This is a genomic window from Pontibaca salina (assembly GCF_016307205.1).
Lineage (GTDB): Bacteria > Pseudomonadota > Alphaproteobacteria > Rhodobacterales > Rhodobacteraceae > Pontibaca > Pontibaca salina.
In genome coordinates this window covers 1-109,782 of record NZ_JAEIJD010000009.1, presented here as the reverse complement: position 1 = coordinate 109,782, position 109,782 = coordinate 1, and the positions used below count along the sequence as shown (strand labels likewise).

Genomic DNA, 109,782 nt, shown 5'->3' with positions numbered 1-109,782 from the left:
TGGCGCGGTTGACGGGACTCGAACCCGCGACCCCCGGCGTGACAGGCCGGTACTCTAACCAACTGAGCTACAACCGCTCACTGTCCGTCCAGGCTGCCCCGGACGTTGGCTCCTATTATGTTGCTGCCTTCGCGTCGTCAAGCAGGCTTTCTGCATTTCGTCAGTTTTTGCACTGCCAAGACCAATTTTTCGTTTCCCTTCCGTCACATGGGCGCTCTGATCGATAGCCGAGTGCGGATTGGTCACCGCTGGGCGGAATATCGCTAAGATTGCCCGGCCAAACGCGTTCCCGGAAATAAATGCGGAACAGGTTTATTCGCTGGTCTCGACGATAACCAGTTCGCGCTCGGAGGCCCCACGGGCGTAGTTCAGCGCTTGCTGATATTCTTCCGAATGATAGCATTTTTCGGCGGTTTCAATATCGGGAAATCGTGCCACCACATTGCGTGGGCGCTCGCGCCCTTCTAGCTGCACAAATCGCGCGCCTCGCGCGATGAAAACCCCACCATGTGCCGCGATCGCCTCACTCGCCAAGGCAGCATATTTTCCATAAGCTTCTTCGTCGGTCACTGTGACATGCGATATCCAGAGTGCGCTCATCTCTCAACTCTCCAATATGGTCTGCGCCGCCGCGATGGCGGATTCGGCATTTGCAACATCACGCCCGCCGCCTTGCGCCATGTCCGCCCGGCCACCGCCGCCTTTACCGCCCAATTCGCCTACTGCCGCGCGCACCAGGTCAACCGCTGACAGGCGGTCGGTCAAATCCTGCGTCACGCCCGCTGCAACCGCAGCCTTGCCCCCGGCATCGGCAATCAGCAAGACAGCTCCGCTGCCCAGTCGGGCCTTGTGTTCATCGACCAAGGCAGGAAGATCCCGGCCGGTCACTCCGTTAACCACTTGTGCGATCAACTTGATCCCGTTGATTTCGCGGATCTCAGGCGCGGCTTTGCCGCCACCGGATAGCGCCAATTCACGGCGCAACTGCGCGATCTCGTTGGTCAGCGCGCGGCGCTCATTCATCAGGGCACGCACCCGTTCGGGCACGTCATCACCTTGAGTTTTCAATAATCTTGCCGCTTCTGCCAGCGCCTTACCTTGCGCCCCGAGATGCCGCAGCGCCTCGGTCCCGGTCAATGCCTCGATTCTGCGGACCCCGGCGCTTGAGGCGCTGTCGCCCAACAAAACGAACAGTCCGATATCTCCGGTCTGGCGCACATGGGTCCCGCCGCAGAGCTCGATGGAATAAGTGCGCCCGTCACTGCCCTTGCCGGACCCGTCTTGCCGGCCCATCGAAACGACGCGCACCTCGTCGCCGTATTTTTCGCCAAACAGAGCCTGCGCGCCCAAGTCTCTGGCATCATCCGGAGTCATGATCCGCGTCTCGACAGGGGCATTCTGGCGGATAAAAGCGTTAACATCCTCCTGAACCTGCGCCAGTTCCGCGTCGCTCAACGCGGCATTGTGGCTGAAATCGAACCGCAAACGGTCATTGGCATTCAGTGACCCCCGTTGCGATACGTGATCGCCCAGCCGCACCCGCAGCGCTTCATGCAGGAGATGGGTTGCCGAGTGGTTGGCCCTTATCGCGGTGCGTCGGGCGTGATCGACTTCCAATGTCGCCGCGGTGCCGCGCTGGATTTCGCCTTCGATTACCTCGGAGATGTGCACGAAAACCCCGGCAAATTGGCGGGTGTCCTTGACACGTGCCGCCCCGGTTTCAGTGCGAATTACGCCAGTGTCGCCCACCTGTCCGCCGGCTTCGGCATAGAACGGGGTCTGGTTGAAGGCGATTTGCACATTTTCGCCCCGCACCGCCGTATCTGTCTCGACCCCATCGCGTACCAAAGCAACCACCTGCGCTTCGGCGATTTCGGTGTCATGCCCCAGAAAATCCGTGGTTCCATGGGTTTCAGCCACATCGAACCATACGGTGGCATCCGCGGTTTCGCCGGAACCAACCCACGCCGCGCGCGCCTTGGCCTTTTGCTCGGCCATTGCCGCGTCGAAACCCGCGACGTCGACGCCGCGCCCCTGCTCGCGCAGAGCATCTTGGGTCAGGTCCAGCGGGAATCCGTAGGTGTCATAGAGTTTGAACGCTGCAGCACCGGGCAAATCCGCAGCTTGCGGCAGCGCTTTCAATTCGTCGTCAAGCAACTTCAGGCCGCGATCCAAGGTTTGCTTGAAACGGGTTTCCTCCAGTTTTAGCGTCTCTTCAATCAGAGGTTGCGCGCGTCCCAGTTCAGGATAAGCCGCGCCCATCTGCTGTACCAATGCTGGCACCAGCCGGTACATCACCGGATCGGTTGCGCCCAGAAGATGTGCGTGCCGCATGGCACGGCGCATGATCCGTCGCAAAACATAGCCGCGACCGTCATTCGACGGCATGACCCCATCCGCCAACAGGAAAGAGGTCGAGCGCAGATGATCGGCGATCACCCGGTGATGCATTCGGCCCGGCCCGTCGGGATCGGTGCTGGTGACATCCGCGCTGGTCTCGATCAGTGCGCGCATCAGATCGGTCGCGTAATTGTCATTGGTCCCTTGCAGCAATGCGGCGACGCGTTCGATGCCCATGCCGGTGTCAATAGACTGGTTGGGCAGGTCGCGGCGGGTTCCATCGGCGAACTGCTCATATTGCATGAAGACAAGGTTCCAGATTTCGACAAACCGGTCGCCGTCCTCGTCTGGGCTGCCCGGAGGGCCGCCCCAATACTGCTCTCCGTGGTCGAAAAAAATCTCGGAGCAGGGGCCACAGGGGCCCGTCGCGCCCATCGACCAAAAGTTGTCATCGGTGGCGATCCGCAGGATTCGATCATCGGGCAGACCGGCAACCTTTTTCCAGATCTCCGCCGCTTCGTCATCCGTATGATATACCGTGACCAGCAACCGATCCTTAGGAATGTCGAGCTCACGGGTTATCAAGTCCCACGCGAACGGAATTGCCTCGGCTTTGAAATAATCACCAAAGCTGAAATTACCCAGCATCTCGAAGAATGTGTGATGGCGCGCGGTGTAGCCGACATTGTCCAAATCGTTGTGCTTGCCACCTGCCCGCACGCATTTTTGCGCCGTCGCGGCCCGACTGTAATCGCGCTGTTCGACCCCGGTAAACAGGTTCTTGAACTGCACCATCCCGGAATTCGTGAACATCAGTGTAGGGTCGTTGCGCGGCACCAGCGGGCCGGATTCGACCATCTCGTGACCCTGCTTCTGAAAATAGTTCAGAAAGCTCGAGCGGATATCATTCAGCGTTGGCATTGGTTGAGGGCTTTCAAGTCTTGGTTTTGTGTCTTCCACATAGCTGTGGTGCCGCAGCCTGTCCACCGTCTCGCCTGGCTATTCCGACACCCGCCCGATGCAACCCCGCTAGGCGCCCCGAGAGTTTTTGGAGGCGGTCAGCTTCAAGTTGTCAGATGAAGCCGCACCGCCCTGTCACGCTTCAAGCCTGTCACGCCTCAAGAATATCATCCGAAGTGTCAGTGACGTCGGGCGCGAGGAAATCCAGACCATGCGCCGCGCGCACCTTCTCTTCGATCTCGATAGCAATCGCTGGATTGTCCCGCAGAAACTGTTTGGCATTCTCTCGCCCCTGCCCGATGCGTTCGTCGCCATAACTCATCCACGCACCGGCTTTTGCCACGACCCCGGCCTTGACCCCAAGATCCAGCAATTCCCCGGTTTTCGAAATACCTTCGCCAAACATGATGTCGAATTCCACCTGTTTGAAGGGCGGTGCGACCTTGTTCTTGACGACCTTGACGCGGGTCGCGTTCCCCACCACCTCGTCCCGGTCCTTGACCGAGCCGATACGGCGGATGTCCAACCGCACCGAAGAATAGAACTTCAGCGCATTGCCGCCAGATGTGGTTTCCGGGCTGCCGAACATAACGCCAATTTTCATCCGGATCTGGTTGATGAAGATCACCATGCAATTGGAACGACTGATCGAACCGGTCAGTTTGCGCATGGCCTGGCTCATTAGGCGGGCCTGAACACCAACGCTACTGTCACCCATGTCACCCTCAAGTTCGGACTTTGGAGTGAGCGCGGCGACAGAATCGACCACCACCATGTTTACGGCGCCCGAACGCACCAGCGTATCGGTGATCTCCAGTGCCTGCTCACCGGTATCCGGCTGGCTGATCAGCAACTCGTCAAGATCCACACCAAGCTTACGGGCATAGAGCGGATCGAGCGCGTGTTCCGCATCAACGAAGGCGCACACCCCTCCGAGCTTTTGCTGCTCGGCGATGCAATGCAAGGTCAGCGTGGTCTTGCCCGAGCTTTCCGGCCCGTAGATTTCGACAATGCGCCCCATGGGCAGCCCGCCGATCCCGAGCGCAATATCGAGGCCCAGCGACCCGGTCGAACTTGCCTCGACCTTTTGAATCGCGCCCTCATCGCCCAGCTTCATGACCGAGCCTTTTCCGAACTGCCGCTCGATCTGCGCCAGCGCGCTGTCCAAAGCTTTTTGCTTATCCGCGTTTTTCTTGGTGTTCATCGTCAAAAGATCCGCCATGTCCTGTCTACCCTTCTTAGTGACACACCCGCGCGCGGGTCACAATCGCTGCTTCGTTCACTTATCGTTCTTTATGGGGGTAAATGGAGAACATTTCAAATGATAATTTGTGAACCCTGACTCTTGACGAAAGGAGTTAAGAAGGGGTTTATGTTATCACCAGTGTTGGGGCACGCGGTAGAAGGCCATTGTATATGCTCGTTTTTTTTAAAGAAAAGCTGGTTTTTCTGGCTGTCCCCAAGACCGGAACCACGGCTTTTCAGACCGCGTTAGCGGACCGCGCCGATATCATCATACGCGATCCGCCCGAGCTGAAGCATGCGCCGCTTTATCGCTATAATCGGTTTTTCCGGCCGATGTTCGAAAGGGTATGCAACGCGGAAATGGAAACGCTTGCATTGATGCGCGAGCCAATCAGTTGGCTCGGAAGTTGGTATCGCTACCGACGCCGCCCATTCACGATCGGCAAGACCAATTCAACCCACGACATCAGTTTTGATGACTTCGTGCAAGCCTACCTCGCCCCCACGCAGCCCGGTTTCGCCAATATCGGCAGCCAGGCAAAGTTTCTGGAGCCGCAACACAACGGAACAGCCGTCACACATCTGTTCCGTTACGAACAGCCGGATCAGCTGAGAACTTTTCTAGAGGATCGGTTGGGTGTGAGCCTCAGGCTTGAGCGCGAGAACGTGTCACCACAATTAGACCTGACGCTATCGCCTGCCATCGAAGATAGGTATCGCCGCAAATATGACGCTGACTTCGCCCTTTACGATTCGATCTGATCTGGGAGCGCGTGCATGCAATGCATCTGTTGATGGACGGTTTCGCTCAATTGATCGAGCGAGAACGGCTTGGGCAGGAATACCGAATTTGGTACAGCAGGGTAGGTATCGCCGAACGCGCCTTCAGCATAGCCGGAAACGAATACCACCCGCACATTCGGCCGGGTTTCAAGCGCTTTGCGCACCCAGCTGGGTCCATCCATCACAGGCATAACCACATCGGTCACGAAGACGTCCACGACCAGGTTCGGCTCATCCAGCATACGCAAAGCTTCCTTGGCCGATTCGGCCTCAAATACGGTATACCCCCGCAAGCGCAACGCCCGTGACGCAAAGGCGCGCACCGGCGCTTCGTCCTCGACCAGAAGAACCACGCCCTCACCGGGTTTGGACAGGGTCGCCGGGGCGGGTACCGGCGGCGGCACGACCGGTTCTTCCGGGGCATCGTGAACCGGAAAATAGAGCGTGAACACGGTACCTTTGCCTTTTGAACTGTCCACAAAAATAAAGCCGCCAGTCTGCTTGACGATACCATAGGCCGTCGGCAGGCCAAGTCCGGTGCCTTCTCCCGTGCGCTTGGTCGTATAAAAGGGTTCGAAAATTTTTGGGAGCTTGTCGTAAGCGATACCCATGCCCTGATCGTGAACCTGAACAGTGACGTACTCCCCCGCCGGAACTGTGACCTGATCGCGCTGCAATGGCGTTTCAAGCTGTACATCCTGCGTTTCAATCCGGATATTGCCGCCCCCGGTCATGGCGTCGCGCGCGTTGACGACCAAATTCATCAAGACCTGCTCCAGCTGGCGCTTGTCGGCCCTGATTCTGCGCAAGACAGGCTCGTGATCTAGCGTCAGGGTCACATTCTCGCCCACCAGACGGTTCAAAAGATGCGTCAGGTCCGACAGCGTATCTCTCAGATCCAAAACCTCTGGTCTTAGTGTTTGCTTGCGAGAAAATGCCAATAGCTGGCTAACCAAAGCCGCCGCACGATTGGCGTTCTCATGGATCTGGACAAGATCCCCGTAGTCCTGATCGCGCTGGTCATGGCGCAGCAAGAGCAGATCACAATGACCAGAGATCGCTGTAAGCAAATTGTTGAAATCATGGGCCACCCCCCCGGCCAGCTGTCCAATCGCTTGCATTTTCTGGCTTTGCACGAATTGCGCTTCAAGGGTCTTCAATTCGGTGGCATCATTCAGAGCGGCGATAAGGCGCGGTTTACCACCCTCGGTGATCGGACTCAGCGTAACCTGAACGAATGCTTCGCGGTCTTTGCGGGTCAGCCGAAGGAACTCGGTATGATGCGTGGCCTGACCAGCAATGGCTTCCCGCAACCAGTCAGCGACCGGACGCCCAAGCCCCTGCATGATTTCTTCTAGCGTGGCGCCAGGTTCCAGATCCCGGCCGATCAGGCGTTGCGCCTGCTTGTTCGCCGCAAAGATCTCACCATCCGGTTCCACCTTGATCATGGCGACTGGCAGACAGTCCCAAAAACTATCGCAGTCTGAGATGTCGGGTCCGCCGAGGGGGATAAAGAACAATTCGCGCCCGCCATCAGCGCCCTCATGGTCTGCAACAATAACGTCAAGTGAACCACTGGCTGTGCTCAGCGTGTTGATTGCCCGCGCCTGCACCGGGAGAGACACAAATACGTCGCTCAGAGTCTTGACGGGCCTGCCGATAATTCGCCGGGCGCTTTGGTTTAGATGACGCACGACGCCCGTGGGACTGAGCGAGATCATGGCTATGGGCAAGGAATCTGGAGCGCGCGGTATGCCCGTGCTCTCGGGGGCAAGTTGCAGCTGCCAAAGATATCGCTGATCGCCAACAGATCGAACGGCCAGTTGCAAATGCCCCTGAGGCGTCGCCACATCTTTTCGCGCAGTGCCATCCCGCTCAGCGCGACATTGCAACCCATACAGCACCGCCGAAGCGTCAGCGAAAACCCCGCGCAGTGCGCCCCCAAGCGAGCCATTTGCGGTATCGCCGAACTGAGCATCGGCGGCTGCGTTGCTGACCCATATTCGCCCCTCTTCATCGGTCACGAAAGCGGGTGTCGTATCGTTTGCGATGAGATTCCTCAGCAGCCGCAACGCCTGGCGACGGCGGCGCCGAGAAAGCCCGGTTCCCGCGAGGATCAAAGCAACGACAAATCCCACTGTCAGACCTATCGCAGCCGCCCCGCGCGCGGCAGGTGCCGCTGGCAATAAAGTCAAAGCTGCCAGCACAACGAAAATCGCTGCTATGCCGACGCCCACGGCCAGGCGCAGCCAATAAAGCCTAACAGCCCGAAGACCGTCAGCGAAGCTGGCACGCAGTGTCAAAAAAGGCTCTATCACGTCAGGAATCATCGCATCAGACTTGCAATGCAGATGTTAAGCTCGATTTAACGCCGAATGCACGCAAAAGCTGTTCTAAGTATTAATCCAGTCGCTTAAGATGCGCGGTAAAAAAACCGTCGGTTCCGTCAAGCAGAGACCATGACCGTTTCGACTGAAGAACCCAGTTTCTAGTTTTTTCGGTGAAAACAGACACTTGCGCATCGTTCTCAACCTCCAATAGCGAACAGGTCATATAGGCCAAAACGCCATTCGGAGCGACAATGTCAGCCGCCTCGCACAATATCTGCGCTTGCGAATTGCGCAGCCGATCAAGCGTTTCCGGGGTAAGGCTCCACTTGCCATGCGGCGCTCGCCGCCATGTGCCGCTGCCCGAACAGGGCACATCGCAGAGCACCAGATCGAACGGCCCCGCCGGTTGCAGATCCCCGGACTTCAAGATTTTCACCTCGATCCCGGCCCGAGCCGCCCGTTTCGGAAGATCGCTCATGCGCGCCGGATCAGCATCATGTGCATAAAGTTCGATACCTGCCCGCGCGGCCATGGCGAGCGCCTTACCGCCGCCACCGGCGCAGAAATCCAGAACCCGCATCCCGTCGCGCAAAGGTAGCATCTGTACCGCCGCCTGACTGGCGGCGTCCTGTAATTCAACAACGCCATCGCGATAAGCCTGCGAGTTGCGGATACGCCGGGCGCCTTCTTTCACTTCAAGCGCGGTGTCGGCCGCCGCGTGCGGAACACAGGTGATACCCTCTTCGCGCAACAGCCCCTGCGCGGCGCTGCGAGTCATTTTCGCAGTATTGACACGCAAATGCACCGGCGCGCGTTGTTTCAGCACCTCGGCCACCGCTTCGGCATTGTCGCCGAGGGAGCCGCTGAAATCCCCCATCAGCCAATCCGGCAAATCCAGCGCTTCCGCCCCCGGTTTGGGGGGGTGCCCGCTGTCGCGTTCTGCGGGCGATAGTGGCGTCGGAGCATAGGTTGCTCCGCTGAACAGGGTATCAAGATCTTGCTCGGCCAAACGTGCCGCGCCCAGCATCAGACCACGCCCGGTCATCGCACCGCCGACCGCCGCGAAAGATCGCGTGTTGCGCAACGCATCGAACACATGATCGCGGACCGCCGCGCGGTCACCCGACCCCGCGTAACGACTGCGCCTTGCCCATCCGGTCAGCGCCTGTTCAGCGGGCTTTCCCGCCAGATATTCATCCAGAATCTCGATCGCGGCCTGCACACGCGCTGCGGGTGTCATAATCCTGAAACCACTTGAACGCCGGAGTGTAATTCTTTGTAAACTATCATCATTGCTGACCAAGCCAGATCAGGCTCGGCGGCGCCGCCCGCCAATACGCCCTGCCCGGCCACGCCCCTCATGTTCAGCCTTCATCGGCTGTTTGTTGAATTGGATCCACTGGCTTCCGTGAGCGTCATGGTTGGTTAAAAAATTAGCGGCCCGAATCGCTTCCATTTCGCTCCCCGGACGTTCTCGCATTGAGCCCATACCAAACAGCGTTACGAATGTCTCGTCATCCATATCTTCGGGCAGAAGTATCCCGGCCGCCGCAATCTCGGCCTTCTTCGCGGCAATCACGGATTGTTTTACCGGCAACGCGACCGGATTCATAATCGCACTGGTCATGCCGGCGGCTATCGCCATCGGCAGAAAGGCGTTGTTGATCCCGTGTCGGTTGGGCAGGCCGAAACTGATATTTGAGGCACCGCAGGTGGTGTTCACGCCCAGTTCCTCGCGCAGACGGCGCACCAATGCGATCACTTGTAACGCCGCCGTGCCCATGGCCCCGACCGGCATTACCAGCGGATCGACAACGATGTCATGGGGCGGAATCCCGAAATCCGCCGCACGCTCAACGATCTTTTTCGCCACAGCAAAGCGCACGTTTGGATCTTCAGAAATACCGCTATCGTCATTGCTTATTGCCACAACCGGAACGTTGTATTTCTTTACCAGCGGCAGGATTGTTTCGAGCCGCTCTTCCTCACCAGTAACGGAATTCAGCAAAGGTCGCCCCTGACAGGCCCGCAATCCGGCTTCAAGCGCGCCCGGCACCGAGGAATCGATGCACAGCGGTACATCGACCAGCCGTTGCACCAGCTCGACCAGCTTAACCATCAAAGGCGGTTCGGTCTCGTTCGGGTTCGGGTTTGAGTTATAGACGACACCCGCATTGACATCGAGCACACTGGCTCCGGCGGCGACCTGCGCCAATGCGTCCTGCTCCACGGTCGAGAATTCACCGGCCTCAAGCTCGGTCGCCAATTTCTTGCGCCCAGTGGGATTGATCCGTTCGCCAATCACGCAGAACGGCTGGTCAAAACCGATAACCACGGTTCTTGTTTGGCTTTCGACGATTGTACGAGTCATAACCATCCTTTCACGGAACCGCAGTGGGACGCGCCGAGCGGCCACCATGGGTACTTGCCCACCCGACACTCCCGGAAATTCCGCCAAGCGGAAAAAAGTGCAAACCGGCAATATTGCTGCTTGGATTGGCGGCTTTGTAAGCAGCGAGATCAGCCACCACTTCTGTTGGCTCGTAGGGAAGAACCAGTTTGGTGACGTCCTTCGCGCGCTTCTGCAAAACCTTGAGTGATGCACCGACACCGCAGGAAATTGCGTATCTGATCAATGTCTGCAATCGGGCAGGTCCGGCGATCCCGACGTGGACCGGCAACGTAATCCCGGCTTCCTGCAACGCTTCTGCCCAAGCGATCAGCGGCTCGGATTCGAAGATAAACTGTGTCACGATCGCCATCTCGGCATCGCTTTGTTTTGCGAATTCATGTTTCCACTCAAGAGCTTCAGAGACACCCTTAATGCCGCCGTCGGGGTCGATATCGCGGTTGCCCTCGGGGTGTCCTGCCACATGCAGCCGCGTAAACCCTGCCTTATCGAACAGCCCGGTTTGCAACAGCTGTATCGAGCTGTGAAAATCGCCAACCGGTTTCGCAACCCCGCCCGCCAGCACCAGCGCTTGCTCGACCCCGGCTTCACCCTGGTAGCGGGCGATCCAGTCGGCCAGGGTGGCATGGTCTGCGATGATCCGCGCCGGAAAATGCGGCATCACAGCGAACCCATCCGCCGCCAGACGGCTCGCGGTGTGAACCATGTCCTCGATTGGCGTGCCGTCGATATGGGCGATGTAAACCCGCGTGCCCTTCGGCAAAATCGCGCGGAAATCGTCAACCTTTTCCGCCGTACGCGGCATGACCTCGATTGAGAATCCCCGCATCAGCGCCTCGATCTCCGGATTAATCGGAAGCGTTTGCGGGTCACGCTGCTTGCGAAAATTGAACAAAGCCATCAGGTCTCCTGTCGGATTCGCGGACTTACGCCCAGCCATCATTGTCGATCAGCGCCTTGAGGCGGGCGCGATCATATTCCGCGTCAAGCCGCGCCACCTCTGCCGCGACAATTTCCTCGGGTGTGCCCTCCATCGCCTGCGGTGCGCCCTTGCGCCATTCCGCGAGATAGGCGTCGGTGTCGCGCGCCGCCCCTTTCATGGCGGCCCGGTCGATCGCCTGTTCGAAACGCTCGGGGAGAGGCCGCTTCGCGCCACCCCGTCCCTTGCCGACGATCACTTGCGCCGGGATGTCGCGCCAATAAACAATGGTAACATCGGGCATCTGCATCCTTCCTAAGCTCTCTCATAAGAGGTTGTAGCCCAACAATTTACCGGCACGCAGCCTGATTTCGACAGAACGGACCCCTCAAGCGACCCCGTAGGAACTTGGCCCGACCACATTTGGGCAAACAAGCCATCGCTCGCCCGGTTTCGCAACCCGGCGCCGGGAATCATAGTGGATCTCGTGTCAATGCCGCGCAATGTCTTGCGGTATTGCCTGTCAGCACCTATTCTAGAACTAACTTGAAATCGGAGGGCGTGTCGTATGACGCCCAGGCGTCCCAAAGGTGCGGGCGCATTCCCGAAAGCGGTCGAACGCCCCGCGCCAATACCGCCCGGTCCCGGCGAACTTTATGCTGCTTTGGATCTGGGCACGAACAGTTGCCGCATGCTGATTGCCCAGCCAAAGGGCAATGGCTTTCATGTGGTGGACAGCTTCTCCAAATCGGTCCAGCTTGGAGCCGGTCTGGAGCGCACCGGCTATTTGTCACGCGCTTCAATGGCGCGCACGGTTCATGCCATGCGAATCTGCCAGCAAAAGCTGCGGCGCAACAACGTTAAACGGATGCGCTTGGTTGCAACCGAAGCGTGTCGCCGCGCAGGCAACGGCGACGCCTTCATCCGGCAAGTCATGCGCGAGACCGGTTTGCGTCTCGATATTATTGGGCCCGAGGAAGAAGCCCGTTTGGCAGTTGTCTCCTGCGCGCCGCTGGTCAGCACGCGAACCGATCAGTTGCTCGTGGTCGATATTGGCGGCGGCTCGACCGAGTTGGTCTGGATTGACATCACATCGGTGCCCAACCGCGACCGGCCTCGGGCCATCATGCGCCTTCAGTCCGGTTTCAATCCGTCCTCAAGCCCGTTTCCGGCGGCGCGGGTGGTTGACTGGATCAGCGTCCCGCTGGGTGTCGCCACCTTGCGCGACCAGTTTATCGATGTCGAAGATGACGCGGCGCGCTATGCGCTCATGAGTTGGTATTTCGAAGAGAACCTCGCCTCTTTTGCGCCCTACAAGGACGAACAGGTGCGGGATGGCTTTCAGATTGTCGGCACCTCGGGTACCGTCACTACAGTGGCGGCCAGCCATCTCGGTCTGAGACGCTATGACCGCAACAAAGTGGACGGACTGCGGATGTCCGGCGATCAGATCGATAAGGTGATCCGGCGCTATCTTGAGCTTGGCCCGGCCGGACGGCGGCGCGACCCGCGCATCGGCGAGGACCGTCACGCGCTGATCATGTCCGGTGCTGCCATCCTGCAGGCGCTGCTGCGCTGCTGGCCCACCGACCGCTTGTCGGTTGCCGATCGCGGCTTGCGCGAGGGTCTGCTCTACGCCCAGATGAGTGCCGACGGCGTGCTTGAGGACGGTCCCTTTTGAAACCGCTAAAGCTGCGATATAATATCCGCCGCCGGAGGACATGTTGCACAGGATCCGGTAATCAGAACTCCGTCCTGTTTTTACGCTGTCGCGAAAACACCTCGGAGCAGTCTGCTACAGGCGCATGGGTGCAACGCCCCCTGTCAGCGCAAATTTAAGGAGAGAAGCGTGGCCAAGAATACGTCCGGGCGCGGACAGCGCGACCTTAGGGTCAAGGTGAAGTCCGCACGCGGACGCAAGGTCAGTTCGACCCGTTGGCTGGAACGGCAACTGAACGACCCCTATGTCAAGCGGGCCCGCGCCGAAGGGTACCGGGGCCGGGCCGCCTTTAAGATTCTCGATCTCGACGACCGCTTTCGTTTTCTCGTGCCGGGCGCGCGGGTGGTCGATCTCGGCTGCGCTCCGGGTGGTTGGCTGCAAGTGGCGGTGCCGCGTGTGAATGCGCTGGGCGAGAAGCCGAACAAGGCGGTGGGGCGGATCATTGGCATCGATCTGCAAGAGGTCGAACCGGTGCCGGGGGCTGAGGTGCACCAGCTCGATTTTCTTGATGAGGGCGCCGACGATCAGGTCCGCGCCTGGCTGGATGGCAAGGCCGATGTTGTGATGTCCGACATGGCGGCGGCCTCATCCGGTCACAAACAGACCGACCATCTGCGCATCATGGCCCTGTGCGAGGCGGCAGCCTATTTCGCCTTTGATGTGCTGGAAGAGAACGGCACTTTCGTGGCCAAGGTGCTTGCTGGCGGGGCCGAGAGCGAGCTGCAGAAGTTGCTGAAACAGAAATTTACCCGCGTGGTGAATGTCAAACCGCCTTCATCGCGGGCCGATAGCTCCGAGAAATTCGTTGTGGCCACCGGATATCGCGGCTGAGCTGACGATCCTACGGCGATAGCATCATTGATTATCCGGATCGGCACAGCCTCCTCGCGATACTTCGCGGAAACGGCAAGCAGCGAGAACCGTGCCGGACGTCTATCAATGCCGGTTCTTACATACCTCGCAGCACCCGAAAGCAGGCAGCTTTGGCTGTTTCGCATCTGTCAGCGGTTGCACAAAGATCGACAAGGATGCAACATCGCCGTTCCCGTATCCGTCCGGCGTGGTTATAAAACTCAGGAAGAGGGTCGTTGATGCCTGTGCTGCCGCCTGTCACTGAAACCGGCACCCGACACCGGAGCTTCCCGCAATGAGCCGATATACCGAAAAGCCCGCCCCCCACGCGGCGGTGCGCGCGGTGCGCGACGGTCTGTTGATCGGATCGTTGGCAATCTGCCTGCTATATTTTGGCGCCGGGTTCCTCATTCCTCTTGTACTCGCGTTTTTGCTCTATGTGCTCATCATTGCCGTGACCAACCGGGTCGCGGCCCTTCCGGTTGTGGGGCCGCGCTTGCCGGATTGGCTGACACTGACGCTCGGGGTCGTGTTGGTGATGTCGGGCGTATTCACGGTGATGTATGTGCTGGCCGACCAAGCCACGCGGTTTCTAGTGACCCTTCCCAGTTACGAAGACCGGCTTGACGATGTGTCGGCCCGTGTTGCCAATCTGATCGGCAGCGAATTTGCCGATGTGATCCGCAAACAGGTTGTCGGGCTGGATCTCTCCTTTATCGCCTATAGTGCCTTTGGTGGGGCGCGCTCCTTTCTCAGCACGTTTCTACTGATCAGCCTCTATGTCGCCTTCATGATCGCCGAACGCGGCGCCATCGCCCGCAAGATCGAACTGGCCACCACCGATCCGGATCTGGGTCGCGAATTGCGGCGGATCATGTCGGACATCTCGGTCAGTGTGCAGCGCTATGTCGGGGTCAAGACCTTCATCAGCCTGCTGACCAGCGGTTTTTGCTATATCGTTTATCGCGCGCTCAATCTGGAATTTGCCGAAACCTGGGCGGTGCTGACCTTCGCGCTGAACTTTATCCCTTCAATCGGATCAATCATCGCGGTGCTTTTGCCCGCGATTGCCGCTTTGCTGCAATTCGACACCATCGGGCCGTTTCTGGTGGTTCTACTGGGCACCGGTATCGTGCAATTCACGATCGGCAACTTTCTCGATCCGGCTCTGACCGGACGCAGCCTGAACCTCTCGACCCTGATGGTGATCCTTGCACTGACGTTCTGGGCTGGTGTCTGGGGCATCATTGGCGCTTTTCTCAGCGTGCCATTGACCGTCTGCCTGGTGATCGTGCTGTCCAATATCCGCGCGACGCGTCCAATTGCCATCCTGATGTCCAAAGATGGAACATTGATGAGCAGGAAAGACGGGGCAAGCACTTCCGACAGACACTACACCCGGCAGAGATGATCCGCTATACCTCTGTTTTTGCGCGCATTCGTCGGGGAAACGCGGTTTCAACCAAGCCCGTCGCCCTTTAGAGTGCGGTCCAATGTCAACCAGTCCGGGACGGTGCCGCCATGTGGGTGATCCTGAGCAGCCTTTTCGTCGCCCTACTCTATATCACGGCAGCCCTGTTTTCTTGGCGCGCCGCCGCCACCGCGCGGACCCCGCAGGGCTCCGTGGCATGGGTGGTATTCCTGCTGGCCTTGCCTTTTTTTGCGGTGCCTCTTTATCTGTATTTTGGCGACCATCGCTTTCACGGTTACCGGGTGGCGCGGCGCGAATCTAAGCAGGTCATTGCTGCGATCCGTGAGCATGCGGCTGAATATGCGCCGTTGCCTGACAGCAGCCCGGTCAATTTCGCACCGTTCGAGTATTGCGCCCATCTTAAAGTTCTGCGCGGCAGCGATGCGCGCCTGCTGGTTGATGGCTCGGAAACCTTTGACGCGATTTTTGCCGCCATCGACGCGGCGCAGTCCTATATTCTGGTGCAATTCTATATCGTGCGTAACGACGGTTTGGGCCGCGCATTGCAAGACCGGCTCAGGGCAGCAGCGCAGCGTGGCGTGCGGGTACGGGTTCTGATTGATTCGGTCGGCAGTATCCGCCTGCCCGAAAGCTGGTGCGAAACTCTACGCCGGGAAGGCGTCGAAGTGATCGATCGTGATGCCACACGCGGCCCGCGCTTTCGCTTCCAGATCAATTTCCGCAACCACCGCAAGACCGTTATCGTTGACGGAAAGACCGGCTTTACCGGCGGGCTGAATGTCGGCGACGAATATCTGGGCAAGAATAAAACCTTCGGCCGCTGGCGCGATACCTTTGTTGAACTTAACGGATTGGTCGTGCCGCAACTGCAATTGATCTTTGCCGAGGACTGGCATTGGGCCACCGGTGAAACTCTGGCCGATGACCTGAGTTGGACCACTCCCACCGCTGCGCGTGACGCCAATGGGCTGATAGTGGCCACCGGCCCCGGCGATCTGAGCGAAACCGGCAGCCTGTTGTACTTCTCGGCGATCACGGCGGCAAAAAAACGGCTGTGGATCGCGACGCCCTATTACGTCCCCGATCTGGATATCGTCACGGCGCTGCATCATGCCGCCCTGCGCGGTGTTGATGTGCGCATTCTGGTCCCCGATATCATCGACCATCGCATTCCTTGGCTGGCGGCATTCGCCTATTTCGACGAGTTGCGCGCTGCAGGGGTACGGGTTTACCGCTATACCGACGGCTTCATGCACCAAAAGGCATTTGTCGTAGACGACACAATTGCGTCGGTCGGCACGATGAATCTCGACAACCGGTCTTTCCGTCTGAACTTTGAAACCATGGCGGTGTTTTTCGATCAGAAGTTCGCGCACGATGTGGCTGCGATGCTGGAACGCGACTTCGCCGATAGTTACGAACTGACCCTGAAACTGGGCGAACAGCCTGCGCTAACCCGCTATGGGGCGCCGCTGGCCCGGCTGCTATCGCCGCTTTTGTGAGGATCGCCGATACATCGATCTTAGATACGCAGAACCCACCCTCGCAGCCTGCACTGCGAAGACCAGACAGGGCGACGGCTTTCGCCTGATGCTTTAGCAATGTAACACCGTGACACCCGGTGGCTACAGGATCAGGTGCCATGCTTCTTGAAATCCAGTCTCTGACCAAGCGTTATCCCGGCAGCGACAGTGCCCGCCCGGTTCTGCGTGACCTGTCGCTGAGCCTTGCCGCCGGGGAGACACTGGCCCTGACCGGAGAAAGCGGTAGCGGCAAAAGCACCTTGCTGCATCTGGTCGGTGCGCTCGACCGGTTTGACGCGGGCGAGATCTGGCTGGATGGCCATGCTCTATCGGCGCTGGGTGACGGCGCGCGCGCGGCATTGCGGCGGGATGTCGTGGCGCTGGTTTTCCAGCAGTTCAATCTGATCCCATCGCTGACCGTGGCACAGAACCTGTCATTTCACGCCCGTCTGGCGGGCCGTGAGGATCGCGAATGGCTCGACCAACTGACCGAACGGCTGGGGTTGGGCGATTTCGCGACGCGCTATCCCGAGCAGCTTTCGGGTGGCCAACAGCAGCGTGTCGCCATCGGGCGGGCTTTGGCAATGCGCCCGCGTCTTTTGCTGGCGGATGAGCCGACCGGCAATCTCGACGAAACCACGAGCGACGCGGTGATGGCCCTGATGTTGGATCTGGTGGCCGAAAGCGGCGCGGCGCTGTTTCTGGTTACCCATTCCGAACGTATCGCCGCGCTGGCCGGGCGGCGCGCGCATCTCTCGAACGGGTGTATCACATGACCCGCGTGGCGCTGGCGGCATTGCTGTCGCATTGGCGGCGCCAGCCCTTGCAGCTTTTGACACTGCTGATCGGTCTGGCGTTGGCCACGGGACTGTGGTCGGCGGTGCAGGCAATCAACGCCGAAGCGCGGGCCAGCTATGCGCAGGCTGCCGCGCAATTGGGGCGCAGCGATCACGCCCTCTTGTCGGCCCCCTCCGGCTGGATCGCGCGCAAGGATTACGTTGCGCTGCGCCGCGCCGGCTGGAAACTTTCACCGGTGCTGGAAGGCCGCGCGCGGTTGGGCGAGATCGCCGCCACCGTCGTGGGCGTCGATTTCCTGTCCTACCCGAAGCCCCCCGAGGCTGACGCCGGTGCGCCCGAGGTCACGCCCGAACGGATCTTTCTTGCGCCGGGTCTGCTATTCGCGCCGCCGGAACTGGCGGTGCAATTGGCGGCCCAGCCAGATCTGCCGCCAGTGGTGGCGACCGCTGACCTGCCCCCCGGGGTCGTCATGACCGAGATTTCTCTCGCCCAGTACCTGCTGGACCGTGCCGGCCAAATCGACCGATTACTGGTGTTGGACGCGCAGCCAATCAACCTGCGCCCGCTCGCCGAGCTTGCCCCCGATCTGGTCCTGACACCGCCGGAACGGGGCACCGAGACAGCGCGGCTGACCGACAGTTTCCACCTCAACCTCACCGCCTTTGGCCTGCTCTCCTTCGCGGTCGGGCTGTTCATCGTACATGGCACGATCGGGCTGGCCTTTCAGCAGCGCCGGGCGATGTTCCGCACGATGCGGGCGCTGGGAATTTCGCTACGCCATCTGACATGGCTGCTGATCGCGGAATTGGGGCTTCTGGCGCTGGTCGCGGGCCTGCTGGGGCTGGTGCTGGGCTATCTGGTGGCCGCCGCATTGCTGCCCGACGTCGCCGCCACCCTGCGCGGGCTTTACGGCGCGCCGGTCAGCGGCGGGCTGACCCTGCGCCCGCTCTGGGCGCTGAGCGGTCTTGGGATCGCATTGATTGGCGCTGCCATTGCCGGGGCACAAGGCGTCTGGCGGCTGCACGCCATGCCGCTACTGGCCAGCGCCGAACAGCGCGCCTGGGCCGGGGTGGCGGTACGGCGCGCGCGGTTTCAGGCACTGGCCGGTCTGGCGCTGCTGGCTGCCGGGGGCGCGGCAATCTGGCTGTTTGATGGGCTGGTCGCCGGTTTCGCATTGCTGGCCGGGCTGATGCTGGGGGCGGCGCTGCTCCTGCCGGCCCTGCTGGACCTCGTGCTTGCGCTGATCCAACGCCGCACCCGCGCACCTGTGGCGCAGTGGATCTGGGCCGACATGCGCGCGCAGCTTCCCGGCCTGTCGCTGGCGCTGATGGCGCTGCTTCTGGCGCTCGCGACCAATATCGGCGTTGGCACCATGGTTTCCAGTTTTCGCCTGACCTTTACCGGTTGGCTGGATCAGCGCCTTGCCGCAGAGCTTTACGTCACCGCACGCACCGATGAGCAGGGGGCCGCATTGCACCGCTGGCTTGAGCAACGCGTTGATGCGGTGCTGCCGGTGCGCAGCGTCGATGCCTTGATCGCCGGACAGTACGGCGAGGTGGTCGGGATGCGAGCCCACGAGACCTATCGCCGGAACTGGCCGCTGATCGCCGCCGCGCCACAGGTCTGGGAGCGACTGGATGCAAGCGGTGGGGTGCTAGTTAATGAGCAACTGGCAAGGCGCGAGAACCTCTGGCCGGGCGCACAGGTCACCATCGGCACCGATTGGCACCCCGAGGTGATCGGCGTCTATTCCGATTACGGCAATCCGGTGGGGCAGATCATTGTCAGCCTCGACACCTTGCTGGCGCGGTTTGACGGCGTGCCCTATCGGCAGTTTGGGGTGCGGATTGCACCTGACCGCGTGCCCGCGCTGGTTACCGAGATCCGCGCCCAATTTGACCTGCCGGCCAGCGCGGTGGTCGATCAGGCCGAGATCAAGGCGCGGTCGCTGGCCGTGTTCGAAAAAACATTCCTTGTGACCGGCGCGCTTAACGTGCTGACCCTCGGTGTTGCCGCCTTTGCGATCCTGACCAGCCTTCTGACGCTTTGGGGGATGCGCCTGCCGCAGCTTGCGCCGGTCTGGGCCTTGGGGCTGACGCGGGCGCGGCTGGCACGGCTGGAACTGTTGCGCAGCGTGGTGTTGGCCGGGCTGACCGCGCTGGCGGCGCTGCCCTTGGGGCTGCTGCTGGCCTGGGTGCTGCTGGCGGTGATCAACGTCAAGGCCTTCGGCTGGCGCCTACCGATCTATCTGTTTTCGGGAGACTGGCTGCTGCTGTTGGCGCTGGCGCTGCTGGCAGGCGCACTGGCGGCCGCCCTGCCCGCCCACCGGCTGCGACGCACGCCGCCCGCCGATCTGCTGAAGGTGTTCGCCAATGAACGTTAGATGGCCCGTCCTTGTACTCTGTTTGCTGGCAGGCAGCGCCCATGCGCAAGGCTTTGCCGGTCTGGGCACCACCGCCGATGGTTTTGCGATACCGCAGCGCGGCACTGCGCTGTCCTTTCCCCGCGATCATGGCCCGCATCCCAAATACCGCATCGAATGGTGGTATCTGACCGCCACACTGCAAGGCGAAGACGGGCGCGATTATGGTATCCAGTGGACGCTGTTTCGCTCGTCGCTCGCGCCTCGTGATGGTCAAGGCTGGGAGACGCCGCAGCTTTGGATGGCGCACGCGGCGCTGACCACGCCCGACGCCCATTATCTCGACGAAAGGCTGGCGCGCGGGGGGATCGGTCAGGCCGGTGTCAGCATCGCGCCCTTCCATGCTTATATCGACAATTGGGAGATGCAGGGCCACGAAGGCTCCGGCATTTCCGATCTGACGCTCAGCGCCAGCGGCCCCGAATTCGCCTATGATCTGACACTGAAAGCGGCCGGGCCGCTGGTGCTGCATGGCGATGGCGGATATTCGGTAAAATCCGCCGCCGGACAGGCCAGCTATTATTACTCGCAGCCCCATTATGAGGGGCGCGGTACCATAACCCTGCCTGAGGGCGAGATCGCGGTAAGCGGTCTGGGCTGGCTGGATCGCGAATGGTCCAGCCAGCCGCTTGCCAGCGACCAGACCGGCTGGGACTGGTTTTCGCTGTCCTTTGACAGCGGCGCGCGGATGATGGGTTTTCGCCTGCGCGATGATATGTCGGGTTATACTTCGGCCACATGGATTGCACCCGACGGCAACACCAGCGCCCTGCCCGATGGCGCATTAAAACTGACACCGCTTGCCGCCAGTTCGGTCGCGGGGCGCGAGGTCCCGACCCGTTGGCGCGTCGAGCTTCCCGCGCGCGATCTAGACGTCACGGTCAGCGCGCTGAATCCGCAATCATGGATGGACACGTCATTCCCCTATTGGGAGGGCCCGGTCACCGTCAGCGGCAGCCATATGGGGCGCGGTTATCTGGAGATGACCGGTTATTGACGCACCACGAAGACCGAGCAGTCGGAATGACGGACCACACGCGCCGAGTTCGGCCCCAGCAGGTAATCCTTGAAATCGGGCTTATGTGCACCAATCACGATCAGGTCGGTGCCAGCCTTGCGGGCGGTTTTCAGGATCGCCTCATAGGCACGCCCGCTGGCAACGATATGCCGGACCGAGGCGTCACGCTCCTTGCTCAAGATAGCGGCCGTCAGGTCACGTAAGGCCTGCGTTGCTTTTCGCATAGCTTCGTCATGATGTGTCGGGCTGAAAAAACCCGACACCATGCCTTCGCCATAATCGGGCAAGACGGTGATGACATCAAGCTGCGCGCCATCCAGATCGGCCAGACGTACCGCCTGCCGCAGAACCGGCGTATCGCCATCACCTTCGCTGATATCAACAGCACAGAGAACGGATTTTATCATACAGGTACCTCTTTGACTTCTGGTGCGCGCGGGGCGCGGCGGCGTTGCAACAGCGCAATCAATCCGAGCAAGATCAGCGCCGGAATATAGATCAACTCCTTGGGCAGTTGCTCAGTGGGGCGTTTGACCGCCGAGATCCGAACCGGCTCGTCGCCATAGAAATCGAATTTGTCGAGTTTTGAGGCCAGAGCAGTGCCAAACATCGGTTCGTCCAGCACGACGATCCCATCTTCGACCATGATCGTCAGTCCTTGCGCCTCAAGCCGTTCTGCCCCTGTCGCCTCAGGGCCGATTTCGATAGGCAGGCTCAAAGTGGTCTCCTTGGATGTGTTGTAATCGGGTCCGGCCACGACAAATCGCCACTCGCTGCCCTCACGCGCGCTGTCCATCGCTGTGACAATCTGCGCCGGCTCAACCTGCTCGAACGGGGCATCAATGTAATCCATGAAAAAGCCCGGACGGAACAGAGCAAAGGCGATCAGGATCAGCGCGATGCTTTCATAAATGCGGCTTTTGGTGAGAAACCAGCCCATCGTACCGGCGGTAAAAATCAGGATCGCGCCGGTTGCGACAATCGCCACCATGATGCCCTGCACCCAGCTCACATCCAGCAGCAACAGATCCGTGTTGAAGATGAACATGAACGGCAACACCACCGTGCGCAGACTGTAAAAGAACGCGATGAACCCGGTCCGGATTGCATCACCGCCCGAGACTGCTGCGGCGGCAAAACTGGCCAAGCCAACGGGCGGCGTTACATCCGCCATGATGCCGAAATAAAACACGAACATATGCACCGCGATCAGTGGCACGATCAGCCCCGATTGCGCGCCCAGTTCCACGACGACCGCCACCATCAACGACGACACCACGATATAGTTCGCCGTGGTCGGCAGCCCCATGCCCAGCACCAAACTGAGCAGAGCGACCATGATCAGCATCAGGATCAGGTTCCCGCCCGACATGAACTCGACCAGATTGGCCATCACCTGCCCCACGCCGGTCAGGGTCACCGTGCCCACGATCACGCCTGCGGTCGCGGTGGCCAGTGCGATGCCGATCATGTTGCGCGCGCCATCGACCAAACCTTGCCAAAGATCGATCAGCCCGGCGGCAAAGGCATTCATCGTATCATTATTCCCGCGCATGATCGATTTAATTGGACGCTGCGTCAGCAGGATCACAAAAAGCAGCATCGACGCCCAGAAAGCCGACAGGCCCGGTGACTTCTGTTCGATCATCAGGAAATAGACCAGCACGACAATGGGCAGCAGATAATACAAGCCCGCCTTGTAGATCTCGCTGATTACCGGCAGTTCGACCACGTCCGAATTGGGATCGTCCGGAACCAGATCATCGGTGCGCGACGCCAGCCACAGCAGTGCCAGATAGGTCAGCATCACAAGCGCAGACAGAACCCAACCCGAGGCGCCGGGGAACAGCGCCATGATCCAGCGCACGGGATACTGAACCCCATAGCAGAGCAGCGCGAACCCCGCGAAAAACGCCGCCATTCCGCCAATCGTCCGGCCCATGGACACCACGCGATCACCGATCGTGGGCATGTTGCGTTTCACCGCTTCCAGATGAACGATATAGACCAAGGCGATATAGGAGATCACCGCCGGCAGCGCAGCGTGGGTGATCACCTCGACATAGGAAATGCCGACATATTCCACCATCAGGAACGCCGCCGCGCCCATCACCGGCGGCATGATCTGGCCATTGACCGAGCTGGCGACCTCGACCGCGCCGGCCTGTTCGCTGCTGAAGCCGACCCGCTTCATCAGCGGGATGGTAAAGGTGCCGGTGGTGACCACATTGGCGATCGAGGAGCCCGAGATCAGACCCGTGGCTGCCGACCCGACAACCGCCGCCTTGGCCGGTCCGCCGCGCAGGTGTCCCAGCGCGCCGAAGGCCATCTTGATAAAGTAATTTCCCGCCCCGGCCTTATCGAGCAACGCACCAAACAGCACGAACAGGAACACGAATTTGGTCGAAACTCCGAGCGCGATACCGAACACGCCCTCGGACGTGATCCACATATGGCTCATTGCCTTCCTCAGGCTGGCGCCCTTCCAGCGGATCACTTCGGGCACCAGATCGGAACTGCCAAAAAATACATAGAGCAAAAAGATCGTGGCAATGATCGCCATGGCCGGCCCCAAGGCGCGGCGTGCACCCTCAAACAGCAGGATCAACCCGACCAGTGCGACCCATTTGTCGGTGTCATCCGCCAAGCCACCCGAGGCGACGATCTTGGTATAAAAGAAATAGCCGTACAGCGCGATGGCCGCGCCCAAAAAGGCCATGATCCAGTCCTGGATCGGGATGTAATGACGCGGGCTGGATCTCAGCGCCGGATAGGCCGCAAAGGCCAGAAAAATGGCAAAAGCCAGATGAAGCTGGCGGGAGTTGTTGATCACGCTGCCGGGCAAGATCAGATTGGAAACAGGCGACGCCAAAACAACCTGAAACAGCGACCAGATCACCGCAACCACGGCCAGAAACAGGCCCACACCGCCAGATGGACTGCGCCCGCCGGAATCGGTTGCGGCAACGAGTTCCTGCAACTCCTGCTCGGAAAGCGGCTTTCTGCCTTCAGCATTGGATGCCATTGGCTTGTCTCCCTGTTCTGTCCGCTATTGGCGCGGTTTTATTCAGAGTATTCCGACTTTTCCGTCCTCACAATTCGCTTTTTTGTTTCGCCTGAACGCAAATATTATTGTGGGCTGGATCAACGCAAAGTGGAAACTTCAGTTTGCCCCGCTACCGGGGATGGGCGGGACGCAGTAGCGCCCCGCCTTTGGGGGTGGTTTACTCGATCCAACCCTGTTCTTTATAGTACTTCTCCGCACCCGAATGCAGCGGCACCGAGATGCTCTCGGTAACCATTTCCTCGGGTGTGAGATTGGCAAAGGCCGGGTGCCGTTGCTTGAAGTCTTCGAAATTGTCGAACACCGCCTTGACCAGCGTATAGACTGCCTCTTCGGAAACATCCGTGCTGGTCACAAGCGTCGCGCCGACGCCGAACGTATTGGTGTCCTCGTCATTGCCGCGATACATGCCGCCCGGAATCACCGCCTTGCGGTAGAATGGAAATTCCTCGATCAGCTGGTCTACGGCCTCGCCTTGGACCTCCACCAACACCGCATCACAGGAGGTCGTCGCCTCCTGAATCGCGCCTGACGGGTGGCCAACGGTATAGCTCATCACATCGATCTGGTTGTCGCAAAGCGCCGACGACTGTTCTGCCGGCTTCAATTCGGTGGCGATCGAGAAATCGTCCGTGGTCCAGCCCATGGCGTCCAGCAACACTTCCATCGTGCCACGGCTGCCCGAGCCGGGATTGCCGACATTCACGCGCTTGCCCTTGCTATCCTCGAAGGTTTTGACCCCGGCATCAGCGCGGGCGACAACGGTGAACGGTTCGGGATGCAGCGAGAACACCGCGCGCAGCCCTTCGAATTTTTGCCCCTCGAACTGCGAGGTGCCTTGATATGCGTGATATTGCCAGTCCGACTGCACCACCCCGAATTCCAGTTCGCCCTCGCGAATGGTGGAGATGTTATAGACCGACCCGCCAGTTGATTCGACCGAACAGCGCACCCCGTGCTCTTTGCGGTCCTTATTGACCAAACGACAGATTACTCCGCCCGTTGGGTAATACACGCCGGTAACACCGCCGGTGCCGATTGTGATGAACTCCTCGGCGATCGCCGCTGGAGCCGCAATCATGGCAGCCATAACGGTGCCAAGCCCAAGCTTGGTTAATTCCTTCATATTCATAGCTCTCCTGTTATGGTTAACCGCATTGTGTTAGCATATCCTAAATCCCAAAACTGCGGCGTCGCGCGGAGGGGTTCCCATAGATCCGCACATATGCGAAAAAAATCTGCCCCTGCCGTCAGTTACGAGGCTTTCACCGACCTTCGTTGTTGTCAAGCTCGCTGAGCACAGGGCGATATCTCACTTGGTTTCAGGCCCGTCAGGAAGGTGCGAACCCCCGCTCATTCTGCTTTTGCGTTGTGCAAAATATTAACCACATATACAGATAGTTAACGCAAACATCGTGCAATATCGATGAAAAATTCCGTGATCGCGCATCAAAACTTCTATCACTCGCCAACGAATCCTGCGTATTATGGCCGCCGGTTAAACGGAAGGATGGAGGAGTGGCCCCAAAGCCGATGTTGAGGTTCGTGACCGTCAAACGAGCCATGCCGTCAAAACGCCCGCCAGACCTGCGAACGCAAGACTTTGGCGAGATATACGCCGAGTTCGCAAGTGCCACGGCCGAAGAACAGGCCAGCCGCTGCAGTCAATGTGGCGTGCCCTATTGTCAGACCCATTGCCCATTGCATAACAATATTCCTGACTGGCTGCGCCTGACCGCAAAGGGGCGGCTGCGGGAAGCCTATGAACTCAGTCAGGCCACCAACACGTTTCCCGAAATCTGTGGCCGCATCTGTCCTCAAGACCGCCTATGCGAAGGCAGTTGCGTTATCGAACAGGCCGGACATGGAACGGTTACCATCGGCGCAGTGGAGAAATACCTCACCGATACAGCGTGGGATGAGGGCTGGATCGCACCCATCTCGCCGCGACAGGAACGGTCCGAAAGCGTCGCCATCATCGGCGCCGGTCCGGGTGGGCTGGCGGCGGCGGACCGGCTGCGGCGCAGCGGTGTTCAGGTCACGATCTACGACCGCTATGACCGAGGCGGCGGTTTGATGACCTATGGCATTCCGGGCTTCAAGCTGGAGAAACACATCGTCCTGCGGCGGATCGAGCAACTGGCGCAAGGCGGCGTCGAAATCGTGCCCAAATGCAATGTCGGCACGGATATTTCCTTTGGCGAGATCCGGGAGCGGCATGATGCGGTGGTGATCGCCACCGGCGTGTACAAATCGCGCGACCTCGCCGGGCCGGGGGCCGACGCGGCGGGCATTGTGCGCGCCTTGGATTATCTGACCGCCTCGAACCGTGTCGAATTCGGCGATGACGTGCCCGAATTTCAAATCGGCGCGCTGAACGCGCATGGCAAAAAGGTGGTCGTGATTGGCGGCGGCGATACCGCGATGGACTGTGTGCGCACCGCCATCCGGCAGGGGGCGTCTTCGGTCAAATGTCTGTATCGCCGCGACCGGACCAACATGCCGGGAAGCCAACGCGAGGTTGCCAATGCCGAGGAAGAAGGCATTGTCTTTGAGTGGCTGAGCGCCCCCAAGGCATTTATCGGCGATCCGGTCACCAATGTACGGGTGCAAAAGATGCGCTTGGGCATCCCCGATGCCACCGGCCGTCAAAGCCCCGAGGAAATTGCCGGGGCCGAATATGACGAACCGGCGGATCTGGTGATCAAGGCGCTGGGCTTTGAACCAGAGGACTTGCCGTCACTTTGGGATCAGCCGGGGCTGGAGGTGACCCGCTGGGGCACCATCAAGGCCGAGTTTACCACCGGGCGCACGGCGCTAGATGGCGTCTTTGCGGTTGGCGACATTGTGCGCGGCGCAAGTCTGGTGGTCTGGGCGATCCGCGATGGGCGCGATGCGGCGGACGCGGTGCTGGACTATCTGGACCAAGCGCACAGCATAGCGGCCCAATGACGAAGCTGGAGATATCACCGATATGATCACCTATGACGAAACTTGGGCAGCGACGGAACAGGACAAGCGCAGGTTTCTGGCCGAAAAAGGCATGTATTCCGAGGCGGATGAACATTCCTCCTGTGGGGTCGGCTTCGTTGTGGCACCCGATGGTAAACCCTCGCGTCGCGTGGTGCAGGCGGGTATCGACGCGCTCGGGGCGATCTGGCATCGCGGCGCTGTCGATGCGGATGGCAAGACCGGCGACGGGGCTGGTATCCATGTACAGATTCCGAAGCCGTTTTTTTATGACCAGATACGCCGCACCGGACATGAGCCGCGCGAGGATCAACTGATTGCCGTCGGACAGGTCTTTCTGCCGCGGATCGATTTCAGCGCGCAAGAAACCTGCCGCACCATTGTTGAAACCGAGATTTTGCGCATGGGGCATTCGATCTATGGTTGGCGCCATGTGCCGGTCGATCTGGCCTGTCTCGGCGAAAAAGCCAATGCGACCCGCCCCGAGATTGAACAGATTCTCATCTCGAACGCGACCGGAATTGACGAGGAAGACTTCGAGCGCGCGCTTTACGTGATCCGCCGACGCATCGAAAAAGCGGTCGTCGCCGCCGGTATAAACGATTTTTATATTGCGTCGATGTCGTGCCGCAGCATCATCTACAAAGGCATGATGCTGGCCGAAGATGTTGCGGTCTTCTACCCTGATCTCAGGGACGAGCGTTTTATTTCAGCCTTCGCGATCTATCACCAGCGTTATTCGACCAATACGTTCCCGCAATGGTGGCTGGCGCAACCTTTCCGCATGCTTGCCCATAACGGCGAGATCAACACGCTGAAAGGCAACCGAAACTGGATGAAAAGCCATGAGATCCGGCTTGCGTCGAATACCTTTGGCGAACTGGCGGAGGACATCAAGCCGATCATCCCCAATGGCTCATCAGACAGCGCCGCGCTGGATGCGGTATTCGAGATGCTGGTGCGCGCGGGCCGCAATGCGCCAATGGCCAAGACGATATTGTTGCCCGAAAGCTGGTCGAAACAAGCCGTCGAGCTGCCACAAGCCTGGCGCGATATGTATTCTTATTGCAACTCGGTTATCGAGCCTTGGGACGGCCCCGCCGCTTTGGCTATGACCGATGGTCGCTGGGTCTGTGCGGGCCTCGACCGCAATGGTCTGCGCCCGATGCGCTATGTGGTGACCGACGATAATCTGGTGATCGCCGGGTCCGAGGCTGGAATGGTCGCCGTTGATGACAGCACGGTGCGCGAAAAGGGCGCACTTGGCCCCGGTCAGCTATTGGCGGTCGATCTGCAGGAAGGCCGGATATTCCATGACCGCGAGATCAAGGACCAATTGGCGGCTACACAGCCCTATGGCGAATGGGTGCGCAAGATCAACGATCTGGATGCCACCTTAGCCGCCCTGCCCGAGGTGGCGCTGTATCAGGGGGACGAGCTGCGCTGCCGCCAGATTGCCGCGGGCTATTCCATCGAAGAGCTTGAACATATCCTTGCCCCGATGGCGGAAGACGGCAAAGAGGCGATCACCAGCATGGGCGACGACACGCCTTGGGCGGTGCTCAGCGCGCAATACCGTCCGCTCAGCCATTATTTTCGGCAGAATTTCAGTCAGGTCACCAACCCGCCGATCGATAGCCTGCGGGAACATCGGGTGATGAGCCTCAAGACCCGCTTCGGTAACCTCAAAAACGTTCTCGATGATTCCGGTGCCCAGACCGAAATCATCGTGCTGGAAAGCCCCTTTCTGGCCAATGCGGAATTGGATGAATTAAAGCGCCACTTCAACACCGGCGTGACTGAAATCGACTGCACCTTTGTGCCGGGTTCTGGCCATGCCGCGCTGCAATCCGCCCTGACCCGCATCCGCACCGAGGCCGAGTCCGCCGTGCGCTCGGGTGCCGGCGACCTGGTGCTCAGCGATCATCTTTCGGATGCCGAGCGTGTGGGCATGCCGATGATTCTGGCCACCAGCGCCGTGCACACCCATCTGACGCGCCAAGGGTTACGCACGTTCTGCTCGCTGAACATCCGCAGTGCCGAATGCGTCGATGCCCATTATTTCGCGGTACTGATCGGGTGCGGCGCGACAACGGTAAATCCCTATCTCGCGCAAGACAGCATCGCCGACCGGATCGCGCGGGGCCTGATCGAGGGCTCCCTGACTGAAGCAATGGCTCGGTACCGGCAGGCAATTGATTCCGGCCTGCTCAAGATTATGTCGAAGATGGGAATTTCGGTAATCTCGTCCTATCGCGGTGGTCTGAACTTCGAGGCCGTCGGCCTCAGCCGTGCCATGTGCGCCGAGTATTTTCCCGGCATGACGAGCCGCATTTCTGGCATCGGCGTGTCAGGTATCGAACGCATGGCCCAGAAAATCCACGCGCAGGGCTGGAAGGCCGCGCAAAACGTTCTGCCGATTGGCGGGTTTTACAACACGCGCAGTTCCGGTGAAAGCCACGCTTGGGACGCGACCGGCATGCATATGCTGCAAACCGCCTGCAACACGGCATCCTATCAGATGTGGAAACAATATTCGGCCAAGCTGCAGGGCAGTCGGCCGATTCACCTGCGCGATCTACTGGATATCAAACCACTCGGCAAATCGGTGCCGCTGGACGAAGTTGAAAGCATCACCGCCATCCGCAAGCGTTTCGTGACCCCGGGGATGAGCCTTGGCGCGCTCTCGCCCGAGGCTCACACAACCCTGACCGTGGCGATGAACCGCATCGGCGCGAAATCCGATTCCGGCGAAGGCGGAGAAGACCCGGCGCATTTCACACCCCAGGCCAATGGCGACAACCCGTCGGCTAAGATCAAACAGGTGGCCTCGGGACGGTTTGGCGTGACAGCGGAATATCTCAACCAGTGCGAAGAGCTTGAGATCAAGATCGCGCAAGGGGCAAAGCCCGGCGAAGGCGGGCAGTTGCCAGGTATGAAAGTGACCGAACTGATCGCGCGGCTGCGCCTGTCCACACCCGGCGTCACCTTGATATCGCCGCCGCCACATCACGATATCTACAGCATCGAGGATCTGGCGCAGTTGATCTATGACCTGAAACAGATCAACCCGCAGGCCAAGGTGACGGTGAAGCTGGTGGCGCAATCCGGTGTCGGCACGATTGCCGCCGGGGTGGCCAAGGCCAAGGCCGATATCATCCTGATTTCCGGGCATAATGGCGGCACCGGAGCGAGTCCCGCCACCTCGATAAAATATACCGGCCTGCCCTGGGAAATGGGCTTGAGCGAAGCCCATCAGGTGCTGGCGATGAACAAGTTGCGCGACCGGGTGACGCTGCGCACCGATGGCGGTTTGCGCACCGGTCGTGACATCGTGATGGCGGCGATGATGGGGGCCGAAGAGTACGGCATCGGCACCGCCGCCCTGATCGCCATGGGCTGTATCATGGTGCGGCAATGTCACTCCAACACCTGCCCCGTCGGTGTCTGCACACAGAACGAGGAATTGCGCGCGAAGTTTACCGGCAATGCCGACAAGGTGGTGAATCTGATCACTTTCTATGCGCAAGAAGTGCGCGAAATATTGGCCGCTATTGGCGCGCGCAGCATTGACGAGGTGATCGGGCGCAGCGACCTGCTGACACAGGTCAGCCGGGGTGCCGCGCATCTCGACGATCTTGACCTTAATCCGATGCTGATCCGGGTCAATGCCAGCGGCGCTCAACATTATGACCGCAGCCGCCCCCGCAACGCGGTGCCCGACACCTTGGATGCGGACATCGTCAAGGATGCACAGCGCTTTCTTGAGGATGGCGAAAAGATGCAACTGCACTATGCGGTGCGCAACACGCACCGGACTGTAGGCACCCGTATTTCCAGCCATATCGTGCGCAAATTCGGGATGAACAATGGCCTGCAAGCCGATCATTTGATGGTCAAATTAACCGGCAGCGCCGGGCAGTCGCTGGGCGCTTTTGCGGTTCACGGCTTGAAGCTGGAAGTCTGGGGTGATGCCAATGACTATGTTGGCAAAGGTCTTTCGGGCGGTCTGATCGTGATTCGCCCGCCAGCAAGCAGCCCGCGTGAGCCATCGCAGAACACGATCATCGGCAACACCGTGCTTTACGGAGCGACGGCGGGATATCTTTTCGCCGAAGGCCGCGCCGGCGAACGCTTTGCGGTGCGCAATTCGGGCGCGCATGTGGTGATCGAGGGCTGCGGCAGCAATGGCTGCGAATATATGACCGGCGGCGTCGCGGTGATCCTCGGCCAGATCGGGGCCAATTTTGGCGCGGGCATGACTGGCGGCATGGCCTATCTGTATGACCCCGAGGGCCAGACCGCCCCGCTGATCAACATGGACAGCCTCGTCACCGGCGCAGTCGAAAGCCCCTTTTATCGCTCCGAGCTGAAATCCCTCATCGACCGCCACGCCAAGGAAACCGGCAGCCGCAAAGCGGGCGAAATCCTGCAAAACTGGGACAGCGAGGTGCACAAATTCATTCAGATCTGCCCAAAAGAGATGCTGGACAAATTGCGTCATCCCCTTTTTCAAGACGAATTAGCGGTGTCCGCTGAATAAATCCCAGCTGTCAGTCAAGGCAGTGTTGCATCGGCCCTGATTACAGGCATTGGCCCCGAGGGTCAGCCCCGCCTGTAATTAGGGCTTTCCCGCGTGATCTGTACGTCATGCACGTGGCTTTCCTTCAGCCCGGCATTGGTAATGCGCACGAATTGGCAATTGTTGCGCATCTCCTCAATCGTGGCGCATCCGGTATAGCCCATCGATGCGCGCAGGCCTCCAACCAGTTGATGCAACACGGCGGCAGCGCTGCCATTATAGGGTACCTGCCCCTCGATGCCTTCGGGAACCAGTTTATCGCTGGCGGCGTCTTTCTGAAAATATCTGTCCGCGCTGCCTCGCGCCATGGCGCCAAGACTGCCCATACCGCGATAAAACTTGAAGCTGCGCCCCTGATAAAGGATCACTTCGCCAGGGCTTTCGTCGGTTCCTGCAATCATGCTTCCCACCATGGCGCAGGACGCGCCCGCCGCGATTGCCTTGGCGAAATCGCCCGAGAACTTGATCCCGCCATCCGCAATGATCGGCACATCTCCGGCCGCTGCGGCGCAGTCCATGATCGCCGTCAGTTGCGGCACGCCAACACCGGCCACGACGCGGGTGGTGCAGATGCTGCCAGGGCCGATACCAACCTTGACCGCATCCGCGCCGGCATCAATCAGCGCTCGTGTGGCTTCGCCGGTGGCGACATTTCCGGCCACCACTTGTACCTCACTTGATAGTTTCTTGACCCGCTCAACCGCCTCGGCAACGCTGCTGGAATGGCCATGCGCCGTATCGATCACAATCAGATCCACACCGGCCTCCACGAGAGCTTGCGAGCGCTCGAAGCCCTCGTCCCCCACCGTGCTGGCCGCCGCCGCGCGCAGCCGTCCCAGATCGTCTTTGCAGGCGGTCGGGTTCAGCACCGCCCTTTCCGTATCTTTCAACGTCAGCAATCCGGTCAGGCGGCCCTTGTCATCGGTGATCAGCAGCTTTTCAATCCGGCGCGCTTTCATCAGCGAAATTGCCTCATCGCGATCAGCAGGTTCATGCAGGATCGCCAGATCATCCGTGGTCATCATGACGCGAACGGGGGTCTTGTCCTCATTGGCAAAGCGCATGTCACGATTGGTAACGATCCCCACGACCCGCCCGGTTTCATCCACGACTGGAAAACCAGTAAAGTTATAATGCGCCGCCAGTTCCTTGGCATCGGCCAGAGTCTGGTCGGCGCGCAAAGTAATCGGGTTGTAGACGATCCCGCTTTCAAACCGCTTGACGCGGCGCACCTCTTCGGCCTGCGCCTGAATATCCAGATTTCGGTGGATCACGCCAATCCCGCCGGCCTGCGCCATGGCGATGGCCATGCGCGATTCGGTGACCGTGTCCATCGCGCTGGACAGAAGCGGTATGTTCATTGCGATCTTCTGCGTCACCCAGGTCTTCGTATCAGCCGTGGATGGCAGAACTGACGACGCCGCCGGAACCAACAGAACGTCATCAAATGTGAGCGCCTCGCGAATCTGCATTTCATTCTCCATGCACAAGCCCGTTTGGCGGCCACCCTATCGCACCAATCGCAGCCAGAGGAAAGCACACATCGCATATAACCGGGTCAGCCGGCCACTATTTTCTGTAACCCGCCCCTTCTTCTTGCATGAAATATCCCCGCCGGAGGCGCCAATCCTCGCCACCCGCGCCGCGCCGATGACGCGCGCGGCGGTCGATTTGCCGTTCTCCGCCCTTCCCATTTCATGCAAAGCCCTATCCTGTAAGGGACAGACAGAAGGCGCGTGCAGATGACAAAAGACCCTCTGGTGATTTTCACCCCCTCCGGCAAACGTGGCCGCGTACCCCTCGGGACGCCAGTGCTGACCGCCGCGCGCCAACTCGGTGTCGATCTGGATTCGGTCTGTGGCGGGCGCGGCATTTGCTCGCGCTGTCAGGTGACCCCCGCTTTCGGCTCCTTCCCCAAACATGGCGTCACGGTGTCCGAAAGCGCGCTGTCAGAATGGAACGGGGTTGAACAGCGCTATGATGACATACGCGGTTTGCCATCTGGCCGGCGGCTGGGCTGTCAGGCCCGCATTCAGGGCGATATGGTGATCGATGTGCCCCCGGAAAGCCAGGTCCACCGCCAAGTTGTGCGCAAACGTGCCGAGGCCCGCGACATCGTGATGAATCCCGCCGTGCGCCTGTTTTATGTCGAGGTCGCACAGCCGGATATGCACGATCCCTCGGGCGATCTGGAACGTTTGCGCGACGCGTTGGCGACGCAGTGGGACCTGCCTGATGTTCACATCGACCTGCCGGTGCTGAATGATATGCAGCCGATCCTGCGCAAGGGCGGCTGGCAAGTCACCTGTGCCGTGCATTTTGGCGACGCAGCCGCGCCAGCCCGGATCATGCGGATCTGGCCCGGCTTTCACGAAGGCCCGATTTTCGGCCTTGCCGTCGATCTGGGTTCGACCACCATTGCTGGCCATCTGTGCGATCTGCAAACCGGCGCGGTCGTCGCCTCCTCCGGCATCATGAACCCGCAGATCCGTTTTGGCGAGGATCTGATGAGCCGGGTCAGCTATTCGATGATGAACGCGGGCGGCGCGGCAGAAATGACCGCCGCCGTGCGCGAAGGCATGAATGCGCTGTTCCGGCAGGTCGCCCAAGAGGCCGGGATCGAGACCACCGACATTCTCGATGCCGTCTTTGTCTGCAATCCGGTCATGCACCACCTGTTTCTGGGCATCGACCCGTTCGAACTGGGTCAGGCACCCTTCGCGCTGGCCTCTTCGGACGCGATGAACCTGATGGCCCGCGACCTCGACCTGACCGCCCTGCCACCTGCGGCGCGGGTCTATCTGCTGCCCTGTATTGCCGGCCATGTCGGTGCCGATGCGGCGGCTGTCGCGCTGTCCGAAGCGCCCGACAAATCCGAAGATCTGGTGCTGGTCGTCGATGTCGGCACCAATGCCGAAATCCTCTTGGGCAACAAAGACAAGGTTCTGGCCTGCTCGTCGCCCACCGGACCGGCTTTTGAGGGGGCGCAGATTTCTTCCGGCCAGCGGGCGGCTCCGGGCGCGATCGAGCGGGTCGAAATCGATGAGGTGACGAAAGAGCCGCGTTTTAAGGTGATCGGCAGCGATCTCTGGTCGAGCGAGGACGGATTCCAAGATTCAATCGCCACCACCGGCATCACCGGCATTTGCGGCTCAGGCATCATCGAGTTGGTGGCCGAGATGCGCTTGGCCGGGCTGGTCGATGGCTCGGGCCTGATCGGGTCGGCGGCACAGACCGGGTCGGATCGGTGCATCGTCGAAGGGCGCACCAATTCCTATCTGGTCTGGGATGGCAGCGGTCATGGTGGCCCCCGTATCACCGTGACAAATCGTGACATCCGCGAGATCCAGATGGCCAAGGCGGCGCTCTATTCGGGCGCGCGTCTCTTGATGGATAAGTTCGATGTCGACAAGGTGGACCGCGTCGTTCTGGCCGGTGCGTTCGGCGCGCATATCAGCCCCAAACACGCGATGGTGCTGGGGATGATCCCGGATGCGCCGCTGGACAAGGTCACATCCGCCGGCAATGCCGCCGGGACAGGCGCGCGCATTGCTCTGCTGAACCGCGATGCCCGCGCCGAGATCGAAGCCACCGTGCGCGCCATCCACAAGATCGAAACTGCCATCGAGCCGCGCTTTCAAGAGCATTTCGTGAATGCCTCGGCAATCCCCAATTCGGTTGAGCCTTTTCCGATCCTGAACTCCCTCGTCACGCTGCCTGAACTGTCTTTTAACCAGCCTTCCGGTGCGGGCGAGGCCAGCGGAGGACGGCGCAAACGGCGCCGCGGCTAGACCGCTTTCCCGCTATGGATAATTCCGGCGATAGACTGAACTCTACCTAAGGATATCGCCAGACGAATCGAAATTTGACAAAGGCGACTTGCGCTAACTGTTGGACGCCCAGAAACAGCGGTCGAATTCGACGTAACGGTGCAAGGTCTCGGTCGCCCCGACCGACGCCAGCCGCGAACAGCCTTCGATCGCATCACGGGTTTCATAGACCGACACCACGCCGGTCGCGTCGGCAGCGCCAACCGTACAAAGCCGCTCACCCGGCGCCAAATCGCGCAACAGCCGCATGCTGCCCGGCACCTCGACGGCAAAGACCAGTGTACGTGCTGCTGCGTTTTGCACACAAAGCTGTTGCACGGCCCCGGGTTCCTGCGCGTATGCGTCGCCAGCAAACATCGCGACGGCAAGAAGAGCCGCAATCCGCATCGAAGATACCATGTTTTGCGCCTCCTGGTGCCTCGATCTGACCGCGCGCGCGCCGCGCCGTCAAACCACGATTAGCCCGCGACCTGTCACGAGACCGTGATTCATCGTGACAGCACGGCGCCATCCGACCCGAGTAAAATCTCAGATACGTCTCGCAAGGTTATTCACCGAACAACGGGGAAGATTGCCATGAAACGAATATTGACGGGCAGTGCGGTGGCTATGCTGCTGATCACCACTGCAGCAGGCGCGCAGGATGCGCCATTTGGCACCGATACCGATGCAGAATATGCTGCGAAGCTCTGGACAATAATGGAGGAACTGAGCCTTGCCGGAGACGGCATGATCCGCGCCTTTCCCTATGAAGGGGTGGAGCCGCATGGCAAGATGCTCGAAACGTTTTACACCAGCGGCAGCGTCGACGGTCACGACGGTGCGCTGATCATTAAACGCAATTACGGCCCTGAAGGCGTGACTGCCGACCAGGTCCTGTCCGACCCTGACAAGCATCTGGGGGCGGTGACGGTGATGTTTCGCCGCGAAGAAGGCTATGATCCGGATAATGGCAACTGGTTCTGGGCGAAATACCTGCCCGACGGCACGCTGGACAAGACCCCCAACGGCATGCGCCTTGCCGGCCGCGTCGCCAAGGGTGCAGACGCAGGCTGCATCGCCTGCCATTCCGGCGCAGGCGACGACTACTTGTTCACGACCGACCATCTCCCAATCAAGTAGGTCGGATCTGACGGCCTGACCGGATCGCGCATGGCTTTGATCTTGACCGACGCGGCTGTCATATCGCGATCCGGCGGTTCGTGCACGCGACCGTGCAGCCCTCAGCACGGCACGGTTGTGCCTCGAAAGTTTTGGGACTTCTTCGTCGGCGTTTCCGGGCAGGCCGCATTCCGCACCATATATTAGCGCGGCGGAAAGCTGGTCGGAACTCCAAGACCAGCTTTCTGTTTCTTACGCATCCGGCAGGACAACGTAACTGAAGCTCCCATCAAGAGTGACCACATCCTCTCCTGAGGTTGTCGCCTTGAACGTCCCGTGGAGATAATTTCCATCCCGCTCGAATGTCATCTCGCCGTTGACAGCCTCGTAGGACTGGTCAGGCAGATTGAGGACAACTCCGTTTGGATTGTCCGATCGGTGCCGCAGCAGCGGATAGGTGCCGGTGTCAATTTCGGCCGGCAGCTCGAGGTAGATACCACGCCCCGGCAGGAGGGTTGCCCCGACACCCCCGGCGCGGTGCGCGCTCATCCGCCCGGACTTCTCGTCGGTCTCACCATTGATGCTGATCGTGTATTTCGTCTCCTGCTGGGGCCAGAAGGCAAGCTCTTTCACGCCACCTTTGATCTCGACCATTTCTCCGGACTTGTTCTGCGCGGTAAAGTCCCAAGCTGCGGTCAGACTATCGCCGATCTCGGCGACGTAAAGATCCCCCTGCACTTTGTCGCCGAACGCCCAATTATAATGCTCACCGGTCAGCGAGGCCTGCGCCTCATTGTCTTTTGCGGCGCGGCCCGACGCCACCTTATATGCCCCCGGTGCCGCCTTTGCTGGGAGCACCACCGTCACCCAAGAGCCAACAATGTCCTGCTCCCCACTCGGGTCGGAGACGCCGGTTCGCGCAATGATCCGATAAGGCCCATCGGCATTGTTGCCATTGCGGGAGTAGGTGGCCCTGCTTTGGCGTGCCGGGCGAAATTCGGCAGTCGGCCGCCCCGCAGGATCGACAAAGACCAAATCCGAACTGGTGACAGCGCCAGTGACCCTCAGCCCGGACTGGCCGGCGGCAACACCGTCGAGCAGGGCTTCCACCTCAGCTTGAACATCGCCGCCGTTTCCGGCCTCGGCTTCATCCGTTTTGCAGGCGGCCAGAAAACCCGCCACGCCAACCATCGCAACAGTTATCAGTGGCAGCGCCACGCGCTTCGCCGGACGATGTCCATATGACAGTTTGTTGAACACTTCTAAGTTCCTTCTCTGACTGCCTGCTGATCCGTTTCACAGACCGAAATTTCCGGCAACTCTCTCAACGGAGCCGGACGTAAATGGACCAACCTCACCAGAATTAGGCGGTGTCGGCCCCTTCCTAGAATAAGAGCGCCGCATCTATCACTCACAGGTTTGTCAGTGAGCAAGGTGGCGCGTGGGGCGCCCCCGCGTCTTTAAAAGGGGTGCAGTTTTTAGGTTAGGCTTTTGCATCAAGTCCGGTCGAATTCGGTTTCAATGCTTTTGTAGCTTTGCGCCAATTTCCTGCTGCATTCCCTGCACTTTACGCCTCCCGGCTCCGGTAGGTTTTTTCAATCTCCCCCACATCCGCCTGTAAGAACTGCTCGACCGTCATTATCCCTTGCGCGTTTAGCGCAGGAATTTGCTGCGGAGAAAAAACATCAGTGGGGAATGCCCGCGTGAGAGGGGTGCCGGGAAGAAAGATGTCACTAGGAAAGAGAGTGTCTGTATGAAAGCTACGTTGGATCTGGACATTGCGATCGTCTCTTTTGAGACTCTCCGCCTCAACTGGGCTAAACGCCAGCGCTATTGCACCAACGATGGCCAATGAGGCCATTCGACAATAAGAAAACATGCTATTTTTAGATCCGTTATACTTTTCGCTACGCTTTGTTCATTGACGTGAAGGGCTAACAAAAGCGATCGTCGTGATACTCTCTACCAGAGATGAAGTTGGCACGCCCCCTCTGTTCAGAGGGGAAACGAACACGACGGGAAACGCTGACTACACCGTCATGCCAATTCAAGAAGCACTGCTGCGGCGACAACCGCTTTTTAACGCGCTTAAGCGTAGCCGTTCCATCCCGGATGATCACATTTCCTCTCGGCGCTCCGCATTCTTCATGGCAAGATCGGTTCTGAGAGACATTCGGGACGGGGTATCATCATGCTGATCCATCTTTACAGCCAAGCGACGACGACGCCGAAACTCCGGGCGGCCATTCAGGCCAGTGACGAGCCGGTATCGGTCTTGGCCAAGCGCTTTGGCGTTGCGGAGCAGACCGTCGAAATGAACTGATGCAGTGGATGCCTCCACCCGACGGCATCAATTGTGCCAAAGTGGTTTCGTCTGATCCAAAGAGAGGGAGGCATCCACCGCATCAGTTCACCTACAATGGGCGTATCATTTCCCTGCGGCTCCTGTTCAGTGTCACCTGCGGGCGCGGAAAAATGAAACGGTACCTGCAGTCCCCCCCAAAACCGCGCAATCTGCCCATTGCCCTCAGCGTGGCAGAAATCGTCACCTAGCTGGCCCCCGCGCCCGGGCCGGGGCTCAAGTATCGGGCAGCTCTGGGCATCAACTATGGGCCTATCGAAATGAGCCGGGACAAATATCCTGTGCTGAAATTTACCCGCCCGGCCTGTGCGTCAAAAATGCGATGCCGGGAAAAAGTAGCTCAGCCGCCGCTCGCCGTCAGAGAAATCCCGGCCGCATGGCGGCGTCGGGTGTCACCCCCAATCGGTCGAGAATCGTTGCTGCCAAACCCAGCTGGCTGAGGGATTTACCGGGGTTTGGCCCCTTCGCTTCACCAAAGTAGTAGAACGGTACTTCGCGCATGATCTTTTCCATGCCGCCGTGATGCTGTTCGGCGTTCATCCCGTGGTCGGCGGTCACCATCACATCATAGCCCATCGCGCGCCATATGGGGATCGCCCGCGACAGGGCGTTGTCGATCATCCAGATCTGGTAGCGGTATTCCTTGCTATCGCCGCCAAAACTGTGCCCCAACGTATCGGCTGAGCAACTGTGCAGGAGCAGGTAATCAGGGGCATGGTGTTCAGCCAGTAAGGTCACCTGCGCGCAGAGATCGATTTCCGCCGGGGCCACCGCATTCATCGCGCCATAGCCTTCCATCGAATAGAACCGGGCGTGCTGAATGTCGGTTTCCGGGTCATGATGCTCAACCGAGCGTAGCCCGTCCCACGGGCGATCCACATATAGACGGTGGTAATACGCGTGCGCCACGGCCGCTGTGGTTTTGTCCGCCTCACGGGCCAGCGAAAACACATTTGGCCGTTCCGAGGCGCGCATACCCTCGTTCGAGGTGATGCCATGTTCGTGCGGCCAGAGACCGGTATGGATGGTTTCATACATCGGCCCCGAGAGGGTCGGCGTCGCTGTGATCATTTTCCAGCGCTGCGCCTGTCCCAGTTCTACGGCACCTTCAAGATAGCCGCATTGGGTGACGCAAGCTTCGTAGCCGGCCCCGTCCATGATCACGAGGATGATTTTGTTCTGCATTTGGGATTCTCCTTAAGGAAATTGGTTGCACGGCCTTGAAAGAGGCCTCAGCCCGTCGCCGTGCCCATGCTTCCGCGTTGGGCGGTTGAGGCGAAATCGTGGTAATGGACCACCGTTTGCGCATCCGAGACCAGCACCACGGCAAATTGCGGCTCTTCGAAAATTGCCGGCACATGGTCGGCTTGGAACAGGTCGAGCGCGCATTGCTGCATCATGGAGCGATGGGACGAAAACGGGATGCCGCGCCACACCCCCGACATTGGCCGGTGATAATGGCCAAAGAACAGATGCGTGACATAACCGTGTGCAACCAGAATATCGCCAAGCCGTTCCGCTGCTGCCGGGTCGAGGCCGATCGTGTCCATCGCGGCCAAGCCGGTGGGAAAAGGCGCATGGTGCATGAACAGCCGGACCGGCTCGGCGTAGCTTTGCAACGTCTCGGCCACCCAGTTCAACCGTTCCTGGCACATCACCCCGGCGTGGGAGCCTGGGGCGATGGTGTCCAGCAATAGGAACGGCCCGTGGGAGGTCTCGACCACTTGCTGCAGAAATCCGTTTTCATCGGCCCTGACGCAAGACAGCGCCTGGCACGCCATTTCGCGGTCGTCATGGTTACCCGGCAGCGCATAGACCGGCATCGTCAGTGAGGAAATCAGCTCTTCTGCCAGCCGGTAGGCGTCGGGATCGGGGTCGGCAACGATGTCGCCGGTGATAATGCACAGCTCTGCGTCGGCGTGAAGCCGATTAATCTCATCGATGGCCCGTCGGGTGTGCTCGTTGGCCATTTTGAGAGCCGGCGAACTGCCGTCCGCAGAAATATGCAGGTCGGTCAGGTGAATGAATTTCATGGGTTAACGCCTTCAGTTAGCAAGAAACGACAGGCACGCATCAGTAAGCTGTTGCGGTGTATCGGCGATCGCGTCCGGAGCATGTGCGGCGAGATGGGCCCGAGACTGCCAGCCCCAGCTCACGGCGATGGCACCAATGCCTGCGGCCCGTGCGGCCAATATGTCGCTGACAGCATCTCCGATCATGGCATGCGGGCCGGGCGGCGCCGCAGCAACCAGCACGGCGATTTTTTCCGCCTTTGTGCCAGCCGTATCCCCGCCAACGATCTGCTGAAACAGACGGTCGAGTCCCGCTTCCGCAAGCACCGAGCGGATCACCCTGCTGTCGCTGGCGCTGACCACGGCCAAGTCGTGATGCCCTGCCAATCGGTCCAGCGTGTTGCCGAGATCTTCAAACACTGGCGAGGGGGCGTCTGCCGCCGAGACCGCTGCGGCGACATCCTGCGCGAATTGCTCAGGATTCAGGCCGTGCTGCTCTGCAAGGGCTTCGAATGTCAGCGGGTTCAGCGTTGCGAACGTGTCTGCGCCGAAGCTGAGGTCAGCCCCTTGGGCGCGGGCCGCGATGTGACAGGCGGCAAGACATGTCTGCAGCGAATCTGCCAATACGCCGTCGAAATCAAAAATGATCATGCTTTTTCTACTCCGTTTCAGATCGGTTCCAGCACCGGGTTCAGCCAGCCAGTGCGACCAGCTGCGGGCGGCTGGCTTCCCCCAGCTCTTCGGGCAGGCGGTGGCAATGGATCACGTGTCCCTCGGCCAATTTGCGGGCGGGTGGCTTGGTGATATTGCAGATATTGCCCAGGTGCCGGGGACAGCGCCGCTGAAACGGACAGCCCTGTGCGGGCGGGGCCTTTTCGGTCAGGTCATCGGCCAGCAGCTGGGGCGCAATATCCGGGTCGGGTTCCAGCACGGCGCCCATTAGGGTGCGGGTATAGGGGTGATAGGGCGGCGCATAGACATCGGCCGCCGGGCCGATTTCGCAGATGCGGCCCTGATACAGCACCGCGACCCGATCCGCGACGGCGCGCACCACGGCGAGATCGTGACTGACGAAAATATAAGACGAGCCGCTCTCGGCCTGTAGCCGGGTCAGCAGCGCCAGCGCGGCAGCCTGAACCGAGACATCCAGCGCGCTGGTGACTTCGTCGCAAAGCGTGACATCCGGGTTGGCGGCAAAGGCACGCGCCACGCCCACGCGCTGCTTCTCCCCGCCAGAAAGCTGGCCAGGAAAGCGGTCGAGGTAACTGGCTGGCAGGCGCACCTGTTCCAGCAAGTCTCCGGCGCGGATGCGCGCCTCTTTGCGACCTAGACCGAAGTAAAGCCGCAGGGGAGCGGCGAGGATGTCTCCGATGCTTTGGCGCGGGTTCAGCGCGGCGTCGGCATTCTGGAAGATCAGTTGCACCCGGCGCAGGGTTTTGCGGTCGCGCCGGTGCACCGGGGCGGTCAGGTCGCCCGCCATACCAAGCCGAATCTGCCCCGACCGCGCGCCGACCAGCCCGGCGATCGCGCGCAGGATAGTCGATTTGCCCGAACCGCTTTCACCCACAAGTGCAAGCGTTTCGCCCCGGCGCAGGGTAAAGCCGATGTCGTCCACAGTGGCCGGCGGCTGGCCCTGCCCGCTCAGCCGGTCGAACAGCCCAGGCTTCTTATAGGAAACCGACACATTTTTTAGGGAGAGGGCCGGCTCGGAACTTGCACAGGGCACGCGCCGCGTCTGTTCATGCGTGACACGCGGCTCATGCGCAAAGTGACAGCGGGTGCGGGTCTGGCCGATGGTGACCGGTGCAGGCAGATCACTGCGGCAGATGTGCTGCACGTGCGGGCAGCGCGGGGCAAAGGCGCATCCGGTGATTTGCGAGCCGACAATGGGCGGCACGCCGGGCATGGAGGCCGGAATGGCGGGGTCATCCAGTTTCGGGATCGAGGCGATGAGCCCGGCCGTATAGGGATGCTTGGGCGCGCGCAGCACGTCGCGCGTCGGGCCTTCTTCGGCGATTTGGCCCGCGTACATCACAGCGACCCGATCCGCCACGCGGGCGATGACGCCAAGGTCGTGGCTGACATAGATCATCGCTACATTCATTTCACGGGCGAGCTTGCGGAGGAATTCAAGGATATGCGCCTGCGTCGTCACATCCAGACCGGTGGTCGGCTCGTCAAGCAGCAGCGCTTTGGCCTCTCCGGCAAGGGCCATCGCCACGGCCGCGCGCTGTTGCTGCCCGCCAGACAATTCGTGCGGGTAGCGCATGGCCATTTCCTCGGGCGAGGGCAAACGCACCCGCGACAGAAGCTCGGCCACGCGGTCCGCGCGCCCTGCCCTATTCAGCGCCGTATGCAGGCGCAGGGCCTCGTCGATCTGGGCACCGATGGTCAGCGTCGGTGTTAGGGCTTGACCGGCGTTCTGCGGGATCAGGGCAATCTTGCTGCCGCGCAAGGCGGAGCGCTGTTTTTCTGGCAGTGCGAACATGTCATTTCCGTCAAACATCGCTCGTCCTGAAAATACTGACAGGCCGGGCTTGAGATAGCCCATCATCGCCAGTGCCACGGTCGATTTGCCCGATCCGCTTTCACCGACGATGCCCAGCGCCTCGCCCCGCTGCAATTCCAGTGAGATGCCTCGCAGGATCGGTGCCTGCTGTCCCTGTTTGCCGGTAAAGCCCAGCGACAGATTGTCGATCTTGATAATTGTGCTCATCTCGTTCCTCATCACATGGCCATCGCAGTGGCGCGGTCAATGCCAAGCGCCTTGCCGATGGCATCTGCCAGCAGGTTGATTCCGATGATCAGCGATGACAGCGCCAGACAGGGCCAGAACACCGCCCAGGGCGCCGTGGACAAAAGCCCGCGCTCCTGTGCCACCATCAGGCCCCAGTCGGGCGTGGGTGGGGTCGCGCCAAAGCCCAGGAAGCTGAGCGATGAGAAGGCGAGGAGCATCCAGCTCCAACGCATGGCACCTTCGACAAGTATGACGTCGCTGAGGTTCGGAAACATTTCGCGCGTCAGGATCGGCCAGAGCTTTTCGCCCCGCGCCTTGGCGGCAGTGACGAAGTCGCGCGCCGCCACCTGCATCGCCGCGCCCCGGATCACGCGCAGTACTGCGGCACCGTAGAAAAAGCCTAATGTCGGGATGATCGTGCTCGGACCTGCCCCGCCGATCGAGATGATCAGCAGCAGGAACAACAACCACGGAACCGACAGAAAAGCGTCGACGAGGCGCATGAAATATTCATCGATGCGCCCGCCGACCGTGCCAAAGATGATCCCGGCGAAACTGCCCCACACGGTGGCAATCACAGCCCCGGCGAAGGTTACTGAAATGGCCAGTCGCCCACCATGCAAGACGCGGGAGAAAATATCCCGGCCCAGCGTATCAGTGCCCATCCAATGTTCGAGAGAGGGCGGCAGTAAAACGGCGTCGGCGTTTTGCACGGTCGGATCATAAGGCGCGATCAGCGGCGCCAGCAGGGCTATCGCCAGATGCAAAGCCGTCAGGGTCAGGCCGATGGCCCCCGAAGGACGCGAAATGATGGTATTGATCAATTGGAGCATGGTTCAGTGTCCCCCTCTGCGCAGGCGCGGGTCGATCATCAGCGCAGCAAGGTCGGCAAGCAGGTTCACGGCTACGTAGATGGCCGAAAAAATCAGGGCGACGGACAGCACGAGGGGCAGGTCGCGGTCATAGATCGCCTGGATCATCAGCGTCCCCAGCCCGGGATAGTTGAACACTTTCTCAACCACGACCACGCCGGCCAGCAGCCAGGCTACGGTTAGTGCGATGACGTTCAGCGCCGGGATCATCGCGTTGGGCACCACGTGGCGGCGGATGATTTGGCGTTCGGGCACGCCTTTAAGCCGCGCCATCTGCACGTAATCGGATGCCATTACGTCGATCACGCTGGCGCGCATCATTCGCATGATATGCGCGATCAGCACGGCGGAGAGCACCAGCACGGGCAAAACCACGTTGGGCAACATGTCAAAAAAGCCCATCCCGCTGCGCATCACGGTCACCGCCGGGAACCATTGCAGCACGATGGCAAAGACGTAGATCAGCGCGGTGGCAGTCACGAATTCGGGGATGGTCATGGCCAGCATGGCGATGCCGGAAAGCGACAGGTCCAATGGTCTGTCCCGTCGGACCCCGGCGACGATACCCAGAAAGACGGCTAAGGGAATGGCCAAGAACGTCGCCAACCCGCCGAGCAGGGCAGTATTGGCCAAACGCTCACCTATCACCTCATTGATGGGTTTTCGTTTTTTCAGCGAATAGCCGAAGTCGCCTTTCAAGGCACCGCTGGCCCAATCGGCATAGCGCTCGATGGCGGGACGATCCAGCCCCTGTTGTTCAATGCAGCGTTCCAGCCGTGGCCCTTGGGCAAGGCGCTGCAGAAACGAGGTGCAGACGTTTCCGGGCAGAGCCTCTACCGCCGCGAACATGATCATCGACACGAACGCGATCGTAAAGGCGGCAAAGCCGAAGCGCCGCAGGATCAGAGTAGGCATGGTTCTATCCTTGGATAACGGGATGCAGCGCGTAACGAGCTGCATCCATGTTCAGGGGCGCTGAGATTTCAGTCGGCTTCTTTGGTCAGGTTCTCGTAGCGGATCGAAAAATCCTCGACCGGATCAATGCCTGACAGGTTTGACGAGAAAGCGCGCACGGTTTTCAGATGTACCGGAATGAAAGAGCCGCCGTCCTCCCAGATTTGGCGCTGAAGATCGCCGTAAAGTTCCTTGCGCTTGTCGAAATCCAACTCGGCGCGGGCCGCCTCCAGACCGGCGTCGAACTCTTCCGATTGCCACGCCGATTCATTCCAGGCGGAGGTCGAGCTATAGGCTTCGTTCAGGACTTGGTCGGCCGGGCGCTGCGACCAGCCGGTGGCGAAGAAGGGTTCCTTCATCCACACGTCGCTCCAGAAACCGTCGGCAGGGACGCGTACCATTTCGATGGTAATTCCGGCATCCTTGGCCTGGTTTTGCAGCACTTCGGCCATGCGCACCGCGCCTTCGGTGATGTCGGACACGAATAATTCAACCGTCAGCCCGTCGGCAAAGCCCGCCTCAGCCAGCAGCGCCTTGGCACCTTCGATGTCACGCTCGCAGGCAATGTCGGCGCGATACTGGTCGCCAGGCCAGACCGGGTGATCGCAGTTGGTGATATAGTTGTCCTCACCAAAGACCAGTTTGCCCAATACGTCGCGGTCGGCACTCATCCGGATCGCCTTGCGGACCCGCGCATCATCAAAGGGGGCAACAGTGGTGTTCATAATCATGCCGATCCAGCGGCCGGTGGGCACGGTCTGAACGGTGAAGTTTGGATTGTTGGCGAACAGCGGCACCTGCTCGGCAGATAGCGCATAGATAAAGTCGATCTGACCGGCCTGCAGTGCGGCCACACGGGCATCCTGATCGGCGATAGCGATCAGTTCCAGGTTTTCGGCACCAGGCAGGCCGCCGTAATAGTCGTCAAACCGGGCCAGCGTGGTGGTGCCCAGGGCGTCCAATTCGACCATTTTATAAGGGCCGGTGCCGTTGCCGCTTTCGCATAGCGCGTCCAGGTTGTGGCCGCAGGTTTCGGCGTCGAGCATCTTGATCCGGTAGTCCATCACCAAAAGCGGGAAGTCGGCATGCGTCTGTTTGAGCACGACCTTAACCGTCATGTCATCCACCACTTCGACGCGATCGATGATTTCCATCACCCCCTTGGTGGGGCTTTGGATCGTCTCTGACTGGGTGCGCATCAACGAAAAAGCCACGTCTTCTGCGGTGAACGTGTTGCCATTGTGGAAGGTCACGCCCGGTCGGAGCGCGAATGTCCACTCCTTGGCGTCCGGCGTCGTCTCCCAGTTCAGCGCCAGATCCGGCGAGGGGCGACCGTCGTCGCCCTGGCGGACCAGGCGCGAATACATGTTCTGGATGGCTTCATAGAAACGCTGGGGCGAAATCGGGTCGAGCGATTCTGAGCCTCCATAGCCCAGTTCATGGGGGATGCGCAGAGTTTGAGCCGAAGCGGCGGTGCTGGCCAGAGCGATGGCTGCCGAGAGGAAAAGCGAATTTTTCAACAAAGTGTCCTTCGGGCTGCGGCCCGTCAACGAGATGTGAAAGCATTATTGCCTGAGGGCGTTATACCCCGCCGAAGATCACAGCTTTGCTTCAGAGCGATGACATCTTGATGACAAGTTTTCCGTCAGCCGAGCATGATAAACCTGTCGAGGCGGCGTTACGGAATTGCTGCGCGACAGGTTGGGTCAGGAAGCGCGCCGATTTAGCCAACGCTACGCGAAATGACTCGCGACCAACTACACCGGCCTGCGCATCACTGCGTTGCGGTCGCGCTGGGGCTGCGTGAAGCGGGTCTTCGATCCCTGACAGACTGGCAAGAGCAACCAGGTTGGCCGCGCGCAGGCCGAGTTGCGCGTGCTGCTGACCGCACCTATGGCATCATGCACCACGAGATTGTTCGCGCGCTACGCGGCAAAGCCTTAGGGGCCTATCTTGACGGGAGTGCTCAGCCGCACCAGACAATGAGCCTCGGCCTGGGCCAGGAAATCCTCCGCGCCCTCTTTTGCTCTCGCTCAAACCGGTGAGCTTAAGGATGAAAGAGCAAAATCCCACAACCATCCTGCGCCTGCCGTCGGTGCTGCACATCACCGGGCTGTCGCGCACCACCATTTACGCGATGATGGCCGTGGGCACTTTCAGTGACCCGATCAAGCTGGGCATGTTCCAGCGCCTTCCGAGACGATCCGGATCATGATGGGGGATAAGGTTTTAGGTTTCTGTTCTAAAACAGTAGCTTGCCAATGAATTGTGGCGGAGACGATGGGATTCGAACCCACGAGACCCTCACGAGCCTACTCCCTTAGCAGGGGAGCGCCTTCGACCACTCGGCCACGTCTCCGCCGCCGCGTATAGCCAAGCAAGCACAGGGATTACAAGACTAAACTGGGCTTTTCTGAAAAAACCTCCCCGGGACCATTAACAGGCGCAAAACACTGCGGATCTGGTCAGTTTTCTGGGTTGAGGATTCAACCCTCTATGAAGATCCTATCCGGTATGACGTGACGCCTTCACCAGAGACGAAGCGTCCGCCTTCAGGCGCGCGCTGCTACGAACGACCAACCCCCTGATCAGGCAAGACTGCAAATTGATAGCCAAGACGGCGTGAGCAAGACGGTTGCTCTAATGCTGGTGTGCAGGTGCCTCGAACAGGATAAGCTCGACGCGCTCCGAGCCCTCGACATAGGCATCATGGCCGGGGGGAATTTCAAAGAAGTCGCCAGCCGCAATCGACGTTTCCACCAAGGTGTCAATCATGCGGACCACCAATCGACCTGCAATGCAGTAGCCGGTGTGGTGCATCGGACACGAGTCAGGTGAACCAAGCAGCGGCTTCTCGTCCTTCTCCCAAGTCCAGCCGGGCTCGAATATAGCGTGCATGCCAGTCGCCCCGCCGCGCATCCTGATGATATTTATTCCGCCGTTTTCTTTCATGTCGAGAACGTCGTCAGGGTGTTCGAAGCGTCTTATTTCTATTGCATTGGTCATGATAAGTTACCTCTCCTGTGTTGCTGATCACAGCGATTGCCGCGATCCGGTTTCGTCTTAGGCGCTATCCGACCCTCGTAAGTTAGCCGTTGCAAAACCTTTTGGCGGGAGTCCTCGGCGCCGCCTACTCCTTCAACGGGGTGACTTGCCCGTTTGGTCGGACATTCAGGCGGTTGCGGTTTGATCGGCCGGGCAATGTCACGAGAGAAACTCCGCTGCGCGTCGCGGGTGCCGATCCACGGTGAGAGAAAAGACATCGGGCCGGGCATAGTGCCCGCTGACATCAAACTTGCGACGCGAGGCCCGCGCAGCGGCCACTTCGATATCGGCGATGAGCAGCCCTTTCTCGCGATGCATCGGGCCGGCCAGCGCAGCGCCAAATGGCTTGTAGACCACCGCATCGCCAGAATTGATCCACTCTGCCGCGTCGGGAAACAACTCGTCCCGATATGGCACGTCTGCGGGGATGTCCGAGGCTTCCAGCGCCGTCGCGCACCCCACGACCCAGCAGCCGCCCTCGCGGGCGATGTGCTGCATGGTTGCAAGCCAGCTTTCTCCGCTGTCCCAGGTCGGGGCAACGTAGATGTCGATATTCTGGGCATAGAGCGCATAACGCGCCAACGGCATATAGTTTTCCCAGCAGATCAGTGCGCCGACCCGCCCCACCGCGGTTTCGACCACATTCAGACCCGAGCCATCGCCAAATCCCCAAATCATCCGTTCGGGATTGGTCGGCATTAATTTTCGATGGTTGTTGGCCAGCCTTCCATCGGCGTCGATGATCGCGCAGCTGTTGTAAAGCGTGCTACCGCTGCCTGCGCCATCCAATTCATGGTACCCAATGACCACGACCGCTCCGAATTCGCGTGCGCAAGCGCGGATCGCCGCCAACCCATCCCGGTTCAGGTCGACCGCATTATCCTGGAGACAAGCGTATAACTCGTCGGTCTTGCCCATGCCGATGCCGGGGGCCAGACGCCAGACAAAAGTGGGATAGCCCGGTATCCAAGCCTCGGGAAACACGACCATTTCAGCCCCCTCGCGGGAGGATGCCGCAATGAGATCGCAGGCCTTCGCGATGGATTTCTCGCGATCGAGATAGACGGGGGGCTGCTGGATGACGGAAACACGCATGTTCTTCACTCCTCAGGCCGGATTCGGGTGCATCACGTTCAGGGTGACACCCCGATCCCAGTTGCGTCATAGATATCAAGATAGTGGCCGCATCTATTCCGCCGCGCGAGCGGCGGTTGCGGGGCTGATGTTATGGTTCACGCGGAACAGGTTGCCCGGATCATATCGGGCCTTTACCTGTCGCAATCGATCCATGTTGTTGCCATAAGCGCCGCCGATCCGCGCTGCGTCGTCTTCGGGCATGAAGTTCACGTAAACGCTGCCCGCCGATTGCGACGCGACCCGATCCGACAGCGCACGCGCCCAAGCAATACAAGCCGCATCTTTTGCAGGATCTTCCCACCGTGTGTGGAGGTTCAGCGTAAAGTGCGATTTCCGCTGCGGAAAGGCCGTGGCTGCCGGGGCAACCCGCGCCATCGCACCGCCAAGATGTGGCAAAACGATTTCCGTTTGGTCGTCTGGCAGGTTGCGGGCCGCATCGACAAGGTGGCCGATCGTCTCTTCCGTCAGGTCGAGAAAATCTTGGCTCTTCCAGTAATTTCGCATGCCCGGCGTCAGCAGTGGATCGAACGCCATTTGCCAACCCGTATAGGGGTGCGGACCGATCACATCGGCAAGCGGCTGCCCCAGCGCACGCAAGTCGGCAACGGCTTTCTCGCCCTCGGCCATATCGCCACAATAGCACACGGCAAAGATCATCACCTCGCGGCCATGCCAGTCCTCGGGAATGAATGGCAGCGGCGGCGCCTTGCGCATCACGGTCCAGACCGTAAGTTCATCCGGCGCGCTGTTGCTGATCTCGCGATATTTCCGAAGCAACTCGGGAGCGGCGTCAAGCGGGTGCACGAGCAGTCCGGACAGGATCTCCGGCCCCACCGGATGCAGGCGAAACTCGAACGACGAGATGACCCCGAAGTTTCCGCCGCCGCCTTTGCAGGCCCAGAACAGGTCGGGATGGCTGTCGGGGCTGATTGTCAGGATCGCACCGTCGGCAGTGACAATTTCGGCTGAGAGCAAGTTATCGATGGTCATGCCGTATTTGCGCGTGATCCAGCCAAAGCCGCCGCCGAGCGTTAACCCCGCGATGCCAGTGGTGCTGTTGATGCCCGTGGGAAAAGCCAGCCCGTGGCGCTGGCATTCGCGGTCGACATCGCCCAGCAAGCAGCCAGCACCGACACGGGCCGTGCGAGCCTCTGGGTCGACATGGACATGGCGCATTCGCGACATGTCGACAAGTAAAGCGCCTTCTGCCACGGCGAGCCCGCCGATCTGGTGGCCGCCTCCCCGCATCGAAATCAGCAGATTGTGACGGGCGGCAAACTCTACCGCCGCTTTGATGTCGCTGGCACCCAGCGGCTGCACGACGAGACCGGGGCGGCGGCTGATCATGCCGTTCCAAATCGCGCCCGCTTCCTTGTAGCCCGCGTCATCGGGCAGCAACACCCCACCACGCGTGTCGCCCCGCAGCCCGTCCATATCCTCGTCGGATACGGCTACGGAGCCGCCATTCAAGGCAGTTATTGGATAAGTCATGTGCGTATCTCCTCTAAATGAAAGAAGTGACCGCGTTCGGACTTCTGGATTTGGAGTTCGGATGCGGCATCAAGCTGTTCCACTCGACGGGAGCATGGTGCGCGCTTCTCGCTATTCGGACTAGTGCAGAAAATGGACCACAAACCTGTCAGCCTTCCGGACCATTGCTGCGGACAACTGAAATCTGTGCTATAAGATTTCATGCCAACTGACGGCATGGCTTCAAAAGTGCATATGATGTCACAAGGCAGCTATTACCAATTTTGTCCCGTGGCGATGGCCTCGGAAGTGCTGTGCAAGCGGTGGACAATGGTGCTCGTGCGCGAGCTCGTGGCTGGGTCCACAAGGTTCAACGACCTCAAGCGTGGCGTGCCGAGAATGTCGCCGACGTTGCTATCCCAGCGCTTGAAGGAACTGGAAGCTGCCGGAATCGTGGTCCGCGTCCCCGTCGCTGGCGATGCCGGCATCAGCGAATACCACCTCACCCCCGCCGGTGAAGATCTTCTCCCTGTGGTCAAGGCGCTAGGCGTATGGGGCCAGAGATGGGTCGAATCGAACCTGTCGCTGCGCAACCTCGATGCCTCGCTGCTGATGTGGGACATGCGCCGCAATCTCGACCCGACACCGCTGCCGGAACGGCGCGTGGTTGTTAGGTTTTGCTATCCCGAATTGCCGTCCACACGCCGCAATTTCTGGCTCGTCGTCGAACCCAAAGGCAGCATAGACCTTTGCGCGACAGATCCTGGCTTTGACATAGACCTTTACGTCACGACGGACCTCCGGACGATGACGGCGATCTGGATGGGGCTTGATACGGTAGAAAAGGCGTGTGACCGGATTAATTTTGACGGCTCGCGCCAATTGGCGAAAACAATGCAGCAATGGCTCGGGCTCAGTGTCTTCGCTGCTGAGAAAAACCGCGTTGAGCGGGTATGAAATCTGCGCTGCCCTGCACTACAAAAACTGGACCGGGACCTCCACAATCCCGCAAAGCCGTGACCTCACCGCCCCCTGCCCTCTAACTGAAAAAATTGCGCAAAGCGTTCTCAGGATAATTCTGAGCACCCTAGGCGGGTGAGTATCCGGGATGAAAAGCCAGACAACGTCCGGCAGTTGGCCAGAGCAACCGACCCACCTTAAACGGGGCTTCCAGCCCGCAGCAAACCGCATAAATTATTGCCGCAAGTGGCGAAGGTATCGCATTAAATTTGTGCTGGCGGGCCATTGCGGTGAGGCGAGTTCTTGATTGAGTTTCACAATGTGAAATACGATAAGATCGGCAGCCGACTGGGCACGGACTGCGACCGGCTCCTTGGCTTGAAGGGCGACCAGAAGGTACTTTTATATAGCGGCTGATGCGCTTCTAACTTTGGAGGAAACTTATGTTTCCAGTTTTCTTGCCCCGCAAGGCGTGCGGGGCGCATTGCAGCAATTCAGTGAAGCGCGGCGGAAATGAATCGTCCTAGGGTGGCCCTCGCGGGCGCGGGGCTGCTTGCCTTCATTCTGGGGTCGGTGCATGCGTTTTCGATATTGCTTCTGGCGCTGGAAAGCGAATTTGGCGTGTCGCGCAGCACCGCTAGCTTAACCTATTCCATCGCGCTTGCGGCCTTGGCGGCTGCCGTCCTTCTGGGCCATAGATTATATGACCGCCTGTCCCCCCCCGCCTATGTAGCAATGACTGGCGCGCTGGCGGCAGCAGGGTGCACACTGGCCGCTTTCAGTCCCTCCATGGTCTTTGTCTGGCTTGGCTTCGGTCTGGTTTTCGGGGCCGCCAACGGTTTGGGCTACGGCTATGCGTTGCAATTTGCTGGCCGCGCCCTGCCCCAACGACGGGGTTTTGCAATGGGGTTTGTCACGGCGTGCTATGCGCTCGGTGCCGTGGTCTTCCCGGTACCGCTGCGTTTTGCCATTGCAGGCGGCGGCTGGGCGGCGGCGCTGCTGTTGCTGGCGGTGTGTCTGCTGATCACTGCCGCGTTAAGCGCACTGACACTGGCGGCTTCGCGGGTGACTTACGCGCTTGAAACCGAAAACACGCAGCCTGTTGGCGGGAGCCTCAGGCAGCAGACTATTTGGCTCTGGCTCAGCTATTGCGGCGCAGTCACAGCCGGACTGATGGCCATTGGCCACGCGACCGGCATGGTGGCAGCAAGTGACGGCGGGACGTTCTGGATCACTTTGGCACCGATCGTGATCGCCTTGGCCAATATGGTCGGCAGCCTGCTGGCCGGGACGCTGACGGATTGGTTTGGCGGCCGGTCCGTTCTGACGGGCCTTGCGGCCCTGACAGCGACCGCCTTGCTGCTCATGGCAGTCGCGCCGCAACTGACGGTGACCCTGATCGGCTTATCGGTTGTCGGTTTTGCCTATGGTGGCACCATCGCAGCCTATCCGGCATATATTTCCCATCGTTTCAGCACTGGTTTGGGAACCGTCGTTTACGGGCGCGTGTTCACCGCATGGGCCGCCGCCGGTCTGATGGGGCCTGCTGCGGCTGGTTTGTTTTTTGACCTCTATCAGAACTACCTGTTGGCGCTGGGGCTGGCTGCATTGTCCGCAGTGATCTCGCTGGTGATCTTCCAGACAAAGGCCCAAGGCGAAACCAAGGGATATTGTCGCAACACGCCGGTCTAGGCTCCATGGGCGCTGCTCGATAATGCGGGTGGTTATCGCCTCAAAGGCTGACCGCTAGGGTACACTGGCTGATTGCGGTGAGCGCACCACAGCCGCACCGCATCAATCAAATTGCACGCACTCCGGTCAGAAGATCGTCGTCCAGATCTTCGCCGTGCAGGACCGAGATATCGCCCGTGGTCTCCAGCACCACAGCGCGCACCTGTGATTGGTCAAGAACATTTGCCTCGCGCAGTTTCGCCATAAGATCATTGCGGCTGACTCGGGTCTTTCGCAACGCATCCTGCTGCACAATGCCGTCCTTCATCAACAAGACCGGCTTGTTTTGCACGATCTTTTCAAATTGTTCTGATGATTTGCGCAGCCGAGCGACGCAATACTGAACCGCGAAGAGGCTCGCCATCGCGGTCGCGGTCTGCACGAAACCGGCCCAATCCTTGCTTTGGCTGGCCCCGGCCAAAAGCGAGCCCATGGCAACGGTCATGACAAAATCAAAATTGGTCATCTTCGAGAACGAGCGCAGCCCGACAATACGGACCAGCAGAATGATCCACAGCAACCCGAAGAACGACAGCAGAGTCCCGCGCAACAGCACATCAACGACCTGATCATCAACGAACATCTTGGCCTCCATCGGGATGCGCTGCGGCCATGAGCATAGCGCTGCCCCTAGCCATCCGCTTTCACTTGCTGGCGTGACTTTGGCACCTTGCCCTGACCCGCTGGCCAGCCTTCGCGCTGGCGCGTGCGATCGCCGTCAACCTCTTCGGTCTGGTCGTGGAACAGATGGACCTGGGTCGGATACGGCATATCGATACCTTCCTGATCAAGCGCCTTGTAAACCGCTTGAAGCACCTCGCCAAAGGTATGTATCTGCGAGGCGCGATCGGATTTGGTCCACCACCGCAACCGGACCACATTTGCGAAATCGCCCAATTCGATGGGAATTGTCTCTGGCGGCGGATCGCTGCTGACCCCTTCAACCGCCGCGCAGGCCTGCTCCATCAACTCGCGCGCCCGATCCCAAGGATCATTGCAGCCGATGCCGATGTCATATTCAGAGCGGCGCGTCTCGAACGCCGTATTAACGACCACGCTATCTGTGTAAATGACCGCATTGGGAATGACGACACGGCGCCCATCATAGGTGGTGATCATGGTCGCGCGGGTCTCGATCTTATCAACGGTTCCCTCATGTCCGCCCGAAACGATCTGATCGCCAACCTCAAAGGGCTGGCGCAGGAGGATCAGGATGCCAGCCAGCATGTTTTGCAAAATATCCTTGAAGGCAAAGCCAATGGCGACCGAACTGACGCCAAGCCCGGCAAACAGATCGCCGGGAGTAACCGAGGGGGCCACGATGGTGACAGCCAGCATTATCCCAACGATTGCCATCGCCCAGCGAACAAGCGAACTGCCAACCTCGCCCAGACTTTCGCGACCGCGCCGGTTTGCAGTTGTGACAACAAGCTTGCCGAGTCCTAGACCTAGCAGCCAGAACAGGATCACGACGACAATCGCGACAAGGATATTCGGCAGCAACCGGAACAACCCGTCAAGCCAGCCATCCAGCTTATCGAATATCAGTCCGACATTGGCGTCTACCTGATCCATGATCGGTTCCCGCGTTGGTCATGTCACCGTCTCGTATGATGCTGAACGCGCGCCTTCGAGTTTTCAGGGCTCGGGCCAAGCCTGTTATCTTGGCCCCGAACCCGCAGGCACATCGATTGCATGCACCCCACGCGCAAGTTTAGTCGTCATCCCCGCCCACGCTCATATATTTGGCTGTGAAGGCCGGTTCGCCCATGCGGTCCAACAGCCGGAGTTGCTGATCCAGCCAATCCCAATGGCCCTCTTCATCCAGCAGAATTTCTTCGAACAAAGCGCGGCTGCCAATGTCATCGCTATCCGAGGCGCTGCGCGCGGCCTTGGTGTAGAAAGCGATCGAATCCTTTTCGTCCTGGCGATCGGCTTCGAACATTTCCTGCAGGCTTTTCGCCGGGCGCGGGTTCTTCTGCGGCTCCATGACCGGCTCGCCACCCAGATAGAGCATGCGGTCGATAAACCGTCCGGCATGGCCCAGCTCCTCGTGCATTTCCTCACGCATCTTGTCTGCCAGACGGTCAAGACCCCAGTCATCCAGCACATGCGCATGCAGCAGATATTGGGTCACCGCCGACAATTCCATCGACAGAGCGGTTTGCAGGTTGGACAGGCTTTCCTTGTTCTCATCCATGATCGGTGCTCCTTTTCGTCAACAGCTATGTAGCTTCTCGACCTGACATAAGGCGGTGCCGATCTGTGACAAGGCCGCAAGCAGGATTCCTGCGCTCAGCCAAGCCGCGACAGAATTGCATCGGTATCCAGCCCGGTTACGCTGCCCGGCACCAGCCCGCGAGCGCCACTCAATCGCGTCGCGGCATAGCCGTCTGAAATCGCATTAGGGGCAGTTTCGATCAGCGTCGCCATTGTCAACAAAGTGCCAAGGCTTTCGGCAAACCAGCGCGCTTCGCTCTCACCCGCGAGGTCGGGCCAGCGCGCGCGATGATTTTCCAGCGCCCTGTCATAGTGCCGATTTGCGCCCCGCGCGGCATCAAGCGCATGGTTTAATACCGCGCCCGCCAGCGGCTCGCGCGCCAGCGTGCGCAGGATATCAAGACATATAACGTTGCCCGAGCCTTCCCAGATCCCATTTAGCGGTGCCTCCCGGTAGAGCATGGGCATCGGCGTCTCCTCAATATAGCCCATGCCGCCCAGCACCTCCATTGCTTCGGCCACCACCGGCACGCAGCGCTTGTTATTGAGAAATTTGACCAACGCCACCCCGATCCGCGCCAGCGCGCGGTTCTCGGCCCCCGGCCCGTCAAAAGCGCGCGCCATGGCAAGGCCAGCGGCCAGCGCCCCTTCCCAGTCAAGTGCCAGATCGGCCAGAACCGTGCGCATCAGCGGTTGGTCGATCAGGCGGCGCTGGAAGGCTTTGCGCCCGTTGACCCACCAATGCGCCTCGCTCAGCGCCGCGCGCATCAGGCCGGCAGGGGCGATGGCGGTGTCGAGCCGCGTGTGATGCACCATTTCGATGATGGTGCGCACCCCTGCCCCTTCATCGCCGAGCCGATGGGCCAGCGCATCGATATATTCGATCTCGGCGCTGGCATTGGCGCGGTTGCCCAGCTTGTCCTTGAGCCGTCGCAAGCGGATCGTGTTGCGTGTCCCGTCCAGCCAGCGCGGCACAAGAAAACAGGTCAGCCCCTCGTCGGTATAGGCCAGCGTCAGGAACCCATCCGACATTGGCGCCGAGCAAAACCACTTATGCCCGGTCAGGCGGTAGATATCACCATCGCGCCGTGCCCGTGTCGTGTTCGCCCGCACATCTGAACCGCCCTGTTTTTCGGTCATCGCCATGCCCATCGTTGCGGCGTGTTTCTGATCGACTGGGCATAGGGACGGGTCGTAATCCGGCGCCGTCAGACGCGGCTGCCAGAGCGCAGCAAGGTTCGCATCGGCCCTCAGCGCGGGCACCGCCGCATAGGTCATGGTCAGCGGGCAGCAGGTGCCCGGTTCAACCTGCGACAACATATAGACCTGTGCGGCGTGGGTCACGTGACCACCGGGCCGGCCATCCCAGGCGACACTTGCATAACCTTGCTGTGCGCCGACCCTCAGGCAATGGTGATAGCCTTGATTATAGGCCACCTCGTCGCGACGCCGCCCAGTTCGGTCAAAGGCGATCAGCCGGGGCGGATCGCGGCGGGCCTCCTGTGCAGCCTGCCGCATCTCCGCACTGCCATAGACCGCACCGGCCGCAGCCAGATCATCGGCGCGACCGCCATTGCGCGCGATCGCCCCGCGCAACGCAATATCGTTGGCCCAGAGATCGCGGGACAGTTGCGGCATCGGCTGGTTGCTGACGTGATGAGTACCAAGATCGTCGTTTGGGGGGCTCGGGGGCATGACAATTCCTCCTCGATAACAGGATAACAGCACCGCAGGCCTTTTCCAGTCGGGCGGGATATTGATTCGTCGCGTCCGATCTCACAAGGGATTCACAAGGCCGATTGATTGTGCGATAATTCGGCCAACAGACGCCCGCACAGGGTGCCCAGCAAGGCAAGCAGTTTTGATCCGATCCAGCAGACCCGGTTTTGGCGCCCTGATTTATTTCGCCATCGCGTTCCTTTTGTGCGCCTATTTTACCTTTGCCGCCGTGCAGGGCGATTATGGCCTGTTTCGTCGGGTCGAAATCTCAGCCGAAGCCGAAACCCTGCGCGCGAAGCTTGAGCAGATGGAAACCCAAATCGCGGTCATGGAAAATCTCACACGCCGGTTGTCCGACAACTATCTGGACCTTGATCTGCTTGATCAGCAGGCCCGCTCGGTTCTCGGTTTGTTACGCGCGGATGAATTGGTAATCCGCTGAGATGGCGTGGCCCCTCTGGACGCCGGAGACGCTCCGAGTCATTATACTTTTGAAGCTGCAATTTTTTATATATCTGATAGTTTAACGTTAAACTACCTTCATCGAGGGAGATGATCATTATATGGCCGCCCGGAAAAACACCAAAAAACCCAATATAAAACCCAATATTGCTGCGGATGAGCTGAAAAAATACTACCGCGAGATGTTGTTGATCCGCCGATTCGAAGAAAAAGCCGGCCAGCTTTATGGCATGGGCCTGATTGGCGGGTTCTGTCACCTTTATATCGGTCAGGAAGCCGTGGTCGTGGGGCTAGAAGCCGCTGCTGAAGAGGGTGACAAGCGGATTACCTCTTACCGCGATCACGGGCATATGCTGGCCAGCGGCATGGATCCGAACGGCGTCATGGCCGAACTGACCGGGCGCGAGGGGGGCTACTCCAAGGGTAAGGGCGGCTCGATGCACATGTTCAGCCGTGAAAAGCACTTCTATGGCGGGCATGGCATCGTCGGCGCGCAGGTGCCGATCGGCGCCGGGCTGGCCTTTGCCGACCGCTACAAGGAAAACGGGCGGGTTACCTTCACCTATTTCGGCGATGGTGCCAGCAACCAGGGTCAGGTTTTCGAGACTTTCAACATGGCGTCGCTGTGGCAACTGCCGGTGGTGTTCGTGATCGAGAACAACCAGTACGCGATGGGCACGTCACAAAGCCGCTCGACCTCGACACCCGAGCTTTATACCCGCGGCAAACCCTTTGGCATCCCCGGCGAGCAAGTTGACGGCATGGATGTTCTGGCCGTGAAAGAGGCCGGGGAAAAAGCCGTGGCGCACTGCCGCTCGGGCAAGGGACCATATGTTCTTGAGATCATGACCTATCGCTATCGGGGGCATTCGATGTCGGACCCGGCGAAATATCGAACCCGTGAAGAGGTCCAGAAAATCCGCGAGGAACGCGACCCCATCGAACATGTGCGCACCCTGTTGCTGGAGGGCAAACACGCCAGCGAAGAGGATCTGAAAGCCATCGACAAGGAAATCAAACAGGTGGTCAATGACGCTGCCGAATTCTCCAAGGACAGCCCCGAACCGGCGCTGGAGGAACTCTGGACCGATATCTATGCCGAAGCGGCACCGCAGAACGCCTGAAGGGAAACAGATCAATGGCAACTGAAATTCTCATGCCCGCCCTATCGCCGACCATGGAAGAAGGCACTTTATCCAAATGGCTGGTGAAAGAAGGCGACACCGTCTCGGCAGGCGATATTCTGGCCGAAATCGAGACTGACAAGGCCACGATGGAATTCGAAGCGGTAGACGAAGGCATCGTCGGCCGTATTCTGGTGAATGAGGGCAGCGAAGGGGTCAAGGTGAACACCCCGATCGCGGTCATGGTCGAAGACGGTGAAAGCGTCGACGATGCGGCGCAGGCCGTCGAAACGGCGCAGACCAAAACGCCGGAATCTGCCCCCAAAGCAACCGCCGCCAGCCCCGCCGCCGCGGCCCCCGAACCCGATACCAGCCCGGACTGGCCCGAAGGCACCAAGCTGAAGCAGCAGACCGTCCGCGAGGCGTTGCGCGACGCCATGGCCGAGGAAATGCGGCGCGACGAAGATGTGTTCCTGATGGGCGAAGAAGTCGCGGAATATCAGGGCGCCTACAAGATCTCTCAGGGGTTGCTAGATGAATTCAGCGCGCGGCGGGTGATCGATACGCCGATCACCGAACACGGCTTTACCGGTCTCGCCGTGGGTGCGGCCTTTGGCGGGCTGCGCCCCATTGTCGAGTTCATGACCTTCAACTTTGCCATGCAGGCGATGGATCAGATCGTGAACTCGGCGGCCAAGACATTGTATATGTCTGGTGGCCAAATGGGCGCGCCAATGGTCTTTCGCGGCCCCAACGGCGCCGCCGCGCGGGTTGCGGCGCAGCACAGTCAGGACTTCGCCGCGTGGTTCATGCAGATTCCGGGTCTGAAAGTGGTGATGCCCTATTCCGCCAGCGATGCCAAAGGCTTGCTGAAGACCGCGATCCGCGATGACAACCCGGTGATCTTCTTAGAGAACGAAATTCTTTATGGGCGCAGTTTCGATGTCCCCGATATCGACGATTACACGGTGCCTTTCGGCAAGGCCCGGATTTGGCGCGAGGGCGAAGACGTGACCATCGTCAGCTTTGGTATCGGCATGAGCTATGCACTGGAAGCGGCGGAAATCCTTGCGAAAGACGGGATCGATGCCGAAGTAATCGACCTGCGCACATTGCGCCCGATGGACACCGCGACGATCATCAAATCGGTTCAAAAGACCAACCGCTGCGTCACCGTCGAGGAAGGCTGGCCGCAAGGCTCGGTCGGCAGCTATATCAGCTCGGTCCTGATGCAGGAGGCCTTCGACTGGCTCGACGCTCCGGTAATCAATTGCACCGGCAAGGACGTGCCGCTGCCCTATGCCGCCAATCTTGAAAAATACGCGCTGACCAGCACCGAGGAAGTGCTCGAAGCGGTGCGCAAAGTTACCTATAAATAAGGAGGAAGGGCCATGCCCACGGAAATTTTGATGCCCGCCCTCTCGCCGACGATGGAGGAAGGCACGCTTGCCAAATGGCTGGTCAAGGAAGGGGATACCGTTGCGGCGGGCGATCTTCTGGCCGAGATCGAAACCGACAAGGCGACGATGGAATTCGAGGCGGTGGATGAGGGAACGATCGGCAAGCTGCTGATTGGCGAGGGCACCGAGGGTGTCAAAGTCAACAGCCCGATCGCGGTGCTGCTGGCCGAAGACGAAAGCGTCGATGACATTGCGACCCGGGCGCAAACCACGCCAGAAGCCGCCCCGGCGGCTGCGGCGGGCGACAAGGCGGCCCCGGCAAAGGACACGGCGCAGCCCGCAGCGTCTGCACCGCAAACAGCCAATGGCGAACGTATCTTTGCCTCGCCGCTCGCCCGCCGGATCGCCGCCAACAAGGGGCTGGATCTGTCACAAATCTCTGGGTCTGGCCCGCGCGGTCGTATCGTCAAGGCCGATGTCGAATCCGCCCGCCCGCAGGACGCGGCGCGCAGCGAAGCGACCCCCACACCGATGGCCGCAGCCGTGGCTGCCGGCCCGTCAGCCGAGGCAGTGGCGAAAATCTATGCCGACCGGGATTACGAAGAAATCCAACTGGATGGCATGCGCAAGACCATCGCTTCGCGCCTGACCGAAGCCAAGCAATCGATCCCGCATTTCTATCTGCGGCGCGATATCCGTCTCGACGCTCTGTTGAAATTCCGCAGCACGTTGAATGCGCAACTCGACAGTCGGGGCGTCAAGCTTTCGGTCAATGATTTCATCATCAAGGCCTGTGCCTTGGCGCTGCAACAGGTGCCCACGGCCAACGCGGTCTGGGCGGGCGATCGAATTCTGAAATTGAAACCCTCGGATGTGGCTGTCGCTGTCGCCATCGAAGGCGGTCTGTTCACGCCGGTGTTGCGCGATGCAGAAGCAAAATCTCTGTCCGCGCTTTCCGCCGAGATGAAAGATCTTGCTGGCCGCGCGCGCGAGCGCAAACTTGCCCCACAGGAATATCAGGGCGGCAGTTTTGCGATCTCCAATCTGGGCATGTTCGGGATCGACAATTTCGACGCCGTCATCAACCCGCCCCACGGTGCGATCCTGGCGGTCGGCGCGGGGGTGAAGAAACCTGTGGTGGGTGATGATGGCGAACTGACGGTCGCCACGATCATGTCTGTCACCTTGTCAGTGGATCACCGTGTGATTGACGGGGCTCTGGGTGCGGAACTGTTGCAGGCAATCGTCGACAATCTCGAAAACCCGATGACCATGCTGGTCTGAAACTGGGCTGTTTGAGCACCGGATGAACCCGTTTTCACGCAATATGATCTGATCAGCGGCGCATCGATTGCGCCGCTGATCAGGCTCACATCAGTCGTAATCGGGAAACAATTGGTTCATGCTGACCGACGGCTGACCGCAGCCCGATTTCCCGACGATCCGGGCTGGAACGCCCGCCACTGTCGTGAACGCGGGCACCTCTTGCAGCACCACCGATCCGGCCGCGATGCGGCTACATTCGCCGATTGGGATATTGCCCAAGACCTTGGCCCCGGCACCGATCAGCACGCCGTTGGCGATCTTGGGATGGCGGTCTTCCTTTTCCTTGCCGGTCCCGCCCAGCGTGACCGAATGCAGCATCGATACGTTGTCGCCCACCACGGCGGTTTCGCCGATCACGATGGAATGGGCATGGTCGATCATGATGCCCTTGCCGATTCGCGCGTTTGGATGGATGTCGACACCAAAAATCTCCGACACCCGCATCTGAATGAAATAGGCCAGATCGCGCTTACCCTGCGTCCACAGCCAATTGCCGATGCGATAGGCCTGAACCGCCTGATATCCCTTGAAGTAAAGGACCGGCTGCAACAGCCGATGACAGGCCGGGTCGCGCTCGTAGACTGCCACCAAATCGGCACGGGCGGCCTCGATCAGTTCGGGATTCTCGGCAAAGGCTTCGTCCGCGATTTCGCGCAAAACCACCATCGACATCTCGTTGGAATATAGTTTTGCCGCAAAGCGGTAGGACAAAGCCTTTTCCAGCGTCTTGTGGTGCAGGATACAGGCATGAATCAGCCCGCCCATCAGCGGCTCCTTACGGATGGCCTCCTGTGCCTCGTCCCGGATCCGGTCCCAGACGGGATCGACCGGAGAAATGTTCCTGCGTATCTCAGCCATGGCAACCTCTCTTTCGTTGCGCCCATAATAGCTAAGTAACGCAGGAAACGCCAATCGCAAACCGACGAGCGATCATAGGCCTGCGCATCAAATGCAAGTCACCTGTTACGGCCATTCCCGGTGCCGCAATGGTGGTCGATCAGCGCACGCAACACCAATTTGAAACAATGGCAGTAATCCACATCATCGAATCCCGGCTCATCCGCCAGCGGCCAGTTGCGCGCCGCCGCCATGAGCGAGCCATTGCCCCAGATCGGATGCACGCGCCCGTTCTCGCGGACATGGTGGTCGGCCTGCTGAGCCTGCCGAATCATCTGTCGACAGACCGCGTCGCGCGCTTGTGGCGGCAGCACCAGCAACGCCCGCGCGGCGCTACTGACATCGCCATGTAGAATTGGCCGCATCAGCCCGGCACCCTGACCATCACACCCGGCCCTTCCCCATAGCGCGCGGAAATCTGCGCCACCTCGATGCAAGTCGACCCATCGGCCCCGTCCTCTGCCTGCATGGCACTGGAATAGACCCATTCCGGTGCGCTCACCGTCGCCGAGCGCAGAACTTTGCCGCCATCTCGAACCTGCACCAGATAGGTTTCCTGTCCCTCGCCAAGCGGTACCTCGAGTCCGTCCCAGCGATCACCGTCGATCCGCGTACGCCGCACCCAGCACACGCGCAGATCGCCCCCTAGCATCGGTGCAAGGCGCAAATGACTGGGCGCATAGGGCCGCAACCCGTTCCCGTCGAACGCCTCGACTTGGTGCACATAGATCGGATCGTCATAGCCACGTTGCGCCGGACCGATGCGGAAATTCTGCGCCACCCGGCGTTGCACGCTGTTCAGCGCAATCTGGCGCACCGCCGCGTCAACAAGCACAAACCACGACCCCGCCGGCCACATGTCTGGCATCAGCGCATCGCTGCCCAATTGCCCCCGCAGCCGACCCGATAACCACCATCTGTCACGATCGATCAACTCGGCCTGCTGGAACTGGAACAGCTCCCACCGATCCGCCGACCCGTCGCCGATGGCCGCAAGATTCGCCCCGTTCAAAACCGCCTCGCGGCTGCGGCTTTCTAGCCCGCCGCCAAATAATTTGACCTCAAGCGGCGCACCCCAATCCCAAAGCCCCGGCCGAGCGCGGGGCAGCGGCGTCTGCGTCTGGCCGATCGCTGCACGCGCCGCGATCATCCCGTTCAACGTATAGTTGTCATCGCTCCCCGATGCATAAACCGCCACCGAACCCGGCCAGGGCGTTGCCGTCGCCGCAATATGCGGGGCATGGGGCAGCTCGTCGCCGCTCATCAGGGGCAGATCCAAAAACAGCGGCAGAATCGGCACTGGCGGTTCAAAGGCCGTAGAAGGGGGGGCATCATCTGCCGTTTCCGCGGGTAGATACACCTCCGGCTCGATCCGCACCGCCTCAATCAGTTGTAGATCCGATTGCTCGACCCGGTCGATCCGATAAAGACCGCCCTCCGCGTCCCTATCCCCCGCAAGACGCACCACATCGCCCGCGCCGCAAGCCATCAACGAGGGCGGCAAGGCAAACCGCACCGTGTCCCGCGCCAGCCGGGCCTCGGTCAGCCAGCGCTCGACCGTCTGCCGCCCTTCGGCACGGGTCATCGCCAGCGGCAAGTCGCTTGTGGTGACCGCATGGGTCGCCGCATCGGGCAAGACCGCCTCCTCGGTGGCGACATCGTGATCGCTCCCCGACTGGATGAACCGCACCCGCACCCGGCCTGAAAGCTCCGCCTCGCTGTCGCGCAGCCGCTCGATCAGCCCCTCGGTTTCGCCGCTTTCGGCCAGTGTATCGCGGGCCAATTCCTGCGGATGGACAAGCCCGCGCATGACAAATTTCAGCACCCCGTCGCGCTCGATGGCGTCGAAACCATAGCGCAGCATCAGCGGCTGTAGGGCTTTGCGCGCATCGGCGACCTCCTCGACCACGTAACCGCGCACGATGCCGTGCAACATCGACGTATCAATCGCCGACACGCCCGCGCGGCGGCAGATCTCCGCCACGACCGAGGCCAGCGTCCGGCTGCCCGTGCGCCCGTTCAGCCAATGGCCGCGCGCATGGTTGGCACCGTCGCTCCACTGCTCGCGATTATTGGGAAAGGCTGGAAATGGGCGCGCATCCCAGGCCCAGACATAGGTATTCGCCAGATCCAGCATCGGCGCGGCGTAGACTTCAGAAACCGGGTTGTTTTCGGGCTGCCGCCAATGGCCCAGAACCGCCTCAAGGTATCGACGCTGGATCAGATCGTCGCGCTGACCATTGGAATAGTGCGGAAGGCTCGATTCCGACGACATGCCGTCAAGAAACTTATTGGGCTGGTTGGTCCCCTTGTCCACCGAAGCGCAGCCCAGTTCGGTGAACCAGATCGGTTTTGATTGCGGCACCCAAGCCGTCGCTGCCGCCTGCCGGAGCCCGCCGATGCGCTCGTGATGGGGGTTTTGCCACCAGCCACGAATATCCTTGTAACGCCAGATCCACTTCTCCTCATGTGCGCCATCGGTGATCGGCGTGCGGATCTGGGCCGCCCGCGCCTCGGGCGAGTGATAGAACCAATCAAAGCCCTCGCCACCCTCGACATTGGATTCGAGATAGCCGCGCGCATGGATGCTATGCCATCCCGCCGCCGCATCGGCATGTTCGTCCCCATCGCGCCAATCCGACAGCGGCATGTAATTGTCGATCCCGATAAAATCGATATTATCATCGGCCCAGAGCGGATCGAGATGGAAATACCGATCGCCGCTGCCGTCCTGCGGCTGATAGCCCCAATATTCCGACCAATCCGCCGCATAGCCGATCTTGGTTTGCGGCCCCAACAGCGTGCGCAGCTCGGCTGCAAGCGCGCGCAGCGCCGCCACAGCGGGAAACCCCGCCGCCCCGCGAATCTGTGTCAGGCCGCGCATTTCCGATGCGATGCAAAAAGCGTCGACACCACCCGCCGCCGCACAGAGCGCAGCGTAATGCAGGATGAACCGGCGCAAGCCCCATTCCTGCGGCCCGTTATAGTCCACCCGCCCTTCGCTGATCTGAAAATCGCTGGCGCTGGCCGACCCGAAGAAGGCCGCGACCTCCTGTTCTGCCTGCACCGTTCCATCGGGCGAGCCCTCCTGCCCCGGTGCCGCCGACAACGTGACCCGCCCCCGCCACGGCAACGCCGGCTGGTTCTGCGCGCCGCTCCATGGATCAGGCAGGCCGTTGCCCTCCTGTTGATCCATCAGGATGAACGGATAGAACATCACCCGCTGCCCATTCTCGCGCAGGTGCCCGATGGCCTCGAGCACCGAATCGTCCGCGGGTGTGCCGCCATAGATCGGCCGCCCCTCGCGCTGCGCGATTTCCTCGGCACCGCCACGTGTCAGCCCGGCGACCTGCCAGGCCATATTGCTCCCCTCATGTGCCTGACGCTCGACCTTGGGCTTGATCCGGCACTCGCCGCAGCGCAGGTCATCGCCGAACCAGGCCACCACCAGCGCGGTCGCGCTGCAATTGGGCAGTTCCTCAACCAGTGTTTCGACCGATGTTGCAAAATCGCTTTTGCCCGAGGGCGAATAGGTGTTGGCCGCCCATTTGCTGCCCGGCCCATCCGAATAATAGACCGGTGTCGTTGCCAACGCATATTCACCGGTCCCCGGTATCAGCGCCACGCCGGTGACCGATTGTGCGGGATCGTCGGCGAAATCCGGTGCATCCGGTTGCGCCGCGCGGATCACCTCAAAGGAAAACTGCGGCACCCGATTGCCGAACGGTGCCAGCGCCAGATCCTCCATCACCACATAGGCCGTGCCGCGATAGGCCGGCACCATGCCCGCACCCTCGATTGCTTCAATCACCGGATCGGGCTGCTGATCGCGCTTTCCGGTATAGACGCGCAGGTTCAGATCGTCGCGCGCCAGCTCCTCGCCATCGGCCCAAACGCGCCCGACGGTCAGGATCTCACCCTCACATAGCGCGATGGCCAGCGACACGGAGTAGCTGTATTCCGTCGTCTTCGGCTTGCGCGGTGCACCCTTTCCGCCCCCGCTGGTGGCTTTATCCTCGCGAAAATCCGAGGCCCAAATCACCTGTCCGCCCAGCCGGCAACGGCCATAGACCTGTGCAATCGGCATGCCTTCGCCCGCATGGGTCAGGCGAAAGCGGTCCACCTTGCCGGTCGCAACCGGGGCCGACCCTGCCCCCAATAGCCGCTCATCGATCACCCGCCCCAGTGTTGCCCCAACCGCGCGCCCGATCGCGACCGAAGACAGCCCCGCCACCGTGCCCCCGATCGAGCCGCCGATGGCCGCACCCGCAGCCGAAAATACTATCGTCGCCATCACCCGTTCCCCTGCGGAAAGTCAAAACACGCCACGATGCGCCGCCGCCAGGGCGCGCTTAACGGGCTTTCGATCACCCCATGCCCGGAATAGGCATGGACGAAACGGGCGGCATCGCCGGTCGTCGTCACGATCCCAAGATGTTTGGCCACGGAACCGGCGCGCATCCGGAACAGCACGACAGTCCCCGGCACCAAAGAGATCGCCGGACGCTCCTCCAGATGCCGCCGCGCCGCCGCCCACAAACGCTCGTCAAGCTGCGGCTCGGCCCAGTCCATCGAATAGGGCGGCACCGGTTCGGGCTCCTCCCCGTACAGCCCGCGCCAAACCCCCCGGATCAGCCCCAGGCAATCGGTCCCCGCCCCGCGTGTCGCCGCTTGATGGCGATAGGGCGTGCCGATCCAGCTCCGCGCCGCCGCCACGATACATTCCCGCTGATCGCTCATCGCCGGCTCCCCCCAGTATTGGCAGTCGACGCTTTCGGCACCGCCATCACCCAATCTTCGCCGGGAATGTCGGGAAACCCCTGAAAATTGATCAGATTGTCAAATTTCAGGCGGCAGGTCTCCAGTCCCTTGTCGCAGCCCGGTTCCAGCCGCACTCGCTCGCCCGGTGCAAGGTTCGCGCGGATCGGCTCCCACAGCTCGATCACACGGGTGTTGTCTTCGAACCGGTCATGTTTGATCAGCCCCCACAGCCCCTTACCGGCACCGTCGAGCACGCTCAGGCGGCCCCGCGCGAACCAGCCGGGTTCGAATTCGAGCAGCCCCTCCCAGCGGAATATCCGTTGCTCGGCAACATCCGCGATGGGGCGTGTCTCGGCATAACCGGGCCGATCCAGATCAAAGCCGCAGGCGCTATCGCCCAGCACCGCCGTGCAGGGTTTCTGATAGACCCGCCCCAAGGGCCGGTTCAGCGCTTCGGTCAGCCCGCGCAGCTCGGCATGGAAGGCCCCGCCGCTGCGCCGGATCTGTCCGATGGTGCCGCGAAACTGCAACCAGCGCATGCTGACATCGGCCCAGTTCACCAGCCAGGCAAGCACCTCAGCCGCGTCAAAGCGGCCCGCCTCGATATCCGCCTCACGGATCGACGCATCGCTCAGCGCGCCGATTGCCTCGCTATTGTCCACCGCCAACCCGGTGCCTTGCTGCAGCGCCAACGCCGACATGCCGCTATCGGCACGGAACGTGATGCCGTCGAATGCCAACGCGCAATCGTGATCGGTAAAGCCATAGCAGACGCCGTCTTTGCGCGTGATCATCCAGGCCCGGCACAGGGTCGTCAGACCACTGGCAAGATGCGCCTGAAACCGCTCATCCATCCCGCTCATCACACCCGCACCTCCACCACCGGCACGTTGGGCACCTCGCCCGCCTGAAAACTGGCCACGCTGGTCTGAATGCGGTCGGTATCGAACCGCACCGGCACGTCGAATTCGAATCCCGCCTTAATCTCCATCGACTCGGCCGGAGGGTGGTAAAACACGATCTGCCCGGTGGTCAGATCCACGTCGAAATCGACCGCCTCGCGCATCTCGTCCTGTTCGATACCGATCCGCACGGTTCCCGCCACCGGTTTGTGGATTGGCCGCGCATAGTTGAACGCGCCCGAGCGGTAGGTCTTGATCAACTGGAACTCGCGGCGCTGCCCGTCTGCCACCGCAATCACCTGATCGGCAAAGCTGACCTCTGCCGTGGCACGCCCGGATTTGAAATCGGACCAGTCCTTCCAGCGAAAGCCGAACATCTGCCCGCGCCGCGCCTCGAAAAACGCAATCAGCGTTTCGACATCGTCCAGACTGCGCATCCCTAATCCGGCATCATAGCGCCGCCGCGAATGCGCCCAAGGGGTGTTGCGCTCCTCGAATCCGTTGGCCAACGTGACCACATCGGTGCGCCGCTCGGGCCCCCCGAGCGAGCCGAAGCTCAGGCTCGCCGGGAATCTCACCTCGTGAAAGCTCATTGCGTTTTCCCTTTCAGCCGGAATTATCGGTTGCGGTTGCCGCGCCCCATGGCGCGCCCCATTTGCGCCGCGATCTGGGCCTGACTGCGGCGAAAGCCCTGCACATCCGGGGTCGTGATGTTCATCACCACATTGACCGGGCCGGCACCGCCCGCGCTGCGCACTCCCAGCTTGCCGTCGGCCCCGCGTGCCAGCGGCATGATCGCCTCCGGCCCGGCCTCGCCCATCAACCCACGCCCACCGCGCATCGGAAAACTCACCGGCCCGCTGACCACGCCCCCATTGGCAAAGGGCAGCACCCGCCCCTGCGCGAACCCTGCGCCGTCGGCAAAGGGCAGCACCCCCTCGACCACGCTATTGACACCGTGCGCCAACATCCCACCAACCTGATCGGTGACCGGTTTCATGGCCGCGGAATAGGTGGTCTGGATCATCGACCGCGCCACCGTCTCCAAGGCGTCCGACAGTTTCACGCCATCAAAGACCAGCCCATCAAATGCCCGTCGCAGGCCTTTGGACAAACCCCGTTCCAACACCGCCACGTCTTTGCCGGTGGCCGCCAGCGTCTCGCGGATCCGGCGCAACTCACCGTTGAATCCCGCCGCCATATTGGCCGCCGCGCCCAGACTGTCCTCTAGCGCAGCGCTCTGTTGTTCCAGATCGCTGATCGCATCCTGCTCACTCATCGCCGTCTCCTTTCGGGTGGTCAGGCCAGGCCGCCAGCAATGCATCGAAGCCCGCCCGCGTCAGCGGTGCTGTTTCGCCGCCTTGGCCCAGCATCAGCCGCAATTCCGCCGGTGTCAGGCGCCAAAACACATCTGGAGCCAAGCCCAAGCCCTGCATCCCGGCCCGCATCAGCGCCGGCCAGTCAAAACCATGTGTCACGGCGCTGGCACCACAAAGGCGCGCGCCAGCAATTCCGCCGCGACCCGCGCCGCCGCCAGCGGCCCGCCTACGATGTCGGCGCGGGCCAGATCGGCGGGGGCCATGTCGTTGCCCCCGCCCCGCAATCCGGCGGCGATCAACGCCAGCACATCGCGTGCCGAAAAACCGCCGCTTTCGAACCGCTGCACCAGATCGACCAGCGACCCCGCCTCCAGCGTCTGTTCCAGTTCGGCCAGCGCACCCAGTGTCAATTTGAGCACCCGCCGCTGGCCGTCGATCACCAGCGCCGCCTCACCCGTCCATGGATTGGTCATCGCGATCACAGTGCGAGAAAAGTCAGCGCACCAGCGCTGGCCAGCGATAGGTCATAGGTCGCCTCCCCATTGTGGGAACCGGCATATTCGATCGCGGTCACTTGGAACGGCCCCTCGACAATGCCGAAATTTGGAATGATGACCTGAAAATCCGGCGTCAGCCCGTCAAAGAACAACTGCCGGGCGCGCTCGTCAGTGCCGGCATCGCGAAACACACCCGAGCCGGAAATCGCCGCCGAGCGCACCCCCACGCCGCCCAGCAACTCGCGCCAGCCGCCCTGGCTTTCCAGACTGGTCACATCGACGCTCTCGGCATTGAAACTGACCCGCGTGGCGCGCAGCCCCGCAATGGTCTGGAACTGGCCGTCGCCGGTCATATCCACCTTCACCAAGAGATCCTTGCCGTTTTGCACACCCATAGCCGTGCCTCCTTGCTCACACTGCCTGATCGTCTTCGACGCGGGCGCGAAATCGCAGGTCGATGCGCCGCACCCGTCCCGCACTGCCCGTGCGCCGCGCGGTGGCCCGTTCGAACCACAGCCCCACCATCCGCCCGCGCTCTAGCGTAAGATCGTGGTGCAGCAGCGCATCCCCGACTGCCCCCGCGACCGCCTTGGCGTGGGCGAAGCCAGCGACTTCGCTGATCACCGAAATCGTGAATCGATGCTCGGCCCCCGTGCCGCTGATATCGGAACGATCCCTCACCGTTTCGGCACCGATGCTTACATAGGTTTCTGGGATCGTGCCCAGCGGCAGCGCGTCATAGATTGCCGTGCCCACCAGCGCGTTCAGGCTGGGGTCCGCGAGAAGATGCTGCCAGACTGCGCCTTGCAGATCGCCTGCCATTGCATAAGTCATATTGCCACCTCCTCTTCAGCGAAACAGGTCAGATAGCGCCCAAAAGGATCACGCTCGGCCACCGCCCGGATCGCCATGACGCGCACGCCTTCGCGAAACCGCTGTCCGGCTTTTGGCCGCGACGATGCCCCGACCGGAGAGGCGCGTACGACCACACGCCAGCGCACTGTCGAAACCGGCATATCGACCTCGGCCCGTTCTCGGCCGCTGCGGATTGTTACCTCGGCCCAGACACAGCCGAGTGTGGCCCAACTTTCCACATAGCCACCGGCATTGTCGGGCTGGCGCACCGGGCTTTCCAATTCGAGTAGGCGCGATAGGTTCGGCAGTTTCATCACGCCACCCCCAGCCGCAGCACACGATAGCGCTGGATCAGGCTGCTGACGCCAAAGGGCATGCAGCCGGCGCTGAGCGCGGTTTCATGGCGATATTCGTAATAATGCGCCGCCAGCAGCAGCACCGCCTGGCCCAGATCGGCAGGCAGATCGTCCCATTCCTCGGCCAGGCCTGCGACCATGCGGATCACCACCTTGCCGCCCACCGGCACCGCCGGCAGCAGCGGGCCAACGGGCCGCAATCGCGGCCGCTGGCTGTCGGGCTCCAGCCGCACGTTCTCCAGCGGGATCGCCGTCTCGGTGCCATCAGCATCGGTTGTTAGGACAGTTACAATCGCCGACACCGGTACCACTGGCAGAACCTGCCCGGTCCGCTCACGCCAGTCTTCCAGCTCCCAGCCGAACTCGCGCCGGATCAGAACCTTGCCGGTGCGCGCTTCGATCGCGGCGATCGCCGCCCGCAGGAACCCAAGCAAGATGCCGTCCTGCAATTGGTCGTCGCCAAACCCGGTTCCCAGCCGCAGATGCGCCTTGAACCGGTCCACCGGCAAGGCTGCATCGGGTACCGTGGTCTCTTCGATCAACATCATTCCTACACTCCGCATGCTCCGCCCCCTCCGGGGCCAACCCAGTCTGATCGGCAGACGCGCACCACCTCACGTTGCTCGGACGGAGGGAGAGCAGCTAGACAACGCGAGGGATCTCACCCGGCACGCGCCTGCCACGGCCACGGTTTCTGCCGCGACCGTATCCGGCCCCTTACGCGGTGCCGAATTTCAGAAGCTTGATGGCGGCGAAATCGCTCACATCGCCGCCCACGCGCTTGGTGGCGTAGAACAGCACATGGGGCTTGGCGCTGAACGGGTCGCGCAGCACGCGCAGATCGGGGCGCTCGGCAATGGTGTAACCGGCGGCAAAATCGCCGAAGGCCACCGCCATCGCGTCCGCCTCCGGGTTGGGCATGTCCTCGGCAATCAGCACCGGATAGCCCAGCAGCCGCGCCGGTTCACCGGCGGCCAGACCGTCTGACCACAGGAACCGCCCGTCATTGTCCTTGAGCTTGCGCAGATGTCCGGCGGTTTTCGAGTTCATGACAAAGCTGGCATTGGCGCGGTATTGCGCACCCAGCGCATAGACCAGATCGATCACCGCCTCGCCGCCGCCGACATCGCCACTGACACCGGTCGGCACATAGCCCAGATTGCCCCAGGCCCAGATTTCATTGTCGACGACCGCATGGTTCAAAATGCCCCGCGGCTTGTCTTCGCCATCGCCATTGATAAAGGCTGCCGCTTCGGCACGGGCGAATTTGTCGGCGATGCGCCCCGCCAGCCAACCCTCGATGTCAAAAGCGCTGTCATCCAACAGCCGCTGGCTCGCCTTGGGCAGCGCGCTCAACTCGTGCAGCGGGATCGAAATCCGGTCGATCTGCGGCGTCCCGGTTTCCGCCACGGCGCCAGTCTCGCTGGCCCAGCCGGCGCCGACTTCGCCATGGTCGATCAGCATGTCATAGCTTGTCGCCTCGACATTCACGACTGCGGCCACCGCCCGGATCGACGCCGTGGAATTCAGGACCGACTGCACCCGCTCAGAGGTTTGCGGATCCACCAGAAACCCGCCGTCGCCGTTCACCGCAGTGGACATCGCCTTGCACTCGAATTCAAGGCCGCGCAGCCCGTCATCATCGCCCGAGCGCAGATAGGCGTTAAAGGCCTTTTGATGCGGAGCCCCGGCATCCGTACCTGCGGCCAGTTGCGGACGCGCCGCGGCGATTGAGTCTCTATTCAGCATGGTCACTCGCTCTTCCAATTGTTGCAGTCTGGTTCCAAACTCACCCTTGAAGCCTTTGAGTTCACTGACAAAGCCGGTCATTGCCTGCCTCACTTCGCGAATCATGGGCACACCGTCCCCGGCCAAGGCCGATCCATCGGACTTGTTCATCGTCACATCCTGTCTGTTGTCAGAATTCAGCGCGCAGTCAGTGTCGCGCCAGTTCCAGCCGCGCGTCCTCAAAGACCGCCGCCAACTCGCGCAGGGTGGCATCGGTTTCGTGACTCTCGCCCTTGGCCGCCACCCGCGCACTGGCCAGCATCGGGAACGTCACCAGCGACACCTCCCAAAGCTCCAGTTCGCTCAAGAGCCGCTGGCCCCTGTCGTTCTTGCTCGCCCGCTGTGTGCGATAACCGATCGACAGCCCATCAATCGCCCCCGCCGCGACCAGCGCGATCGCCTCGCGCCCGGCTTGGGTGGCCTCCAGAATTCGGCCCTTGACCCAAAGACCGCGCCCGTCCTCGCGCACCTCGTCCCAAACACCGATTGGCCGCGCCGGGTCGTGTTGCCACAACATTTTGACGCTCTGCCCGCGCGCCGCCAGCGCCTTCAGCGATATGCCATAAGCGCCCTGCTGCACCACGTCGCCGCCCTGATCCGCCTGTCCGAACAGGCTGGCATAGCCCGCGATCACCGCCCCGTCGCTTAGGCTCAGTTTGGCACCGAACCCGGCGAACTTGCACTCCAATCCGCTGTTGATCTGCATCAACTGCTCCTCATAAACCATTGATGTTTCGCTTTTCATGGTGCTGCCGCGATGATGGACTGCACCGCCTGACCCAGAATCATCGCCGCCACCCCGTAAACCGCCAGCCACAACCGCCGCTCCAATCGCTCCATGCCCGCTTCCAGTCGATCCAGCCGCCTGTTAAGGTTCTCATGATGGATCTGGGCGACCCGCTCATGGGCCGCTAAACGTAAGCCCGGCGCGCATTCGAATGGCTCATATTCTGACCGCCCCTCACGCATCCGCATCGGCCGCTGCCACCGTCGGCAGCCCCAGCAGCGCGCGCTTTTCGCCGTTGCTCAGAAAATCCGCCCGCGCCACCCGCGCCCATTGCGCATCGCGCTCGGCCGCCAGCGCCGGCACTTGGTCAAGATCGGGCTTCAGCTCCAGCACCTCGCCACTGAATCGCCCCAACCAGTCCGACAGCGCCGACGCCACCCGTGTCGCCAGCGGCAGCACCGTCAGGCGGTAAAAAGCCCGGTTCGCCTCTTGATAATTGGCATAGGTCGCATCGCCCTGGATCCCAAGCAGCATCGGCGGCACCCCGAAGGCCAGCGCGATCTCACGCGCCGCCGCCTCCTTGGTCTTGTGGAACTCCATGTCGCTGGGCGAGAACCCCATCGGCTTCCAGTCGAGCCCGCCTTCCAGAACCATTGGTCGCCCGGCATTGCGCGCACCCTGATAGTTTGCGCTGATCTCATCCGAGAGCCGCTGGAACTGGTCATCCGCCATGCTGCTGTGGCCATCACCGCCCCGGAACACCAGCGCTCCGCTGGGCCGCGCGGCATTGTCCAGCAGCGATTTCGACCAGCGGCTGGCGCTATTATGCACGTCCAGCGCCATCGCCGCCGCCTGTAACGGGGACAGTCCGTAATGATCGTCCTGCGGATGGAAGGATTTGACGTGGCAAATCGGCGAAACCGCCCCACTGGCATCAAACCGCACTTTCCGGCCGCCGACGCTGTATTCATAGCCGACCGGCCAGCCATCGCTGCCCGGAATCACGCTCATCCGGTCCGAACGCAGCACATGTAGCTCCACCGGCGCTGCCTGAGCGTCGATGCGGACCGCCTCGACATAGGCGTTTCCCGACAGCAGCATCTGCGCAAATAACGCCTCCATCAGCTCGGCCCGTCCCTGCGCCGGGTTGGGCTGACGCACCAATGCCAGCAGCGGATGCTGCTCATAGCGCCGATCACAATCCTGCAAGACCAGAGGCAGCGCTGCCGCTGCCTCGGCAATCAGCTTGACCGACCGGAACCCCACCGGATTGCCGGAAAACCCGGTTCGGGTCAGCGATATCGTATCGCGCGGGCTCCAGGCCACCCGCGCCGATCCGGCATAGGCCAGCACCCGCCCGGTCGCGCTTGCCTTGCTCTCGGGCACATTGGCCTTGGCTCTGCGACGCAAGAAATCAAATACCATTGTTGATGCTCCTATCTGTTCATCGCGTCGACATGCGCCAACCGGCCTTTCGCAAACCGTTTTGACAGAGCTTTCATAAAATTTGGCAAATCCACCGCGCGGTGATCACGCAACAGCGTCAGAGCACCCGCAGACGTGGCTGCAATAGCTGCCGCGAGGGCGCGATGATCAATTCATGCAGTGCCCAGACCAGCGCATCCACCCGGTCGGGCGAGCCCGCGCCCTCATAGCCGCGCGCGGTCATCAGGCACATCTGTTCTTCCAGCAGCTCCAACCCCGGCACATGCCGCACCCGCCCTTGCTCATAAAGCGCCGCGACCGGTTCGGCGCGCGCAGCCTTGCCGCGCGTGGCATGCACCGCCTTGAACGGCACCAGCGGATCCACCTGTCGGATCACTTCCTCCACCAGTTGGCCACCTTGGTTCACCTCAGCGATCAGCCGCTCGGCCCCGAATTGCTCCATCGCCGCAATCGCCGCTCTGGCCCAGCCCGTCGGACTGACCCCCTGCACCGTGCAATCGGCCAGCACATAGGCACGCCAATCCTGTGGTGGCCCTTTCGTGCAAGCCCCGACCACGATGATGCCACATTCATCCGCAGCCCCGCCTGCACTTATTGCGGGGTCCAGCGCCACGACCACGCGGTCCAGCGCCGGTACATCTGCAATCCACGCCGTTTCCAGCGCCGAACCGGTCCACAGCGCGCCCTCGGTATCCGCCAGCAGCACGCCATCCAGTTCCTGCCGCCCCAGCCGCGTGCCGGCATAGCGCGTGCGCACCTCCTCCAGAAAGCCCGCCGCCAGATTGGCCCGATTGGCCTCGGTCGGCGCATGGGTGACCACGGTCGATGGTGCCGCCAGTAATCGTTTCAGCACCCCGACATTGCGCGGCGTCGTGGTCACGCACACCCTTGGGTCATCCCCGAGCCGCAAGGTAAATTGCAGCATATCCCAAGCTTCATCCGCCTTTTTCCACTTGGCCAGTTCATCGGCCCAGGCGGCATCGAATTGTGGCCCGCGCAACGCCTCGGCATCATGTGCCGAAAACGCCTGCGCCGAGGCCCCGTTCGGCCAGACCAGTTTACGTTCACTCGCTTTCCAGATGGGACGACGATCCGGGGGCGAGCACTCCAATATGCCGCTCTCGCCAAATACCATCACGTCGCGCACCTGATCGTAAGTTTCGCCCACCAGCGCCAGACGCCGCGCGCGCCCCCGGCTCAGCGGCGTGCCACCCTCGACCTGTCGGCGCATCCATTCGGCCCCCGCCCGCGTCTTGCCTGCCCCTCGTCCGCCCATAACCACCCAGACCCGCCAATCTCCCAAGGGCGGCAACTGGTGCGGCAATGCCCAGAACTCGAACAAAAAAGGGAGGGCCCAAAGCCCTCCCTCTCCAATCTCATTCAGAAATCTTTCCCGGGTCGCAACAGGCGCGCAAGCGAGCCAATCTGCACCCGACCTCAAGTCGAGCCTGCACCAGGTCGAGCGCTTGCCCGCCCTGTATGTTTCCGGCCTGTCTCTGTTGTTGTTGTTCGACAAGGCTTGCCTCCACCTTTTGGCAGGTTCGTAGCAGCGCTTCGACCGCCGCAACCCGTCTGGTTCCCGTTACAAGATCTGCATCCTCCCCGGCCTGTAACTGCCTGCTCAGGTCTTCCGCCTGTCGGCGCAGGTCGCGAATCGAATCCTCCAGCGACGCCAGCAATTCCGCCGTCCGGTGAATGCGCTCTTCGGGGGTAATCAAAGTCATGCTTGTTCATCGACCTCATGCGAAAATGATCTCCGCACGACAGAAATAAAAAAAGCGACCGGCAGGATCACCCCTGCAGTCGCTTGCTCATTTCCCCTAGCATGACACAACCTATACGTGAAACCGTACGGATTGTCAACCCATAACGCAACGAAGCCAAACGCGTATAGCGCAGCTCACCTCGCTATACGCGCCGAAATCACTGCCCCGGTCGGTTCGCCTCGATCTGGCGCCATTTGGCGACATTGCGGTTATGTTCTTCCAGCGTTTTTGCAAATGCATGTCCGCCGGTCCCATCGGCCACGAAAAACACGTAATCCGTTGCTGCAGGAGCCACTGCAGCCTCAAGACTGGCCAATCCGGGATTGGCGATCGGTGTTGGCGGCAAACCTTCAATCACATAGGTGTTCCACGGCGTCGCCTTGCGCAATTCACTTTGCCGCAATCCCCGACCCAAGACGCCTTTGCCTTTGGTCACCCCATAGATCACCGTCGGGTCAGTCTGCAATCGCATCCCCCGCTCCAGCCGGTTCACAAATACGCTGGCCACCTGCCTGCGCTCATCCGGCACGCCGGTTTCCTTTTCGATGATCGACGCCAAAATCAGCATTTCCTCGGGGCTCTCCAACGGGATCCCTTCCGCACGGCTTTCCCACGCAGCAGCAATCCGAAGATCTTGCCGCCGCTCCATCAGCGCGACCAGATCGGCGCGCAGTGTGCCCGGTGTTACCTCATAGCTGTCCGGTGCCAGTCGGCCCTCGGCCGGGACCTCCGCGACCTCGCCTTCCAGCACATCAATCGCCTTCAGCGCCTCGATCACCTGCCAGCTGGTCACGCCTTCCGCCAGCGCAATGCGATAGCGCGTATCGGTCTCGCCGCGCTTTTCAGCATATACCTCAGGAGCCTCTTCGGTGATCGGATCGAACTCGGCCAAGGGGGCAAACTCACTGGTCGCCGGGTCGAGTTCACGTATCCGTGCGATCGTGTGGTTCACACCGACTCGATAAACAATCTCTGTTCCGCAAGTGCTGGCGCCGCCGCGGGTGATTTGATCGACGATCTGCTCCATCGACGCACCGGGCTGCACCAGAAAGCTGCCGGCTTTCAGCTTGCCCGCCTTGTCGGTGTAATCCGCGCCGATGCGAAAGATCTTTGAGCTGCTGACAGCGCCTTTACCGGCCAAATCACGGCTGACTTTGCCAATATTCGATCCGCGCTCAACCCGAAGGCAGATGGCCTCGGCCAACGGGCCCTCCGCAGTATATTGGCGTTTCCCCCATAGGATCACGCCGCCAATCAGAAACAAGGCCACGAGCAGGAAGGTCACCATGTTCGAGGCAAGACTGCGCCACATTAGGTCACCTTTCCAAACAGGACGCTCGCATTGGTGCCGCCAAATCCGAAGGAATTGGACAGTGCCACATTGATTTCACGTTCGCGCTTGGCGTTCGGTGCCAGATCCACCGGCGTTTCCACTGCGGGATTATCCAGGTTGATCGTCGGCGGTGCCACCTGGTCACGGATAGCCAGAATCGAGAAGATCGCCTCGATCGCCCCCGCCGCGCCCAACAGATGCCCCGTCATCGACTTGGTCGACGACATGGTGACCGTGGCGGCTGCCTCGCCCATCATCCGCTCAACCGCCGCCAGTTCGATCGTATCCGCCATGGTGCTGGTGCCATGCGCGTTGATGTAATCCACCGCCGACGGCTCAAGGCCCGCATTTCCTAGAGCCGCACGCATCGAGCGTTCGGCCCCGTCGCCATCCTCGCTGGGTGCGGTAATATGATACGCGTCCCCCGACAGCCCATAGCCCAGGACTTCGGCATATATGGTCGCGCCGCGCGCCTTTGCGTGCTCGTATTCCTCCAACACCACAACGCCCGCGCCCTCGCCCATCACGAACCCGTCGCGATCTTGATCATAGGGGCGGCTGGCGGCCTGCGGATTGTCACTATATTTGGTGCTCAGAGCCTTGCAGGCATTAAAGCCTGCAATCCCGATCTCGCCAATCGCCGCCTCTGCGCCACCGGCGATCATCACATCGGCGTCGCCATATCTGATCAGCCGACTGGCATCTCCGATGGCATGCGCCCCGGTGGAGCACGCCGTAACGACCGAATGGTTCGGCCCTTTGAAACCGTAACGTATGCTCACCTGTCCGGAGATCAGATTGATCAGCGCACCGGGAATAAAGAATGGTGAGACCCGCCGCGGTCCCCGCTCTTTAAGCAGAACCGCGGTGTCGGCGATCGAGTTCAACCCGCCGATGCCCGAGCCCAGCATCACGCCGGTCCGCAGCCGGTCTTCCTCGGCCTCAGGCGTCCATCCGGCATCGCGCACAGCCATATCCGCCGCGGCGATTCCGAACAGGATGAAATCGTCGATCTTGCGCTGCTCTTTCGCCGGCAACCAGTCGTCAGCGTTGAAGGTCCCGTCGCCGCCATCGCCGCGCGGAACTTCACAGGCATAGGTTGTCGCTACACCGCTGGCTAACGCGTCAAAGCGCGTAATCGGTCCGGCTCCGGAACGCCCTTCCAGAATCCTCGACCAGCTTTCTTCAACTCCGCTGGCCAAAGGTGTCACCAGCCCTAGCCCTGTCACCACAACTCTGCGCATCCGTTGCCCTCTTGCCTTAATCCGCCTGCGTGCTCAATATTCACCGCTCTTACCGCGCGCAGGGGGATAGGGGCAAGAGCGCAGCGCAGGCGCAACTGTCGGTTTTCGTCGTTTCACTGCAGCTTTGACTACTGAAACTCGGCAATTGGCTCGGCTTCGGGGCGCGCCACCTCCAGAGCTTCGGCCAAAGTCACCGAACCGTCCAATAGCGCGCGGCCGATGATCGCTCCGGCAATATTATGCACATATTTCAGCCGCGCAACGTCATCAAGGCTGCGGATCACGCCGCTGGCAATGACGGGGGCGCGTGCCTTGGCGGCAAGTCCGGATATAATTCCCAATTGCGCATCGATCTCGCCGATATCGCTGTCGATATCAGTGACGATGATTCCCGCCAGAGGGAGATCGTCAAACCCCTCAATAAACCCCTCGGGGGTAAAGGCACTGGCTTTGCGCCAGCCGTCCACCATCACCTGGCCCTGCCACACATCAAGCGCCAAAGCGATTTGGGCGGGGTGGAATTTAACCAGATCACGCACCGCCTGCGGCTCCCATTTCGCCCAGCTGCCGATCACGATACTTCCCGCGCCCTTCTCCAGCCAATGCTCGACGACCTCGCGACTGCGGAAACCGCCGCCCAGTTGTACGGGTATCCCGGCAGACCGGATGATTTGCTCGATGAGGTCCGCGTTGTCGCCCTGTCGCGCCACCGCATCCAGATCGGTCAGATGCATCCACTCGGCCCCGGCCATGGCAAAGCTGCACGCCATCTCAACGGGGTCCACATCGTAGACAGTGGGTTTTTCCAGCCGACCACGGGTGAGCGTCACACATCGCCCCTGTCGTAGCTGTATCGTCGGATAAAGTTGCATGGACATCCCCTTTGCCAAGCCTGCGCGTCTGCAGGATCATAGCACACCCGGCCCACAATTTCATAATCTAGGACTTACCCGGAAAGTTATTTCCGCCTGCGCACGTATACCCGATCCAGGCCACGCAACAAAAAACGGCGCTTTCCCGTAGGAAAACGCCGTTAAAAAAACCTTGATCCGGAATTGGATCAGGAAGCGCCCTTGATGAATTTCACCGCATCACCAACAGTCTGAATCGTCTCGGCCGCATCGTCCGGAATCTCGATGCCGAACTCTTCCTCGAAAGCCATGACGAGCTCGACCGTATCCAGACTGTCTGCGCCCAGATCGTCGATGAACGAGGCACTCTCGGTCACTTTGTCCTCTTCGACACCTAGGTGTTCCACTACGATCTTTTTCACGCGGTCTGCGACATCGCTCATTTCTGTTCCTCGTTCCTTTACGGGCTATGAGCCCAAGTCTTCGCCCAAACCGGGCCGGTTATCCCGGTGGTCCGGGGTTGGAATTGCGGCACCAAGGGGCCCCGCTCGCGTATTTCCGGTGCCTATAGCACAGTCGGTAGCGATGGCAAACGCTTTCACGCGGTTACTGATCAAACCAAAACCGCCGCCACGCTCCCTCTCTCTCCGATAGTATATCGTCCTCGCTCAGACAAGCGAGGATCGTTTGCACCGTCAGATTTCAGCATGCAAATTCCGCCGCTAGCGGATCAAAGCATCGCCAAGCCGCCATTAACATGCAGCGTCGTCCCAGTGACATAGCCAGCTTGAGGGCTAGCCAAATAAAGCACGGCGGCGGCAATCTCATCCGAGGTTCCCATGCGGCCAAGAGGTACTTTGGTCAGCAAGGCAGATTTCTGCTCATCGGTCAGCTTATCGGTCATCGCCGTGGCAATAAAGCCGGGTGCGATCGCGTTCACGGTGATGCCCCGGCTGGCAACTTCATAGGCCAGCGATTTGCCCATACCGATCACACCTGCCTTGGCGGCCGCGTAATTGGCCTGCCCCGGATTGCCGATTGCCCCGACCACGCTTGAGATATTCACGATGCGACCCCAGCGCGCCTTCATCATGCCGCGCAGAACGCCGCGGCACAGTTTGAAGGTCGCGGTCAGGTTCACGTCGATGACGCTTTGCCATTCCTCATCCGAGGTGCGCATGAACAGGTTATCGCGGGTAATTCCGGCGTTGTTCACCAGAATATCCACTTGCCCCATCGCAGTGACAGCCTGTTTGGGCAATTCGTCAACCGCCGCCATATCGCTCAGATTACACGGCAATACATGGGCCCGCGTGCCAAGCTCCTCAGCCAGTGCCGCCAATGGCTCCTGACGGGTACCCGACAGGCCCACCGTGGCTCCGGCCTGATGCAGGGCGCGGGCGATGTCGCCGCCGATCCCGCCCGATGCGCCGGTAATCAGCGCGCATTTTCCGGTTAAATCAAACATTTTTTCTCTCCTGAGCGTTTTTCTTCCGCTTATTCAAAACCGGCCGCAGCTTCTTTCACTTCGTCCGGAGTGCCGATGGCGCGGGTCGTGATGCCACGATCGATGCGGCGGATCATGCCGGACAGCGCCTTGCCTGCGCCGATCTCCCAGATCTCGGTCACGCCCTCGGCGGCCATCGCCAACACGCTTTCGCGCCAGCGCACCGCACCGGTAATCTGCTCAACCAGCAAGGCGCGGATCTCTTCTGGCGCACTGACGGGGGCCGCTTTGACATTGGCAACCAGCGGCACCACCGGTGCCTTTATTTCGACCCCGTCCAAGGCCGCTTTCATGACGTTTGCGGCTGGCGCCATCAGCGCGCAATGAAACGGCGCGCTGACCGGCAACATCACCGCACGCCGGGCTCCGCGTTCCTTGGCCAGTTCGATCGCCCGTTCCACCGCTGCGGTATCGCCAGACACCACGACCTGCGCCGGGTCATTGTCATTTGCGGCCTCGCAGACCGCACCTTGCGCCGCCTCGGCTGCAACGGCGCGAACCGCATCAAGATCCAGGCCCAACAGCGCTGCCATCGCGCCCTGCCCAACCGGCACCGCATCCTGCATCGCCTGCCCACGCGTGCGCAACAGTCGCGCCGTATCGGCGACGCTGATGGCACCTGCCGCCGCCAAGGCCGAATATTCGCCCAGCGAATGCCCCGCCACAAAGCTGGCATTGCCGACCGTGACACCTTCAGCCTCAAGCGCACGTATCGCCGCCAGCGATGTTGCCATCAGCGCGGGCTGCGCGTTGCGCGTCAGGGTCAGCTCCGCAATCTCGCCCTCCCAAATCAAGTCGCTCAGTTTCTCGCCCAGGGCTTCATCGACTTCATCGAAAACCGCGCGCGCCTGCGGATAACTTTCTGCCAGCGCGCGGCCCATGCCGATAGCTTGTGCGCCCTGACCGGGAAATACGAATGCTGTGCTCATGATAACTCCGTCTGACAACGTGATTTGCATTAGCTTGCATGCCATCAAAGCACAACGCCTGAGCACATCTGCAATGATGCAAAAAGCGCTCGGAATTCCGTCCGCAGCCTTGCCGTGCACGTCATAGCGTGTATATGGGGCCATCCCGGCGCGATTGATTGAACCGCGCAGACTCTCGTGGCGGGGCTGCGACCGGGATACTGGCCCCTCCTATGAAATGCGCCTTGATACAAAACAGGAGTCCACATGCCACTCTATGAGCATGTCATGATTGCGCGTCAGGATCTGTCCAACACGCAAGCCGAAGGTCTGATCGAACATTTCGGCACCGTGCTGTCCGACAATGGCGGTACGCTGGTCGATCACGAATACTGGGGCGTCAAGACGATGGCCTACAGAATCAACAAGAACCGCAAGGGCCACTACGCCTTTTTGCGCTCGGATGCGCCGGCCACCGCCGTTCAGGAAATGGAACGTCTGATGCGCCTGCATGATGATGTCATGCGCGTGTTGACCATCAAGGTGGACGAGCACAAGGAAGGCCCGTCGATCCAGATGCAAAAGCGCGACGACCGCCGCGACCGCCGTTGATTCTCAGCCTTAGAAAAGGACACTAAACCATGGCCGCAAAACCATTTTTCCGCCGTCGCAAAGTCTGCCCCTTCTCGGGCGACGACGCACCGGTGATCGACTATAAAGACACCCGTCTGTTGCAGCGCTATATCAGCGAACGCGGCAAGATCGTGCCATCGCGCATCACTGCCGTCTCGGGCAAAAAGCAGCGTGAACTGGCCCGGGCAATCAAGCGCGCCCGCTTTCTGGCGTTGCTTCCCTACGCCGTGAAATAAGGAGACCCTGACATGCAAGTGATCCTTCTTGAACGCGTGGCCAAGCTGGGCCAGATGGGCGACGTCGTCGATGTCAAACCCGGCTTCGCACGCAACTACCTGCTGTTGCAGGGTAAAGCCCTGACAGCCTCGCAAGCTAATATTGCAGCCTTCGAGGAACAGAAAGCGCAGCTTGAAGCGCGCAACCTGGAAACCCGCAAAGAGGCCGAAGCCCTTGCCAAACGTCTGGAAGGCGAAACCTTTGTGGTGATTCGCCAAGCTTCCGATGGCGGCAACCTTTACGGTTCGGTCACCACCCGTGACGCAGCCGATGTCGCGACCGAGGGAGGGTTCTCCATCGATCGCAAACAGGTTCTGATCCGCACTCCGATCAAGGAGCTCGGCCTGCACGATATCGAAGTGCACCTGCACCCCGAAGTGATGGTCGTGATCTCACTTAACGTCGCGCGCTCGCCCGAAGAAGCCGAGCTCCAGGCAGCAGGCAAATCGATCCAGGAACTGGAAGCCGAGGAAGAGGCCGCTGCAGAATTCGAAATCTCCGAACTGTTTGAAGATGTCGGTGGAGCGGCAGCCGAAGACGCCGACCTCCAGCACTCGCTCAATGAGTCTGAGTCCGACGAGAACTAAGCGGAGCATATTTCGCCTCTAGAAAAACCCAAAGGCCGCGCCGGTGTCACCGGCGCGGCCTTTTTCTTTCCCGGTCGTCCCGCGTCTCAACCCACCGAGATCAGCCGAATCGCGCGATCCTGCCGCATCAGCCACAACAGGTGACGCGCTGCCTGACCGCGTACCCCCTCCAGCGCAAGATCACTGGTCAGCAATGCCCGCGCATCGCTTTGCGCCAGCGCCATCAGCCCCGCCTGCCGCTCAAGATCCGCGATACGAAACTGCGGCAAGCCGTGCTGCGCCGTCCCGATCACATCGCCCGCACCGCGCATCGCCAGATCGGTTTCGGCAATCACGAACCCGTCCTCGGTTTCGCGCAGCACCTCAAGGCGCTTGCGTCCGCCATCCGACAGCGGCGGGCGATACAGGAGGAGACAAGTCGATGCCGCCGCGCCGCGCCCGACACGGCCGCGCAACTGGTGCAATTGCGCCAGACCGAAGATCTCGGCGCGCTCAATCACCATGATCGTGGCATTGGGTACATCCACCCCGACCTCGATCACCGTCGTCGCCACCAGAACCTGTGTGCGCCCGGCCTGAAAATCGGCCATCGCTGCGTCTTTTTCGGCGGGCGGCATCTGGCCATGGACCAGCCCCACGACCCCCTCGCCCAGCGTCGCCCGCAACCGTTTGAACCGGTCTTCGGCTGCGGTCAGGTCCACCAATTCGGATTCTTCAACCAGCGGGCAGACCCAATAGCATTGCCGCCCTTCGGCAATCGCGCGACGCAGATGCGCCACCACTTCGTCCATCCGCTCGATACTGACCACCGCTGTCTTGATCGGTTTGCGTCCGGGCGGTTTTTCATCCAACACCGACACATCCATATCGCCATACTGGGCCAATGCGAGCGAGCGTGGAATCGGCGTCGCGGTCATCACCAGCATATCCGCGCCCAGCCCCTTTTGCGCCAGATCCAGCCGTTGCTGAACACCAAAACGATGCTGTTCGTCAACAATGGCCAGGCGCAGATCGGCAAATTTCACGTCCGGCTGAAATACCGCATGGGTCCCGACTAGAATCTGAATTTCACCGCGTTGCAACGCCTCCAGCTTGGCGCGCCGCTCGCCGCGTTTGTCGCGCCCGGTAAGGATTTCCAGCACCACCCCGGCGGATTCAGCCAACGGGCGCAGGCCCTCCAGATGTTGACGCGCCAAAATTTCGGTCGGAGCCATCATCACGCCCTGACCGCCGGATTCTACCGCGATCAGCAACGCCATCAGCGCCACCAGTGTCTTGCCTGCCCCAACGTCGCCCTGAAGCAAGCGGTTCATCCGCTGCGGGGCCGCCATGTCGGCGGCAATTTCCGCGATCGCCCGGGATTGCGCGCCGGTCAGGTCATAAGGCAGCGCCGCGCGCACTTTTTGCTGCAATGCCCTAGTGCCTCGACTGACGATGCCGCGGGCCTTGCGTTCCCGCCGTCGCGCCAATGCCAGCGTCAACTGATGTGCCATCAACTCGTCATAAGCCAGACGCGCACGCGCCGGCGCAGTGACTGCGAAATCGTCCAGCCCTCGGGGTGCGTGCACTTGATGAAGCGCTTCGGCCCAGTCCGGCCAGCCCTCGCGCGCCATGAGCGCCGGATCGATCCATTCGGTCAATGCCGGGATCCGGGTCAAAGCAGCCTGTACGGCCTTGAACATGACCTTTTGACTGACGCCTTGGGTGAGATGATAAACCGGTTCGAAATCTGGAATGTCATCTGCTTCATCTAAGGGCAGAACATGATCGGGATGCACCATCTGCGCCGTGCCATCGAACAGTTCAAGCTTGCCCGACACGACACGCTGCTCGCCCACCGGCAGCAGGCGCTCGAGATAATTGCCCCGCGCATGAAAGAATACCAACTGAAAATCCGTCGCGCCGTCCTCGACCAGCACCCGCCACGCCCCACCACGGCTGCCGGGCGGGCGATGCGCACGCACCGTCACAGTCACGGTCAGCGTCGAGGGCAGATCAGCGTCCTTGATGGTGTCGCGGCGGCGCCGGTCGATCACCGCATAAGGCAACGAGAACAGCAGATCGCCAACCGTCTCAACGCCCAGCTGGGCCATCAAGCGCGCAGTTTTCGGCCCCACACCGGGCAGCGTTTCGACCTCGGCGAAAAGCGGAAATAGCAGTTCCGGGCGCGCGCTCATAGCGATCCGATCAGATCCAGCCAGCCGTCTTCGTCCAGCGTTTCGATCCCCAAATCCTGCGCTCTCTTGAACTTCGAGCCACCCCCGGGCCCCGCTACGACAAGATCGGTTCGGGCCGAGACCGAACCCGACACTTTCGCGCCCAATGCCTCGGCGCGGGCCTTCGCCTCGGCGCGGGTCATCTTTTCCAGCGTGCCGGTAAAGACTATCGTTTTGTTCTGAATCGGACTGTTGGTTGCCTGCTGTTCGGGTCGCTCGATCTCCAACATTGCCGCCAGCCGGTCAATCGACTCGCGCTCGCGTTTCTGGGACAGTGCGGTCACAAGGGCTTCGGCCAGAACGTCACCGACCCCATCGATTCCGGTGAGTTCGCACCAAGCCGGGCTTTCCGGCAGCGCGGCCCGTCGCAGTTTGGCATCCGCTGCGACAAAGGCCGGTTCTTGCGCCGCACGATCCGCCGCCTTGGTCAGCGCCTCCCAGGTTGTGAAATGGCGCGCCAAAGTGGCGGCGGCGACTTCACCCACATGGGGCAAGCCAAGTGCAAAGATGAATCGGGCCAGCGGGATACGGCGCTTTTGATCAATCGCGGCAAATAGATTGTTGGCCGATCTCTCCCCCCAGCCGTCGCGGTTTTTCAACTGTTGCAAACCGCTGCCATAGCGTTCTTTCAGCGTAAAAATATCGGCAGGTTCCGCAATCCAGCCATCGGCGTAAAACTGCTCTACCTGTTTCGCGCCCAGCCCTTCGATGTCAAAAGCCGCCCGGCTGACAAAATGCCGGAGTTTCTCCACCGCTTGCGCCGGACAGACCAGCCCGCCGGTGCAGCGGCGCACCGCGTCGCCTTCCGAGCGCACCGCATCGCTGCCGCATTCGGGGCATTTCCGGGGGAAGTCATAGGGGGTTGCGGTGTCCGGACGCTGGTCCAGATCGACATCCGCAATCTTTGGGATGACATCACCGGCGCGATAGACCTGCACCCAGTCACCGACACGAATATCCTTGCCATCGCGGATCGCCTCGCCACTGGCGCTGCGGCCCGCGATATAATCCTCGTTATGCAGGGTCGCGTTCGACACCACCACGCCGCCCACAGTCACTGGCGACAAGCGCGCCACTGGCGAAAGCGCGCCGGTGCGCCCGACCTGAATGTCGATGGCTTCAAGCCGCGTCCAGGCCAATTCTGCCGGAAACTTATGCGCGATTGCCCAACGCGGCGTGGTCGAGCGATAGCCCAGCCGTGCCTGCAATGCGAGATCGTCTACCTTGTATACCACACCATCAATATCATAGCCCAATGTGGCGCGTTGCGCCGCGATCTCGGTGTAAAAGGCAAGCATTGGCTCGGGTCCGTCGCACAGAACCGTCAACTGGTTGGTCTGGAATCCCAGTTCGGCCAGTCTCCTGATCGCCAGTATCTGCGTTTTGGCAAGCGGTTCGGAGGTTTCGCCCCAGCCATAGGCAAAGAACCGAAGCGGCCGCGCTTTGGTCACCGATGCGTCCAGTTGGCGCAGCGATCCCGCAGCGGCATTGCGCGGGTTGGCAAAAGTGCGCGCCCCCGCCTTTTCCTGCCTTGCGTTCAGGTCGGCAAAATCGGCGTGAGACATGTAAACTTCGCCCCGCACCTCCAGAACTTCAGGGGCATCGATCAGACGCTCGGGAATATCCGCAAGCGTGCGCGCATTGGCCGTCACGTTTTCCCCGACCGACCCATCGCCGCGGGTGGCCGCCTGCATCAGAACTCCGCGCTCATAGCGCAGCGACAGCGACAACCCATCGATCTTGGGCTCGGCGGTGTATTGCAGAACGTCTTTTTCGCCCAGCCCCAAATAACGCCGAATGCTCGCGTCAAAATCCGTCACATCCTGCAGGTCAAAGGCATTGCTCAGCGACATCATTCGCTGGCTATGGCTGACCTTGGAAAACCCTTCGGCCGGTTGCGCTCCAACTTGGTCGGTTGGGCTGTCGGCGCGTTTAAGATCGGGAAATCTGGCTTCGATCGCCGCATTGCGCTGTTTCAGGCGATCATATTCGGCGTCCGTAATCTCGGGCGCATCCTCGGCGTGATAAGCAATATTCGCTCGATCCAGCAGCGCCGCCAGTTCGGCCAGCTCACGTTGCGCTTGCGCGCGCGTCAATAAGTCTACTTCGGTCCTCTCGGCCACGGCTTCGCCCCACACTTCTTTTGCTTGAGTGATAGGGCGCGTCCCGGTTCAGGTCCAGCGCCGAAACGCGCGCGGCGGCGCGGCCGCCCGCCTGAGCGCGGTACAAGGCAAACTCAAGCACCAACCACCAAACGGCAGTTATTCTCGCCAGCCTCGCGCGGATCGCGCAGGACATAGCCGCGGCCCCAGACGGTTTCGATGTAGGATTCACCATCTGTTGCAGTGCTCAACTTTTTGCGAAGCTTGCAGATGAAAACATCAATGATCTTTAGTTCCGGTTCGTCCATGCCGCCGTAAAGGTGATTCAAGAACATTTCCTTGGTCAGCGTCGTCCCCTTGCGCAACGACAAAAGTTCCAGCATCTGGTACTCTTTGCCGGTCAGGTGCACCGGCTGACCTTCGGCTTCGACCGTCTTGGCATCCAAGTTGACCGCGATCTTACCGGTATGGATGATTGACTGCGCATGCCCTTTCGAGCGGCGCACAATGGCGTGGATGCGCGCGACCAGTTCCTCTCGGTGAAACGGTTTGGTCAGATAGTCGTCGGCCCCGGACCCAAACCCCTTGATCTTGTTATCTGTATCATCGGCCCCCGACAGGATCAGAATAGGCGTCTCGATCCGTGCCAACCGCAGTTGACGCAAAATTTCATGCCCATTCATGTCGGGCAAATGCAGGTCCAGCAAAATGATATCGTAATCATACAGCTTGGCCAAGTCGATGCCTTCTTCGCCGCGATCCGTGGCGTAGACATTCAGGTTGGCATGGGTCAGCATCATTTCGATGCTTTTGGATGTCGTCGGATCGTCCTCGACAAGCAGCACGCGCATTTAAATATTCTCCACCTGTTTCGTTTACCTTCGTGGCGTTAACCTTGTGCGATGAAAGTTAATCACACGTTACCATAAATCTGCCACGCATGCATACACGTTAAAGCTGTCGATACTTTTGCACTGTTGTTGCTTTCAGAGCCTCTTCGCCGTGGGTGGTGACGGCCCGCATCCATGATGAAAATTCCTCCTCGCTCAGATCATATGTCGCCAGTGCCTCGCTTTTGGGAATCAGCCCATAAAGCACCCCTCGCACGACCGCTGCTTTGCGCGACGCGACCCATCGGTTTGTTTCTGGGGGTGGCAGATCGGCCCGTGTCATGATGGTTCCATCCGGCAAAGTAACCGAGCGTGGACCGTCCGGGTTTTTTTCAATCATCACTGGTCATCCTTGCTTACCAGCCCAAGATCGCCGCAAGTGGCTTAACGGACGGTGAAGCCAGCCCCTTGAGAATCTGTAGAATTTTCCTATATTCTGCGGATCCTTCCCCTATCAGGAGACGCGCCATGGCGCTGGACACCGACACGCAACTGAATTCGCTTGGTTTTGCCAAACCTCCGGCGCAGACACGCGTTGTGGTGGCAATGTCCGGCGGTGTCGATTCGTCGGTCGTGGCGGCCTTGCTGGCCGATCAGGGCTATGATGTTGTCGGGGTCACGTTGCAACTTTACGATCACGGGGCAGCCTTGGCGAAAAAAGGCGCCTGCTGCGCCGGGATCGACATTCACGATGCCCGCCGGGTCGCCGAAGAGCGCGGCTTTCCGCATTACGTGCTGGATTACGAGAACATCTTCCGCGATGCAGTGATCGACGAATTCGCCGACAGCTATCTGGCGGGTGCAACGCCTGTGCCTTGCATTCGCTGCAACGAGCGCGTCAAATTCAAGGATCTACTGGAAACCGCCCGTGATCTGGATGCCGATTGCATGGCGACGGGGCATTATATCCAGCGCTTGACCGGTGCCAACGGGCCAGAATTGCACCGGGCCGCCGATGCCGATCGCGATCAGAGCTATTTCCTGTTCCCGACAACGCCGGAACAACTGGATTTCTTACGCTTTCCGCTGGGCCATTTGCCCAGCAAACAGGCAACCCGCGATTTGGCTGGGCAATACGGGCTGTCCGTGGCCGACAAGCCCGACAGTCAGGATATCTGTTTCGTACCAAACGGCGATTATGCGAGCGTGATCGAGAAACTGCGCCCCGGTGCCGCAGATCCCGGACAAATCGTCCATGCCGATGGGCGGGTCCTCGGGGAACATGCCGGCGTCATCCACTACACTGTCGGCCAGCGCCGGGGCTTGGGCATCGGCGGGCTGACCGAGCCGCTTTACGTGGTAAAACTAGATGTCGAAAAGAGACATGTAATCGTCGGCCCCAAAGACATGCTGGCGACCCGCACGGTGCCGGTACGCGAGATCAACTGGCTGGGCGATGCGCCCATGACCAGCCGTCCGGAATGGCAGATTTCGGTCAAGGTGCGCTCGACCCGACCGGCGCGCGACGCCATCCTGCGGCCCATTTCGGACACCGAAGCAACAGTGGAGCTTCTGTCCCCCGAGGAGGGCGTTTCACCCGGGCAGGCGTGTGTGTTCTATGAATCCGAGGGCAGCCGGATCTTTGGCGGTGGCTGGATCTGGCGGGGTTACTGAGCCAACCCGGCCAACACGGCCCGCGCGGCACGTAACCCCGGCGGCTCGCCGCCCTGCCCCAAGCGCTGCATGGTCAGCGCCATCGCCTTTTCCTGCGCCTGCGGGGCAGCATGAACCTGCCCCAGCCGTTCGGCAATCAGATCAGGTTTACACGCAGGGCCCAGACATTCCGGTACGGTGCGGGTGTCAGAGACAAGATTGACCAGCGTCGCGGTATCGATCAGCGCCATGCGCCGCATAATCTGCCATGTCAGCCAATGGAAATCATAGGCCACCACCATCGGCGTCTGCGCCGCTGCCAGTTCCAGCGACACCGTGCCCGAAGCCGCGAGCGCCAGTTCGGCACCGGCAAAGGCTGCGCGCTTATGGGCGCGTGCCGTATCTGGGTCGTGGTCGCGCGGGTCAAGAACAACCGGCTGAACCGGCCAATGTGCGGTCTGCTCGTGCACCAGTGCCGCGACCGAGGCGGCGGCAGGCAGCACCAGCTTCAGTCCCGGATGGCGGGCCGCAAACACCGTCAGCGCCGCGCCAAAAATCGGCGCCAGCCGCGCCACTTCGCCGCGGCGCGACCCGGGCAAAACCAGAACATAAGGCGCATCCAGATCATAGGAAGCGCGAAAGGCGGTAATCTCAGCGGCGCTGGCCTGCTTTTGCGCGACAACCGGGTGGCCGACAAAATCACATGCCATTCCCGCCGCTTCCATCAAGGGCGGTTCGAACGGCAACAGCGCCAGCACATGATCAATCACCTGCGCCATCTTCGCTGCCCGCCCCGGACGCCAGGCCCAGACCGAGGGCGCGACATAATGGACTGTGCGAATGGACGAACCGGCCTTGACCCGTCGCGCCACGCGCAGGCAGAAATCCGGGCTATCGATGGTAATCAGCACATCGGGCGCAGTATCGATCACCGCATGTGCAGTCTCGGCAATCCGGCGTTTCAGATGCCGGTATTTGGGCAGGATTTCGGCCAAGCCCATAACACTGAGTTCATCCATCGCGAACCGGCTTTGCAGCCCTTGCGCCTGCATCAACGGCCCACCGATCCCGTCGAAAGAAATGTCCGGCACCAATTGGCGCAGCCCTTCCATCAAGGCCCCGCCCAGAGCATCGCCAGACGGTTCGCCTGCGATCAGGAACACCCGCATCAGTTTGCCCGCACCCAAAGAAACAGGCCCAGCCGATCACATTCGGCAATCACTTGCGCACGGTGCAACACCAGCACCCCTTTGGCCTGAATCACGATCCCGTCCAGCCCCGCCCGCGCCGCGCCAGTCACTGTACGTGGCCCGATGGCCGGGAGATCCACGCGGCGATCCTGCTGCGTTTTGGGTGCCTTGAACAGGATACCGCCCGCCCCATCGGGCCGATCTTGCAGACTCGCCAGCAGCCAGTCAGTTCCGAACAACGCTTCGATTGCCAGTGCCTGACCATTATGAACAGCGCAACATTGTCCCACATCGACATCCGACATGGCCCCGACAAGCGCCGCCCCGCGAAGTGCATCTGCTTGGGCACATTGATCGACCTGACGACGCGTCGGGCAGCCCGGCGGCGGCAGCAATCGCGGCGCAATCTCATGCGCCGGACGGATGGCAAAACCCGCATCTTCAAAAATCGCGATCACTGCGCGCAATGCGCCGTCATCGCCTTTCATCATCGCGTCTTGCAAAATCGGGATCAGCGGCATGGTCGCCGCGTCAATCTTTTGCGGGTCAATTTTCGGACGGGTTATTGCGCCCGCCAAACAAACCTCGCGCACGCCGCGGGCGCTCAGATCGGCCAGAAATGTGCCCAGCCGTTCCAGCCGAAATAGAATATCAACCGCAATGCCATCAGGTGCATGGCCTTCGAGCGCACAAATGAGGGGCGGATGGTCCAGTTCCGCCAGCAATGCAGCGGGCAAATCGTCTGATCCGACAATCAATGCCAGCATCGCCTTCAGCCTCCGGGGGTCAGAAAATGGCGGTCGCTATGGGCGGTGACGAAATCGACGATTTCCCGGACATATTCGCTGTCGCTGCCCTGTTTCAATCTATTGGTGCGCTCTTGAAACGTGCCCCGGCCCTGCTCCAATTCGCGAAATGCCGCGCGCAATGCTGAAATATCGCTGCGCGACACGCCGCGCCGCTTCAGGCCGACAAGATTGAGACCGTGCAGTCGGCCCCGTTCGGCCTGGACCAAACCGTAGGGAATCACATCATTGGTCACCATAGTCACGGCCCCGATGATGGCCCCGCGCCCGATCCGCACGAATTGGTGCACACCTGAAAGACCGCCGATGATAACATCATCGCCCAGAACACAGTGACCGGCGATAGCCGCCGAATTGACCACGATCACGCGGTCACCCACTTGGGCGTCATGGGCAATGTGGCACCCGGCCATAAACAGCCCGTCATCGCCAATACGGGTGATCCCGCCACCCCCGTCGGTGCCGGGATTCATCGTCACATGTTCGCGGATCCGGTTACGGGCCCCGATCACCAGACGGCTTTGTTCGCCCTTGAACTTCAAATCCTGCGGAATTTCGCCGATCACCGCAAAGGGGAAGATCACTGTATCGGCACCGATTTCGGTATTGCCGGTAATGACAACATGGCTTTTCACCTCGACCCGATCAGCGAGGACAACATTCGCGCCGATCACGCAAAACGGGCCGACGGACACCTCGGCGCCGATGGTCGCGCCCGGTTCGATCACGGCCGAAGGATGGATACCCCCCATCCCCTAGGCTTTCGGGAAATCGATCATCGCGGTAAACTCGGCCTCGGCGGCCTGCTCACCACAAACTGTGGCCTCGCCGCGGAACTTCCAGACTTTGCCGCCCGGTTTGCCACGCAACGTGGTCACGCGCATTTCCAGTACATCGCCGGGGCCGACCTTGCGGCGGAATTTGCATTTATCAATGGACATGAAATAAATCAGCAAATCCTTGTCAGCCATGTCCAGAGCGGTGCCGATCATCACCCCCGCTGTCTGTGCCATCGCTTCGACTATGGTCACGCCGGGCATTACCGGCGTCCCCGGAAAATGACCTTGGAAATGCGGCTCGTTCATGGTGACGTTCTTGATGCCCGTGGCACTGTTGGTGCCGTCGATATCTACGACCCGGTCCACCAATAGAAACGGGTAACGATGCGGCAGGATCGCCTGAATCAACTGGATATCCGCGCTTTGCAAATTGTCTGTCATTTTCCGTCTCTCGGTTCTGGCAGCTATGCGCGCCTAGCTATCAACCTGTGGGGGCCTCGGCAAGGCGCGCTATTGCGGGTCCTGATCGCTCACTTCCGAATCCTGCGTGCCATCGCCGATTTCGGCATCGATCCGGGCAACTGCCAGATCGGTGATGTCGGTGCTGTCGGCACTCAGAAACACACTCGAACGCTGCAGGATCACGCTGGCCCCGCTTTCGCGCATCAATGTCACCAAGACCGGCCGGGCGACCTCAAGAAACTCGCTGCGCGCACGGTCCTGCTGTTCGCCCAATTCACGGGCCTTGGCATCCTGCTCGCGCCGGATGCGCTGAACTTTTTGGTCAAAGGCATCGGCCAAAGCGCGAAATTCGCCGGGGTCCATCTCGGCGCGTAGACCCGTCAGTTCCTGCTCTTCCGCCATTAGCTGGGATTCGATACGACGGTTTTCGGTCGCCAAGGCGGCGCCTTCGGTCTCGATCTCGCGGACCACGCGCTGCCCATAGGCGGATTCGATAAACAGACGGTCGGGCGCAACGGTCAGGATCGCGCTGTAAGGTAGGCTATAGGATAGATCCGGCGACCAGTTTTGCGCACCCAGCGAGGTGCCAAACGTTAAGGCCAGGGCAAACATCGCCCCGGCCCCTGAACGGGCTATCCCCCCGCCAATCGGCACCTTAGAAACGGGCCTGAATGGTCAGATCGAAAGACCGCTCCTCGTCGTAATCTTCCTTGCTAATAGCCTTGGAAAAATTGAACCGCAGCGGCCCGATCCCCGTGGTCCAGAGCAGCGACAGCCCGACCACTTGGCGCCAGGCCCCGTCCGCGCCCTGAATATCGGCACCGGCGGCAGCCGTGTTCGCATTGTCGAGATCCCACAGGTTTCCGACGTCATAAAACGCGCCGCCGCGCAGGCCCAGCTCTTCGGGCAGGCCAAGCGGGAATTCGGCCTCGAACCGCGCGACCGCATAGAGGTTGCCACCTAGCGCATCGTTGACCCCGTTCGAAAAATCGCGAGGCCCGACTCCCGCCGGGTCAAACCCGCGGAAAGTATCGCTGGTTAAGATGAACCGGTCCAAGGTGCGGCTGAAATTGTCACCGCGCCAATGCAGTGCACCGCCCTCGAACGTGGCGCGCAGGGTGACCTCCTCGTTCAAGATCCGGGTCTGGGCAATGGCTTTGGCATTGGTGCGGATGAATTCATTGTCGCCCCCCAAGCCAGCAAAATCGGCACCAAGCTCAAGCAACCAACCCGCATTCGGGTTCAAACCGGTGCGGCGGCTGTCATAGCTGTAAGTAAAGCCCAACGAACTGGTGTCCCGCTCGCCGAAATCAATTTCGCTGCCGATCACCACGCCGGTTTTCACGTCATCGCCGCGCGTTTCCATCTCGCTCTTCTGCCAAGAATAGCGGACCTGCAAGCGGCTGTTTTCACCCAAAGGAAACGTCAGGGATGGGTTAAAGAACGCGCGATCGGTGTTGTAGTTGGCAAAGCTTGAGTCACGGCTCGAGATCCCCATGTTGATCCCGAACGCCAGATCCCGGCCCAATAGATATGGCTCGACAAAGCTGAGCACGTATTCTTCTGTGTCTTCGGCCGTCGAGGTCGAAAACGACAGCCGCTGGCCCCGTCCCAGAAAGTTATTCTCCGAGAGGCCGAGCGCGATGCCGAAGCCATCATTGGCCGAGTACGACCCGCCCAGGCTCAAGGAGCCGGTCGGCTGTTCCTCGACATTGACGTCGACGACCACCTGTTGTGGGCTGGACCCTTGCCGTGCGTCGACATCGGCGCCGGCGAAATAGCCCAATGCACGGATGCGTTCAGCGCTTTCACGGATTTCGCGCGGATTGAAAGGATCGCCCTCAACAATGCGAAACTGCTGTCGCACGACCCGGTCCAGCGTCGTGGTGTTCCCCTCGATGTCGATGCGCTCGACGAAAACACGAGGCCCTTTTGTCAGCGCGAAAACCACATCCAGCGTTTGGTTGCGCTCATTGCGGGTGATGCGCGGCTCGACCCGCAGGAAATCAATGCCCTGACGCAACGCTAAGCGCTCCAGCCGGGCGATCGAATTTTCAACCAATGATGGCGAATAGACCACCCCCGGCTTGACCTTGAGCGCGGCCTGGAAATCGGCGGCATTGGCCTCGGGGATCTCGCTTACCGTGGTTATATTGCCAAAGTGGAATTGCTGGCCCTCGGTGATGTTCATCACCAGATAAAAGGCGTCGCGTTCGCGGGTGAATTCGACATTGGCACTGTTTACCCGGAAATCGACATAGCCGCGTGACAGATAGAAATCGCGCAAGACTTGTTTGTCAAATTCGATCCGCTCTTCGATCAGCGTGTCGGAGCTGACAAAGGCACGTAGAATTCCCGCCTGCTTGGTCCCAAGCACCCGGCGCAGCCGCCCGTCGGAATAGGCGCGGTTGCCGACAAAGCTGACCCGCTCGACCTCGGTCGTCGCCCCTTCGGCGATCTCGAAAACCAGATCGACGCGGTTATTGCTGCGCTTGATGATCCGCGGACGCACGGTTGCGGCGATGCGCCCCTGCTGCGAATAGGCTTCGGCCAAAGTAGCGGCGTCGCGTTCGGCCTGGGCCGGGCTGAACACACGGCGTTCGGTCGATTCGATGATCTTAGCCAGATTCTCGCTTTTCAGCCGACGATTACCTTCGAAATTGATCCTGTTGATCGTCGGGTATTCACGCACTTGGATGTGCAGCGTACCGCCACGCGGCTCAATCTCGACTGTTTCAAAAACGCCACTGTCAAGAATGCGTTGATAGGCATCATTCAACTCGCCCGCCGTGACCGGCTTGCCGGCTTCGAGACCGACATAATTAGCGATGGTCCCAGTCGGGACCCGCTGGTTGCCTTCGACCTCAACCCGGTTAAAGCTATATGTCTGTGCCTGCGCGCCTGTTGCAGTATAGATAAAAGCCGCTGCAAACAGGGGGAAAACAACCGGAAGCGACCGATTCAAGATATTGGTCTTCTTGTTACGACGCTCGCAGGATGTATGCGAAAGACTGCCCAAATTCATCTCGATAACTCACTTCCTGCCCGTATTACGCTTGGAGTAACGGGATTGTTCGGCCTTGTCAAAACAGCAAAGCACCAACGAGCCAATTGTTGGCGCCCATCAATTTCAGTCCGTCGTTCTAATCGGTTCGGAGAATCACGCCACGATCCGAGCCGCGCCACCCCAAAGGGGCAGGCCTCTAATTCGTTTAAACGGTCGAAAGGGTCGCAGATCAGCAGAACAGATCATTGCTGATCGCAAACACCATCAATGACAGGATCAACGAGATACCGATGGCCATCAGGATCCGCAGCGCGCTGTCGCTCGGGGGCTTTCCCGCCACTGCCTCATAGGCGTAAAACATCAGATGGCCGCCATCCAGCGCCGGGATCGGAAACAGGTTTAGCAGCCCTACGGCAGTGGACAGCACAGCGATGAACCAGACAAAGCTCTGCGCCCCCTGACTGGCCATCGCCCCCGAAGTTTCGGCGATACCGATCGGGCCAGAGATGTTGCAGGTGCTGATCGCGCCAGTCACCATGTGCCAAAGCCCCGACAGAGAACCGCGGATAATCTCCCATGTCTGGACCACCGCGCCCGTCAGCGCCTGAACCGGCCCCGCCGCATGTGTGGCCGGGACAAATGCCATCCCGCCGGCGATCCCGATCCGCCATTGATTACGAAAACCGCCGTCGGCTGCGGGCTCGTCGGTGCGCCGGGGCACAAGGACGAACTCCAATTCCTGTCCATCGCGCCACACGTTCAATGCCAGCGGCGCGCCATTCGATGTTTCCACGGCTTCGCGCAACTGTGCAAACGCGAACACCGTGTTTCCCGCTATGGACTGGATCACATCACCCGGTTTCAGGCCGATATCCATCGCGGCGCTGCGCGGCGCAACCTGCACGACCAAGGGCGGCATCAGATAAGGTCCTGATACCGTCGTCTCGATATCGTCGCGGCGAACGCGATAATCCAGAACCCGCTCGCGCGGGATCGCGGCGATAAAGTCACTCCACGCCGCCGGGTCATCGAACGCCGGCGCGGGCAAATCCGCGATTGCCAGCACCTCGTCCCCGGCGCGCAAATCATAGGCAGAAGCCTCGGGCAACGGGCGCAGTTCGCCAACGGTCAACGGGTCGGTCGCGACGCCCCGGAACATGAAGATCGCGGCGAAAACAAGGATCGACATAGCAAAGTTAAAGACCGGTCCCGCCGCCACCGTCGCCGTGCGTGCCCAGAGCGGAGCCCCATGCATGGTGCGGCGCAATTGCGACGGATCTTGGGCCGCAACCTGCATCGCCGCGCCATCCTTGCCTGACGCGGCATCCGCGTCGCCCAAAAACTTCACGTACCCACCAAAGGGAAGCGCCGCGACCTGCCAGCGGGTGCCGCGTTTGTCGCGGCGCGAAAACAGCACCGGGCCAAATCCGATGCTGAACACCTCGGCATGGATGCCGGACCAGCGCCCGACGATGTAGTGACCGTATTCATGCACCGCGACGATGACCGACAGCGCAACAATAAAGGCGACAATGGTATAGAGTAGCCCGCCAAACTGCGGAATTAATGCGAGAATATCCAAGAAATCTACCTTACCCGTTTCGCCATCATTTCGTCGGCGCGTATGCGTGCGAGATGGTCGGTTTGCATTACGTTATCAAGAGTCGTTGCGGCATCGATAACCCCCGGATCGGATTCAAATCGACTCAGCACATCCTCAACCACCCGCGCCATGTCGCAAAATCCGATGCGCCCGGCGATAAACCCGTCAAGCGCCCGTTCCTTGGCGGCGTTGAATACCGCGCCGCTCAACCCGCCACGGACCATGACCGCGCGCGCCAGCCGCAGCGCTGGCCAGCGTATTTCATCGGGCGCAGTGAAGCTAAGCTGTCCGATCCGCGCGAGATCAAGGCGCTCGATCGGCAGATCGCGGCGCTGGGGCCAGTGCAGTGCATAGCCGATCGCATGGCGCATATCCGGCGCACCAACATGCGCCATGAGCGCACCGTCTCGATAGCCGACAAGAGCATGGATCAGCGATTCGGGGTGGATCAGGACCTCGATCTGTTCGGGCTCGACTTCAAATAACTCATAGGTCTCAATAACTTCCATTGCCTTGTTAAACATGGAAGCCGAATCGATCGTGATCCGCTGGCCCATCTTCCAATTCGGGTGGCAGGAGGCTTCGGCCAAGGTCGCCCGCTCCAGCGCTTCCAGCGGCCAGTCGCGGAACGCACCGCCACTGGCGGTGAGGATAATCCGCTCGACCGCCGCCATGTCCTCGCCCACCAAGGCCTGAAACACAGCGGAATGTTCGCTGTCCACAGGCAATAACCGGGCGTCGTTACGGGCAGCCGTCTCGCGCACCAGCGCCCCGGCGCAAACCAGCGATTCCTTGTTGGCCAGTGCCAGCGTCGCGCCCTGCTGCAGCGCCATCAGCCCCGGCTTCAGCCCCGCCGCGCCTACAATCGCCGACATAACCCAATCGGCGGGTCGCGCCGCCGCCTCGACCAGTGCCTCGGCACCTGCCGCCGCGGCGACGCCGCTGCCCGCCAGTGCGGCGCGCAGGTCCTGCAGCCGGTTTTCATGCGCTGTCACCGCAATTTCAGCGTTCAGCGCAATGGCGTCGCGGGCAAGTTGTGCAATATTGCCACCGCCGGTCAGCGCCACCACGTCATAAGCATCGGGTGCTCGCGTGAGCAGGTCGATGGTATTCTGCCCCACCGATCCCGTGGCTCCAAGGATCGTCACCCGCCGCATCAGAACGTCCCTTGCGGCAGGCCTATCCATGCGCCGATCAATAGAACCAATAGCGCCGCCCCGAGCATACCATCGAACCGATCAAGGAACCCGCCATGGCCCGGAATCAGCCCGCTGGAATCCTTGACACCGACGCGCCGTTTGATCGCGCTTTCGGCAATGTCACCCATCTGCGCTGCGAACGCGACCAGCACTGACATCGGCACCAGCGCCAGTGTGACGTTTTGCGTCACGGCAAAGCCCAGTCCGACCAGCGCCGCCCCCAGCCAACCTGCGCCGGTGCCCGACCAGGTCTTGTTGGGACTGATCCGGGGCCAGAACTTCGCCCCGCCGATGACCTTGCCGGCAAAATACCCGGCCACATCCGAGGCGATGACGACAGAAATCAACCACAGCAGCCAGACAACCGAAACCGCGCGCAAGGCGATCATTTCATAGCCCGCCAACAGGATCAGCGCACCGTAAAGCACAAGGATCACCCGATGGCGCGACAGGACCGCGCCGCCGATAAGCGCGACAGCCAGCAACAGAGCGATTCCCGCGATGGCGGGCAGATATACCGCTGCAAAGATTGCCGCGCCCCCCAGTAGGCCCAACGGAACCGCCCGATTTCGCATCGCAGGGTCCAGCATCCGTGTCAGCTCCCAGACCATCGCACTGCAAGCCAGAGCGATAAAGCCCTGAAACACCGCGCCGCCGATCCACACCGCCGCCAGCGATACCGCCACAAGAACCACTGCCGAGCCGATACGCGGGCCCAGATCTGACCACCGCCCCTGCGCGCTCATGACGTTACCGCGCCAAAGCGTCGATCCCGCGCCCCATAGCTGATACAAAGATTGCGTAACTCACTAGCAGTAAAATCAGGCCAAAGCGTGTCGATGAACTCATATTCCGCATAGGCCGACTGCCAAAGCAAAAAGTTAGAAATCCGCGCCTCGCCACTGGTCCGGATCACCAGATCCGGGTCGGGCAAAACATGGGTATCCAGATATCGGGGAAGCGTTTCTTCATCTACGTCTTCCGGGCGCAGATGACCTTCGGCCACATCTTGCGCCAACCGCTTGGTCGCGCGGGCGACCTCGTCACGGCCCCCATAGTTCAGCGCGATTGTCAGATGAACGCGGTCATTATTGCTGGTTTCTGCTTCAAGCTCATCCATCAATGCGATCAGCTTGGCGTCCAGTCGCGGGCGATCACCAATAAAGCGCACCCGCACGCCATAAGCGCTCAGCGCCCGTGTTTCCTTGATGATATAGCGCCGAAACAGGCTCATCAGCCCGGCCACCTCGTCCTGCGTGCGCTTCCAGTTTTCGGTCGAGAAAGCGAATATCGTCAGGTATTTGATCCCAAGGTCCGGACAGGCCTTCAGTATTTCCCGCACGCGGCGCGCACCGGCATGATGCCCAAACAGCCGTGGCCGCCCTCGCATGGTGGCCCAGCGTCCGTTGCCATCCATGATGATGGCAACGTGGCGCGGCCCGCCCTTGGGTGCATTGAGAAAACTGGCTTTCATCAACTAGGTTCAGACCTGCATGATTTCGGCTTGCTTGGTTTCCAACTGGCTGTCCACAATGGCGATATTGCGGTTGGTCAGTTCCTGCACCTCGTTCTCCCAGAGCTTCTGATCGTCCTCAGACAGATTATCCGCCTTGGCCTTGCGGATCTGGTCCATGCCGTCGCGGCGGATATTGCGGATCGCCACACGGGCGCTTTCCGCATATTGACCGGCGACTTTGGTAAGCTCGCGGCGCCGCTCTTCATTCAGTTCCGGAATCGGCAGCATGATGATTGTGCCGTTCAGCTGCGGATTAATTCCCAGCCCGCTTTCGCGGATCGCCTTTTCCACCTTGCCGACCATACTCTTGTCCCAGACGTTGATCGTCACCATGCGCGGCTCGGGTACGTTTACGGTTCCGACCTGATTGATCGGGGTGCGCTGGCCATAGGCTTCAACCATCACCGGCTCAAGCATCGACGCGCTGGCCCGCCCGGTGCGCAGCGAAGCGAACTCCGTGCGCAGCGCCGCAAGTGCGCCTTCCATGCGTCTTTCCAGATCGCCTATATCCAGTTCAAAATCTGCTGACATACAGCTCTCCTCAATCCTGATCGCGCCATTTGTCGGTCTATAGCGTTAGCCATACACCTTTGTATAGGTCCCACGACCTGCCAGAATGCCGCGAAAGCCACCGGGTTCGTCCAGTGAAAAGACGATAATCGGCAAGTTGTTGTCCCGCGCAAGGGCAATCGCGCTGGCATCCATGACACCAAGCCGCTTGGTCAGCACGTCATCATAACTGATCGTGTCATAGCGTTCCGCATCGTCGAATTTCGCCGGGTCCTTGTCATAGACCCCGTCCACTTTGGTCCCCTTGAAGATCGCCTCACACGCCATTTCATTCGCTCGCAAAGTTGCTGCTGTATCCGTGGTGAAATAAGGGTTGCCAGTGCCTGCGGCAAAGATGCAGACGCGTTTCTTTTCCAGATGGCGGACGGCACGGCGGCGGATATAGGGCTCGGCCACCTCGTCCATGCGGATGGCACTGATCACGCGGGTGTGGATGCTCAGCGCCTCAAGCGCGCTTTGCATGGCCAGCGCGTTCATCACTGTGGCCAGCATGCCCATGTAATCTGCGGTGGTGCGCTCCATCCCCTGAGCCGAGCCCTGCAACCCTCGAAAGATGTTGCCACCCCCGATCACCATGCAGATCTCGACCCCCAGATCCCGCACCGATTGCACCTCTTGGGCGATGCGCGCAACGGTTGGCGGATGCAGGCCATAGGCCTGATCGCCCATCAGCGCCTCGCCGGAAATCTTCAACAAGACCCGTTTATAGGTTGTTTCAGACTGCAGCTCGGGAAATGTGTCGGAAGGGGTCATGTTGCGCTCCACCGCTGGACGGGGTTAATTTAATTGTAAAATGAAGCAAATCGCGCCGGGGTTCAATGTGCCTTGGGCAACAATGTGACTTTGCCATCACAACCCCAAAGGGACCACAGTATGAGCGCTTTTAGCGGCCTTCCCACGATCCCCTCAGACTGCCCGGTGCTGATTGCCGGCCCGACGGCTTCGGGCAAGTCAGCGCTGGCACTTGAGATCGCCCGTCAGGCAGGCGGCGTGATCATCAATGCCGATGCCAGCCAAGTCTATGATTGCTGGCGTGTCATCACTGCTCGGCCCTCATTGCAGGACGAAGCTGTCGCGCCGCACCGACTTTATGGTCATGTCGCTTTTGATCAGCCGTACTCGGTCGGGCACTGGCTACGTGAGGTGCGCCCGATCTTAGAAGGTGCTCAACGCCCGATCATTGTCGGGGGCACCGGTCTTTACTTTGCCGCGTTGACCGAGGGGCTGGCGGAAATCCCGCCGACCCCGCCCAGCATCCGCAGCGACGCAGATGCGATGCCGCTGGATGCACTGATCGCCGGGTTGGACGCCCGCAGTGCGGCGCGGATCGACCTGCGAAACCGCGCCCGGGTGCAGCGCGCCTGGGAAGTCCGCACAGCGACCGGGCGCAGTTTAGCCGAATGGCAGGCGCACACCCCGCCCCCGGATCTGCCGATCACCGCGACCGTGCCGCTTTTGATCGAGGCCGAGCGCGACTGGCTCAACCAACGAATCCTGTCGCGATTCGACCAGATGCTGGAACAGGGCGCCCTGGACGAAGTTGCGGCGATGGATCGGCAATTTGATGCCACCCTGCCCGCTTTCAAGGCCATCGGCGTGCCCGAATTGGTGGCCTATCGCCGTGGCACGTGTACATTGGACGAGGCCCGTGCCCGTGTCGTCATCTCGACCCGGCAATTTGCAAAACGCCAGCGTACCTGGTTTCGCTCACGGCTGGACAAGTGGCACAGGCTGCAACCGCGTGGCGGTGAGCAAGCGGGCTGACCTGAAATACGAACGACGGAAAGAGCCCGGACCATTATGAATTTCGCTCCCTCTGAATCCACCGAAATCCATTTAGTCACCCTCGGGCAGCTGTCGAAAGGGGGCAGTTGGAAACTGGATCTTGTACATGACTGGGGCGATCACGTCCTAATCTGGGTTACCCGCGGTCAGGGCGTCGCGCTGCTGGACGGCGCGCGAACCGGCATCGGGACGCATAATGCAATCTTCGTTCCGGCGCGGCACCTGATGGCGCTGGATATGGGGCGGCAAGGGTTTGGACAGGCGTTATTTATCCCTCCGTCCAGCGGCTTGCGTTTTCCCGAAACGGTACAACATCTCCGGATCCGCGACGCGCGGGCGCAGGCCGACCTGACCCTTTTGCTGGATTCGCTGGCACGCGAGCAATCAGACCGTCGCCCGCTAGGCCAAAGCGCGATGACGGCATATGCGTATCTGGCCGCGATCTGGTTGCGCCGCCAAATCCCTGAAGACGCTCCGGCCACCGCGCCCGAGACGCAAGAGCGCAGCCTTAGCCGCGCTTACTTTGCCCGACTCGCAAGCACCTTTAGCAGTGGTGCCACATTGGCCGACCATGCCCGCGCATTGAATACCACCTCGACCGATCTGGCGCACGCCTGCCAAGCCGAAACCGGCAAGTCCGCCGCCGCCCTTCTGACCGAACGCCTGCTACATGCATCGCGTCAATTGCTGGGCGAGACGCAGGCACCGGTATCGGAAGTCGCGCAGCAACTGGGCTTCAAGGACGTCGCGCATTTCGCCCGCTTCATCCAGCAACAAACCGGTCACCCGCCGGTCGCGCTGCGCCGAGCAGCGGCTGCGCCGGCTGATCCGTCAGGCCTATGAAGTAAATCCATGTGCACCCGCTCTGCGCTTGACCCCTTCCGAAAACTACTGCCGAATGATGCCTGAGACGCTTGGTCACGCCGGATCGTATTGAAGGAAACCGCAACAGGATGACACAGTCCCCTCCTCCCTCTGATAAAGTCCATCCGGCAGCGCGGATGCATGCCAGCGAGTATTTTGCTGGTCAGATCGGACGCCGTGAATTCCTGACCCGCGCCACCGCTTTGGGTGTCGGTGGTGCCGCTGCTTATAGCCTGATCAATGCAGCGCAGCCCGCCACAGCGCAGCCGGCGATAAAATCGGGAGGTACATTGCGCATTGAAATGACTGTCAAAGCTCTGGGAGATCCCCGCACCTATGAATGGTCCGAGCCGGGCAATCAGACACGGGGCTTTCTGGAATACCTCGTGGAATACGAAAGCGACGGCTCGTTCCGGCCCATGCTTCTGCAAGGTTGGGAAGTGAACGAGGACGCGACCGGTTATATTCTGCACCTGCGCAAAGGTATCAAATGGAACAACGGTGATGACTTCACCGCGCGCGACGTAGAACGCAACATCAAGGGCTGGTGCGACACCGATTTGGCAGCGAACTCGATGGCATCGCGCATGGGTGGGTTGATCGACGATGAATCCGGGCAGCTGCGCGATGGTGCGGTGACGACTCCGGACGATCACACGGTGGTGCTGACGCTCTCCACACCCGACGTCGCCTTGATCGCCAATATGTCGGATTTCCCGGCAGCGATCACCCACGCCAGCTATACCGGCGGCGACCCGTTCGAAAATGGCATCGGCACCGGGCCATTCCGCCCGGTCAGCATCGAGGTCGGCAAATCCTGCATCCTGGAACGCGCCACCGATCATCCTTGGTGGGGAACCGAGATTTATGGCGGCCCCTACGTCGATCGGGTCGAATTCATTGATTACGGCCCTGACCCCTTCAACTGGGTAAGTGCGGCGCGGGCCGGTGAAATAGACCTGCTTTATGAAACCGTCGGCGACGTCATCGATGTGATGGATATGATTGGCTGGACCAAAACCCAGACCCTGACGGCCGCCACCATCGTGCTGCGCGGCAACCAGAACGCCGAAGTCGACGGCATCAAACCTTATGCCGACACACGGGTGCGCCGCGCCCTCGCATTGGCGGTGAACAATGCGGTTTTGCTGGAACTGGGCTATACCAATCGCGGTGAAATCGCCGCAAACCACCATGTCTGCCCGATTCATCCCGCCTATGTCGATATCGGCGCCGCACCCTTTGACCCGGAACAGGCCCGGGAACTGTTGCAAGCGGCCGGGATGGCCGATTATGAACACAACCTCATCACCATTGATGACGATTGGCAGCGCAATACCGGCGATGCCATGGCGGCTCAATTATTGGACGCGGGCATCAAGGTGCGGCGCACGATCCTGCCGGGGCCGCGCTTTCGCCAAGATTGGACCAGCCACCCCTTCAGCGCAACCCAGTGGAACCATCGACCACTCGAGATCCAGATCCTGACATTGGCCTACCGCTCGGGCACGGCTTGGAACGAGACCGGCTATTCCAGCCCCGAGTTCGACCGGCTGATCACGCTGGCCAATTCCATCGCGGTTGCCGACAAGCGGCGTGAGGTGATCAGACAGATCGAACAGCTTTTGCGCGAAGATGCCGTCATTGTTCAGCCTTATTGGCGCTCGCTGTACAATCACCATATTGGCAGCCTGATCAATGCGGAACGGCACCCCGCGAATGAGATCCATCTTTACAAAATCGGCTTTGCAGGCTGAGAAGCCCGCCGCAGTTCCCCGCGACGGCCCTGTTTGACCCAAATCATACACCTCAGCGGGCGTAATCGGTCGGCATATGTTCGGGCAGATCCTGCGCCACGATATCGGCAAAGGCAGCGATCATCGCCGAATAAAATTCGTTCGGACCGGGTTCGATAGTCACGAACCCTTCGGGGGCGGGCCCGGCTGAACTGGCCCGAAGATTCACCGGATAACTGCGCGGCGCGGCAGTTGTCTGGGGGCTGGTGATGGTGACGGTGCCCTGCATGGAGTTGAATTCCTGACTTTCAGGCAGCATCGTTTCACCGTTCAACGCAACCCTGTTTAAGGAAACATGCACGTCATACCCCTTGGCCGCATCCGAGACCGGTACCCGTTCCGCAATTGCCTGTTGCAGGTCCGCCTCCATCTGAGGGTAATACATCATTGCATTCATCCCGTCGGCGGTGGCCGGCTCGGCGGTCACGGTGATTTCCTTCACCGCAGCGTCCTCGGCGCTCAACATGAATGGCGCGGTCAAAGCAAACGTGACAGCAGCGACGCTGGTGCGTAAAAATACTTGGGTCGACATGGCAGTGCTCTCCCTTTTTCCCCGACCGGCTCGCAAACCGGCCACGGGTACGATTTCTGCCTCCACAACCTCGGACAGGCGCAAAGGTTCCCCTGCCCAAACCATCACGGCTGCAAGAACTCCGACCGATCACCAAAAATAAGCGAGAAAACGCCGGCGCGCTTCGCGTCAGTTGCCGGCAATCACCACCACATAATTGCGGGTTTCCTGATACGGCGGCACACCGCCATATTTGCGCACGGCCCCAGGGCCAGCGTTATAGGCCGCCAGCGCCAGTTTCCAGGTTCCGAATTCCCTGAACTGGCGCGCCAGATAGCGCGCTCCACCATCAAGATTTTGGTACGGGTCCGCCGGGTCCACCCCCAGTGCCGCCGCTGTGTGTGGCATCAGCTGCGCCAACCCAAGCGCGCCCTTGTGCGATTTGGCGCGCGGATTCCAGCCTGATTCCTGCTGCACCAACCGCACAAAAAGATCTTCGGGAATGCGATGGCGCCGCGCGGCTTCCTGCGCCATCTGAAAATATTCGCCCCGATATTTGCCGGTATAGGTTTTCGAGAACTTTCCGGGCGTGTTTACCCTTGGTGGCTGCAGGCTGACCGAATTGTTGTATTGCACCGACGCGCGCGTATCCAGCACCTTGGTCTTTGAAGCGAACATCGCCCGGCGCTCGCGATCTTTCAGGACATCAGCACCGGCCGTGTCGGCCCCTGCCGACAATACCAGACCAAAAACAAAGATCCCTGACGCGATCCGATACATCAGCTGACATCCTGTCCCTTTATTATTGCTGGGCAATATACCGCCAAACGCTAAAATTGGAAGGTCTTGATGCGATCACCATCGTTAACCGTGTTTCAACCTTCCTGCAGGAGGTATAGGCTGTGGCCGGGTCGCTTGCCGGGATTCGCGGCGAACGAATTTTTATGACACCAGCAGGAGCCGACATGTCCGGATCAGTCAATAAAGTCATTCTTATCGGAAACCTGGGCCGAGATCCCGAAGTCCGGACATTCCAGAACGGGGGCAAAGTCTGCAATCTGCGCATTGCCACATCGGAAACCTGGAAGGACCGCAACACCGGCGAGCGGCGCGAACGCACCGAATGGCATTCGGTCGCGATCTTCCAAGATGGGCTGGTGCGTATCGCCGAGCAATATCTGCGCAAGGGCTCCAAGGTCTATATCGAGGGCAAGCTGCAGACCCGCAAATGGCAAGATCAAAGCGGTCAGGACCGCTATTCAACCGAGGTCGTCTTGCAAGGATTTGATGGCACCTTGACAATGCTGGATGGGCGCGGCGAAGGCGGCGGCCAGCGCGGCGGCGGGGGTGACTTTGGTGGCGGCTATGACAGCGGCCCACAAGATGATCGCTATGGCGGTGGTGGTGGTGGCGGCAGCAGCGCGCCCTCGTCACGTGATATGGATGACGAAATCCCATTCTAACGCCGGTTTTGATACAGATGTAAACTTTCCTAAAGTTCTGCAGTCTTCCCACCGGGCTGGCGATCGCCAGCCCTTTTTCTATGGCCGAAATCAAAGTTTCCATTGTTTCTGCAATATATTCGGCGGCACCGAAGAGGTCGTTGTTCGGAACCCTGCGGTTTCATCTGCTCGCAGGATCAGTTCCATGACTTTGTGTCGATCCCGGCCTTGGCAAATAGATCGGACGCGTTTAGGTAAGGAATCGTGACGGAGCAGTGGCAGAGTGGTCGATTGCTGTCGCCTTGAAAGCGACCGGGCCTTTGCGGGTCCCGTGGGTTCGAATCCCACCTGCTCCTCCATCACTACATGTTAAGCCGTTGTTCTCAAATAGACACTGAAATGCCCCCACCATGACTCGGATCGTCTCAGAAGACGCTGGAGCATGGCGGTACTGGAATGCGTCGGGCCATGCAGTGGCTGTTTTGGCTGCTGCCCTAAGCAATCGATCCTCGGCATTCGGACACTGGATCAGCGTTTCCGGTGGCAGCTGTCATTGGGAGGGACGCGCGGTTCGGCCCGGCAAATAGCGTGCAAATGGCCCTTTGCCTTGGCCCGAACTGTCTTCGGCCTCTCTTTGACAACATTGCCAGTTTAGTGGAGCCAGAAACGCTGTTCTTTCGCGACGCAAAAGTCCTCGCCGAGCAGGTTGCTCGTCGAATGGGGCCGGTCGACACCGATGCAATCCAGTTCAGGAGGGGGCGTAAGTGGGCAACATAAACGAACCCTAACCCAAGATCTGGGTTAGGGTTTTTTCTAGCTTGCACGCACCGCAATCCTAACTGGCGGCTATTTCAGCAGGCTGTTACTCGTCCGCACCGCGATAGCGGTGATAGGGCAAGGGGTTCCAGACCCGCTGGTTCAGGGCCTCTGCTTCCGGCACGGGCGGAGTGGTGTTCAGCAGCCCCTTG

At 60.5% G+C, this 109,782-nt stretch carries 99 protein-coding genes and 3 tRNA genes; 29 read left to right on the top strand and 73 right to left on the bottom strand.

Going from position 1 to position 109,782, the window contains the following annotated elements; all coding sequences use genetic code 11:
* The 4 genes from JAO82_RS11425 to recA form a co-directional block, all read right to left on the bottom strand.
* Positions 1 to 77, bottom strand: a tRNA-Asp gene (locus JAO82_RS11425).
* A gap of 235 nt (positions 78 to 312) precedes the next feature.
* The gene (locus JAO82_RS11420; RefSeq protein WP_198686512.1) at positions 313 to 600 is read right to left on the bottom strand and encodes a DUF1330 domain-containing protein; all 288 of its coding nucleotides are present in this window, start codon (positions 598 to 600) and stop codon (positions 313 to 315) included.
* A 3-nt stretch (positions 601 to 603) separates the two neighbouring features.
* The gene (alaS, locus tag JAO82_RS11415) at positions 604 to 3,261 is read right to left on the bottom strand and encodes an alanine--tRNA ligase (RefSeq protein WP_198686511.1); all 2,658 of its coding nucleotides are present in this window, start codon (positions 3,259 to 3,261) and stop codon (positions 604 to 606) included.
* 190 nt (positions 3,262 to 3,451) lie between these two features.
* Positions 3,452 to 4,522: a recombinase RecA gene (gene recA / locus JAO82_RS11410; RefSeq protein WP_198686510.1), complete on the bottom strand. Its 1,071-nt coding sequence runs from the start codon at positions 4,520 to 4,522 to the stop codon at positions 3,452 to 3,454.
* A 194-nt stretch (positions 4,523 to 4,716) separates the two neighbouring features.
* On the opposite strand from recA, the gene JAO82_RS11405 reads away from it, so the two are divergent.
* Complete coding sequence (locus tag JAO82_RS11405) at positions 4,717 to 5,307, top strand: sulfotransferase family 2 domain-containing protein (protein ID WP_198686509.1); 591 nt, start codon at positions 4,717 to 4,719, stop codon at positions 5,305 to 5,307.
* Here JAO82_RS11405 and JAO82_RS11400 read toward each other — a convergent pair.
* From JAO82_RS11400 to JAO82_RS11380, 5 genes are all read right to left on the bottom strand, one after another.
* On the bottom strand, positions 5,292 to 7,658 hold the full coding sequence (locus JAO82_RS11400) for an ATP-binding response regulator (RefSeq protein WP_198686508.1): 2,367 nt from the start codon (positions 7,656 to 7,658) through the stop codon (positions 5,292 to 5,294). The two genes, JAO82_RS11405 and JAO82_RS11400, sit on opposite strands and share 16 nt — an antisense overlap.
* A 70-nt stretch (positions 7,659 to 7,728) precedes the next feature.
* Positions 7,729 to 8,898 carry an RsmB/NOP family class I SAM-dependent RNA methyltransferase gene (locus tag JAO82_RS11395; protein ID WP_198686507.1) on the bottom strand — a complete coding sequence of 390 codons (1,170 nt, stop codon included), beginning with the start codon at positions 8,896 to 8,898 and terminating at the stop codon, positions 7,729 to 7,731.
* 69 nt (positions 8,899 to 8,967) lie between these two features.
* Positions 8,968 to 10,029, bottom strand: coding sequence for a methyltetrahydrofolate cobalamin methyltransferase (locus JAO82_RS11390; RefSeq protein WP_198686506.1), 1,062 nt, complete (start codon positions 10,027 to 10,029; stop codon positions 8,968 to 8,970).
* Positions 10,030 to 10,039: 10 nt separating this feature from the next.
* The gene (locus tag JAO82_RS11385; RefSeq protein ID WP_198686505.1) at positions 10,040 to 10,969 is read right to left on the bottom strand and encodes a methylenetetrahydrofolate reductase; all 930 of its coding nucleotides are present in this window, start codon (positions 10,967 to 10,969) and stop codon (positions 10,040 to 10,042) included.
* Between the two features lie 25 nt (positions 10,970 to 10,994).
* Positions 10,995 to 11,291, bottom strand: a complete 297-nt coding sequence (locus tag JAO82_RS11380) for a virulence factor (RefSeq protein ID WP_198686504.1) — start codon at positions 11,289 to 11,291, stop codon at positions 10,995 to 10,997.
* 264 nt (positions 11,292 to 11,555) lie between these two features.
* Here JAO82_RS11380 and JAO82_RS11375 point away from each other — a divergent pair, with 264 nt between their 5' ends.
* The 7 genes from JAO82_RS11375 to JAO82_RS11345 all read left to right on the top strand — a co-directional run bounded on the left by JAO82_RS11375 (position 11,556) and on the right by JAO82_RS11345 (position 20,731).
* The gene (locus JAO82_RS11375) at positions 11,556 to 12,668 is read left to right on the top strand and encodes a Ppx/GppA phosphatase family protein (protein ID WP_198686503.1); all 1,113 of its coding nucleotides are present in this window, start codon (positions 11,556 to 11,558) and stop codon (positions 12,666 to 12,668) included.
* Between the two features lie 168 nt (positions 12,669 to 12,836).
* Positions 12,837 to 13,538: an RlmE family RNA methyltransferase gene (locus JAO82_RS11370; protein ID WP_198686502.1), complete on the top strand. Its 702-nt coding sequence runs from the start codon at positions 12,837 to 12,839 to the stop codon at positions 13,536 to 13,538.
* A 316-nt stretch (positions 13,539 to 13,854) separates the two neighbouring features.
* Positions 13,855 to 14,970, top strand: coding sequence for an AI-2E family transporter (locus tag JAO82_RS11365; RefSeq protein ID WP_198686501.1), 1,116 nt, complete (start codon positions 13,855 to 13,857; stop codon positions 14,968 to 14,970).
* A 110-nt stretch (positions 14,971 to 15,080) separates the two neighbouring features.
* Positions 15,081 to 16,493, top strand: a complete 1,413-nt coding sequence (gene cls, locus JAO82_RS11360) for a cardiolipin synthase (protein WP_198686500.1) — start codon at positions 15,081 to 15,083, stop codon at positions 16,491 to 16,493.
* Between the two features lie 140 nt (positions 16,494 to 16,633).
* Positions 16,634 to 17,290, top strand: a complete 657-nt coding sequence (locus tag JAO82_RS11355) for an ABC transporter ATP-binding protein (RefSeq protein WP_198686499.1) — start codon at positions 16,634 to 16,636, stop codon at positions 17,288 to 17,290.
* On the top strand, positions 17,287 to 19,695 hold the full coding sequence (locus tag JAO82_RS11350; protein ID WP_198686498.1) for an FtsX-like permease family protein: 2,409 nt from the start codon (positions 17,287 to 17,289) through the stop codon (positions 19,693 to 19,695). Before JAO82_RS11355 ends, JAO82_RS11350 begins: the two co-directional genes overlap by 4 nt.
* Positions 19,685 to 20,731, top strand: coding sequence for a lipocalin-like domain-containing protein (locus JAO82_RS11345; protein ID WP_198686497.1), 1,047 nt, complete (start codon positions 19,685 to 19,687; stop codon positions 20,729 to 20,731). The genes JAO82_RS11350 and JAO82_RS11345 overlap by 11 nt, the downstream gene beginning before the upstream one ends.
* Here the strand turns inward: JAO82_RS11345 and JAO82_RS11340 are convergent.
* From JAO82_RS11340 to JAO82_RS11330, 3 genes are all read right to left on the bottom strand, one after another.
* Positions 20,725 to 21,159 (bottom strand): universal stress protein, encoded by a 435-nt coding sequence (locus tag JAO82_RS11340; RefSeq protein WP_198686496.1) that lies wholly within the window; start codon positions 21,157 to 21,159, stop codon positions 20,725 to 20,727. The genes JAO82_RS11345 and JAO82_RS11340 overlap by 7 nt on opposite strands.
* Positions 21,156 to 23,777 (bottom strand): TRAP transporter permease, encoded by a 2,622-nt coding sequence (locus JAO82_RS11335; protein WP_198686495.1) that lies wholly within the window; start codon positions 23,775 to 23,777, stop codon positions 21,156 to 21,158. Before JAO82_RS11335 ends, JAO82_RS11340 begins: the two co-directional genes overlap by 4 nt.
* A 199-nt stretch (positions 23,778 to 23,976) precedes the next feature.
* Positions 23,977 to 24,942, bottom strand: coding sequence for a TAXI family TRAP transporter solute-binding subunit (locus JAO82_RS11330; RefSeq protein ID WP_198686494.1), 966 nt, complete (start codon positions 24,940 to 24,942; stop codon positions 23,977 to 23,979).
* Between the two features lie 392 nt (positions 24,943 to 25,334).
* On the opposite strand from JAO82_RS11330, the gene JAO82_RS11325 reads away from it, so the two are divergent.
* Both JAO82_RS11325 and gltB read left to right on the top strand, forming a co-directional pair.
* Entirely contained in the window at positions 25,335 to 26,768 is a 1,434-nt protein-coding gene (locus JAO82_RS11325) for an NAD(P)-dependent oxidoreductase (RefSeq protein ID WP_198686493.1), read from the top strand.
* 22 nt (positions 26,769 to 26,790) lie between these two features.
* Positions 26,791 to 31,329 (top strand): glutamate synthase large subunit, encoded by a 4,539-nt coding sequence (gltB, locus tag JAO82_RS11320; RefSeq protein WP_198686492.1) that lies wholly within the window; start codon positions 26,791 to 26,793, stop codon positions 31,327 to 31,329.
* 62 nt (positions 31,330 to 31,391) lie between these two features.
* Here gltB and guaB read toward each other — a convergent pair whose 3' ends face one another.
* Positions 31,392 to 32,840, bottom strand: coding sequence for an IMP dehydrogenase (guaB, locus tag JAO82_RS11315; protein ID WP_198686491.1), 1,449 nt, complete (start codon positions 32,838 to 32,840; stop codon positions 31,392 to 31,394).
* Between the two features lie 270 nt (positions 32,841 to 33,110).
* Here guaB and JAO82_RS11310 point away from each other — a divergent pair, with 270 nt between their 5' ends.
* Positions 33,111 to 35,159: an ASKHA domain-containing protein gene (locus JAO82_RS11310; protein ID WP_198686490.1), complete on the top strand. Its 2,049-nt coding sequence runs from the start codon at positions 33,111 to 33,113 to the stop codon at positions 35,157 to 35,159.
* Positions 35,160 to 35,252: 93 nt separating this feature from the next.
* On the opposite strand, the gene JAO82_RS11305 is transcribed toward JAO82_RS11310, so the two are convergent.
* Positions 35,253 to 35,597 (bottom strand): hypothetical protein, encoded by a 345-nt coding sequence (locus JAO82_RS11305; protein ID WP_198686489.1) that lies wholly within the window; start codon positions 35,595 to 35,597, stop codon positions 35,253 to 35,255.
* Positions 35,598 to 35,774: 177 nt separating this feature from the next.
* Between JAO82_RS11305 and JAO82_RS11300 the strand changes: the two genes are divergently transcribed.
* A complete protein-coding gene (locus JAO82_RS11300; RefSeq protein ID WP_198686488.1) occupies positions 35,775 to 36,320 on the top strand; it encodes a cytochrome P460 family protein in 546 nt (181 codons plus the stop codon).
* 231 nt (positions 36,321 to 36,551) lie between these two features.
* On the opposite strand, the gene JAO82_RS11295 is transcribed toward JAO82_RS11300, so the two are convergent.
* Positions 36,552 to 37,559, bottom strand: coding sequence for a hypothetical protein (locus JAO82_RS11295; RefSeq protein WP_198686487.1), 1,008 nt, complete (start codon positions 37,557 to 37,559; stop codon positions 36,552 to 36,554).
* Between the two features lie 931 nt (positions 37,560 to 38,490).
* Between JAO82_RS11295 and JAO82_RS14380 the strand changes: the two genes are divergently transcribed.
* A complete protein-coding gene (locus JAO82_RS14380) occupies positions 38,491 to 38,622 on the top strand; it encodes a hypothetical protein (protein ID WP_269812827.1) in 132 nt (43 codons plus the stop codon).
* Between the two features lie 396 nt (positions 38,623 to 39,018).
* On the opposite strand, the gene JAO82_RS11290 is transcribed toward JAO82_RS14380, so the two are convergent.
* From JAO82_RS11290 to JAO82_RS11260, 7 genes are all read right to left on the bottom strand, one after another.
* The gene (locus JAO82_RS11290; RefSeq protein ID WP_198686486.1) at positions 39,019 to 39,846 is read right to left on the bottom strand and encodes an alkaline phosphatase family protein; all 828 of its coding nucleotides are present in this window, start codon (positions 39,844 to 39,846) and stop codon (positions 39,019 to 39,021) included.
* A gap of 47 nt (positions 39,847 to 39,893) precedes the next feature.
* Positions 39,894 to 40,694: a phosphodiesterase gene (locus tag JAO82_RS11285; protein ID WP_198686485.1), complete on the bottom strand. Its 801-nt coding sequence runs from the start codon at positions 40,692 to 40,694 to the stop codon at positions 39,894 to 39,896.
* 12 nt (positions 40,695 to 40,706) lie between these two features.
* Entirely contained in the window at positions 40,707 to 41,324 is a 618-nt protein-coding gene (locus JAO82_RS11280) for an HAD family hydrolase (RefSeq protein ID WP_198686484.1), read from the bottom strand.
* Between the two features lie 40 nt (positions 41,325 to 41,364).
* Positions 41,365 to 43,389: a dipeptide ABC transporter ATP-binding protein gene (locus JAO82_RS11275; RefSeq protein WP_198686483.1), complete on the bottom strand. Its 2,025-nt coding sequence runs from the start codon at positions 43,387 to 43,389 to the stop codon at positions 41,365 to 41,367.
* Positions 43,390 to 43,400: 11 nt separating this feature from the next.
* A complete protein-coding gene (locus JAO82_RS11270; RefSeq protein WP_198686482.1) occupies positions 43,401 to 44,243 on the bottom strand; it encodes an ABC transporter permease in 843 nt (280 codons plus the stop codon).
* 3 nt (positions 44,244 to 44,246) lie between these two features.
* Entirely contained in the window at positions 44,247 to 45,197 is a 951-nt protein-coding gene (locus tag JAO82_RS11265; protein ID WP_198686481.1) for an ABC transporter permease, read from the bottom strand.
* A gap of 68 nt (positions 45,198 to 45,265) precedes the next feature.
* Positions 45,266 to 46,756, bottom strand: a complete 1,491-nt coding sequence (locus JAO82_RS11260) for an ABC transporter substrate-binding protein (protein ID WP_198686480.1) — start codon at positions 46,754 to 46,756, stop codon at positions 45,266 to 45,268.
* A 533-nt stretch (positions 46,757 to 47,289) separates the two neighbouring features.
* On the opposite strand from JAO82_RS11260, the gene JAO82_RS11255 reads away from it, so the two are divergent.
* Complete coding sequence (locus JAO82_RS11255; RefSeq protein WP_198686479.1) at positions 47,290 to 47,451, top strand: helix-turn-helix transcriptional regulator; 162 nt, start codon at positions 47,290 to 47,292, stop codon at positions 47,449 to 47,451.
* Between the two features lie 54 nt (positions 47,452 to 47,505).
* Here JAO82_RS11255 and JAO82_RS11250 read toward each other — a convergent pair.
* From JAO82_RS11250 to JAO82_RS11235, 4 genes are all read right to left on the bottom strand, one after another.
* A tRNA-Ser gene (locus JAO82_RS11250) sits at positions 47,506 to 47,595 on the bottom strand.
* A gap of 281 nt (positions 47,596 to 47,876) precedes the next feature.
* The gene (locus tag JAO82_RS11245; protein ID WP_198686478.1) at positions 47,877 to 48,242 is read right to left on the bottom strand and encodes a cupin domain-containing protein; all 366 of its coding nucleotides are present in this window, start codon (positions 48,240 to 48,242) and stop codon (positions 47,877 to 47,879) included.
* A gap of 198 nt (positions 48,243 to 48,440) precedes the next feature.
* Entirely contained in the window at positions 48,441 to 49,376 is a 936-nt protein-coding gene (locus tag JAO82_RS11240; RefSeq protein ID WP_198686477.1) for a carbon-nitrogen hydrolase family protein, read from the bottom strand.
* Between the two features lie 93 nt (positions 49,377 to 49,469).
* The gene (locus tag JAO82_RS11235; RefSeq protein WP_198686476.1) at positions 49,470 to 50,909 is read right to left on the bottom strand and encodes an FAD-binding oxidoreductase; all 1,440 of its coding nucleotides are present in this window, start codon (positions 50,907 to 50,909) and stop codon (positions 49,470 to 49,472) included.
* 201 nt (positions 50,910 to 51,110) lie between these two features.
* On the opposite strand from JAO82_RS11235, the gene JAO82_RS11230 reads away from it, so the two are divergent.
* Together JAO82_RS11230 and JAO82_RS11225 are read left to right on the top strand one after the other, a co-directional pair.
* Positions 51,111 to 51,845, top strand: coding sequence for a winged helix-turn-helix transcriptional regulator (locus JAO82_RS11230; protein WP_232897361.1), 735 nt, complete (start codon positions 51,111 to 51,113; stop codon positions 51,843 to 51,845).
* 516 nt (positions 51,846 to 52,361) lie between these two features.
* Entirely contained in the window at positions 52,362 to 53,540 is a 1,179-nt protein-coding gene (locus tag JAO82_RS11225; RefSeq protein ID WP_198686475.1) for an MFS transporter, read from the top strand.
* Positions 53,541 to 53,646: 106 nt separating this feature from the next.
* On the opposite strand, the gene JAO82_RS11220 is transcribed toward JAO82_RS11225, so the two are convergent.
* The 4 genes from JAO82_RS11220 to JAO82_RS11205 form a co-directional block, all read right to left on the bottom strand.
* The gene (locus tag JAO82_RS11220) at positions 53,647 to 54,162 is read right to left on the bottom strand and encodes a DUF421 domain-containing protein (protein ID WP_198686474.1); all 516 of its coding nucleotides are present in this window, start codon (positions 54,160 to 54,162) and stop codon (positions 53,647 to 53,649) included.
* Between the two features lie 47 nt (positions 54,163 to 54,209).
* Positions 54,210 to 55,154: a mechanosensitive ion channel family protein gene (locus JAO82_RS11215; protein WP_198686473.1), complete on the bottom strand. Its 945-nt coding sequence runs from the start codon at positions 55,152 to 55,154 to the stop codon at positions 54,210 to 54,212.
* A gap of 139 nt (positions 55,155 to 55,293) precedes the next feature.
* Positions 55,294 to 55,779 carry a bacterioferritin gene (locus JAO82_RS11210; RefSeq protein ID WP_198686472.1) on the bottom strand — a complete coding sequence of 162 codons (486 nt, stop codon included), beginning with the start codon at positions 55,777 to 55,779 and terminating at the stop codon, positions 55,294 to 55,296.
* A gap of 95 nt (positions 55,780 to 55,874) precedes the next feature.
* Positions 55,875 to 57,494, bottom strand: a complete 1,620-nt coding sequence (locus JAO82_RS11205) for an acyl-CoA dehydrogenase family protein (protein ID WP_198686471.1) — start codon at positions 57,492 to 57,494, stop codon at positions 55,875 to 55,877.
* Positions 57,495 to 57,660: 166 nt separating this feature from the next.
* Here JAO82_RS11205 and JAO82_RS11200 point away from each other — a divergent pair, with 166 nt between their 5' ends.
* From JAO82_RS11200 to JAO82_RS11185, 4 genes are all read left to right on the top strand, one after another.
* Positions 57,661 to 57,960: an FtsB family cell division protein gene (locus tag JAO82_RS11200; RefSeq protein ID WP_198686470.1), complete on the top strand. Its 300-nt coding sequence runs from the start codon at positions 57,661 to 57,663 to the stop codon at positions 57,958 to 57,960.
* Between the two features lie 121 nt (positions 57,961 to 58,081).
* Positions 58,082 to 59,104, top strand: a complete 1,023-nt coding sequence (pdhA, locus tag JAO82_RS11195; protein ID WP_198686469.1) for a pyruvate dehydrogenase (acetyl-transferring) E1 component subunit alpha — start codon at positions 58,082 to 58,084, stop codon at positions 59,102 to 59,104.
* A 14-nt stretch (positions 59,105 to 59,118) separates the two neighbouring features.
* Positions 59,119 to 60,483, top strand: a complete 1,365-nt coding sequence (locus JAO82_RS11190) for a pyruvate dehydrogenase complex E1 component subunit beta (RefSeq protein ID WP_198686468.1) — start codon at positions 59,119 to 59,121, stop codon at positions 60,481 to 60,483.
* 12 nt (positions 60,484 to 60,495) lie between these two features.
* Positions 60,496 to 61,788 carry a pyruvate dehydrogenase complex dihydrolipoamide acetyltransferase gene (locus tag JAO82_RS11185; RefSeq protein WP_198686467.1) on the top strand — a complete coding sequence of 431 codons (1,293 nt, stop codon included), beginning with the start codon at positions 60,496 to 60,498 and terminating at the stop codon, positions 61,786 to 61,788.
* Between the two features lie 90 nt (positions 61,789 to 61,878).
* On the opposite strand, the gene cysE is transcribed toward JAO82_RS11185, so the two are convergent.
* The 25 genes from cysE to fabD form a co-directional block, all read right to left on the bottom strand.
* Entirely contained in the window at positions 61,879 to 62,688 is an 810-nt protein-coding gene (cysE, locus tag JAO82_RS11180; RefSeq protein WP_198686466.1) for a serine O-acetyltransferase, read from the bottom strand.
* 98 nt (positions 62,689 to 62,786) lie between these two features.
* Complete coding sequence (locus JAO82_RS11175) at positions 62,787 to 63,092, bottom strand: DUF7742 family protein (RefSeq protein WP_198686465.1); 306 nt, start codon at positions 63,090 to 63,092, stop codon at positions 62,787 to 62,789.
* Complete coding sequence (locus tag JAO82_RS11170) at positions 63,092 to 67,021, bottom strand: baseplate multidomain protein megatron (protein WP_198686464.1); 3,930 nt, start codon at positions 67,019 to 67,021, stop codon at positions 63,092 to 63,094. Before JAO82_RS11170 ends, JAO82_RS11175 begins: the two co-directional genes overlap by 1 nt.
* The gene (locus tag JAO82_RS11165; RefSeq protein WP_198686463.1) at positions 67,021 to 67,467 is read right to left on the bottom strand and encodes an NlpC/P60 family protein; all 447 of its coding nucleotides are present in this window, start codon (positions 67,465 to 67,467) and stop codon (positions 67,021 to 67,023) included. Before JAO82_RS11165 ends, JAO82_RS11170 begins: the two co-directional genes overlap by 1 nt.
* The gene (locus JAO82_RS11160) at positions 67,464 to 68,351 is read right to left on the bottom strand and encodes a DUF2163 domain-containing protein (protein WP_198686462.1); all 888 of its coding nucleotides are present in this window, start codon (positions 68,349 to 68,351) and stop codon (positions 67,464 to 67,466) included. The genes JAO82_RS11165 and JAO82_RS11160 overlap by 4 nt, the downstream gene beginning before the upstream one ends.
* The gene (locus JAO82_RS11155; RefSeq protein ID WP_198686461.1) at positions 68,351 to 68,983 is read right to left on the bottom strand and encodes a phage distal tail protein, Rcc01695 family; all 633 of its coding nucleotides are present in this window, start codon (positions 68,981 to 68,983) and stop codon (positions 68,351 to 68,353) included. The genes JAO82_RS11160 and JAO82_RS11155 overlap by 1 nt, the downstream gene beginning before the upstream one ends.
* A 23-nt stretch (positions 68,984 to 69,006) precedes the next feature.
* Positions 69,007 to 69,669 carry a phage tail tape measure protein gene (locus JAO82_RS11150; protein WP_198686460.1) on the bottom strand — a complete coding sequence of 221 codons (663 nt, stop codon included), beginning with the start codon at positions 69,667 to 69,669 and terminating at the stop codon, positions 69,007 to 69,009.
* Positions 69,662 to 69,838, bottom strand: a complete 177-nt coding sequence (locus JAO82_RS11145) for a rcc01693 family protein (protein ID WP_232897363.1) — start codon at positions 69,836 to 69,838, stop codon at positions 69,662 to 69,664. The genes JAO82_RS11150 and JAO82_RS11145 overlap by 8 nt, the downstream gene beginning before the upstream one ends.
* 26 nt (positions 69,839 to 69,864) lie before the next feature.
* The gene (locus JAO82_RS11140) at positions 69,865 to 70,182 is read right to left on the bottom strand and encodes a gene transfer agent family protein (RefSeq protein ID WP_198686458.1); all 318 of its coding nucleotides are present in this window, start codon (positions 70,180 to 70,182) and stop codon (positions 69,865 to 69,867) included.
* 5 nt (positions 70,183 to 70,187) lie between these two features.
* Complete coding sequence (locus JAO82_RS11135; protein WP_198686457.1) at positions 70,188 to 70,601, bottom strand: phage major tail protein, TP901-1 family; 414 nt, start codon at positions 70,599 to 70,601, stop codon at positions 70,188 to 70,190.
* Between the two features lie 16 nt (positions 70,602 to 70,617).
* A complete protein-coding gene (locus JAO82_RS11130; RefSeq protein ID WP_198686456.1) occupies positions 70,618 to 71,040 on the bottom strand; it encodes a DUF3168 domain-containing protein in 423 nt (140 codons plus the stop codon).
* Entirely contained in the window at positions 71,037 to 71,375 is a 339-nt protein-coding gene (locus JAO82_RS11125) for a head-tail adaptor protein (protein ID WP_198686455.1), read from the bottom strand. The genes JAO82_RS11130 and JAO82_RS11125 overlap by 4 nt, the downstream gene beginning before the upstream one ends.
* Complete coding sequence (locus tag JAO82_RS11120) at positions 71,375 to 71,965, bottom strand: head-tail connector protein (RefSeq protein WP_198686515.1); 591 nt, start codon at positions 71,963 to 71,965, stop codon at positions 71,375 to 71,377. Before JAO82_RS11120 ends, JAO82_RS11125 begins: the two co-directional genes overlap by 1 nt.
* 169 nt (positions 71,966 to 72,134) lie before the next feature.
* Entirely contained in the window at positions 72,135 to 73,316 is a 1,182-nt protein-coding gene (locus tag JAO82_RS11115) for a phage major capsid protein (protein WP_198686454.1), read from the bottom strand.
* A gap of 37 nt (positions 73,317 to 73,353) precedes the next feature.
* Positions 73,354 to 73,911 (bottom strand): HK97 family phage prohead protease, encoded by a 558-nt coding sequence (locus tag JAO82_RS11110; RefSeq protein ID WP_198686453.1) that lies wholly within the window; start codon positions 73,909 to 73,911, stop codon positions 73,354 to 73,356.
* 35 nt (positions 73,912 to 73,946) lie between these two features.
* Positions 73,947 to 74,180, bottom strand: a complete 234-nt coding sequence (locus JAO82_RS11105; RefSeq protein WP_408635537.1) for a GTA head formation protein, RCAP_rcc01685 family — start codon at positions 74,178 to 74,180, stop codon at positions 73,947 to 73,949.
* Positions 74,167 to 75,357, bottom strand: a complete 1,191-nt coding sequence (locus JAO82_RS11100; RefSeq protein ID WP_198686451.1) for a phage portal protein — start codon at positions 75,355 to 75,357, stop codon at positions 74,167 to 74,169. The genes JAO82_RS11105 and JAO82_RS11100 overlap by 14 nt, the downstream gene beginning before the upstream one ends.
* A 118-nt stretch (positions 75,358 to 75,475) precedes the next feature.
* A complete protein-coding gene (locus JAO82_RS11095; protein WP_456299548.1) occupies positions 75,476 to 76,819 on the bottom strand; it encodes a DNA-packaging protein in 1,344 nt (447 codons plus the stop codon).
* The gene (locus JAO82_RS11090; protein WP_198686450.1) at positions 76,755 to 77,102 is read right to left on the bottom strand and encodes a hypothetical protein; all 348 of its coding nucleotides are present in this window, start codon (positions 77,100 to 77,102) and stop codon (positions 76,755 to 76,757) included. Before JAO82_RS11090 ends, JAO82_RS11095 begins: the two co-directional genes overlap by 65 nt.
* A gap of 199 nt (positions 77,103 to 77,301) precedes the next feature.
* Positions 77,302 to 78,456: an endolytic transglycosylase MltG gene (gene mltG, locus JAO82_RS11085; protein WP_198686449.1), complete on the bottom strand. Its 1,155-nt coding sequence runs from the start codon at positions 78,454 to 78,456 to the stop codon at positions 77,302 to 77,304.
* On the bottom strand, positions 78,456 to 79,721 hold the full coding sequence (gene fabF / locus JAO82_RS11080; RefSeq protein WP_198686448.1) for a beta-ketoacyl-ACP synthase II: 1,266 nt from the start codon (positions 79,719 to 79,721) through the stop codon (positions 78,456 to 78,458). Before fabF ends, mltG begins: the two co-directional genes overlap by 1 nt.
* A gap of 128 nt (positions 79,722 to 79,849) precedes the next feature.
* The gene (locus JAO82_RS11075; protein WP_198686447.1) at positions 79,850 to 80,593 is read right to left on the bottom strand and encodes a 1-(5-phosphoribosyl)-5-[(5-phosphoribosylamino)methylideneamino]imidazole-4-carboxamide isomerase; all 744 of its coding nucleotides are present in this window, start codon (positions 80,591 to 80,593) and stop codon (positions 79,850 to 79,852) included.
* Positions 80,594 to 80,781: 188 nt separating this feature from the next.
* Positions 80,782 to 81,015 carry an acyl carrier protein gene (locus tag JAO82_RS11070; protein WP_198686446.1) on the bottom strand — a complete coding sequence of 78 codons (234 nt, stop codon included), beginning with the start codon at positions 81,013 to 81,015 and terminating at the stop codon, positions 80,782 to 80,784.
* Between the two features lie 287 nt (positions 81,016 to 81,302).
* Positions 81,303 to 82,040: a 3-oxoacyl-ACP reductase FabG gene (gene fabG, locus JAO82_RS11065; protein ID WP_198686445.1), complete on the bottom strand. Its 738-nt coding sequence runs from the start codon at positions 82,038 to 82,040 to the stop codon at positions 81,303 to 81,305.
* Positions 82,041 to 82,069: 29 nt separating this feature from the next.
* Complete coding sequence (gene fabD / locus JAO82_RS11060; protein ID WP_198686444.1) at positions 82,070 to 83,008, bottom strand: ACP S-malonyltransferase; 939 nt, start codon at positions 83,006 to 83,008, stop codon at positions 82,070 to 82,072.
* Between the two features lie 246 nt (positions 83,009 to 83,254).
* Here fabD and rpsF point away from each other — a divergent pair, with 246 nt between their 5' ends.
* Genes rpsF through rplI form a run of 3 tightly spaced genes read left to right on the top strand, consistent with a single transcriptional unit; the run spans position 83,255 to position 84,483 of the window.
* On the top strand, positions 83,255 to 83,599 hold the full coding sequence (rpsF, locus tag JAO82_RS11055; protein WP_198686443.1) for a 30S ribosomal protein S6: 345 nt from the start codon (positions 83,255 to 83,257) through the stop codon (positions 83,597 to 83,599).
* Between the two features lie 29 nt (positions 83,600 to 83,628).
* Positions 83,629 to 83,856 carry a 30S ribosomal protein S18 gene (gene rpsR / locus JAO82_RS11050; RefSeq protein WP_198686442.1) on the top strand — a complete coding sequence of 76 codons (228 nt, stop codon included), beginning with the start codon at positions 83,629 to 83,631 and terminating at the stop codon, positions 83,854 to 83,856.
* A gap of 12 nt (positions 83,857 to 83,868) precedes the next feature.
* Entirely contained in the window at positions 83,869 to 84,483 is a 615-nt protein-coding gene (rplI, locus tag JAO82_RS11045) for a 50S ribosomal protein L9 (RefSeq protein ID WP_198686441.1), read from the top strand.
* 86 nt (positions 84,484 to 84,569) lie between these two features.
* Here rplI and recG read toward each other — a convergent pair whose 3' ends face one another.
* The 4 genes from recG to sciP form a co-directional block, all read right to left on the bottom strand.
* Positions 84,570 to 86,660, bottom strand: coding sequence for an ATP-dependent DNA helicase RecG (gene recG, locus JAO82_RS11040; protein ID WP_198686440.1), 2,091 nt, complete (start codon positions 86,658 to 86,660; stop codon positions 84,570 to 84,572).
* Positions 86,657 to 88,822: an NAD-dependent DNA ligase LigA gene (gene ligA, locus JAO82_RS11035; protein WP_332872520.1), complete on the bottom strand. Its 2,166-nt coding sequence runs from the start codon at positions 88,820 to 88,822 to the stop codon at positions 86,657 to 86,659. Before ligA ends, recG begins: the two co-directional genes overlap by 4 nt.
* A gap of 113 nt (positions 88,823 to 88,935) precedes the next feature.
* Complete coding sequence (gene ctrA, locus JAO82_RS11030) at positions 88,936 to 89,652, bottom strand: response regulator transcription factor CtrA (RefSeq protein WP_198686439.1); 717 nt, start codon at positions 89,650 to 89,652, stop codon at positions 88,936 to 88,938.
* Between the two features lie 100 nt (positions 89,653 to 89,752).
* The gene (gene sciP, locus JAO82_RS11025; RefSeq protein WP_198686438.1) at positions 89,753 to 90,031 is read right to left on the bottom strand and encodes a CtrA inhibitor SciP; all 279 of its coding nucleotides are present in this window, start codon (positions 90,029 to 90,031) and stop codon (positions 89,753 to 89,755) included.
* 128 nt (positions 90,032 to 90,159) lie between these two features.
* Between sciP and mnmA the strand changes: the two genes are divergently transcribed.
* Positions 90,160 to 91,305 (top strand): tRNA 2-thiouridine(34) synthase MnmA, encoded by a 1,146-nt coding sequence (mnmA, locus tag JAO82_RS11020; RefSeq protein ID WP_198686437.1) that lies wholly within the window; start codon positions 90,160 to 90,162, stop codon positions 91,303 to 91,305.
* Here the strand turns inward: mnmA and lpxB are convergent.
* The 12 genes from lpxB to pyrH all read right to left on the bottom strand — a co-directional run bounded on the left by lpxB (position 91,299) and on the right by pyrH (position 103,169).
* A complete protein-coding gene (gene lpxB, locus JAO82_RS11015) occupies positions 91,299 to 92,453 on the bottom strand; it encodes a lipid-A-disaccharide synthase (protein ID WP_198686436.1) in 1,155 nt (384 codons plus the stop codon). The genes mnmA and lpxB overlap by 7 nt on opposite strands.
* Positions 92,453 to 93,241, bottom strand: a complete 789-nt coding sequence (locus JAO82_RS11010; protein ID WP_198686435.1) for an LpxI family protein — start codon at positions 93,239 to 93,241, stop codon at positions 92,453 to 92,455. The genes lpxB and JAO82_RS11010 overlap by 1 nt, the downstream gene beginning before the upstream one ends.
* Positions 93,242 to 93,246: 5 nt before the next feature.
* Entirely contained in the window at positions 93,247 to 94,032 is a 786-nt protein-coding gene (gene lpxA / locus JAO82_RS11005) for an acyl-ACP--UDP-N-acetylglucosamine O-acyltransferase (RefSeq protein WP_198686434.1), read from the bottom strand.
* Positions 94,033 to 94,035: 3 nt separating this feature from the next.
* The gene (gene fabZ, locus JAO82_RS11000; RefSeq protein WP_198686433.1) at positions 94,036 to 94,500 is read right to left on the bottom strand and encodes a 3-hydroxyacyl-ACP dehydratase FabZ; all 465 of its coding nucleotides are present in this window, start codon (positions 94,498 to 94,500) and stop codon (positions 94,036 to 94,038) included.
* Between the two features lie 69 nt (positions 94,501 to 94,569).
* Entirely contained in the window at positions 94,570 to 95,133 is a 564-nt protein-coding gene (locus JAO82_RS10995; protein ID WP_198686432.1) for an OmpH family outer membrane protein, read from the bottom strand.
* Between the two features lie 43 nt (positions 95,134 to 95,176).
* On the bottom strand, positions 95,177 to 97,546 hold the full coding sequence (gene bamA / locus JAO82_RS10990; RefSeq protein WP_198686431.1) for an outer membrane protein assembly factor BamA: 2,370 nt from the start codon (positions 97,544 to 97,546) through the stop codon (positions 95,177 to 95,179).
* Positions 97,547 to 97,757: 211 nt separating this feature from the next.
* Complete coding sequence (gene rseP, locus JAO82_RS10985) at positions 97,758 to 99,110, bottom strand: RIP metalloprotease RseP (RefSeq protein WP_198686430.1); 1,353 nt, start codon at positions 99,108 to 99,110, stop codon at positions 97,758 to 97,760.
* Positions 99,111 to 99,115: 5 nt separating this feature from the next.
* Positions 99,116 to 100,288 (bottom strand): 1-deoxy-D-xylulose-5-phosphate reductoisomerase, encoded by a 1,173-nt coding sequence (dxr, locus tag JAO82_RS10980; RefSeq protein WP_198686429.1) that lies wholly within the window; start codon positions 100,286 to 100,288, stop codon positions 99,116 to 99,118.
* The gene (locus JAO82_RS10975; protein ID WP_198686428.1) at positions 100,288 to 101,076 is read right to left on the bottom strand and encodes a phosphatidate cytidylyltransferase; all 789 of its coding nucleotides are present in this window, start codon (positions 101,074 to 101,076) and stop codon (positions 100,288 to 100,290) included. Before JAO82_RS10975 ends, dxr begins: the two co-directional genes overlap by 1 nt.
* Entirely contained in the window at positions 101,073 to 101,804 is a 732-nt protein-coding gene (gene uppS, locus JAO82_RS10970; protein ID WP_198686427.1) for a polyprenyl diphosphate synthase, read from the bottom strand. The genes JAO82_RS10975 and uppS overlap by 4 nt, the downstream gene beginning before the upstream one ends.
* A 9-nt stretch (positions 101,805 to 101,813) precedes the next feature.
* On the bottom strand, positions 101,814 to 102,377 hold the full coding sequence (gene frr, locus JAO82_RS10965; RefSeq protein WP_198686426.1) for a ribosome recycling factor: 564 nt from the start codon (positions 102,375 to 102,377) through the stop codon (positions 101,814 to 101,816).
* A gap of 45 nt (positions 102,378 to 102,422) precedes the next feature.
* The gene (gene pyrH / locus JAO82_RS10960) at positions 102,423 to 103,169 is read right to left on the bottom strand and encodes a UMP kinase (RefSeq protein ID WP_198686425.1); all 747 of its coding nucleotides are present in this window, start codon (positions 103,167 to 103,169) and stop codon (positions 102,423 to 102,425) included.
* A 120-nt stretch (positions 103,170 to 103,289) separates the two neighbouring features.
* Between pyrH and miaA the strand changes: the two genes are divergently transcribed.
* The 3 genes from miaA to JAO82_RS10945 all read left to right on the top strand — a co-directional run bounded on the left by miaA (position 103,290) and on the right by JAO82_RS10945 (position 106,822).
* The gene (gene miaA, locus JAO82_RS10955; protein WP_198686424.1) at positions 103,290 to 104,180 is read left to right on the top strand and encodes a tRNA (adenosine(37)-N6)-dimethylallyltransferase MiaA; all 891 of its coding nucleotides are present in this window, start codon (positions 103,290 to 103,292) and stop codon (positions 104,178 to 104,180) included.
* Positions 104,181 to 104,216: 36 nt separating this feature from the next.
* Positions 104,217 to 105,044 (top strand): helix-turn-helix domain-containing protein, encoded by an 828-nt coding sequence (locus JAO82_RS10950; RefSeq protein ID WP_198686423.1) that lies wholly within the window; start codon positions 104,217 to 104,219, stop codon positions 105,042 to 105,044.
* A gap of 110 nt (positions 105,045 to 105,154) precedes the next feature.
* Positions 105,155 to 106,822, top strand: coding sequence for an ABC transporter substrate-binding protein (locus tag JAO82_RS10945; protein WP_198686422.1), 1,668 nt, complete (start codon positions 105,155 to 105,157; stop codon positions 106,820 to 106,822).
* A 52-nt stretch (positions 106,823 to 106,874) separates the two neighbouring features.
* Here JAO82_RS10945 and JAO82_RS10940 read toward each other — a convergent pair whose 3' ends face one another.
* On the bottom strand, positions 106,875 to 107,393 hold the full coding sequence (locus JAO82_RS10940; protein ID WP_198686421.1) for a hypothetical protein: 519 nt from the start codon (positions 107,391 to 107,393) through the stop codon (positions 106,875 to 106,877).
* Between the two features lie 168 nt (positions 107,394 to 107,561).
* Positions 107,562 to 108,152: a lytic transglycosylase domain-containing protein gene (locus JAO82_RS10935; protein WP_198686420.1), complete on the bottom strand. Its 591-nt coding sequence runs from the start codon at positions 108,150 to 108,152 to the stop codon at positions 107,562 to 107,564.
* Positions 108,153 to 108,337: 185 nt separating this feature from the next.
* Here JAO82_RS10935 and ssb point away from each other — a divergent pair, with 185 nt between their 5' ends.
* Both ssb and JAO82_RS10925 read left to right on the top strand, forming a co-directional pair.
* Positions 108,338 to 108,835, top strand: a complete 498-nt coding sequence (gene ssb, locus JAO82_RS10930; protein ID WP_198686419.1) for a single-stranded DNA-binding protein — start codon at positions 108,338 to 108,340, stop codon at positions 108,833 to 108,835.
* A gap of 248 nt (positions 108,836 to 109,083) precedes the next feature.
* Positions 109,084 to 109,173 (top strand) — tRNA-Ser (locus JAO82_RS10925).
* The last annotated feature ends 609 nt before the right edge of the window (positions 109,174 to 109,782 follow it).

Coding starts and splice junctions, on each gene's coding strand:
- JAO82_RS11340 (WP_198686496.1), bottom strand. CDS start 21,159: ATGATAAAATCCGTTCTCTGTGCTGTTGATATCAGCGAAGGTGATGGC.
- JAO82_RS11185 (WP_198686467.1), top strand. CDS start 60,496: ATGCCCACGGAAATTTTGATGCCCGCCCTCTCGCCGACGATGGAGGAA.
- JAO82_RS11115 (WP_198686454.1), bottom strand. CDS start 73,316: ATGAACAAGTCCGATGGATCGGCCTTGGCCGGGGACGGTGTGCCCATG.
- JAO82_RS11155 (WP_198686461.1), bottom strand. CDS start 68,983: ATGAGCTTTCACGAGGTGAGATTCCCGGCGAGCCTGAGCTTCGGCTCG.
- JAO82_RS11270 (WP_198686482.1), bottom strand. CDS start 44,243: ATGCTCCAATTGATCAATACCATCATTTCGCGTCCTTCGGGGGCCATC.
- JAO82_RS11255 (WP_198686479.1), top strand. CDS start 47,290: ATGAAAGAGCAAAATCCCACAACCATCCTGCGCCTGCCGTCGGTGCTG.
- JAO82_RS11395 (WP_198686507.1), bottom strand. CDS start 8,898: ATGACACCCGCAGCGCGTGTGCAGGCCGCGATCGAGATTCTGGATGAA.
- cls (WP_198686500.1), top strand. CDS start 15,081: ATGTGGGTGATCCTGAGCAGCCTTTTCGTCGCCCTACTCTATATCACG.
- JAO82_RS10945 (WP_198686422.1), top strand. CDS start 105,155: ATGACACAGTCCCCTCCTCCCTCTGATAAAGTCCATCCGGCAGCGCGG.
- JAO82_RS11390 (WP_198686506.1), bottom strand. CDS start 10,029: ATGACTCGTACAATCGTCGAAAGCCAAACAAGAACCGTGGTTATCGGT.
- rplI (WP_198686441.1), top strand. CDS start 83,869: ATGCAAGTGATCCTTCTTGAACGCGTGGCCAAGCTGGGCCAGATGGGC.
- pdhA (WP_198686469.1), top strand. CDS start 58,082: ATGGCCGCCCGGAAAAACACCAAAAAACCCAATATAAAACCCAATATT.
- fabD (WP_198686444.1), bottom strand. CDS start 83,008: ATGAGCACAGCATTCGTATTTCCCGGTCAGGGCGCACAAGCTATCGGC.
- JAO82_RS11090 (WP_198686450.1), bottom strand. CDS start 77,102: ATGACTTTGATTACCCCCGAAGAGCGCATTCACCGGACGGCGGAATTG.
- JAO82_RS11225 (WP_198686475.1), top strand. CDS start 52,362: ATGAATCGTCCTAGGGTGGCCCTCGCGGGCGCGGGGCTGCTTGCCTTC.
- JAO82_RS11165 (WP_198686463.1), bottom strand. CDS start 67,467: ATGAGCGATCAGCGGGAATGTATCGTGGCGGCGGCGCGGAGCTGGATC.
- cysE (WP_198686466.1), bottom strand. CDS start 62,688: ATGGCTGAGATACGCAGGAACATTTCTCCGGTCGATCCCGTCTGGGAC.
- JAO82_RS11400 (WP_198686508.1), bottom strand. CDS start 7,658: ATGATTCCTGACGTGATAGAGCCTTTTTTGACACTGCGTGCCAGCTTC.
- ctrA (WP_198686439.1), bottom strand. CDS start 89,652: ATGCGCGTGCTGCTTGTCGAGGACGATCCGACGACATCCAAAAGCATC.
- JAO82_RS11220 (WP_198686474.1), bottom strand. CDS start 54,162: ATGTTCGTTGATGATCAGGTCGTTGATGTGCTGTTGCGCGGGACTCTG.
- frr (WP_198686426.1), bottom strand. CDS start 102,377: ATGTCAGCAGATTTTGAACTGGATATAGGCGATCTGGAAAGACGCATG.
- JAO82_RS14380 (WP_269812827.1), top strand. CDS start 38,491: ATGCTGATCCATCTTTACAGCCAAGCGACGACGACGCCGAAACTCCGG.
- bamA (WP_198686431.1), bottom strand. CDS start 97,546: ATGAATTTGGGCAGTCTTTCGCATACATCCTGCGAGCGTCGTAACAAG.
- JAO82_RS11175 (WP_198686465.1), bottom strand. CDS start 63,092: ATGCGGCCAATTCTACATGGCGATGTCAGTAGCGCCGCGCGGGCGTTG.
- JAO82_RS11305 (WP_198686489.1), bottom strand. CDS start 35,597: ATGGTATCTTCGATGCGGATTGCGGCTCTTCTTGCCGTCGCGATGTTT.
- JAO82_RS11385 (WP_198686505.1), bottom strand. CDS start 10,969: ATGGCTTTGTTCAATTTTCGCAAGCAGCGTGACCCGCAAACGCTTCCG.
- ssb (WP_198686419.1), top strand. CDS start 108,338: ATGTCCGGATCAGTCAATAAAGTCATTCTTATCGGAAACCTGGGCCGA.
- fabZ (WP_198686433.1), bottom strand. CDS start 94,500: ATGACAGACAATTTGCAAAGCGCGGATATCCAGTTGATTCAGGCGATC.
- dxr (WP_198686429.1), bottom strand. CDS start 100,288: ATGCGGCGGGTGACGATCCTTGGAGCCACGGGATCGGTGGGGCAGAAT.
- JAO82_RS11280 (WP_198686484.1), bottom strand. CDS start 41,324: ATGATCATTTTTGATTTCGACGGCGTATTGGCAGATTCGCTGCAGACA.
- JAO82_RS11330 (WP_198686494.1), bottom strand. CDS start 24,942: ATGAAGGAATTAACCAAGCTTGGGCTTGGCACCGTTATGGCTGCCATG.
- JAO82_RS10975 (WP_198686428.1), bottom strand. CDS start 101,076: ATGAGCGCGCAGGGGCGGTGGTCAGATCTGGGCCCGCGTATCGGCTCG.
- JAO82_RS11345 (WP_198686497.1), top strand. CDS start 19,685: ATGAACGTTAGATGGCCCGTCCTTGTACTCTGTTTGCTGGCAGGCAGC.
- JAO82_RS11160 (WP_198686462.1), bottom strand. CDS start 68,351: ATGAGCGGGATGGATGAGCGGTTTCAGGCGCATCTTGCCAGTGGTCTG.
- JAO82_RS10995 (WP_198686432.1), bottom strand. CDS start 95,133: ATGTTTGCCCTGGCCTTAACGTTTGGCACCTCGCTGGGTGCGCAAAAC.
- JAO82_RS10940 (WP_198686421.1), bottom strand. CDS start 107,393: ATGTCGACCCAAGTATTTTTACGCACCAGCGTCGCTGCTGTCACGTTT.
- JAO82_RS11140 (WP_198686458.1), bottom strand. CDS start 70,182: ATGACCAATCCATGGACGGGTGAGGCGGCGCTGGTGATCGACGGCCAG.
- JAO82_RS11290 (WP_198686486.1), bottom strand. CDS start 39,846: ATGCAGAACAAAATCATCCTCGTGATCATGGACGGGGCCGGCTACGAA.
- rpsR (WP_198686442.1), top strand. CDS start 83,629: ATGGCCGCAAAACCATTTTTCCGCCGTCGCAAAGTCTGCCCCTTCTCG.
- mnmA (WP_198686437.1), top strand. CDS start 90,160: ATGGCGCTGGACACCGACACGCAACTGAATTCGCTTGGTTTTGCCAAA.
- JAO82_RS11245 (WP_198686478.1), bottom strand. CDS start 48,242: ATGACCAATGCAATAGAAATAAGACGCTTCGAACACCCTGACGACGTT.
- alaS (WP_198686511.1), bottom strand. CDS start 3,261: ATGCCAACGCTGAATGATATCCGCTCGAGCTTTCTGAACTATTTTCAG.
- JAO82_RS11365 (WP_198686501.1), top strand. CDS start 13,855: ATGAGCCGATATACCGAAAAGCCCGCCCCCCACGCGGCGGTGCGCGCG.
- pyrH (WP_198686425.1), bottom strand. CDS start 103,169: ATGACCCCTTCCGACACATTTCCCGAGCTGCAGTCTGAAACAACCTAT.
- lpxA (WP_198686434.1), bottom strand. CDS start 94,032: ATGGGGGGTATCCATCCTTCGGCCGTGATCGAACCGGGCGCGACCATC.
- JAO82_RS11355 (WP_198686499.1), top strand. CDS start 16,634: ATGCTTCTTGAAATCCAGTCTCTGACCAAGCGTTATCCCGGCAGCGAC.
- recA (WP_198686510.1), bottom strand. CDS start 4,522: ATGGCGGATCTTTTGACGATGAACACCAAGAAAAACGCGGATAAGCAA.
- JAO82_RS11075 (WP_198686447.1), bottom strand. CDS start 80,593: ATGCAACTTTATCCGACGATACAGCTACGACAGGGGCGATGTGTGACG.
- JAO82_RS11375 (WP_198686503.1), top strand. CDS start 11,556: ATGACGCCCAGGCGTCCCAAAGGTGCGGGCGCATTCCCGAAAGCGGTC.
- JAO82_RS11420 (WP_198686512.1), bottom strand. CDS start 600: ATGAGCGCACTCTGGATATCGCATGTCACAGTGACCGACGAAGAAGCT.
- JAO82_RS11130 (WP_198686456.1), bottom strand. CDS start 71,040: ATGACTTATGCAATGGCAGGCGATCTGCAAGGCGCAGTCTGGCAGCAT.
- JAO82_RS11150 (WP_198686460.1), bottom strand. CDS start 69,669: ATGAGTGAGCAGGATGCGATCAGCGATCTGGAACAACAGAGCGCTGCG.
- JAO82_RS11190 (WP_198686468.1), top strand. CDS start 59,119: ATGGCAACTGAAATTCTCATGCCCGCCCTATCGCCGACCATGGAAGAA.
- JAO82_RS11310 (WP_198686490.1), top strand. CDS start 33,111: ATGACAAAAGACCCTCTGGTGATTTTCACCCCCTCCGGCAAACGTGGC.
- JAO82_RS11285 (WP_198686485.1), bottom strand. CDS start 40,694: ATGAAATTCATTCACCTGACCGACCTGCATATTTCTGCGGACGGCAGT.
- JAO82_RS11210 (WP_198686472.1), bottom strand. CDS start 55,779: ATGGATGAGAACAAGGAAAGCCTGTCCAACCTGCAAACCGCTCTGTCG.
- JAO82_RS11070 (WP_198686446.1), bottom strand. CDS start 81,015: ATGAGCGATGTCGCAGACCGCGTGAAAAAGATCGTAGTGGAACACCTA.
- gltB (WP_198686492.1), top strand. CDS start 26,791: ATGATCACCTATGACGAAACTTGGGCAGCGACGGAACAGGACAAGCGC.
- JAO82_RS11230 (WP_232897361.1), top strand. CDS start 51,111: ATGCCAACTGACGGCATGGCTTCAAAAGTGCATATGATGTCACAAGGC.
- JAO82_RS11100 (WP_198686451.1), bottom strand. CDS start 75,357: ATGGTATTTGATTTCTTGCGTCGCAGAGCCAAGGCCAATGTGCCCGAG.
- JAO82_RS11105 (WP_408635537.1), bottom strand. CDS start 74,180: ATGCGGATGCGTGAGGGGCGGTCAGAATATGAGCCATTCGAATGCGCG.
- JAO82_RS11350 (WP_198686498.1), top strand. CDS start 17,287: ATGACCCGCGTGGCGCTGGCGGCATTGCTGTCGCATTGGCGGCGCCAG.
- JAO82_RS11145 (WP_232897363.1), bottom strand. CDS start 69,838: ATGCGGGCCGGGATGCAGGGCTTGGGCTTGGCTCCAGATGTGTTTTGG.
- lpxB (WP_198686436.1), bottom strand. CDS start 92,453: ATGCGGGTGTTCCTGATCGCAGGCGAACCGTCTGGCGATGCTCTGGGC.
- JAO82_RS10950 (WP_198686423.1), top strand. CDS start 104,217: ATGAATTTCGCTCCCTCTGAATCCACCGAAATCCATTTAGTCACCCTC.
- JAO82_RS11300 (WP_198686488.1), top strand. CDS start 35,775: ATGAAACGAATATTGACGGGCAGTGCGGTGGCTATGCTGCTGATCACC.
- JAO82_RS11240 (WP_198686477.1), bottom strand. CDS start 49,376: ATGCGTGTTTCCGTCATCCAGCAGCCCCCCGTCTATCTCGATCGCGAG.
- JAO82_RS11335 (WP_198686495.1), bottom strand. CDS start 23,777: ATGGCATCCAATGCTGAAGGCAGAAAGCCGCTTTCCGAGCAGGAGTTG.
- JAO82_RS11265 (WP_198686481.1), bottom strand. CDS start 45,197: ATGCCTACTCTGATCCTGCGGCGCTTCGGCTTTGCCGCCTTTACGATC.
- JAO82_RS11120 (WP_198686515.1), bottom strand. CDS start 71,965: ATGATGTTGATCGAAGAGACCACGGTACCCGATGCAGCCTTGCCGGTG.
- sciP (WP_198686438.1), bottom strand. CDS start 90,031: ATGATTGAAAAAAACCCGGACGGTCCACGCTCGGTTACTTTGCCGGAT.
- JAO82_RS11405 (WP_198686509.1), top strand. CDS start 4,717: ATGCTCGTTTTTTTTAAAGAAAAGCTGGTTTTTCTGGCTGTCCCCAAG.
- recG (WP_198686440.1), bottom strand. CDS start 86,660: ATGAGCGCGCGCCCGGAACTGCTATTTCCGCTTTTCGCCGAGGTCGAA.
- JAO82_RS11275 (WP_198686483.1), bottom strand. CDS start 43,389: ATGAGCACAATTATCAAGATCGACAATCTGTCGCTGGGCTTTACCGGC.
- JAO82_RS11135 (WP_198686457.1), bottom strand. CDS start 70,601: ATGGGTGTGCAAAACGGCAAGGATCTCTTGGTGAAGGTGGATATGACC.
- JAO82_RS11170 (WP_198686464.1), bottom strand. CDS start 67,021: ATGGCGACGATAGTATTTTCGGCTGCGGGTGCGGCCATCGGCGGCTCG.
- rpsF (WP_198686443.1), top strand. CDS start 83,255: ATGCCACTCTATGAGCATGTCATGATTGCGCGTCAGGATCTGTCCAAC.
- miaA (WP_198686424.1), top strand. CDS start 103,290: ATGAGCGCTTTTAGCGGCCTTCCCACGATCCCCTCAGACTGCCCGGTG.
- JAO82_RS11380 (WP_198686504.1), bottom strand. CDS start 11,291: ATGCCCGATGTTACCATTGTTTATTGGCGCGACATCCCGGCGCAAGTG.
- JAO82_RS10935 (WP_198686420.1), bottom strand. CDS start 108,152: ATGTATCGGATCGCGTCAGGGATCTTTGTTTTTGGTCTGGTATTGTCG.
- uppS (WP_198686427.1), bottom strand. CDS start 101,804: ATGAAAGCCAGTTTTCTCAATGCACCCAAGGGCGGGCCGCGCCACGTT.
- fabF (WP_198686448.1), bottom strand. CDS start 79,721: ATGCGCAGAGTTGTGGTGACAGGGCTAGGGCTGGTGACACCTTTGGCC.
- JAO82_RS11110 (WP_198686453.1), bottom strand. CDS start 73,911: ATGCAGATCAACAGCGGATTGGAGTGCAAGTTCGCCGGGTTCGGTGCC.
- JAO82_RS11205 (WP_198686471.1), bottom strand. CDS start 57,494: ATGCCCCCGAGCCCCCCAAACGACGATCTTGGTACTCATCACGTCAGC.
- JAO82_RS11235 (WP_198686476.1), bottom strand. CDS start 50,909: ATGACTTATCCAATAACTGCCTTGAATGGCGGCTCCGTAGCCGTATCC.
- JAO82_RS11215 (WP_198686473.1), bottom strand. CDS start 55,154: ATGGATCAGGTAGACGCCAATGTCGGACTGATATTCGATAAGCTGGAT.
- fabG (WP_198686445.1), bottom strand. CDS start 82,040: ATGTTTGATTTAACCGGAAAATGCGCGCTGATTACCGGCGCATCGGGC.
- JAO82_RS11010 (WP_198686435.1), bottom strand. CDS start 93,241: ATGCTGGCATTGATTGTCGGATCAGACGATTTGCCCGCTGCATTGCTG.
- JAO82_RS11125 (WP_198686455.1), bottom strand. CDS start 71,375: ATGAAACTGCCGAACCTATCGCGCCTACTCGAATTGGAAAGCCCGGTG.
- mltG (WP_198686449.1), bottom strand. CDS start 78,456: ATGTGGCGCAGTCTTGCCTCGAACATGGTGACCTTCCTGCTCGTGGCC.
- guaB (WP_198686491.1), bottom strand. CDS start 32,840: ATGCAGATTCGCGAGGCGCTCACATTTGATGACGTTCTGTTGGTTCCG.